Here is a 115,343-nt window from a genome sequence, read left to right as displayed (position 1 = left end):
CACGATTTTTCTGATCAAGCTGATCCTTGAAAATCGTCATAAAGGAGAAGCCATCGCTTACAGTCTTATCCTCGGTGGCGCCATGGGCAACCTGATTGACCGGGTCTTTCGCGGCTATGTTGTGGATTCCTTTGATTTCTATTGGCGAGACTGGCATTGGCCGGCCTTCAACCTGGCTGATATTGCAATTGTCCTCGGTGCCTTACTTTTCGTTTCCAGCAGCTTGTTGGGTAAAAAAGCAAACACCAATGCCGAGCCGGATGGATCTGACTGACACCTACGCTTATACAACACCATGACCGAACTTCCCGACAACATCCTTCACCTGCCGCAATACCAAGTACTGGGCTGCAAATCAACCGACGACGAAATGCACTTCCAGGTGGACGTGCCCGATCCCATCGCCTGCGAGGAATGCGGCGTGCAGGGTGAGCTCGTACGGTTCGGCAAGCGTGACGTTCCCTATCGTGATCTGCCCATCCACGGCAAGCGGGTCACTCTCTGGGTGGTCCGCCGCCGATACACCTGCCGGGCCTGCAAGACAACATTCAGGCCCCAGCTACCGGAGATGGTGGACGGATTCCGTATGACACTGCGGCTGCATGAGTACGTGGAGAAGGAATCCTTCAACCACCCCTACACCTTTGTGGCGGCACAGACCGGCCTGGACGAGAAGACGGTGCGCGACATCTTCAACGCCCGCGCCGAGTTCCTGGGGCGCTGGCACCGCTTCGAGACGCCCCGCATCCTGGGCATTGACGAGCTATACCTGAACAAGCGCTACCGCTGCATTCTGACCAACATTGAGGAGCGAACCCTGCTCGACCTGCTGGCCACCCGCCGCCAGGACGTGGTGACCAACTACCTGATGAAGCTGAAAGACCGGCAGAAGGTCGAGATCGTCAGCATGGACATGTGGAACCCCTACCGGGCAGCGGTCAAGGCTGTGCTGCCCCAGGCCCGTATCGTGGTCGATAAGTTCCATGTGGTGCGCATGGCCAACGATGCCCTAGAGAAAGTGCGCAAGGGCCTCAGAAAGGAGCTGAAACCGTCCCAGAGCCGGACTCTCAAGGGAGACCGGAAAATCCTGCTGAAACGCGCTCACGAAGTCTCAGACCGGGAGCGCCTCATCATGGAGACCTGGACAGGCGCGTTCCCGCAACTGCTGGCCGCCTACGAGCACAAGGAGCGCTTCTACGGCATCTGGGACGCCACCACACGGCTCCAGGCAGAAGCCGCCCTGGACGAGTGGATAGCCACCATCCCGAAGGGCCAAAAGGAAGTCTGGAGCGATCTGGTCAGGGCAGTGGGAAACTGGCGCGAAGAGACCATGACCTACTTCGAGACGGACATGCCCGTCACCAACGCTTACACGGAGTCCATCAACCGACTGGCCAAGGACAAGAACCGTGAAGGGCGCGGTTACTCCTTCGAGGTGATGCGGGCACGAATGCTCTACACCACGAAGCACAAGAAGAAGGCACCGACTGCGAAGGTCTCTCCTTTCTACAAGAAAACCATCGGTTACGGACTGCCGGACTTCGCAGAGGAACTCAACTACGGAGTCGATCTATCAACCATCTGAGGGTGGTATCAGATTGATGGGGTGAAGGTGCCCCATCAACCATTAAATCCGTATACCCAATATTTTTCGCGCTGGCTGTTGATGTAAAGCTGCGAGCCACTTCCGCAATGAGCGATGCGGGATCAAAAGCGACTGGATTGAGGTCCAACTCGTCGGCTTCAATTTTGGAGAAATCGAGAATATCGTTGATAATCTGCAACAGATTTTTAGCACTGCTTTGCAGCTGCCGGACAAGCATCTCCTGATTTGATGAGAGCTTAGAGCGCAATAACAGGTCGGCAATCCCCGTCACGCCGTTCATCGGGGTGCGAATCTCGTGGCTCATATTGGCCAGAAACTCACTCTTAGCGACGTTAGCGGATTCAGCTTTCTTCTTTAGCTCAATTAGTATGTGCTCTTTCTGCTCCGCCTCCTGCAGTGCCCGATAGCCTGTGCCGTAAAGCAGCTCAATAACGCGCTCGAGCTGGTCGATCTCATCCTGTTTGTGTGCGTGTCTCGGCGAGAGTCGAGTGATGCGTTCATGAAGGTTCCCCGCGCGCAGATCATCCTCTGTCACCTCGCCCCAGATAGAGGCCATAGTGGAGATACGCCGCGTCACCAACACCTGAAAGATAAGGGTGAGAACCCCTGCAATCACCAGTATAACCAGTGAGTTAGCGATCAGCGCGCGCAGCCCTTCAGTGGCTAACTGGTCGCGCACGCGGTCCAGATCACTGCGCAGCACCAGCGTGCCGACCAAAACGGACTGATCACGAATATCGACATTGCTGAGTTCAAAGCGCTGCTCCAGAAACTCCTCTTCATTGGCCGCACCATAAACGCGCGGAGCCTCACTCTCTCCTATGATCAGTTGACCACTTGAGATAAAGGGTTGTTGAACCATCGCCTGCATCTGAAGATCTGCCTGAGCCAGGTCATAGGACCACAGACTTTGCGTCAAACTGGGTTTAAAGGTTTCCCCGACGGCGCGTATATTCTCATTAACCTGCGCCAGCCTGGATTGATACTCAAGCAAAAACTGCACGCCCGAAACCAAAAGGGAGGCCAGAATCCCTGCGAATACAGCCCACCAAACAATTTTTCGAGCGATCTTACGTTCCTTCAACGCGCACCTTCCTTTGAGCAGATCGGGAGTTGAATTATTTAAGGATAGACGCTTACGAGCGCGGCGTGGTTGACCCGAGTCAAGGAGAGGTCAGATTAGCGGCTAAGGCGAGCCAGATAGGTCGATTTCGTCTCGCACAGGTTAAGTTCTGCGAGTTGATCTTCCATCGCTTTTAGGGCGGTATTCGGTAGTTTGTCTATAACCGTTGCTGTGACGCGACGGTGCGAATCCTGAACAAAAAAGGTGGGTGGAAGGGTGAGTGTTTGAAAATAGCGTTCGCTATCAACCAGGGTTGAAACATAAGCTGTCCCGTTTAAATCAGTCCAGGCGGGGTCCTCAATCTCGAGCGTGCCGGTACTGCAACTGACTTGCGCTTGCGGCAGATCTTTTGCGCCACCCGCGCCGGTTGATTCAAAAAGTTGAGTTGGATCGGCGCCCGCTAGAATGGCCGCCTGTTGATCTGCAACGGAGGGGCTCGAGGCTGGCTTAACGGCGGTTTGGCTAGCCACCACTGTGCTCGACTGCCCGATCAATGCACCGGCGCCATCCACAAGAAACTTCATAACCAGCCCAAATGCCAGCACTGCGAAAAACAGCTTGAAGTTAAGTAGAAAATTAAGCATCAAAAACGTACGGGTTTTAGTTTTTTAACACTCTAACCGGTACCGCCAGAATTGCAAAACTATTCCACTAAAATAGAATGATTTTTATTACATCAACGATTCGGCGCCAAAATAAACGTCTGTTTTTAGCAACACCGCAAATTAAAATCACTAAGCTGAACTTAATTTCCCTGTAGCACACTGATTACTCTGCGCTTTTTTCCTATATTTATCCCTGCTGTCCCATCAGGACACGCAGATGTCTCTCAACCGAGCGAGCCAGGGATCGGTACTCGTAGCCACCCTCAAGCGAGGAGACGACGCGTCCACCCGCATACTTTTCGGCAACTGCCATTATCTTCTCTGTAACCCACTGATAATCAGCATCAGTCAGACTGACCGACGACATATCATCGTCTCGGTGCGCATCAAAACCCGCTGAGATAAAGATAAATTCTGGTTCAAAGCGCTCCAGTGCCGGTAGCCAGTGATCAGTCACAGCGGCGCGAAACTCTTCGCTCTTCGCAGTCGCATCCAGTGGAATTGATACCTGGCGATAGGTTTCGGGATAAACCGGCGAGTGTGGGTAGAACGGATGCTGATAGGTTGAGCAAAAGATGATGCGCTCGTCGTCGAGGAAGATCTCCTCGGTACCATTGCCCTGATGTACATCAAAGTCCAGTACAGCGATCCGTTCTACCGGATAATTTTTCAAGAGATGACCCACACCAACGGCTACGTTATTGAAGAAACAGAAGCCCATCGGTTTATCAGACTCGGCATGGTGACCCGGCGGTCTGACCAAACAGAAGGCGTTGGGATTATCGCCTCGCATTACGCGATCAACCCCCTCGACAACGGCTCCGGCTGCGCGCAATGCGGCAGTCAGTGATTGCGGGCAGGCGACCGTGTCCGGATCAAGATAGGTCGAGTCTTCTCGCGGAAACAGACTAAACACCTTATCGACATGCTCAGGGGTGTGAGCGCGTAACAACGCCTCCCGAGTAGCCAGCGGTGCATCGACGTGCGCCAGCCAGTCAAAAAGTTGAGTTTGCATAAGACGGTCATTAATTGCGCGGATGCGACCGGCATTTTCAGGGTGGCCTATACCGGTATCGTGAGCCAGGCAGTCATCATGGCTAATTAGTGCAGTAGTCATCTTTTCTCAACTCTATTTTTATATTCGTGACCCGTGTCAGAGAAATATCAATTTAGCTTGTTAGACTAAGTGCTATTAAGAGCCGGTGCTCTACTGACACTTTAGGATCGCTAATGAGCCAACATTATCTCTCTGCACTATTCACGCCCCAATCAATCGCCATATTCGGTGCCGAAGATGCCTGCGAATCTCTGGGGAGTTTCGTTTTTCGTAATCTTATTGACGCAGGTTTTCGAGGAAAAATCTATCCGATTAGCCCAAAGACTGACAAGGTTCTGGGGCATCAGGCATACGATTCATTGACCCAGGTCGAACAAAAGGTCGATCTGGCCGTGATTACCTCCTCGGTCGATACGGTCGAAGCGCAGGTGCGAGAATGTGGCGAACAGGGTGTCAAGATGCTGCTGATCTTACCAGCCGGTTTTCGTGAGGCGGGTTTCGCCGGGCAAAAGCGTGAAGATGCGGTAATGCAGTTGGTCCGCCATTACGGAATGCGGCTTATGGGCCCAAACTGTCTGGGTTTTGTGCGTCCCTTAGCTAAGGTAAATCTGACGTTCGGCAACAACCAGATTGAGAAAGGCAGTATCGCCCTGCTCTCGCAATCTGGGTCAATCTGTACCGCAATACTGGACTGGGCCGAACTTAACGGTATCGGTTTTTCTACCGTGATCTCAACGGGAATAAACGCTGATCTCGACTTTGGCGATTACCTGGATTATCTGGCCAATGATGGTGCCACCAAAAGCATCCTGCTCTACATGGAGGGGATCCACACGAGCCGACGTTTTATGAGTGCGTTACGCGCAGCAGCACGCATCAAACCGGTCATCGTACTGAAAACCGGTCGTCATGAGAGCGCTGCTCAGGCCTCCTTTTCTCATACGGGGAGTCTCGTAGGTAGCGATGAAGTGTTTTCCGCTGCACTCGAACGCTCGGGTGTCGTGCGCGTCAACACACTCACTCAGCTGTTCGCCGCATCACGTATTTTGGCGGGCGCAAAGACCCTGCCCAAAGGCGAGACGATCGCCATCATTACGAATGGCGGCGGCCCGGGCGTGATGGCCACAGACTGCGCTGCCGATATGGGTGTTGAACTCTCTCAGCTAAGTGATGAAACGCTGGAAAAGCTCAATGCGGTTTTGCCCAACGAATGGTCGCAATCTAACCCGATTGACCTGTCCGGCGACGCTGCTCCGGACCGCTACCGTGAAGCCGTACAGATCTGTTTGGATGCGCCCGAGGTGCACACACTCATTGTCATTTTGACCCCGCAGGCTATGACGCGACCAACCGATGTCGCTCGTGTCATCGCCGATCTGGCCCGCGCATCGCGCAAACCGGTGCTGGTTTCCTGGATGGGCGGGGCTCAGGTTATTGAAGCGCGCAGGCTATTCAATCAGGCCAAGGTACCGCAATTCAAAACGCTTGAGAGCTGTATCGAGGCGTTCTCATACAAAGCCGCGTATCAGCGTACACAGCGCATGCTTCTGCAGGTACCGGGAAAACTCAAGCGCGGTTTTCAGCGCCCCGATAAAGCCACTGCACAAGCGTTGATAAGCTCAGTTATGGACTCAGGCCGCAAGACACTGACTGAGCCGGAGTCCTATCAAGTGATGGATGCGTTTAACATACCTCATGCGCGCGCGGGTGTTGCAAACAGCGCTGATGAGGCGGTCGAACATGCAGAACTGATCGGCTATCCGGTTGTCCTGAAAATTCTCTCGGCCTCGCTAACCCACAAATCTGACGTCGGTGGCGTGCGCCTTAATCTGGTGGATGAAGCCGAAGTGCGCCGAGCCTATATCGAACTGATCGAGCACGTAAGCTACCGAGCACCTGATCTTGAGCTGCATTCAGTCACCGTCGAGAAAATGATTGGCGGCGCGGGAACCCGTGAAGTGATGGTCGGCATTAAGCGTGATCCGGTTTTTGGTCCGGTGATTACGTTTGGCGCCGGTGGCACCTTTATCGAGGCGTTTGATGATGTAAAAGTCGCTTTACCGCCCCTCAACCGAAAGCTCTCGCGTGATCTTATCTACCGTACGCGTATCTCTAAACTGCTCGGCGCCTATCGGCATCTGCCTGCAGCTAAGGTTGAGGCGATCGAAGATATTCTTCTGCGCCTCTCCAACCTCGCCTGTGAGATGCCCTGTATTGAGGAGATGGATATCAATCCGCTGATTGTCGATGATCAGGGCGCAATCGCTGTAGATGCACGAATCAAAGTGAGCAAAGTTGAGCAGTCACGTCCGTACGATCATCTGGCCATCCACCCCTACCCGGTCAACCTGATTAAACAAACGACCCTCAAGAACGGTGAAGAGATTACTATTCGACCCATTCGCCCTGAAGATGCGGAGATTGAGAAACATTTCGTCGATAAGCTCTCCAGCGAAGCCAAATACTTTCGATTTATGAGCGTGGTGCATGAGATCACGCCACAGATGCTGGTCCGCTTTACCCAAATCGACTACGAGGATGAGATGGCGCTGGTCGCGGTGAAAAACGGCGAAACCGAAGTGGAGATCGGTGTCGCTCGCTACGCGACCACGCCAGATCATGAAAGTTGCGAATTTGCGATTGTCATCAACCAGGATTACGAAGGACTTGGCCTGGCCTATCAGCTGATGAGCAGCCTAATCGAGATAGCCCGAGATCGCGGACTTAAGTCGATTTTCGGCGAAATTCTCGCCAATAACCGACATATGCTTAACTTTATGATGAAGCTTGGTTTCAGTATTAAGGGCGATCCGGATGATCCCGGACTTAAGATCGCTACGCTGAAACTGAATGATTAATATTTTTGTGCGCTGCACAATTTTTGTCTATAGTGGTGTCTACAGCTTCTCAAAAAGGAGGGCTCAGTATGCAAGACATCACCGGATTTGTCGTAAATTCGCTCAAACAGGGCGAGATAACACTGCAGGATGCAGCGAGAATGCTGGAGCCGCACTGCGAAACCAACGAGTCAGCCAAACAGCTGTTCGACGAGGTTAATGATATTCTCGCGCTGTCCAAATCGGTGAATGAGACGGACCCCTGTTAAGCTTTTCTTCAACCTCTACTGGTACTTTCGCTAACGCTTTGTTTAGAGAAGTGGCGTAAACAAAATGACCAAAACGAAAGCGATCTCGCTTGTTTCTGTTCTTGCGGTATTGATACTCGCGGGTAGCTGGAGCTATCTGAATCTGGTTCGCGAGACTCAGGGCAAAAGCTATTGGGAATGGCACAATCTGCGTGAGCAGGGGTTTGAGCAGCTGCGCCGCGAACTGCGCCCTCTCATTGATGTCGCTAAGGGCGCGCACTTTAATGCAGAACAGGTAGCAGCACAGGCAAAAAAAGTTGATGCTGCGGCTAAAGCGATTCCGACGCTCTTTGAAGCGGTTGCACCCGCCGGCGCGGCGGGCCCCGAGATCTGGGCGAGCAGTTCTGAGTTTGGGCAGATTCTTAACGCGTTTTTATCAAAGACTTCATCGCTAAGCACTAATCCACCCGCGACCGCTGAGGATCTGCGTGCCGCGATCGATGCCATTCAGCTTGATTGCGCTGAATGCCATCGAAATTATCGCGACTGAAACCTCTGCGACCTAAAGCGAGGCTTAATGCGCAATGCTACGCCCGCGACCTATACCGTAGTACTCCAGCCCCTCACGCTCGACAACCTCAGGGTCATACATGTTCCGTCCATCAATCACTACAGGGTAATTGAGCGCTGATTTGATCAGCTCAAAATCAGGCACACGAAACGCCTTCCACTCAGTACAGATAACCAGCACATCAGCACCCTGAAGCGCAGCCTCTTTGGTGCCTACCAGCTCGAGGTCAGAACGTGCACCGTAGATACGCTGCGTCTCTTCCATTGCCTCGGGATCAAAGGCGCGAACCTTGGCACCCTGCGCCCAGAGCTTCTCCATCAACACACGACTTGAGGCTTCGCGCATATCGTCGGTATTCGGTTTGAAAGACAATCCCCAGAGCGCGATCGTTTTACCGTTCAGATCACCTTTGAAGTAGTTCTCAACACGGTTAAACAGAACTTCCTTCTGTTTATAGTTAACCGACTCGACCGACTTCAGCAGTTGGGCGTCGTACTCAATACCATCAGCGGTTCGGACCAGCGCCTGAACATCTTTCGGGAAGCAGGAGCCACCGTAACCACAACCTGGGTAGATAAAGTGGTAACCAATACGCTCATCGGAGCCAATACCACGACGCACATTCTCTATGTCTGCGCCAAGACGCTCAGCGAGATTCGACATCTCGTTCATAAAGCTGATTTTGGTCGCCAGCATGCAGTTTGCCGCATATTTGGTCAGCTCAGCGCTGCGCACATCCATAAAGATCATACGATCATGGTTGCGGTTAAACGGCGCGTAAAGCTCACGCATGCGGCCCTCTACATAATCGCTGTCAGTTCCGATAACGATACGATCCGGACGCATGCAGTCGCTTACCGCCGCGCCCTCTTTCAAAAATTCTGGGTTGGATACAACGAAATACTCGATCGACTCGCCACGAGACTCCAGCACCGAAGCAACTTTTGCAGGGTATACGGATTTAATGGTTGATGGGGTGAAGGTGCCCCATCAACCATTAAATCCGTATACCCAAAATTGGGCTATTTTCAATTCTGAGCTTGGTCTTCTGATCTGCTGGACAGTGATAGTATATCGCTGTGATATACCGCTACTTCCAAAGAATCTATTCCAATTGCCAGAGCTTCAAAAAAGAGCTCACTACCTTCTCTACATGTAATCTGGTTTCCCCTTCGACGCTACGCGGAGGTATACGATGAAACGCCCGCACGATATCTAATCCAGTAATCATACTGAGAAACATCTCTGCTCCGAAGTCGGGATCCGCGCAGTTGATCAAACCTTCCTTGTGTTTCAGCGTCAACCATTCGCTTAACGCTTGGTGCGCGGCCATCACTCCGCCACTGTAGATATTATGGAGTATCTGCGTATGCTCCTCGGAGATAGATGCCATCATTCTCATCAGATTCATGTGCTCATGACTGACGATAAAATTAAGGAGCAATAATCCAAACTCTGATAAAGCATGGTGACAATCTTTATAGTCATTCGGTGACACTGTCAACGTGCCGTTTATCCTTTGCGACAGCTGTTGTATCACGGCATCAATTAATGTTTCTATGTCCGCGAAGCGCTTATAAAGCGTTACTTTCGACACACCTGCTTGCCGAGCTATCGCTTCCATTGACATCTTAGCTGGCCCCTTAGCGAACATAAGAGCGCAGGCTGCATCAAGAATCGCTGTATCTTTGGAGTGATCTAAAGGCCGGCCGACTCGACTATTGGTAATCAATTTATTTTCCGAATAACTTAATGTACGATACCGTACAGTAAATATTAATCAAATGAGAATAGCAAATATGCGCAAGGTTCTGCCGCCGCTTATACTAGCCCTTCTTCTCGTCGGCTGTGGCGACACCACTCCAACTGAAACGCCAACGACCGATGCACCTTGGGTACGCACGGTGGCGGTTAAGACGGACGACCACGACGAAATCAGAGCATCGGGAACCATTAGAGGGCATTATGAGACTCCTGTCTCTTTTCAGGTTTCTGGGCGCATTCTCAAGCGAGAGGTGGATGCTGGTCAGAAGGTAGCGAGTGGCGCTCTGCTTTTTGAACTCGATAAACGTGACTTAGAGGCTACTATGCAAGTTGCCAAAGCGGAACTTCAAACTGCACAGGTCGCCCTCGCGATCGCTCAAAATGAGCTCGACCGTCAACGCCAGTTAATTGAACGCAACTTTGTTAGCCGACAAACTCTAGAAGCATTTGAGCTCGCACTACAGAACGCGGAAAGCCGTCGTGATTCCGCCAAAGCTGTATTATCTCAAGCCCAAAACGGGCTTAGTTATGCTGAGCTACGTGCAGATAAATCCGGTGTATTAGCCGAGGTTACAGGTGAACCGGGAATGGTTGTTGGAGTGGGGCAACCTGTGGCACTCCTCGTAGAAGATGGTGATCTAGAGGTCGAAGTGTTCCTATCCGACGGCAACCAAGCTCCAGAATCAGGTGTATTAAAGCTACAAGAGCAAGATTTGCCGCTTCGTCTACGTGAGGTAGCTGGTGCAGCAGACCCAGAGAGTAGAAGCTGGAAAGCTAGGTACAGAATAGAAGCCGTGACAGAGGCGTTGAACATAGGGACTGTTGTGCAGGTTGCGCTTAACCGTAACACATCAGATGTCACCTTCGAGGTTCCCCTGGGCGCGCTTGATGAACGCAACCAGGGCCCTCAGATTTGGCAGGTTGTAGGCAATACAGCTCAACCAGTCTCAGTTGAAGTACTGGAATTGAAATTAGAGTATGCGACTATTCGCGCGCCACTAAACAGCGAAAGTCGCGTCATTGCCGTTGGCACCCATCTATTGGAACCTGGAATGGCGGTTAGGGAGCAGGCGCGATGAGTTTCCCCAACCTCTCAGCGCTTGCTGTACGTGAACGCTCAATTACTCTGTTTTTTATAATACTTTCTGTCCTGGCTGGTGTTTTTGCATTCTTCTCTTTGGGGCGCGCAGAAGATCCGGCTTTCACAGTGCGGGTTATGGTTGTCTCCGTTGTATGGCCAGGAGCTGAACCTGAGGTTTTACAAAATCAAGTCGTCGACCGCTTGGAGAAGCGAATCCAAGAGGTCGAATACTTAAGTAAGATCGAGACCACGGTTAGACCTGGTCGAGCAGACTTACAGATAGAGTTTGAGGATTTCTCACCTAGTGAAGTTGTGCCTGATCTTTTCTATCAAGTACGAAAAAGAATGCAGGATGAGGCGCACAACCTACCCTCAGGTGTCATAGGGCCGATAGTAAACGATGATTTCTCCGATGTGTACTTCTCCCTTATAGCTCTAACAGCTCCCGGCATGCCTATGAGGGATCTTAGTCGGGAAGCTGAGACAATCAGGGATCGGTTACAACAGCTCCCAGCCGTTCAAAAGGCGATGATACTTGGTGATCGACCTGAACGTGTGTTTATCGATTTCGATATGGACCGTTTAAATAACCTAGGAGTAACGCCCGAACAGATTTTTGCAGCGATCGATGCAAGTAACACACTCATTCCTGAGGGTTCTTTGGACCTAAACGGGCCGCGTGCCTATCTTCGTACACACTCTGATTTAAGCGACCCAGACAAGCTAGCAGACCTACCGCTCAGAGTTGGTAATGCATTGATACGCCTCTCCGACATCGCAGAGGTGAGTCGTGGATATGAAGATCCGCCAACCTATCTAGTGCGGGCCAATAGCGAAGATGCGATTCTGTTAGGCGTGGTCATGAACAAAGGTGAAAATGGCTTGGCCTTTGGTGAAAGCCTCGCAAACTTTCTCGATAAAGAGCGCTCCAACCTTCCTTTAGGTGTTTCGCTACAGGTGCTCACCAACCAAACGGATGCCATAAGCCAGGCTGTTGACCTTTTCCAGGTAAAATTTCTAGTGGCTGTACTTGTGGTGATGGCGGTCACTGTCATCGCTATTGGCTTCCGAGCAGGTCTTGTTGTCGGCATCGCAATACCGATCACTATCGGTCTGACGTTCCTCATCATGAAAATGGTTGATATCAACCTCGACAGGGTCACACTTGGTGCGTTGATTATCGCCTTGGGACTGCTAGTCGACGATGCAATTATCTCCATAGAGATGATGATCGTAAAAATGGAAGAGGGCTGGGATCGAATTCGTGCTGCAAGCCATGCATGGAATGTTACCGCAGCCCCTATGCTCTTTGGGACCCTAGTTACGACTGCTGGCTTTGTCCCTATCGGTTTTGCTCAATCGGGAGTCGGAGAATACGCCGGCAACATTTTCTGGGTACTGGCATTTTCACTGCTGATATCTTGGGTCGTCGCCGTCACCTTTATGCCCTACCTCGGGGTGAAGTTACTCCCTAACTATCAGAAACACGATGCAGCGAGCCTCTATCAAACCCCGATTTACACTAAACTACGGGCAATCATCACTTACTGTGTACGCTTTCGTAAGACAGTTATTCTAGTTACCGTTGCAGCGCTTGTTATGAGCGCAGCTGTGATGGCGATACTTGTTGATAAACAGTTCTTCCCAAGTTCTGACCGACCCGAGGTATTGGTTTCAGTCTATCTACCTCAAGGCAGTTCAATTAAAACAACGGATGCTACAGTACAAAAATTAGAGAGTGCGTTATCTGAGCTACCGGAGGTTAAGAGCCTCTCCTCTTACATCGGGGCGGGAGCTCCACGATTCTTCATTTCAGCAAACCCTGAGCAACCTGATCCATCCTTCGCTAAGATTATCGCAATAGGTGATGATGCAGCAGGACGCGATAGAATCATGGCCGCACTTAAGCAGAGAATTGCCAACGGCGAGTTTCCAGAAGCTCGAATCCGTGTAACAAGCCTGCTGTTCGGGCCACCGGTTGTCTGGCCTGTCAGCTTCCGTGTCGTAGGTCCTGATCAACAGATATTGCGCGATATTGCCTATAAAGTCAGAGATAAAATCGCATCTAACCCACACACTGTAATTCCGCACCTAGAGTGGGATGAGCGTGCTCCAAGCTTCCATCTTGATATGGATCTAGAGCGACTTCTATTAATGGGACTCACACCTAACGACGTGTCACAGCAACTTCAGTTTCAACTAAACGGAGTCGAAGTTGCCGAGGTACGACAGGATATAAGAAGTGTTCAAGTGGTCGCGCGTAGTTCACGCGACACTATACTCTTACCCGAACAGTTAGAAATCAAGACTCAGGATGGAAAGAAAATTCCGGTTAGGCAGTTGGGCAAACTCACCATTCAATACGAAGAACCTGTTATCAAACGCTACAATCGCGAACCCTTTCTAGCCGTGCATGCCGATGTCGAGGGGGCGCAGCCGCCTGATGTCACTAAAGCAATTTGGGATACGATGCAGCAGATTAGAGATGATTTGCCGGCCGGCTATCGAATTGATATTGGGGGATCAGTAGAGCAATCCGGCAAAGCCGATCAGTCTATCCAGAAGCTGCAACCGCTGATGCTCGCATTAATGCTGATATTTATTATGCTACAAATGCGATCGTTCTCTGGAACCTTCATGGTGTTTTTTACTGCACCGCTCGGGTTAATTGGTGCTGCTGTTGCACTCTTTATATTTGACCAACCCTTTGGCTTTACCGCCCTGTTAGGCTTGATCGGACTAGGCGGTATTTTGATGCGTAACACCATGATCCTGACTCAGCAGGTACAGGATAATTTAGAAGAAGGGTTGGCAGCAGGCAAGGCGATCATCGAGGCAACCGTCTCACGAGCTCGCCCCCTAATTCTGACAGCACTCGCGGCCATCTTCGCTTTTATCCCGCTTACATTCGACCTATTCTGGGGACCTCTGGCCTATGTATTAATTGGCGGGGTTATGATGGGGACATTTATAACACTGCTGTTTGTCCCAGCTATGTATGCATTGTGGTTTAAAGTTGAAGCACCAAAATATGATGATGCGCTTTAAACTGCGATTAAAACAGAGATTCAACGAGTCAACAGAATTGAACTTCAGGCTACTACCCCTAGTTGATTCATGAAGAATTAGAAATGAGGAACAGCTATCGCCTAATCAAAAGTGGAATTCGTAACTTACCAAACTAGATGTATAACGTATCAGCCATAAAATGTGGGAGTCCACCTTTCTCAAAATTTTGTCATTCAAAGCCTCTTTGATTGAATAAATTGAAGGTCCGGAAAGGGCCAAAACTAGCCATTTATGGTAATCCCGGAAATGGCAGAGAAGGGTCGGAAACAGACATCTATTATGTTGAGATAGTCAGGTTAGGTTCCGATTGTCATTCGGCAAGACTCCAAAAGTGATTAGTGGGGCCATGACCATTGCCTACGCAAAGCCTATCTGCTGCTTTAATGGCGTTGGTAATATAACCTTTAGACTCTAAAATGGCTTCTTGGATCGAGTAATTCTTACCAATAAAGGTGGCTAGTGCTGAACTAAGAGTGCATCCTGTTCCATGAGTGTTTTTCGTTTCAAAACGCTTTTCCTCAAACCATATAAGACTGCCGTCGGATGCTAAAAGATCTGGACTGTCTTTACCCTTTAGATGTCCTCCCTTAAGTAAAATTGATTCTACTCCCTGATTCAAAAGGTCTTTTGCTTGATCTTCCATTTCAGCTCTACTAATAGCTTCTTTTTGACCCAGAAGCACAGCAGCCTCCGGAAGATTTGGCGTTATTAAAGTGGCTAGTGGTAGAAGCGTATCTTTTAGTGCATTTACGGCATTTGAATCCAACAAAGGATCACCACTTTTGGCGACCATCACAGGATCTAAAACGATAGGAATATTTTTAGTTTTCAAACACTCTGCGACAGTTGTAATTATTTCGCTTGATCCTAGCATTCCAATTTTGATGGCATCCACACGAATATCATCAAAAATAACATCTAGCTGAGCTTTGATTAAACTAGCTTCTATCAACTTTACAGCCTTAACCCCAGAGGTATTCTGTGCAGTCACTGCTGTGACAACAGACATTGCGTAACCACCTAATGCAGAAATAGTTTTAATATCTGCTTGAATGCCCGCCCCTCCTGATGAATCTGAGCCAGCAATAGTAAGAATGTTCTTGATCATGTTTTGTTCCACTCTTTTCTAAGGTTTTCTACCGATTGTTTTGGATCATCCGAACGTGTAACTGTTGATACAACTGCTATACCTAAAACTCCAATGGATTTAAGAATAGGGATATCAGATGATGACATTCCTCCTATCGCATATGTTGCAATAGATGACTGCTTGACAGCATCTTTCAAACCATCAAACCCAATAGGTGGAGCATGATCTGACTTGGTTTGAGTTGCTCTGATAGGGCCTATACCGAAGTAATCAGCAATCTGCTGATTCGCTTCATTGATTTGAGAACTATGCTCAATGGACAGACCTAAAATTTGAGTTGGGGCAAGTGATGCTTTGATAGCAGCTAATTCACCATCACTCTGACCTACATGAAGTCCGCACTGAGGCAACTCTTTAGCCACGTTTACTCGGTCATTCAGAATTAGTTCGCAATCATATCCCTTGAGGTCTTTCATAAGCAGAACTGCTTTACTGAAATAGCCAGCATCACTGATATGTTTGTCACGATACTGAATTAAATGCGCACCGCCTTCAGCCGCAAAGTTAACCTGATCTCTAATAGACCAGGGTGATTCAGTATCGGTGATGACATAAATAGGGCCAAGTCGGTTCACAATGTAACCTGGGAACGACTAGTCACTGCATCCCCAGACAGAGATGCAAGTGTATCTACGAACTCTACCCAGAATGAACCAGGACCATTACATTTATTCTCGGCTATTTCACCCGCTATGCCGTAGTACGTTAAAGCTGAAACTGTAGCTTCAAATGACGGTTGGCCAATACAGAATGCAGCAATAACCCCATTCAAGGAGCAGCCCATAGTCGTTACTTTACTCATGAAGTAGCTGCCATGAGGAATCTCTACAATTCGTTCACCATCAGTGACGATATCAATCGCCCCGGTAACTGCGACAACAGATCCGAACTGCTTAGCTAAGGTTCCTGCTGCATCAACAGCTGAATCTACTGAATCTCGCCCATCAACGCCTTGGCCCGAACTTTCAAGACCTGCGAGAGCCATGATTTCAGACGCATTACCACGTATTACGGTTGGTTTTAAAGCCAGTAATTGTTTAGAGGCTTGTTGTCGATAATTGGTTGCACCAACGCCTACAGGGTCAAATACCCAGGGCTTACTCTGAGAATTCATCTGCTTGGCTGCTTTACACATAGCTTCCAACCAAGCAGGCTCTAAGGTTCCAATATTCACAGTCAGTGCATTTGAAATTGCTGCAAAGTCTTCAACTTCTTCTAGGCTATGCACCATAGCTGGTGATGCACCGGCAGACAGCAAAACATTTGCCATACTGTTCATGGATACAAAATTAGTGATGTTGTGAACTAGTGGTGATGCAGAACGCATCTGATCAAGGTAGTGTCCGATATTTTCCATGGTCTCTCCAAGGCCACAGAGAGACGGGGAATCCTAGCTTTATGACTAGTGGATTCTCGACTCCCTACGCCAGCATTATCTGGTTCAGGTACTAAGGGTGCTTCTCAGCCTTTTGGCGCCCCTGTCTTTTTTCAATGTATTTTCTACGCTCGCATTTGTAAATAGATCTCTGTTGATTTGTTTCATTTTTGTGTTTATTTTAAAAAAACTTGTCGGAGTGCCTTATTGGCTGAGATCGCACATTGTGCGGGATCCGCAGAACCTGAACGGGTTAGAACCCGCGTAGGGAACAAGATTTCTTGATTCTGCAGTCACCCTTATCTTGGGTCGCCACGTATCTATTCGATACCACTCGACAAGCAATCCAGTTAGTTCAGGAGTGCTTATGTCAGAAAATACAAAATCTACCAGCTCACAAACAGCTCAAGAGTCTGCGAGAGACTTTATCTACTCACTATCATCAAACCCTTTGCCGGGTTCGGAGAGAATCTATGTCCAAGGATCTCGTGCGGACATACAAGTTCCCATGCGAAAAATTAGATGTAATCCAACACCGATAGCTGGTGAGAAAGATGCCTCAAATTGGGAGCAGAACGAACCTATCTATGTGTACGAAACAGCGGGTGCATACTCGGACCCCAATAAGCACATAGACGTTACAGAAGGGCTTGAGCCTCTTCGTGAGGGATGGATCACTGAGCGTGGAGACACAGAGGTCTTAGATGTTTTAAGTTCTGAATATGCTCGCTTACAACAGATAGATATTCGAGGAGAAGCAAAGCGTTTTCAAAAACGAGTTCGTATTCGCAAAGCCTTGAAGAGCAAATGTGTTACTCAAATGCACTATGCGCGACAAGGGATCATCACCCCAGAAATGGAGTTTATTGCTATCCGTGAAAATCAAAACCTGGAAGCGATAAAAAGCGAGCTGCTACGTAAACAACATCCAGGTGAGAGCTTCGGAGCCAATATTCCTGAAAAAATAACAGCAGAGTTTGTGCGTACAGAAGTTGCAGAAGGTAGGGCTATTATACCCTCTAACATCAACCATCCTGAGTCTGAACCTATGATTATTGGGCGCAATTTCCTAGTAAAAGTGAACTCTAACATTGGTAATTCAGCAGTTACTTCTTCAATAGAAGAGGAGGTAGAAAAGCTTGTATGGTCAACTCGATGGGGTGCGGATACATTGATGGATCTATCAACTGGCGATGACATCCATCAGACGCGTGAATGGATTATTCGTAATTCACCCATACCCATCGGAACAGTACCCATTTATCAGGCACTAGAAAAAGTTGACGGGATTGCAGAGAACCTTAGTTGGGAAGTCATAAAAGATACGCTTATTGAACAAGCAGAACAGGGCGTAGATTACTTTACGATCCACGCAGGGGTGCTTCTTGAATACGTACCTATGACTGCCAATCGTTTAACAGGGATTGTCTCTCGCGGTGGTTCCATTATGGCTAAATGGTGTCTATTTCATCACCAAGAAAACTTCCTTTACACTCACTTTCGGGAGATATGTGAGATCTGTGCCGCCTACGACGTAGCACTATCCCTCGGTGACGGACTGCGTCCAGGCTCAATCATGGACTCAAACGATGAGGCTCAATTTAGTGAGCTTCGAACACTCGGTGAGTTGACGAAAATTGCTTGGGAATATGATGTTCAGGTCATGATCGAAGGTCCTGGTCATGTTCCGATGCAGCGAATTCAGGAAAATATGACTGAAGAGTTAGAGCATTGCCATGAAGCACCGTTTTATACCCTAGGACCTCTGACTCAGGATATAGCACCTGGTTACGACCACTTCACTTCAGGGATTGGTGCAGCTCAAATTGGTTGGTATGGATGCGCCATGCTCTGTTACGTGACCCCGAAAGAACACCTAGGTCTACCTAACAAGGAGGATGTGAAGGACGGGCTGATAACATATAAAATTGCAGCTCACGCCGCTGATCTCGCTAAAGGCTTCCCTGGCGCACAGGTTAGAGATAACGCCCTGTCAAAAGCTCGATTTGAGTTTCGCTGGGAAGATCAATTTAATCTCTCGCTTGATCCATACAGGGCTAAAGAGTTTCATGATGAAACGATGCCTGCACCCGCAGCAAAGGTAGCCCATTTTTGCTCAATGTGTGGTCCTAAATTCTGTTCAATGAAGATCAGCCAGGAAGTAAAAGAATATGCTGATATCAAAGCACATGGTATGAAAGAGATGTCAGGTAAATTTGAAGAGCTTGGTTCATCTTTGTATCACGCTAGTAACTAGGAAAATATTGGGCAAGTAACACTAGCTAACTTCGGGGACCCATTGTCTACTCCTGGGACGCGGATCATGAGGATTCGCAAGGAAAACAATGGGATACCTTAAGGGATCTCAAGGTTTCTAAAGTGTCTCTCTGTAATCTATACCAAGTAATTGGTACCGATGGTCGGACCTATAGATACCCCAAGAACACCACCTTTCCTTGCAAAACATATACTTACACACCTTGGGTTCACCCTCAAGAGACCTTTTTGTGTCTACGGTTTTGTCTACGGATAAGTCCCTTTACCCGTAGGACGCTCTAACTCTCTTTCTGAGCTAAATTCACCGAAAATCTTTAAGACACTCATCAATTGAATCGGATAATGAGCAACCCCCCTTCACCCTATCAAAATCGTAAGCACTAATGAGCAAGTAGATTGAAATTCAGATTCTTAAGTTCCCCTAACGATAGAAAGTTAGCTCGTAAGTGTTCTCTATATGGAACACTTAAATCATTGCAACCCGCATGAAACCTGACTTTCTAGTTTCTTTCAATTAGATACTAAAGGGGATAAAAAATTGACTTGTAGACTAGATGCTTCCGTTTTTGAAGTTGCAGAACCAACATTTCCATATGAAGAACGATCTTGGGGAAGATATAACCATTCTATGCAGCGTAAGATCGTTGAATGTCTCAAGCAGGAAGGAGAGCCAGATATCGCATCACAAGTTTGTCTAGATAATGAAGCAAATGAACAACTAGTAACCTACTCAATTAATACTGGTTTGGTTCTAGATGTTAGACCATGCAATTTAAAGGACGAAGTAGTCAACTTTAGACAGTCCCATCCAATATGGTCTCTTTCTCAGGAAGACCATGTCAGGCTCTATTTTAAAACCTATCAACATATGGAGTTAACTGTCGATCGCATGTCCTATGCTTTGACTGAGAACCTTAGCAAAGCTGCGCGCAAATACCTTACTTATCTACAAGATAATGTATTAGGAAGAAATTACTGTTTGGTAAACATTAGTGACCTGACGGCATACGTTGGAGACGCCTATAGAAAAGCTAAGCTTGAGTTGACCAGATTCAATTTCTTGCGCAACGTTAAAACACGGCTTCCTAAGCAATTGAGCCTAGTGCAAGTAAATCCATTGCTAATGTATCGTGGCATGCCTTTAAGTCAGAAAAGCAGCCCTGTTGATGATTGGTACAAATCTATAAAGCCCAGGGTGAAGGGGGGTTACTCATTATCCGATTCAATTGATGAGTGTCTTAAAGATTTTCGGTGAATTTAGCTCAGAAAGAGAGTTAGAGCGTCCTACGGGTAAAGGGACTTATCCGTAGACAAAACCGTAGACACAAAAAGGTCTCTTGAGGGTGAACCTAAGGTATGTAAGTATATGTTTTGCAAGGAAAGGTGGTGTACTTGGGCAGTCTCTAAGTCCGACCATCGGTACCATTCAATGAGTACTAAGAGAGCATCTAGAGAAAACACGACCTTGAGTCGTGTTTTTTTATGCCTAAAATTACTAAGAAAACCTTCCCAGTTACCAAATACTTTATCTAACCCCTAAATATAGAATCACTCAGTGACAGAGTGATGACATATGATCCTTCCCTAGGTATTCTTACTCAATTGTTAACCAGACAGTCAGACAGCGACTGTTCTTTCAGCCACCAAGAGAAAGCGATTTAATGGCAGATGCGCTCTTAAAGATTAATGGCCTGACGAAGGCATACCCGGGTGTTGTCGCCAATAACAATGTCTCTTTCGAAATCAAAAAGGGCGAAGTTCATGCCCTTTTAGGTGAGAACGGTGCCGGTAAAAGCACACTGGTTAAGATGATCTACGGCCTGGTTAAACCTGACTCTGGCCAAATGACACTCAACAACTCCGACTACTCGCCAGTGTCGCCCAACGCGGCTCGCTCATCCGGTGTTGCGATGGTGTTTCAGCACTTCTCTCTTTTCGATGCGTTAACCGTTGCTGAAAACATTGCACTGGGCATGGATGACGCACCCAAGCCACGTGAGCTATCCAAGAGTATTGAACTCGTCTCACATGCCTATGGATTACCGCTTGAGCCAAACCGTATTGTAGGGACCCTGTCGGCGGGTGAACGTCAACGCGTTGAGATTATTCGCTGCTTGTTACAAAACCCTGAGCTTTTGATTATGGATGAACCCACGTCGGTTCTGACTCCCCAAGAGGTCGAGATCCTATTCAAAACTTTGCGCCAGCTTAAAGAGGAAGGCACCTCCATTCTTTACATTTCACACAAGCTTGAAGAGATTCGTGCTCTGTGTGATGAAGCGACCGTACTTCGCCATGGTGAGAAGGTCGCAACCTGTGTGCCGTCAAAAACCACGGCTCGCGAGATGGCGGAGATGATGGTGGGTGCCAGCTTTGCAAATCCGGTTAAATCCAGCCGAAATATTGGTGAAACTATACTCTCTGTAAAAGCGCTCTCTTCAACTTCACAAGATCAATTTGGCACTTCACTTAAATCGATCAGCATTGACCTTAAAGCCGGTGAGATACTGGGTATTGGTGGGGTTGCAGGTAATGGTCAGGACGAACTACTTTCAGCACTTTCTGGCGAACTTAAAACGAACGCCAACGCCATTCAATTTAATGGCGAGCCCATCGGTGAGCTAGGCCCTATCAAACGTCGTCAGCTAGGTCTTCTGAGTGCACCAGAAGAACGATTAGGTCACGCAGCAGCTCCTGCCATGTCACTTAAAGAGAATACTGTGATTACCGCAGCTCGCCGTATGGGACTGCTAAAAAGTGGTTTTGTGAACTGGTCCAGTGCCACAGAGTATGCCGAAGAGGTTATTGAAGACTTTGACGTGCGTACCCCAGGCACTCACACTCCAGCAGGCTCTTTATCAGGCGGTAACTTACAAAAATTTGTCGTGGGCCGTGAGGTTTTGCAAAAGCCTGAAGTGCTCGTTATTAACCAACCCACCTGGGGAGTCGATGCGGCTGCAGCGGCTTCTATTCGGCAAAAACTATTGGACCTCGCCGATAATGGTGCCGGTGTCATAGTGATCAGCCAAGATTTGGATGAACTGCTAGAGATCAGTGATCACTTCTGTGCGCTTAATGAGGGCTCACTCTCTGAAATCGTTCCCACTGCAGGATTAGGTATGGATCAAATAGGTTTGATGATGGGCGGATCAACTGCCTCTGTTGAGGAGAGTGCACAGTGATTCGTTTTGAAAAGCGGTTAGCTCCGTCACGAACAACCACTATCCTGACTCCGATTATCGCTGTCATCCTTACCATGATTGCCGGCGGCATTATGTTTGCAGCCCTGGGTAAAGATCCGTTTGAAGCTATCCGCATCATCTTTTGGGATCCACTGTTTGATGAGAACTTCGCCTCCTACTCACGACCACAACTACTGGTTAAAGCAGGCCCACTCATTCTTATTGCTATTGGACTGTCGGTCGGTTTTAAAGCGGGCATATGGAATATTGGCGCTGAGGGCCAGTACATTATGGGGGCTATCTTTGGTGCCGCTGCTGCACTGGCCGTCTACCCTGCTGAATCACCCTTTATTTTCCCAGCAATGATCATTGCTGGCGCTTTCGGCGGCTGGCTCTGGGCTATGATCCCTGCAGTTCTTAGAACCAAGTTTAAAACAAATGAGATTCTCGTCTCGTTAATGCTGGTCTACGTTGCTGAATCGATTCTAGCTTCCGTAGCGCAAGGCCTATTAAAGAACCCTGACGGATACGGATTCCCGGGTTCACGCAACCTGCAACAGTACCCAAGTGCGTTCAATGGTGAAGTGATTGCCAATTCCGGCATGCACTGGGGCGTCATCAGTGCATTTATTGCGGTGATCTTTACCTACGTCATGATGACTCGCCACATTCGTGGGTTTGAAGTTCGTCTAATGGGTGAAGCACCTAAAGCAGCCCAATTTGCCGGTGTTTCTACGACACGTCTAATTGTCTTCTGTCTTGGTTTCTCTGGAGCCTTGGCGGGTCTAGCAGGAATGTTTGAAGTGGCAGGCCCAGCAGGCCAAATCACCATCGACTTCAACTCTGGATACGGCTTTACAGCCATCATCGTTGCCTTCTTAGGACGACTTCACCCAGTGGGTATTCTGTTAGCTGGTCTATTAATGGCACTGACTTACATCGGCGGTGAATTAGCACAGTTGATGTTGGGACTTCCCGGCGCCTCCATCCAGCTATTCCAAGGTATGTTGCTTCTATTCTTGCTGGCGACGGATATGTTTACCAACTACCGAATTCGATTGGGAGCGGCTCAATAATGGATCTTTCAGGAATCAGCCCCGTCCTTTTGATCGCCTCTTTAATGGTTTCAGCCACTCCGATCTTGCTGGCTGCCATTGGTGAGACCGTCGTAGAAAAGTCCGGCGTGCTTAACCTAGGTGTTGAAGGCATGATGATTGTCGGTGCGGTGGTAGGTTTTATAACCGCTGTCAATACAACTAGCCCTGCCCTGGGGTTCGTAACGGCGGCTATTGCAGGTGCGTTGCTATCGACTATCTTCGCAACCTTGGTGCTCTTCTTTAAATCGAACCAAGTGGCGACTGGCTTGGGGTTAACCTTAGTCGGCTTAGGTATCTCTGCGCTGTTGGGTAAACCTTATGAAGGGATCAAGTCACCCACCCTTCAAGCCTTCGAGATTCCCGTTCTATCAGACATCCCTGTATTGGGGCCTATGCTGTTCTCACACGATCCAATGGTCTATATCTCTATTCTGATCGTGGCAGCCGTTTGGTTTGTTCTTAAGTACACGCGCATCGGTTTGGTACTTCGCGCAGTAGGTGAAAATCACGATGCTGCTCACGCCCTGGGCTATAAGGTTATCCGCATCCGTTTCATGGCGATCATGTTCGGTGGTGCTTGTGCTGGCTTGGGCGGTGCATACATCAGTCTGGTTCGTGTCCCACAGTGGACCGAGGGTATGACAGCGGGTGCGGGTTGGATCGCACTGGCAATTGTTGTATTCGCCAGCTGGAAGCCTTGGCGAGCACTATTGGGCGCTTATCTATTTGGTGGCGTCACCGTGCTGCAGCTTAATCTGCAAGCAGCTGGTGTCGCAATTCCAGTTGAGTACTTGTCTATGTCACCGTTTTTGATAACAATTCTCGTACTGGTCATTATTTCGGCAAAAGGGAATCACGGGGCACCCGCCTCCCTTGGCCGCCTGTTCCACGCCTCAAACTGAGGTTAAAAAAACTCACTAGGGAGACCCTATGAAACTTAAATCAATCCTTACTACTGCGGCTGCGGCGATCACGCTTAGCTCTGCAGCAATCGCAGCCGACGTTAAAGTTGGTTTCGTCTACGTTGGCCCAGTGGGTGACGGTGGTTGGACTTACGAGCACAACCAAGGCCGCCTAGCGGTTGAGAAGCACTTCGGTGATCGCGTTGAAACGATCTACCAAGAGAGCGTTCCAGAAGGTGCTGACTCTGAGCGTGTTATGACTCAGATGGCTCTTCAAGGCGCTGATCTAATCTTCACAACCTCATTCGGTTACATGGATCCAACCATCAACGTTGCTAAGAAGTTCCCTAAAGTGAAGTTCGAGCACGCGACTGGCTACAAGCAAGCAGACAACGTATCTGTCTACTCTGCTCGTTTCTATGAAGGCCGTGCAGTTCAGGGTCACATCGCGGGTAAAATGACTAAAACCAACAAAGTTGGTTACATCGGTTCATTCCCAATCCCAGAAGTTATTCGTGGCATTAACTCGGCTTACATCCACGCTAAGAAAGCGAATCCAAATGTCGAGTTCAACGTTGTTTGGGCTTACACTTGGTTCGATCCAGCTAAAGAAGCAGATGCAGCTAAAGCTCTAATCGAGCAAGGCGCTGACGTTATCCTTCAGCACACTGACTCAACTGCACCACAGGCTGCTGCACAGGAAGCGGGCAACGTAATCACTTTCGGTCAGGCATCTGACATGGCTGAATACGGTCCAATGCCACGCGTTTCATCGATCATCGATAACTGGGCACCATACTACATCGCACGTACTCAAGCAGTTCTAGACGGTACTTGGGAATCAGTAAACACTTGGGACGGTATCGGCGCTGGCATGGTTGGCATCGGCGAGATCTCGTCTGCAGTACCTGCAGACGTGAAAGCTGAAGCAATCGCACTACGTGATGCACTAGCTTCTGGCGAATACCACGCATTCACTGGCCCAATCAACAAGCAAGACGGTTCTGCTTGGTTGGCTGAAGGCGAAACAGCGGATGATGGTACTCTTGCAGGCATGAACTTCTACGTAGAAGGCCTAAAAGGTTCTATCCCACAATAAGCTGAAATTGCTTTGAAAGAGCCCTGGTAACTGAGTTGCCGGGGCTTTTTTATGGGCAACTATTTGAAGTTGTCTGGGCATCAATTTGAGTGGAAAGTGTGTTTAAATAAGACTTAGTTCAAACAATGTGATGATTATGGAATTAGATCTAACACCATTTAACAACGCTCTTAAGAAGCTAATAGAAGGATTGGAGCGTTATCAGCTTGATACCTCAGACGATCAAGTCCGTGACGGTTTAATTCAACGCTTTGAATTCACGTACGAACTCGCACATAAGATGATTCGCCGGTACCTTGTTGAGAGTTCCGCCAACAGTGACAGTATTAATGAACTCAGTTTTCAGGGTTTAATTCGCACGGCTTCTGATAAGAAATTAATTAAAGGCAACTGGTCAGATTGGAGCACTTATCGAGAGATGAGGGGTAAAACTAGCCATACTTATGACGAAAGCGTTGCCATCCAAGTAGTGGAAGGAATTCCAGCATTTATTGATGAAGCTGTTCACCTGCAAAAGATATTAACGAACAAATGCCAGAACTCAATCTAGATCATTTACGGATCAGTGAGCACGAATTAGAAACGGTAAGAGGCATCCTTGAATCGGAAGTCTCTGGCATTTCAGTCATAGCATTTGGCTCCAGAGTAACTGGAAAATCTCGACCCTACTCAGATCTAGATTTAGCTATTATGACTGAGACCCCTCTTGGCTTGAGCAAAATTGCTTCGATCAAAGACGCATTTGATCGGTGTGACCTAGTTTGGCCGGTAGACATTGTAGACTGGTCTACAACCTCTGAACGATTTAGAAAAATCATAAAAGATTCATACGTTCGAGTTCAGTGAAGTTCAAACAAAAAAGGCCACCTTACGGTAGCCATTTTTATTTGGTGGAGCCTAGGAGGATCGAACTCCTGACCTCTTCGCTGCCAGCGAAGCGCTCTCCCAGCTGAGCTAAGGCCCCATCAGAGCAAGCAGGATATTAATCAAACCGAACAGCCCTTGCAACTGATAATCTCTCAAGAGTGCGAGAGTGATAATAATTTTCATTCTGAAATAAATTCACAATATGAAATATTCACTATTTGAAAAACTTACTGCATCATGAAAAATACACTAAGTTGATGACAATATTATTGAGAAGCCCAAAATGAGTGAAACTTCCGGATCAAAAATACAGGTAATCGATCGTGCTGTTCAAATCTTAGAAGCACTGGCTCGCTACTCAAAACCGGTTAAGTTAAAGATCCTTAGTGCAGAAACGGGACTTCACCCATCAACTGTTCACCGTATTTTGCACTCTCTCAGCGACAATAAATTCGTCGAAGCGAGTGGTAATGGTGAATATCGCCTTGGCCAAAAACTGATCCAACTGACAAGCGGCTTGCACTCAGAAGTCGATATTCGTGCCGTTGCCCTGCCCCACATGGAAGCACTGCGTGATAGGACCGGCGAAACGGTGAACCTGACATTGCGCGAGGGCGATGTCGTCATCTATTTCGAGAAAGCAACGCCCAATCGCATGATGCACGTTAACCAACTTATAGGCAGCCGCGCACCACTGCATGTCACAGCAGTCGGAAAGCTGATGCTAGGCCTAGGTGGCGACTCAAGTATCGATGGTTATGCAAAACGCACCAATCTTCCTGCGTACACTCGCAACACGCTTAGCGACATCGACGCCCTTAAAAAAGTCTGTCACGAATCGGTTCATCGAGGCTATTCACTAGACGATGAAGAGGCCGAAATTGGCGTGGGTTGTATTGGCGTGCTGATTTACGATCGTAACGGAAAGGTGGCTGCAGGACTCTCTGTGTCAGCCCCCATTGAACGACGTAAAGAGGAGTGGATAGCTGACCTAAAGGCAACGGGAGAGCGAATTTCTGAGCAGTTGGGGTTTAGATCTTAGTTGAGCACCAGACAGGCATTTAAACCTGTCTGGTTTTCTCATTAAACGATCGAGCGAAACTCTTTCTCCCAAGCCTTCGTCTGCTTCTTGGACGGGCCACCGACGATGTCCAACGCATGACGCAAGCGAGCACGGCTCATATCCGGACCCAGAATCGACATTGAATCTACGACAGAGACAGACTGTGACGTACCTGCAATCGCGACAAACAGCGGGAATAGGAAGTCACGGATCTTGAACTCCATCGCATCACTCAAGCCTTTTAGGCTATTAAAGAGTGAGTCACGATCCCATTCGCGCTGCTGATCAAGATGCCATACTGCAAATTGCAGAATACGACGAACATCTTCCTCTTGAAGCGACTTATGAGCAAAACTCTCTAAGGTGATTGGCATCATGCCCGACAGGAAGAAACTCGCTAAAGGTGCCACATCAGAGAACTTCTCAACACGTGGTTGGATCAGTGGAATAATCTGCATCAGATACTCTGGATTAAGTGCCCACTTCTGGAACTCAGCGGCAAATGCAGCAGGATCCAACTCTTCACGAATCCATAGGCCGTTCAACCAGCTCAGCTTCTCCTGATCGAAAACAGGACCACCGAGTGATACACGCTGGATATCGAAGTTTTCGAACATCTGATCACGAGTGAACTTCTCAGACTCGTCTGGCATCGACCAACCCATACGGCCAAGGTAGTTCAACAACGCTTCTGGTAGGTAACCCATGCGTTTGTAGAACAGGATCGAAGTTGGGTTCTTGCGCTTGGAGAGCTTTGACTTATCAGGGTTACGCAACAACGGCATGTGGCAAAGCTGAGGCATATCCCAGCCAAAGTACTGGTATAGCAACTTGTGCTTAGGCGCCGAGTTAATCCACTCCTCACCACGAATCACGTGCGTGATCTCCATTAAGTGATCATCAACTACGTTCGCTAAATGATAGGTTGGCATGCCATCAGATTTCAGAAGAATCTGCGCGTCTACTAAAGCCCAGTCAAGCTCAATGGTACCGCGAAGCATGTCATCAACTTCACACACACCGTCAACAGGCACCTTCATACGAACAACGAATGGCGCACCCGCAGCCTGACGTTTCTCAACCTCATCTGCAGGTAGAGCCAAATCACACTCTTTAAGCGCACGGTTAATGCCCTGCTCTTTTAGAGATGCACGTAGCTGATCAAGCTCCTCTCCGGTACGGTAACAGATGAAGGCATTACCCTCTTCAACAAGACGCATCGCAAAGTCTTTGTAGGCATCTTTTCGCTCAGACTGACGGTAAGGACCGTGCGGACCACCCACATCTGGACCCTCATCCCATTCCAAACCTAACCAGCGCATAGAGTCGAGGATTGCCTGCTCAGACTCAGGCGTTGAACGAGTCTGATCGGTATCTTCGATTCGCAGAATAAATTGGCCGCCATGCTGGCGAGCAAAGGCAAGGTTAAACAGTGCGATGTAGGCAGTACCTACGTGTGGATCGCCTGTTGGAGATGGAGCAACACGTGTACGAACGGTCATAAACTTAATAGATCCGAAAATTAATAATGGCGTGAATTATAAAGAACTGTTGTCTGATCTTAAACCGACATTTCAGCTCTTCGCGGCCTCTTCAAACTGCGCGATGGCTGCTTCCGTCATCTCATCACTCAATAGATCATTCAGCAAGGCACCCGGAATCGTAAAGCAACGATGACCGAGCGTGACCAAATGCTCGAACTGATCGATCGAGCGCAGGCTTGCGACTAGGATCTTTGTATTCTGGCAGGCAGCGCGCAAGCCAGCTAAGATAACTTCCACATCACGATTCGACTCAGCCAATCGGGCATAATAAGGCGCAGCATAAGCAGCGCCTAGGCGTTCTGCTGCAGCTCCTAAATGGACTGAGTAGACACCGGTAATGGTCGTACGCTCAGGCACGGCTAATTGGGTTGCCAGAGCGAAGCCTTTTTCATTGGCTGGGATTTTGACGAGGGTGTTATCACTGATCGAAAGAATCTTCTCCGCCATTGCTTCCCAATCATCACCAAACACCTGTAGCTGAAGGTGGTTAAACCCTAGATCCATCGCTTGATCAAGCAGCGCTTTATAGGTGTCGATTGAGCAGTGCAGACCGGCTCTCTGAATAAGAAGTGGATTGGTCGTAACGGCCGAAAATAGGCCAGTTGGTGATACTCTCTTCCAATCTTTTACGTCAGCACTATCAAGCAACCATTCCATGAGGTTAAAATCCACTTATAAAACTAAAGTTTGACATTATAGAGCGTTATAACGCTCTACTTAAGGAGTTTTGATGTTTTTGTGTTGCGGCGATGCCTTGTATGACGTTTTCCCTGGCGATTCTGCCTCTACTGGTCAGGTGACATTAAATGCGACGGTGGGTGGATCCCCCCTGAATGTCGCTATCGGCCTAGCACGCATGGGCAACCCTACCGGTTATTTAACCGCAAACTCCAACGATCCATTGGGTCAAAAATTGGCGGGGCACCTTGCTGCTAACGGCGTAGAGACTAAGTTCTTAGCCAGTAGCGATCTCAACACGTCACTGGCGATGATCGCTCTCAACGAAAATGGCCACCCTGCCTACTCTTTTTACATCGATGGTTGTGCAGATGTCTCTTTAACTCAAGAGCAGTGCCCAGATCCCTCTCTGTTTACAGCCATCTCGTTAGGCTCCTACAGCACGGTTGTTGAACCGGGTGCAAGCACACTGGAGTGGTTTGCCAGTGAGGCACGTAACGCGGGTGCGTTAATTGCTTATGACCCGAATGTACGCCCAAGCATTCAACCAGACCCCGCTGTATGGCAGGCAAAGATTGATCGTTTAGGCAAAATCGCTCACGTAATGAAGATGTCCGATGAGGATATCGAGTTCTTATCACCTGGCAGTTCCATCGAAGATTACGCTAAAGCGTGTTTGGCTTTAGGCCCACGCTGGGTGTTTGTTACTCAGGGTGGTGACGGAGCGCATGCTTTTGGAGCCAAAGGAGAGTACTTCCACTCACCGGCACCAAAGATTACCGTTAAAGATACCGTTGGGGCAGGTGATACCTTCCAGGCTGGATTAATTCACGAAATATTCCAACAAGGTGGCCCTGATAATCTGGATAACCTTGATGCGGCAAAACTGATAAAATTTGCAGCCCATGCTGCGGCAGTAACCTGTGAGCGAAATGGTGGTGATTTGCCAATGCTTGCCGATATTTCAGCGCGTTTTGGTGATTTGAGTTAACCGATGTTGGAGCGGTCTTGAAAAGGCCGCGATTCTTGCAAGTCTGATCGCCTCATCTTCGATAAGGCTCCAACAGATACAGCGAAATTATTTTGAGTAATAAAAGCTTTTCCCGCAAATTTTCAGTCGCTCCCATGATGGATTGGACGACGCGTGATTGTCGTTTCTTTCATCGCCTGATGTCTCGCCATACTTTGCTGTATACCGAAATGGTGACGACGGGTGCACTGATTCATAACGACCCTGCTCGCTGGTTGGACTATAACGCCGAGGAACACCCGCTTGCTCTGCAGCTTGGAGGTAGTAATCCTGAGGATCTCGCTAAGTGCACAAAGTTTGCCGAAGAGTGGGGTTACGATGAGGTGAACCTTAATGTGGGCTGCCCGTCGGATCGTGTCCAGAACAATATGATCGGTGCCTGCTTAATGGCACACCCTCAATTAGTTAAAGAGTGTTTGGGCGAGATGCAGGCAGCGGTATCAATCCCAGTGACCGTTAAACACCGTTTAGGCATAGATGATCTCGACAGCTACGAGCTGCTAGAGCAGTTTGTTGAGACGGTTGCTGAAAGCGGTATCAACAGCTTCACCATCCACGCTCGTAAAGCCATTCTGGATGGCTTAAGCCCTAAACAGAACCGCGAAGTACCACCGCTTATCTACGACAATGTCTATAAGATCAAACAGCGGTTTCCAGAGTTAGAGGTTGTGATCAACGGTGGCATCAAAACACTGGATGAGTGCGAAGAGCACCTGCAGCATGTAGATGGTGTGATGATTGGGCGTGAAGCTTACCAAAACCCCTACCCGCTTCTTAGCCAAGTAGACTCAAGACTCTTTGGTGAAACTGGCACACCGCTTGCTAGAACCGAAGTGGCAGAGCAGTTCATCCCTTACATTGAACGGGCCATGGCCAATGGCCATTCGCTCTATGGTGTGGTGAAACATTTGCTAGGACTATTTCATGGCGAGCGCGGTGGTAAACAATTTAGACGCCATCTCAGTGAAAACGGACATAAACGCGAAGCGGGTGTTGAAACCTTCCGCGAAGCTCTTAAATTTGTAACAGAGTAACGATACTCTAAGTCGATTAGCTACAAGGACGAGATAGATGAATCAACTAGACCAACTTAAATCCATGACCACCGTCGTTGCCGACACTGGTGACATTGATGCTATTCGACAGTTCACGCCACAGGATGCGACCACCAACCCCTCACTGCTTCTAAAAGCGAGTGAAGATCCTAAGTACGCTCACCTGCTAGAACAGTCGATCAACTGGGCTAAAGTACAGGGCGGAAGTGACAGTGAGCAGCTGGCTAACATGACCGACCACCTCGCAGTTTTGATTGGTAGTGAGATCACTAAAATTGTACCGGGCTACATCTCTACCGAGGTTGATGCACGCTTCTCTTTCGATACTCAAGCGACACTTAAAAAGGCCTACCGTCTGATTGAGCTTTATGAAGCGCAGGGCATTAGCAAAGACCGTGTGCTAATTAAGATTGCTTCAACTTGGGAAGGCATCCAAGCCGCTCGTGAACTCGAGAAGAACGGCATCCGTTGTAACCTGACGCTGTTATTCGGATTTGCTCAGGCACAGGCTTGTGCCGATGCTGGTGCTTACCTGATTTCACCTTTTGTCGGTCGTATTTTGGACTGGTACAAAAAGCAGACTCCTGACGCTGATTTCACTGGTGATAATGACCCTGGCGTGCAGTCAGTGACGCGTATCTACAACTACTACAAAGCGAATGGCTACGACACCGTTGTGATGGGCGCCAGCTTCCGCAATACCGGCGAGATCATCTCTTTAGCGGGTTGTGATCGTCTCACCATTGGTCCAAGCCTACTTGAAGAGCTAGCTGCTGCGACAGGTTCTATCGAACAGCGTCTCGTTGCAGCGAATGCTAGCAGCAAGGATGCCAAAGTGGGCCCAACCGAATCAGCGTTCCGTTGGGGCATGAACGAAGACGCTATGGCGACTGAAAAGCTGTCAGAGGGTATTCGTAACTTCGCGATCGATCAGGTTAAGTTAGAGAAGCTGTTGGCTTCAAAAGCCTAAGGGTTGGAGCGGTCTTGAAAAGGCCGCGATTCATTCCAATTCCAATCGCCTCATCTTCGATAAGGCTCCAACAACCTGTTGAAGCGGTCTTTCAAAGGCCGCGATGATATTTTAGGCTACTCTGAAATTGGCTTCATCAACCTCTCTGAGCGCCAAACTCTGACGACTGTAATCCAATTTTCTGTGATTCGATAAACGACTCGATATGGAGGACGGATGAGCTCCCTCAGTGTATCGACTTGGAACTCAGGAACAACTCGCCCCATTTTAGGGTTTTCTAACACCAACTCCATTGCGTGAATAAGATCACCCACTATCTCTTCGCCTCTCACCTCTAAACCTTCAGATTTGAAGTGTTCCAATATCTCTTTTAGATCCGTTCGAGCTGAGTGAGTGAATTTGATCTGCACGATTTAGATCCCGAGATCCGCTTTAAGCTCATCGAGGGTTAGAGTTTTCTCCTGCTTTTCTTCCAACAAACCTTTAGCGACGGCTTTAACAAACTCTAACTGATCACTCTGCTCTTCAAACTCAGCTAAGCTTTGAATAACAGCAACACCACGACCGCGACTGGTTAACAGAACAGGACGTTTGGCTGTTTGTGTATGTGTGACCACTTTTCCTGGATTAACCTTTAAATCCTTCAGCGGGACGATATCTTCTGAGAAACGCATTAAGAAACCTTTTAGCTGGACCTGTTAATAGAACCTTTATACTAGACATTAGTTTTTGATTCTGCAATTCGTTAGAGGAAGCTCGCTAAAGCTGGGATCACTCTAGATCTAATCGCTGCATCTGCGATAAAACTAAAACCACCTGTTGGAGCGGTCTTATAAAGGCCGCGATTTATTTTATTAGATTTTCTATCGCCTCATCTTCGATAAGGCTCCAACGTAGTCGTAGATAGACTCAAAAGTTGGGGGCGATTAAACTGAGTGCATGAAATTAAATGCAGATTTAGGCGAACGCGTTAACGGTAAACTGCTTGGCATGGATGCTGAGCTTATGCCGCTGCTTGATCAGGCTAATATCGCTTGCGGCGTGCATGCTGGCGATCTGAAGACCATGCGCGACACCCTGCGACTCGCAAAAGAGTACGGCGTCGAAGTAGGCGCACACCCCTCCTACCCTGACTCTGAAAACTTTGGTCGGACCTCTATGACTCTGCCTAGGGAAGAGTTGATTGAGGTGATCACCCATCAGGTCGATACCCTCAGTCAGATAGCTGAAGAGGAGCAATACCCGATTCACTACGTGAAGCCACACGGTGCACTTTATAACGATATGATGGCTGATAGTGAGCTGTTTGATACTGTTTTGGATGCTATCAAGCGCTGCTCAAAACCACTCAAACTGATGCTATTAGCCAACGACAAACACACTGAGTTTTCGGCTTTGGCCGATCGTAAAAAGGTTGAACTGATCTTTGAAGCCTTTGCCGATCGCGCTTACACTGACCAAGGTCAGTTGGTCTCCAGAGGCCAAGCCCATGCGGTCCATGCGGCGTCTGATGCAATTAATCAAGTGCTTCGATTAGTTGAGGAAGGGGTTATCCTGTCTGAAAACAGCCACCCTTTAATCTTCCCTGTCGAATCAATCTGCGTGCATGGTGATAATCCAGAGGCGCTTAAGGTTGTGCAACAGATTCGAGCGCTAATCTAATGGCACAGTGGCGATTTGAGACCGCCTCAGAGTGCGCCATCATGATCTACTTTGATGGTGAGCTGAGTGTTTCATTAAATGAGTCTGTTGGGCAGCTCAACTCACTACTTATAGAGCGACTAGCGCCTATTCTTATCGATTTGGTTCCATCCTATAGCTCTATTTTGCTGAGCTATGATGTCTGTAAAATAAGTGAGTCCGAGCTCAAACAGGCTCTAATCCTTCTGCAACAGGAGCCTTTAGAAGCCGGTCAATCGATTAACCCATCATTGGTCCACCTGCCGGTCTGGTACTCTGAAGAGGTCGGTCAGGATCTAGAGCGTGTGGCACAACAGTCCCGCCTGGAAGTTGATCAGGTGATTAAGATCCACAGCGGTACTGACTACCGAGCCTTTGCACTGGGGTTTGCTCCTGGGTTTGCTTATCTAGGCGAAGTAGACCAACGCATCGCAACTCCAAGACTGGAAACGCCAAGAGTCTCTGTACCTGCTGGGTCTGTTGCCATCGCCGATCAACAGACGGCTGTCTACCCTGCTGCGTCACCGGGTGGCTGGAATATTATTGGTCAATGTCCGGTTGAGCTGTTTAATCCAACTCAAGCACCCTACTCTCTGATTCAGCCTGCCGATCGGGTTCGATTTGTCTCCGTCAATCAGGATACATTTGAGCGGATCAAACAGTGCCCAGAACACTGGTCTCTGTCGGAGGGCAGCTGTGTCTAGCTGGACGATCACTAAGGTACTCGGTCAGGTTACCATTCAAGATAACGGACGAACCGGATTTGCTCATTTAGGGATAACCGAATCAGGCGCGGCCGATAAGTGGGCGATGCGCTGTGCCAATGCTTTGGTGGGTAATGCGGAATCTGAACCTCTGTTAGAGATCACGCTGGGTGGTTTTGCGTTTACCAGTGGTTGTGAGGTCAGTCTGGCCGTCACCGGCGCAAAAGCACCCCTCTTTCTTAACGACATTCCAGTAGACCAGTATCAGACCATTGAACTGCACAAAGGTGATCGGTTTGAAATCAAACCCGCGTCAGAGGGTGCTCGCCTCTATTTAGCGGCATCGGGTGGGTTTGATACAGAGAGACTCTTTGGCAGTGCCTCGACCTGCACCCGAGAAGGCTTGGGCAGTGAATTATCGGTTGGTGATGAGCTCACACTTTCAAAACCCACCATCACTGATTCGGTGGCTCTCTCAGTTGATCAGATTCCACAGTTTAAACGCTCGATTCGATTGGGCTTAGTGAAGGGGTTACAGAGCCACCTTTATGACTGGCAGGCTTTTGATCGTTTTTTCAAAACGCGTTTTGAAGTCTCTCCACTGGCAGATCGAATGGGTTACCGATTGATAGCCGATAACCCTATCAAGCCACCTGTAGGGGGTATTCGATCTGAGGGTATCAATCTAGGCGCCGTTCAAATCCCCGCCGATGGCCACCCCATCATTATGCTCAATGATCACCAAACGATCGGGGGATATATGAAGATCGGCTCGATCTGCCGAGCCGATCTAGCACTTCTAGCCCAAGCCACACCTGGGACCGAAGTTTTCTTCTACCCGATCTCTGTAGAGCATGCACAGCATCGCCTTAGACATCAGCTAAAACGCGTTCCTAAACTGGTTTAATTGTTGGAGCCTTATCGTAGATGAGGCAATTGCACTTAAACCGAAAACTTCGCGGCCTATTCTAGACCGCTCCAACAAGAAAACGGCTCGAGCTGTTGGAGCCTTATCGCAGATGAGGCGATTGGACTTAAACCTAGTGCTTCGCGGCCTTTGCAAGACCGCTCCAACGAGAAAGGCTAAGTGCTCCAACGAGGCAATTCATCTTCAAACCCACTTAGCATCCCAATGGCTATACTCTCGAACCGTTTTCACCAACCCTGCTCTGACAGGGTTGTAGATTATATATCTAGCAATATCTTCGATGATTTCTTCACTGCGGATAGCATGATCATAGAAACCTTGCTGCCAAATATTTCCGTGGCTGAAACGAAGATAATGCTTGCGTGATACGGATGTTTTAACTGATTGCATCAGTTTTCCCAAATCAATAGCGTCATGCCCCATCTGTAGTAACCAATGTATGTGATCTGGCATCACGACGTAGGCTAACGTGGATATTGGTTGGCTATTGATAGCATAGACCGCTGATCGGGCTAACCGAAAATCGTTAAACACTGGACGTCGGTCTTTTGTTGTCGCGATTAGATGGTAGATCTGATTAGGGATTGAGGTTCGCCCTTTGCGAAGGGCTTTGGTACCCGGTTTCATACATTCATCCTTGACTGCTATGAAACGTTTAGCTTAGATGAAATTTCTGGGTTTGCTTGATTATTTTTATCGCGGCCTATTCTAGACCGCTCCAACTAGGGAACGGGAGGAAACGTTGGAGCCTTATCGTAGATGAGGCGATAGGGACTTAAATCCAGTGCTTCGCGGCCTATTCTAGACCGCTCCAACTAGGGAACGGGAGGAAACGTTGGAGCCTTATCGTAGATGAGGCGATTGGAACTTTAACCGAGAACTTCGCGGCCTATTCTAGACCGCTCCAACTTGGGAACGGGAGGAAACGTTGGAGCCTTATCGTAGATGAGGCGATTGGAACTTTAACCGAGAACTTCGCGGCCTATTCTAGACCGCTCCAACTAGGGAACGGATCGAACTGTTGGAGCCTTATCATAGATGAGGCGATTTGGACTTAAATCGAGAGCTTCGCGGCCTTTGCAAGACTGCTATAACTGGGGAGCGGGTTTAACTGTTGGAGCCTTATCGTAGATGAGGCGATGGGACTTAAATCTGGAGCATTCGCGGCCTTTGTAAGACCGCTCCTACGGTGGAGCAGGCGTTATTTTTGGCACTCTAGGACTTCGACTAGGCCTTTGAATTCGTCTCGGTTTTTGTCGTTTAGGTCGATGAGAATGCGGTGGGCTTCGATGATTTTAGCGCGCACGGCTTCGTCGGACTCTTGAACGAAAGGCACTTCGGTCAGGTCTTTCTTACTGGTGGGTAGCTCTTCTAAAAGCAAGAAGATGTGATCGAATCCCATGGCATATAGGATTTTGGTGATATCTGGGTTGGTTGAAACGATGGTTGGACGGGGCATATCACATTTGGCGCTTTTAACGGCCAGCTTTGCGATCAGTCCAAGAGAGGTGCTGTCGATATTGGTGGTCTCGGTCAGATCGATCAATGTATGAGTGACATCATCTCGACTGAGCATTGAGCGCAGGTGTTGATCTATTGTTGAGCAGAGCGTCAGACGCACATCACCAATAAATTTAACCACATAGTGGCCATCTTGAAAGGCGAACAACAAGCCGCCATCTGTCGTTAACATCGACGTGAAACCATCATTATTGCAACATCATCAGGCAACTCCGCCTCTTCATCTACGACCCGTTTTAACAAAGTCTCTGGAGAGGGCTGTTCAGCCTGACACAACCGGAGCAGATTCTGCTCTTTCTCTTCGAGTTTGTCACCCTTTATGATCTCTAAAATACCGTCCGAAAAGAGGTAGATTGAGAAGTCAGAAGCCAATTCGCAGCTGTGCTCTTCATAGAGCGGCTCTTCAAACAGCCCCACTGGCATTCCCCGCCCTTCTAAGTAGTGCGCTTTATCGCCCTGCACTAACACCATAGAGGGGTGATGCCCACCTATACTATAGGTCAGTTTTGCGGCTTTGGTATCAACCACACCAATCAACATCGTCATGTGCTTACCAAAACTGGTCAGTAGAATCTCTTTATTGAAGTGCTCTAACAGCTGTTGTGGATTCTCCAACCGATCACTTTCGCCTTTAAAGTAGGCTCGTTGTAGGCGATTGGTCATGTTTTTCAGTAGTACTGTCACCAGTGCGGACGAGGCTCCGTGTCCTGACACATCAGCCAAATAGAATAGATACTGATCGTTTTTCAGCGGAATCAGATCGATAAAGTCACCGCTCAACAGAAGTGAGGGTCGCAACAGATATTCGCAGCTAAGCGATTCATCAAGCGATTGATGAGTAGGCGGCAGCAGTCGCTGCTGAATTTGCGCAGCCGCATCCTGATCGGCTTTTAGCTCTTCTAAACTCTGGCTCAGTGAATCTCTTAAGTAGCGCGCCGATTCAATCGCGATGGCACGGTCTAGTTGGCGATCTAATGAGCGCACCAGACTTAACGGGTCATTGCGCACTTCATCAAGACTGAACACACCATCGGCCCCATTACGAAGGGCTCGCACGAGCGTGTTTTGTTCAAGCTGAGAGATAAATGCGATGGTCGGTTTTGGACTGACTCGTTGCGCTAATTCACTGAGTTGCTGAGTTTCAGGAAAGGAGTGGAAATCGAAAAAGAGAAGCGAGGTAGAGTGGTGTTCTAGATAATCTTCGACGGCATCGAGTGTCGCGCAGGTGGCCAATCTAAGACCATCCACCTGGCTCAATTCACAAAGATCAAAAATAGCATCTATGGTCTCGGTATCCGAGGAGTAGATTAAAATTCGAGTCTCTTGTGAATCCATCGCAGGTTTCGTCAAACAAGTAGCAACATATTAAGTACCGAGACTACTCCTGCGAAGGTGTGAAGTAAACTGCTGTTAGAAGTCGTCTGCGTTGTACTCTACACGACCATCATTGACTTCGAATTCACGCTTCTGCAGGTAGGCATCTCGAATGAACGTGTAACGATCACCCGTAACAACCCCTTCACGATCAAGCAACGACGCACGCTTATCAACCACTTTCAGCGCTTTTAAGCCGTAGCGTAGCTCATCAGACTCAACCTGGTTCAGTGGGTCTAGGTACATATCGGGAATAATACCTACCCCATCACGAACAGTGGAAGGTCCAAACAGAGGCAGAACAAGGTAAGGGCCTGATTCAACACCCCATGCACCTAAGGTTTGTCCAAAGTCTTCATCGTTTTTAGGAATATCCATGGCTGATGCCACATCAAACAGACCACCAATACCGATGGTGGTGTTGATGAGAACGCGCGATAGATCCTGGGTTGCTTCAACGGGTTTAAGCTGAAGAACGTTATTAAAGAAGGTGACCACATCACGCAGATTATCAAAGAAGTTACTGACGCCCTGCTCGGCCACATCTGGCATGATAAAACGGTAACCTTGAGCAACCGGCTTAAGAATGGCGCGATCTAGGGATTCATTAAAGTTGAAGACACCACGGTTAAAGCCTTCCCAAGGGTCATTTAACTCCGAATCTTGAGCCACTGCTGTGACCGAATTGAGTGACAGACTCAGTACAAAAAGAGCCAACAACTTATTTAAAACGTTCATTAAAAACTACCTAATTATCCGTTAGCGCCTAACCAATGATTTATGAAGTATAGGCCAAGAATTCTTTAATGGATCTATTATCCAGAAACTTCTGTGAACCTCTGCTTAAGACGCTTCTCAGAAATTTTAAATTCTGTGCCAAGCTCTTGAGCAAACAGTGAGACTCGGTACTCTTCGATCCACCACTTAAAGTCGATCAACTCGCTACCCACTTCGCCAGTATCACGCGCTTTGGCAACGGCTGCTTCATACTGTTGTTGCCATTTAACCAGCTCATCCGACCACAAAACCTGCTGGCGTAGGGTTCTTTGGTACTTATCTAATCGCACTTCAATCGCTTTGAGGTAGCGCGGTAGATGTGCCAGCCACTGCGGTGGCGTCTCGGTGAGGTAGGTTTTATCAATCAATCGATCAAGTTGCGCACGAATGTCATTCAGTACCGGTACCGTCTCTAATGAGACCTTACCGTTCAACGTCTTCGATATGCGATGTACGCGTTGATGAAGTTCTATGACAAAGGCTGCAATAGTTTTGGCCTGTTCATGCAGATCGGCTCTCACCCGATCTCGCATCTGGCTAAACTCCGACTCACTGGTAGGAAGATTGTCCTGATCGATCAGGCTCAGTGCCGCGGCCATAATGATCTGCTCTTGCAGGAAGCGTTCATTATATTTTTTACCCGCCTGCAGAATCGCTTGCGCCAAATTAGGCAGGCTTTTACGAATATCTTTAACCTGAGTTTGCAGAGATATCAGCACCAAACGTGCCACACCTCGATGTGACTGGCGTTGTGCATCCAAGGGCTGGCTCAATAAGGTCAGCTCGACATTCTCACCCTTATCGATCAGTGCAGGGTAGGCTTCCACTTCGATACCGCCAGCATGTTTAACGGTTTTCTGTTTATCGAGTTTGCCAAAACTCCACTCCGTTAACTCTGTCTCACCCCAACTCTGTTTAGGTGCTTGCTGAATCGCTGTCTGTGCCGCATCACCGAGCTTACGTTGTAGCTCGGACCAATCACGCCCCTGCCCTAATAGGTTACCCTGCTCATCGATTACGCGAATATTGGCTTGATGAATCGGCTCAAGCTGCACACTTTTCAGCTGATCCACCTGAACACGGTGCCCAGTCAGACGCAGCAGTTGCAGTGACACCGCCTCAAACAGATCGCCATCACCAAATGCCAGCTTCTCCATTAACTCGGTGACGTAGTTAGGGATCGGCACAAACTGTTTACGCTCAGCCTTAGGCAGGCCACGTAGCAACGCCTCAAGCTTGGCGGCCAACATACCCGGTACCAGCCAGGCTAGACGTTCAGTACTGAGCCTTGGCAGCAGTGGCAGAGGGCAATCAATACTCAAGCCATCATCGACCGCGCCTAACTCAAATTTGTAGCTCAGCTTTAAAGGCGCACCCTCGATCAACAATACTTCTGGGTACTGTTCATCTCGAACATGATCTGCCGAGCGTTGCAGCACATCCTGCTCGGTCAAAAAGAGCAGCTTAGGGGAGGCCTGTTCTGCTTTTTTGCGCCAAGATTCAAACCCAGCTCCGTTGACGATATCTGATCCCGCGTGTTGATCCAGACGCTCTAAGTAGAACTGAAACAGTGTCTCTTCATCGACCAACAGATCGCGTCGGCGCGACTTATCCTCAAGCGCGGCAACGGACTCTAAAAGATCTCGATTGTGTTGGAAAAACGGCGCCTTAGTCTGATATTCACCCTCGACCAGTGCACTTCGAATGAAAATTTCATGGGAGACTTCGCGATCGATCGGACCATAGTGCACCTTACGTTTAGGCACAATAACTAGGCCGTAAAGTCTGACCTGCTCACTGGCCACTACCTGAGCACGTTTTTTCTCCCAATGCGGCTCTAAGTAGCTACGTTTGATGAGGTGCTTAGCCAAGGGCTCAACCCACTCTGGGTTAATCTCGGCAAGGGTATGAGCAAACAGCTGACTGGTCTCAATCATCTCTGCAGCGACCACCCACTTCGGTGCCTGCTTAAATACGCCTGAGCCAGGGAATATTTTAAAGCGGCGGTTACGCGCACCAAGATACTCACCACGCTCCTGCTTGAAACCGAGGTGTCCCAAGAAACCCGAGATAATTGCTCGATGAACCTGATCGTAACTGGCCGGTTCACTGTTCTCTTTCAGATCAAGCGACTTGATGCTCAGATGCAGCTGTCGATGCAGATCTCGCCACTCTCGCATTCTTAGGTAGCTAAGGTAGTGTTTAGTACACCACTTGCGCAGTTGATTCTGGCTCAGCTCAAGGCGTTGCTCCTCAAAGGCATTCCACAAATTAATCAGAGTGATGAAATCGGACTTCTCGTCATGGAACAACTTGTGTTTTTCATCGGCTGCTTGGCGCTTATTCTGCGGACGCTCGCGAGGGTCTTGGACACTCAGTGCACTGGTAACGATCAATATCTCACGCAGTGAGTGCTGACGACCCGCTTCAACAATAATACGTGCAATCCTTGGGTCGACAGGCAAGCGCGCCAGCTGTTTACCCAAATTGGTGATTGAACGCTTTGCATCGACCGCTTGCAGTTCTTCAAGCAGTTTATAACCATCATTGATGAAGCGTTTATCGGGTGGATCGATAAAGGGAAAACGATCAATATCACCCAATCGAAGTTGCAGCATCTGCAGAATAACGGAGGCGAGATTGGTTCTACGAATTTCCGCATCGGTGAACTCAGGACGAGAGAGAAAATCCTCTTCCGAGTAGAGTCGAATGCAGGTGCCGGGAGCTACTCGCCCACAGCGACCTGCACGCTGGTTGGCGCTCGCTTGTGACACTGGCTCAATCGGTAAGCGCTGTACCTTAGATCGATAACTGTAGCGCGACATGCGAACCAGACCGGGGTCAATGACATAACGAATCCCCGGCACTGTCACGGAGGTCTCTGCCACGTTGGTGGCTAAGACGATACGACGCCCTGCTGAGCGACCCGAGGTAAAGACCTTGTTCTGTTCCGCTAACGACAGCCTTGCATAGAGCGGCATAATCTCGACATCTCTGAGATCAGCCCTGCGCAATTTCTCTGCACTCTCTCGAATCTCTCGTTCACCCGGTAAGAAGATCAGAATGTCGCCAGGCATACCACTCGGTTTAGCTCTGTCGATGGCAATGAGTTCATCGACAGCGTTGAGAATGCCCTGCTGAATATCACCACTCGCCTCATCATCCTCATCCGTGGATTCGTTCAATGGGCGGTAGAGTGTCTCTACCGGGAAGGTTCTTCCGGAGACCTCTATCACAGGTGCATCACCAAAGTGTTTCGAGAAACGCTGCACATCGATGGTTGCAGAGGTAATGATCAACTTAAGATCGGGGCGTTTAGGCAAAATTCGTTTGAAGTAGCCCAATAAGAAGTCGATATTGAGGCTGCGCTCATGCGCCTCATCGATGATGATGACTTCGTATTTGTTCAGGTATCGATCGTGCTGAGTTTCGGCCAGAAGGATACCGTCCGTCATCAGTTTAATCTGAGTCTCTTCGCCAATCTGATCGTGGAATCGAACTTGATAACCGACTCTAGAGCCCAGTTCAGTTTTCAACTCTTCAGCAATGCGACTGGCAACCGTGCGCGCGGCTAATCGTCGTGGCTGTGTATGTCCAATCAACCCTTTACAGCCTAACCCCAACTCTAGGCAGAGTTTTGGCAACTGGGTCGTTTTACCGGACCCGGTTTCACCTGCGACCACCACCACTTGGTTATGCTGGATTGCATCGAGTATCTCTTGGCGTGCACCCGTCACCGGCAGGTCTGGGTAGTCGATCGGTAGCAGAGCTTTTTCGGTCTTCTGCGCCACTATCGCTTCCGATCGCTCTATGCGTTCAACCGCCTTTTGCAGTGCCGTTTCATCGATTTCTGCTGCCTCGGAGAGTCGTTCCAATGCACGACGAATAGGGTATTGGTCGCGTATTTGGCAACGCTCGAGGCGGTCAATAAACGGTTTTAATGTCGGATGCACAATGGGACTCATAATTTTTGATAGCCGCGAATTTTACCCAACTGGTAAAAAGGCTGCCAGAGAAGCGATTAAATAGTTGGTTTGGCCCAAGGGTTAGGGTTAATCAACCAGTCCCGATCGTAATACTCGACCGACAGAGCTATGGGGCAGAGCCCGTCTCAGCTCAATAAGATGTGGGACTTTATAGGCCGTTAAACGTTGACGACAGTAGTTACGGATCATTTTCTGCGTCAAACGACGGTTGTTGGTCACTACGAATAGACGGAGCTTGATTTCGCCATCCTCCTGATAACTGCCGAAGGCACAATCGGTGATGTCAGGGTGCTGGGAGATGAGCGCTTCGACTTCAGAGGGGTAAATCTTAAAGTTTCCAACCAGTGAGATGACATCAGACTGGCGCTCAATCATATGCAGTGAACCATCTGGGTCCACACGTCCTATATCACCTGTCCTAAACCAACCTTGCTCAAACTGGGTGTCAACTTGACCGGCATACCCCAACATCACTTGGGGGCCTCTAATGCAGATCTCTCCTGCACTGCCTTGAGGCAGTTCACTGCCAGACTCATCTTGAATACGTACCTCAGTCTCTTGCAGGGGTCGACCGACTGCGCCGGTCACGAACCTGCCACTCGAGTCCAGCGTCACAACGGGTGAACACTCGGTTAGGCCATAGCCCTGCGAGATAACGCAGTGAGTGATCGCTTGCCATTGATCACCAATGGCTTGATTGAGTGGTGCACCACCTGACAGAGTGCATTTGAGCATTGAGAAGTCGAGTTGAGGAAAGAGCGGATGCTGTACTAAGCCCATAAAGAGTGGAGCCACACCGGCAAACAGGGTCGGGCGAAAACGATCAAACAGCTCTGCAATCTGATTGATCTCTTTGACATCCGATGCCATCTCAACCACCCCACCCTGACACCAGGTCATTAAACAGATCATTGAGGGGTAGCTATGATAGATCGGCAAGGGCATCAGTAATCTTTGCGGGCCAGAGATACCGATATCTACAAGCCGATGATTTAACTGCCCAACATTACTGAGCAGGTTTCTGTGACTCAATTGCACCGCTTTTGCCTGCCCCGTGGTAGCGCTGGTCAGCTGTATCATTGCCACCTCATCCACCTCTGATCGTGCACTGAGCATCAAGGAGTCTGAGTGATAGACAATCGCTTCACGAAATTGAAAATCCGCCAAATTGGGTGAGCGTTTGCATATATGGCGCCAAAGTCGCTTAAGTGGAAACAGAAACCAATTTGAAAAGTCTTCAGGGGAGCAGCTTACAGTGGTTAGGCCATGGCCTCGACGGACTGCTAATTCGGCTAAGTTAGAGTGTGAGTGACAGGCAATCAGTGCCTTGGCTTGCGTCAGTTTCGCGACCCGCTCTAACTCGGTGATATCAGCGGAGGTTGTCAAACAGACTGGAACCAAACCGACACGCCAAAGCGACATTAACAGCACCGGGTAGTGAGCACCATTGGGCATCTGAACAATGACTCTATCCCCTGCTGAGAGGTTTAGAACCTCGACAAACCATTGTGACACGGCGCGGCAGTGACCATTCAGCTCAGAGAAGGATAGCTTTGTATTACCCTCCCGTACGGCAGGTGCATTGGCGTATTGATTTGATAGCCATTGAGGTAGTTGCGAAAGGCTGCTTATTGAGAGGGGCAATTGAGACATCTTATTCACTGCGATAGAAGCAGGTCTCTCCCTCTTTGAATACCCGGGCTTCACCTGTCTGAATAGGCTGCCACACCTCGTTATCGGTCAGTGGCTCTGTCGCGATCACTGTGACGATATCGTTCTCCTGAGTCTCGCCCCTGAAGTCGACCGTCAAATCACAATCTTTTAGCTGAGCCACTCCAAAAGGCGCGCGCCGGGTAATCCAGTGCAATTTAGTAGTGCAGTAGGTGAAGAGCCAGTCGGAGTCACACAGCAACATATTGAAAACCCCTAGCGCACGAAGCTTATGACAGCACTGGGTAATCAATTCAAACAGAGGTTCCGTTTTTTGGGGAGGTTCTGGAAAGGCTAGTCGCACCTGATCCAACAACCAACAGAAGGCATACTCCGAATCGGTGGTACCCACTGGTTTATAAAAGCACAGAGGCCAATCAAAAATCACCGGATTCAACTGTCCGTTGTGAGCAAAGGTCCAGGTGAAACCCCAGAGTTCGCGACTGAATGGGTGGGTATTTTCTAGATTAACTGAACCTACATTGGCTTGGCGAATGTGGCTGATGACGTTCTTGCTTTTGATCGGGTAGTGACAGACCAACTGAGCAATGGGTGAGTCGACACTGGGTATCGGATCATGAAAGGCTCGCTGAGCCTTTCCTTCGTAGAAACCGATACCCCATCCATCCTTGTGCGGTCCAGTACCACCGCCACGCTGCATCAAGCCGGCGAAACTGAAACAGATATCGGTGGGTACATTAGCACTCATACCCATTAACTCACACATAGCGACTCCCTGTCTTTAAGCTAGTGGAAGTATAACTGATTAAACGACCGGGGTCTGACCTCTATTTTGGAGCTTTCCAAAACATGGAGCTTAACTGGATTGCGGATGACAGGCTAAAGCCAGTCATCCTTCTAAGTTAACTAGCAAGCTTAAAGCAGGGAACGTAACCCGCAAAATCAATCTTCATTCGACGCTGCTCAATGAATCCATTCAACAATTTATCGAGTGCAGTGATCACCTCGGGATCGCCATCTAGGATGAAAGGCCCCTTTTCCGCAACCGCTTTAACAGCAGGCTCTTTAACGTTGCCTGAAACAATACCCGACAGTGCTTTACGAAGTTCTGAGGCCAGTTCAGAGATCGGCTGATCTTTGTGCAGATTCAGCGCAGCCATATTGTCGTGAGTCGGTTCAAAAGGCAGTTGCAGCTCATAAGGTATCTGCAGCTGCCAGTTGAAGTGGTAAGCCTCACCGGACTCTTTACGCTGTTCGGTGACTCGGTTGAGGCCCTCTTTCATCAATGCAGCCACTTTCGACGGATGATCAATCACAACCTGATACAGCTTGCTGGCCTCTTCACCGAGCGTCGCTTTAACAAACTGATCGATCTGCTCGAAGTAGGCCTCGCTACCTGCAGGGCCTGTAAAGATAAAGGGCATCTCTACATTGCGATTCTGTTCTTGAAGCAAGATGCCAAGCATGTAGAGAATCTCTTCTGCTGTGCCCGCTCCGCCTGGGAATACAATGACGCCATGACCGAGTCGCACAAAAGCTTCTAGGCGTTTTTCAATGTCCGGCATGGTAATCAGTTCAGAGACAATCGGATTGGGCGATTCAGCCGCAATGATGCCGGGTTCAGTAATGCCTATGTATCTTGGGTCGCTAATGCGCTGTTTAGCGTGTGCAATGGTGGCCCCTTTCATTGGACCTTTCATAGCACCCGGGCCACAGCCGGTACAGATATTGAGGCCTCTTAAGCCCAGTTCGTAACCCACTTTTTTGGTGTAGGCGTACTCATGGCGAGCAATAGAGTGACCGCCCCAACAGACCACAATGTTGGGTTTAATGTTGGGTCTTAGCGATTTAGCGTGTCTTAAAATGTGAAATACTGTATTGGTCAGTGTTTCACCTGGCGTTAAGCCCTCACAGACATCATTAAGCTCGTCTACTACATAGACAAGGTCTCGTAACACCGAGAAAAGGTGCTCACGAATACCATCGACCAACTCACCATCCACAAAAGCCGACGCTGGTGCATTGATCAGATCCAGCTGCACACCACGGTGTTTATTGACGATGTGCACATCAAAATCTTGGTATTTCTCAAGCACTTCGGCCGTACAGTCCATCTCACTACCGCAGTTGAGTACCGCCAAAGCACATTGGCGAAATAGAGGGTATAGCCCAGAATCGCTTCGATCCCGAATACGCTCTACTTCATAGGGTGAGAGCATATCCAAACTCTCAAGAGGTTTGACACTGGCACTGACAAATAGATCGCTCATAACACTCTCCTTCGCGTAATCACGATGTCATTATTTACGTTTATACATGAAGGATAGATGACATTCAGCTAATCGGCAGAACATATTTGCCAAAGGCGAATGCATCGATTAGTTTAAAGTTATCGGTGAGTTTTTCATCGATCCCTCTCTGCTGCAGAAGGAACCGCCAATGAGCGCATCCAAGCTTTATATCCTTGATACCAACGTGCTGTTGCACGACCCTAAGTGTCTTGTCGAGTTTAAAGAGCAAGATATTGCTATTCCGATGACCGTCCTTGAAGAGCTCGATGACATCAAAGATCGGAAGAAGAACGTAGCGGCAGAAGCGCGCGCTGCGATTCGCGAAATTGATAAAATTCTGAGCAACGCCAAAGATCCTTCAGAGATTCTAGACGGTGTGCAGATTTTATTGGATGGTAAAGAGCGCGAGATCGTATTTGGTAAGCTCTCCATCTACCCTGATCATGAACTGGCTCATGACAAAGGGTTCTTGCCAGCAGACCACAATAAAGACAACCGCATCATTAACTGCGCCCTTCACTTACAGCGAGTGCTTCCTAAGCGCCAGGTGATCCTGGTCACTAAAGATTTGAATATGCGTCTTAAGGCGATGGGAGCTGGCTTAAAACGCGTTGAGGATTACCGTACCGACCAGCTCGTATCAGACATCGATCTACTCCCAGCGGGCCATCTGCATCTAGAGACCCCTTTTTGGGAGGGGGTTGATTCCGTTGAAAGCTATCACGAAAACGAGCACACCTGTCACAGAGTAGACCGCGAGGTGCTGCCAGAGACCTACCCTAATGAATATATTTGGGACGACTCGCAGGATTTTGCCGCTAAAACCAGCCGTGTCGAAGGTGACAAGGTCATCCTTCAGGATCTGGGCTACCAAAACCTGATGCAGCAAAACTGCTGGGGCATTTCACCCATCAATATTCAACAAGCCTTTGCCATGGAAGCGATGCTGGATCCTAATATTGATCTAGCCGTTCTGCTTGGATCCGCCGGTTCGGGTAAAACCTTGGTTGCCCTAGCCAGTGCTCTGGAGTTGGTTATTGAACAGCGTCGCTACAATAAAATTATTGTCACTCGCTCGACGCCACCGGTCGCTGAAGATATCGGCTTTTTACCAGGCACCGAAGAGGAGAAGATGACTCCATGGATGAGTGCGATTAACGATAACTTAGAAGCGATGCACGAACAGGACGAACGCCCGCAAAGCAGTGTTAAGTATGCGATTGAGAAGGCTAACATTCAGTTCAAGTCTCTCAACTTCATACGTGGGCGAAGCATTCAGAACGCCATTGTTTTGATTGATGAAGCCCAAAACCTAACGCCGCAACAGATGAAAACGATCCTGACTCGTTGTGGTAAAAACACCAAGATGGTCTGCCTAGGCAACTTGGCCCAGATTGATTCAAACTACCTAACAGCACTCACGTCGGGCTTAACTTACATTGTTGAACGCTTTAGAGACTACGAAGGCTCTGCCAGCGTTCACTTTGAGGGAGTCTTCCGCTCTAAACTGGCCGAATACGCCGAAGAGCATCTCTAAACATCCCGTTTTAGGGTACCAGTGCTGTGACTCCATCTGGGGTCACGGCCACTCTTTGATGACCCTCGCGATTTAGCTGCAGAAGATCAAACGAGCTGATCTTAATCTCCACCACACAGAACCAGTTCTGTTCGACAAATTCCACCAGTGGATCAATTTCTGAACCCGGTGGTAACTTGGTCGTGTAGTCCGCAACCGTCGGCCCCTCTTTGACCCTATCCCAACGTTCATCAATGGCTTCCTTGTCACTCATTAACGTCGCTAACCCTTCAGCTCGTAACTGCTGTTTTAACTGTGGATTCCAGAAGCAGAGTGAGACATTTGGATTATGTTGCAGCTGCAAAATTTTTGGTGATCGGGAGTCACTATAGAAACGCAAAAGCCAGTTATTCGATTCGATCTCTCTTAAGACAACAGAGCGTGATTGCGGTCGACCAGCATCATCCACTGTAGAGAGAGTAAACACCCTCCAAGGGTGCCCTTTTTCCACCAGCGCATCTTCAACAAATCCCCACAATTCAAGGGGTTTTAGACTTTTTAAGTCGATCATTGGATACATCCATCTGAGACATTGGTCTATCTTGAAAAACCGTCCATTTCGCCGAAGTCCAGTAACTACGTGGCTTATAGTTATCTGTCATAGCTGTATAACAAAACAGTTAGGCGATAGAGACTAGAAACCATGATGCGGCGCAATATAATTGGCACCACTGAAATATGGGTGACACATTTATCTGTTACCCACCGCCTCACTTCCAAGGCCTATTTGCCAAAAGCTTATAGGAGATTGAGTCGTAAGGCACATTTGTTCAACACACAGATGGTAGTCGAGTTATGGATTCAGAAGTAGATGTATTGTTAGTTGGCGCAGGAGCGATGAGTACGACGCTTGCCGTTATGCTCCAGGAGCTGGACCCTAATCTGAAAATGATGATGGTCGAACGTCTCAACCACGTGGCTAGCGAAAGCACCGATGGTCTTAATAACGCGGGTACTGGGCACGCAGCCTATTGTGAGTTGAATTACACCCCTCGCCAGGCTGACGGCTCAATTAACTGCAGCAAAGCTTTCTCAATTAACGAATGTTTTGAGATCAGCTTGCAGTTTTGGTCATACCTTGTGAATAAAGGTGCGCTTCCTCATCCTAAGAAGTTCATCAACACAACGCCCCACTGCAGTTTTGTCTGGGGTGAAGATAACGTCGATTTCCTTCGTAAGCGCCACCAAGCACTTTCACAGCACCCTCTTTTTGAGGCGATGGAGTACAGCGAAGATCCTGAGCAAATTCGCGAGTGGATGCCTCTAGTGATGCAAAACCGCGAAGATAACCAGCCGATTGCTGCTACTCGCGTGCGATATGGATCGGACGTTAACTTTGGTGAACTTGCGCGCTTCATGGTCAATTTCCTTGAAGTTAGTGGCAACTTCGAACTCAAACTGTCGTCAACAGTCCAAGATCTTAAACAGGAAGAGGATGGCCGTTGGTGCGTCAAACTGAAACACTCTGCTAAGCCAGACACCTACAAAGTTCGTGCGAAGTTTGTCTTCCTCGGTGCCGGTGGTGGAGCTCTACCTCTGTTGCAAAAATCTGGCATCCCTGAAGGTGAAGGGTACGGCGGCTTCCCAGTTAGTGGTCAGTGGTTGATCTGTAAGAACAAAGAGGTCATCGAGCGTCACCAAGCCAAGGTATACGGCATGGCCCCCATTGGTGCGCCACCCATGTCAGTACCCCACTTGGATACCCGTGTTATCAATGGTGAAAAAGCACTGCTGTTCGGTCCTTTTGCAGGGTTCACTACTAAGTTCCTAAAAAATGGCTCGTTGATGGATCTGCCGATGTCATTGAGCCCAGACAACTTGATGCCAATGATGTCAGTTGCCCGCAACAACATGGATCTGACCAAATATCTAATCAGTGAAGTAATGCAGACGCACGGTTCACGTGTAGAGTCACTTCGCAACTTCTTCCCAGATGCTGAAGAGAACGATTGGGAACTCTCTTACGCCGGTCAGCGTGTCCAAATCATCAAACCGGGCAATGAAACCAAGGGTAAGCTAGAGTTCGGTACAGAGGTGATCTCTGCAGCTGATGGTTCGATAGCGGCACTATTGGGCGCATCACCGGGTGCATCAACGGCAACCAGCACGATGATCTCGATCATCGAAGAGTGCTTTGCTGAGCGCATGCAGAAGTCGAACTGGTCCGAGAAGCTAAAACAGATGATTCCATCCTACGGTGAATCATTGGCGACCAATAGCGATCTTCTTCGTACGGTGCGGGCTAAAACGCTTGAGACACTACAACTGGATGAGAAAAAGGCCTCTCAAGCGGCCTAACTCTTTCTATTTCTGGGACCCCACCGGATTGGTTTATTGGCGTTAAAGGACTACCATTGCGTCAATAAGGAGTCCGGTGTGGTTAAACATTTTTTTGAACATCTTCTCGTACTGACGGTTCGGTTCTATCAACTGTTCATCAGTCCTGTACTGGGTCCGCGCTGTCGATTCTACCCAACCTGCTCTAACTATATGATCGAAGCGATTCAACTGTACGGCCCCCTCAAAGGCACACTGCTCGGTTTAAAACGCATTGGACGCTGCCATCCAGGGTCTGATGGTGGGATAGATCCGGTTCCAGGCAGTGAGCTTGAGAGCAGTTATCAACAAGAACTTGCCGAACAAAGCTGCGGCTGTTCACACCCTGAGAACAAGGAGCACTGATCGTGTTTTCTACTGCCAGCCTTACAGGCATTGCTCTGCTCTACATGGCTCTTCTGTTTGCATTAGCGATTTTTGTTGAGCGTAAGGTAAGGAAACAGTCTGGCCTTAGCTTCCAGGGACCCATCTACGCCCTCTCATTGGCGGTCTTTTTTACCTCTTGGACTTTCTATGGGAGCGTTGGATTCGCGCTTGAGAACGGACTCCAGTTCTTTGCCATCTATATCGGTGCCATTCTAGGTCTACTCTTTGGTGCCAAAGCGATCAAAAAAATGGTTCTGGCCAAAGAGAGTTTTCGTTTAACGTCCATTGCCGATTTCATATCAACGCGATATAGACGATCTCAGCGTATTGCCGCTCTGGTGACCATCATTGCGATTCTAGGACTGATGCCGTACATCGTCCTTCAGTTACGAGCGATCAATAGTGCGTTTGATGTACTGACTAACGACTCAGCAACCCAAGGCAGCTGGTCGGCTGTCATCATCACACTGACGCTCGCGTTTATTACGATTCTTTTCGGTGCCCGAAAAATTGATCCCACTGAGCGCCACCAGGGCATTATTGCCGTGTTAGCCGCCGAGTGTCTGGTAAAGTTGTTTGCCTTCATTGCCCTGGGTCTGTTTGTCACCTTTGGTCTGTTTGATGGGTTTGACGATCTCTTCACACAGGCGGAGCAGGCCAACTTACAACCGGTTTACAGCTTCGGTGGAGCTGACAGCCTTTTAACCTGGGTTGCCCTAATCATACTTGGTGCTGCCGCCATCTTGATGCTGCCAAGACAGTTTCATGTCACGGTCGTTGAAAATCCGGGTACGACACACATCAAGAGCGCCCTGACGCTCTTCCCTATCTACACGCTTGGCATCAACCTATTTGTTATTCCTATCGCACTGGCCGGGCTGTTGCTCGGGCTTCCAAAAAGCTCCGGTGATCAGTTCGTTCTACTGATACCTAAGCTCGCAAATAGTGAAGTGATGGCCCTGGTGGGTTACCTAGGTGGATTTGCCGCTGCAACGGGTATGGTGATCGTTACCCTGATTACCCTAGCAACGATGACATCAAACCACTTGGTGATTCCCATCTGGCGTCGTTTTAAACCGAATCTCAATTTAGGTGCCTCACTGCTCCATCTGCGCTGGATACTCATTCTAGGCATAGCGTTAATTGCCCATCTGTTTGCCAACCAACTCGATGCACCTTACTTGTTAGTTGCATTGGGTTTAATCTCGTTCGCGGCAGTTCTGCAGTTAGCACCCGCTGGGTTAATCGGTCTATTTTGGCGTAAAGGGAATAGTTTAGGCGCAGCACTGGGCTTATTGTCTGGCTTTATTCTCTGGGGCTTCACCTTAGTGCTACCGCCTATGATTGGTGAGGGTTGGATCGATGCCAGTGTTATGACGAATGGATTGTTTGGCCACTCATGGCTGCGTCCTAATGCACTGTTTGGACTGGAATTTTTACCCCCACTCGCCCACGGCGTATTCTGGTCACTCTTGTTTAACATCACGCTGTATGTGGTTGGCAGTAAACTCTACAAGCCTCGTAAGGTTGAGAGAGCCCAGACAGAAGAGCTGTTTAACGCCACTAACGAGGTGTTAACGGACCGATATCGCAATGCCCGCCCCACTGGGCTTGAAGCCTATATTGAGCGTGAACCGAAAACCCAAGAGGCTGAGCTTCTTCTCAACCGTTTTCTAAGCAGTGATGCGGCGGATCAGGTACTTGGCAGCATTTTGACGGACCTCCAGCTAGGTGCTCGCACTCATTTCACCATTGTCGAGTTGATGGAGTTTCATCGACTACTCGAGCAACGATTAGCCGGCTCTATTGGCGCAGCAGGTGCACATTCAGCGATTGAAGAGTCTATTCGCTACTCCGACCGGGAGTCCGCCGATCTGAAAGCGCTCTTCTCTCACATTGCTAGCGAATTAAAACTGAGCAGCTCAGAAACCGAAAACAGCCCTCTGTTTGAGTCGCTGCAAGACAATAACGAACAGCTTAACAACGAGCTCGCTAAGCTAAAAAATGCGAATAAGGTGTTAGAGGAGAAAGTTGATCGTCAGTACGAAGTGATTCATGGGCATCGCTTGGAGATACAGAAGCTAACCCATGAAAACCAGACACTGAAAGCACGATTGGGGCTCTCAACTGATGAGAGTTAGTACCCGCAGGGTAAAGAATCAGAGGAGGCTTTAGGCCTCCTCTTTTTTTAGATGAACATCCATTTGCGGGTAAGGAATGGAGATTCCCTCAGCATCAAAACGCACTTTAATCTCTTCAGTCAGTGCCCAACGGACCTCCCAATAGTCTTCGGTTTTAACCCATGGGCGCACAATGAAATTAACGCTGCTATCGGCCAATTCTGATACCGCAATTTTAGGGGCAGGATCCTCCAAGACTCGACTATCGGCCGTCACAACCTCTGTTAAGATCTGTTTTGCTTTACGCAGATCATCGTCATAACTGATACCAAAGATCATATCGATACGACGTGTCGGTCTACGGTTGTAGTTCGTGATGATCCCTGAATAGATCGAACCATTTGGCACAATCACTTCGCGGTTATCTCCGGTACGCATCACCGTATTAAAAATCGTGATCTCTTCAGCTACGCCGGATATGCCAGCCACTTCGACAAAGTCACCCTCTTTGAATGGGCGGAAGAAGATCAGCAAGACACCCGCAGCAAAGTTTTTCAACGAGTCCTGCAGTGCCAGACCGATTGCCAAACCTGCGGCACCGACCAGAGCGATCAATGAGGTGGTATCAACACCCAATTGACCCAGCGCGGCAACGATAACCAGCAGCGTCAACAGAATGCTGATGACGGAGCGGACAAAGTTGACCAGCATATTGTCCATTGATGTACGGTGCAGCCCTCTCTCAAGCAGTCGGGTTGCAAATTTGACCAACCAACGACCCACCACAAAGATGGCCAAAGCCGTGGCGATATTGATAGACCAAGGGACTAAGTAGGTATCCATAAGAGATTGCAAATCAGGCATAGTTAATCGTCCAAAAGGCTAAATTTAAGCTGCGGGTAAGGTTGATAGTGATAAATTCACCCCCATATCTACACTATAACCTAGGTAAAGCAGTTTCCCATCTATGCGTTCATTTTTTTCTCTATTTGCTCTTCTTATGTCAAGCCCACTCTATGCGGCTGATTACCATATCGCCGATGATGTTCAACTCTTCATGCACAGCGGTCCCTCTTACGAATACCGCATCGTCTCTAGAGTTCGCAGTGGCGATCCCGTTACTCTGTTAGAGCGCGGCAAAGATTACACCAAGATTAAACTGGCCGATGGCAAAGAGGGTTATGTTCTCACTCGCTACTTAGCAGAGGGTCAAAGCAAACTGACAGCTCTGCAGACTGAGCTACCGGATCTAAAGCAGCAGGTCGCGTCGCTTAGTGAAGATTTGGCAAAGAGAAACGATCAAATCGCCCAACTCGAAACAGAGTTGGCAAGCTACCGCGATGAAGCGACTGACTCGACCACAGAGCTTGTCATCAAAGATAAACGGATTCGCGAACTTGAGTTTCAAGTCGCTAATATGGATCAATCAAACCTAATGCGCTGGTTAACGCATGGCGGACTGATCGCCTTAGCAGGTTTGGTCGTTGGATTGATCCTTCCCCACCTTCCTCGTCGTAAGAAGAGACAGGATGAGTGGTTTTAATTAACAAAAACAGAGAGAAGTGAGTATGGAAATGGTTTTTCTAGGCGCTCTGTGTATAGCTGCAGCAGTGTACATCATCAGCACAAATATTCAGTCTAAGAAGCCTGTTCTGCAGCCGATTCGTATCGAAGAGCGCAGCCAGGAAAAGCGTCGCCGCTAAACTAGGTCTTCATCGGTAATGGGACGTGGCGTAAAGTCTGCGATCCCATTTTCAATGGTCCATGCACGACGCCCCTGCTCGACACGAATAACACCTTTGAATCGTGCTTGAAGGTAAGGTACGACCTCTTCAAGGGTGTCGATATCACACAGAATCACACCACCACGATCATCTTCAGTCGAAAATAGAAACGATTGCACCGTACACCTCTAATAAATATTCAAGCCAGTCTAACAACTTACTTCTACCACTTTAAGTAGGCAAAGCGATCTTTTATCTCTTGTTTGGCCAATTGATAGTCTGGAAAGAAGCGGCTGACCAGGGCCCAAAAGCGTGGACTGTGGTTCATCTCTTTCAAATGACAGAGTTCGTGAATGATCACATAGTCCTGCAGAGTGTGTGAAAGGTGTATCAATCGCCAGTTAAGCGTGATCTCACCGCGACTCGAACACTGCCCCCATTTACTCGTATAGCTGCCTATATTGACGGATGAGGGCTTTAGACCAGTGAAACTCGATAACTGTTCAGAACGTGCAATTAACTGCTGTTGGGCAGCCCCCTTTAGCGAAGCTTGAAGCTGTCGTCTGATTGACTGATCTGTTGAGCGCGCATTGACTTTAACCCTGACGGAACGGCTAGTATGACAGACCCTTTGCTCTTCCGGTGTTAATTGAGTGACCTGCTCAAGTTGGTAGTTGATGCCGTTAACGATCAGAGTCTCTGAATGCAGATCAATGGAGTGCTTACTCAGTGCCTGCTGCTGTTGTACTAGCCTAGGCGTGACCCAGGCCTGTTTACTCAGAACCCATTGCTGAATATCAGCCTCACTAATGAATAGTGGTGCTTTGACAACGACTCTACCCATGTCGATTTGAATCGACAGAGTTCGACGTCTACTGGATCGCTCTAGGGTATATTCGAACTCTATCAATCTGTGCCATCTTAACAATCCGGGTGTTACAACAGACTACCGCTTGCACTATAAGAGTCAATAATGACATCGGCCAATTCATTGGCACTGTTCCAAGCTCCTGCCAAACCGGGCTCATTAATCCAGTCTCCACAGGCGCCAATCGAAAGTTCAGCATCCCACAGAGGTTCCGTTAATTGAGCACTCTGCAGAGTTCGACTGTAGAGCCAACGGTGAATTTTTGAGGCGCTAGGCTCTATCGATTCACCCAGCCACTCAGAGAATAAGCCCTCAATTTTTTTCAGAAGAAGCTCTCGGTCATCATCAATGTGTGATTCGCTCCAAGATTCACGCATTTCAACTCGAACCAATAGACCCTCTCGGCCGGGTTTGTCACTCTCGACCACGATACGATAGAACTCCGGATGCTCTCCCTCAATTACAGAGACTCCGTCTAAACGCGATGGTCGCTTCTCTAACTGAAACAGTGCAATCCAATTGGCTGAAGTTGCTGCTTGCTCAGCGCGATGAGCAAAGCGTGGTGAGGTTTCCAGAAGTGGCACCGCCTGTGGCGCGGGGGCGGCAACAACTACCGCATCAAAATAGTCGATCAGTTCACCTTGATCATCTCGAATGAGTACACCCTGCTTATCGCTCCACACTACACCAATACGGGTTTCAGTGTGAAGCGTAGTGCCTTTGAGTAGTTCACGAGTAAACAGGCTGTTACGACCCGCACCGATCTTGTACTCAACGGATTCATGTTGTGTGAGGCTAAAATCGGAGCGCGTAGTACTCCAGGTCTCAATCACACCCGTTTCGACATACGCATTTAAGAAACGCTCAAACTCGCTGGAACAGCCATCTAGATAGGGAGCACCTAGGTCAGCAGAGAGTTGACCCAGGCGAGTAGAGGCCAATCGCCCACCCGTTCCTCGTGATTTTTCAAATAGATCAACAGTAAAACCTGAAGAGGTCAGTCTATTGGCGAGTGTAGCGCCGGCTAAACCAGCGCCGATAATGGCTATCCTTGGCATATTGTTCCTATGAGTTGGGCTCTTCCGCAATGGCTTTTTCAACGGTATTAATAAAGCCTCTGTTTTCGGGCGAAGTGACACTTGAGTAGACATCAATGACTTTACCATCACGGCCAATCAAGTACTTGTAGAAATTCCATTTCGGAGCGGTTCCTGTCGCAGCAATCAAATCCGCCCATAGAGGACTCGCTTGATCACCACGAACCACTGACTTCTCAAACATCGGGAACTTCACACCGTAAGTTAAACGACAAAACTCTCTGATCTGCCCCTCCTCACGATACTCCTGGTTGGCAAAATCACCGCTAGGGAAACCTAACACTGCAAAGCCTTGGTCTTTGTACTTAGCATGCATCGCTTCAAGACCTTCATACTGCCCGGTAAAACCACACTTACTGGCTGTATTGACGATCAAGACCACTTTGTCTTTGTACTCTTCACAGAGGTTGACCTCTTTTTCACCAGCCAGCTCACGAACGGTATGATTCAGCACGTTAGTGCAAGTATCAGCTGAGGCTGTTTTAAAGCCAAAAACGGCTGCCAGTAGGGTTAATATTTTCATAAGCTTCATTGTGCGCCTCGGTGTTGATTTTTACTTCAATATTTACGCTCAGATAGAGGTTTCGGATGACCGATACAGAGGATGACAGGTTGAAACCTGTTAAGTACACGGATGTGCTGTATGCGGTAATTGCAGGAGCAAATTACTGTCACCGGTGCTTTGAACTATCTACGGAGTAACCGTGACTGGCTTCAGCCTGTCATCGGCTCTTAGTCATCGGTGATTTACCCTACAACCTGCCCTTGTAGTTTGTTAGCATAGTCGCCTACATTCACGGAGCACTGCGATTCACTAATGGTCTGCATCTCCAATATAAGGAGAGAAAGATGCAAATCGCTGACAAAACTGTTGTCTCTATTCACTACACTCTTACCAATGCTCTGGGCGAGACGATTGATAGCTCTGTAGGACAGGATCCTCTTGTCTACCTACAAGGTGCTCAAAACATCATTCCCGGTCTAGAAAACGCCCTAACTGGTAAAGCGGTTGGTGATGCACTTCAGGTTACCGTTGAACCGGCTGAAGGCTATGGCGAGATTCGTGATGAATTGATCCAAGAAGTTGATCGCAGCGCGTTCCAAGGCGTTGATGATATCGATGTTGGCATGCAGTTTATGGCTCAAACACCTTGGGGGGAGCAGCCTGTAACCGTTGTTAAAGTTGAAGGCGACCAGATCACTCTTGATGGCAACCACCAGCTTGCTGGTGAAACGCTCAACTTTGATGTTGAAGTGGTTGAAGTACGTGAAGCAACCGCTGAAGAAGTTGAGCACGGTCATGTTCATGGAGCTGGCGGTCACCACCACTAATCCACCATCGATCTAACATTAAAAAAGCCGAGTTAAGTAACTCGGCTTTTTTGTGATTGTTGCAAGGGAACCTGCGAACAAGTCCATAGTATCTCAGCGAGACCTGAAATGTGCAGATACAAGGCGCTTCTCGCCGCTAATGGCCGTAGCCCTTAGCAAGAGGAGCAACGCAGTAGATGCATATTGCAGGCCACGCCCTTGGGGGCTTACAGTCAAATCCACCCTCTGTGTTGCGCTTTCTTGACTTAGCCCGCTAGGCCTTCGAAACCACGCCTTGATGATGAATTCGACTGTAAGCCTGAGATGCCATGGACTTATTCGCAGGTTCCCTAGAGCAACGGGATCAATCGCTTATTTGCGATCATCCGAAGTGGCTTCGATACGGTGAATACTTAGATCCGCACCACGGAACTCGTCCTCTTCATCCAGACGGATGCCCGCTACTGCATTCACAATACCGTAAACCAGGAAGCCACCGATCAAGGCCACTGCGATACCTGCAAGAGTACCCACAACCTGAGCACCTAGGCTTACGCCACCAAGACCGCCTAGTGCTTGGCTACCGAAGATACCTGCTGCAATACCACCCCAGGCGCCACATAGACCGTGTAGAGGCCATACACCCAGAACGTCATCGATCTTCCACTTATTCTGAGCCAGTGTGAACAGCCAAACAAATAGTGCACCGGCAATACCACCTACAAACAGCGAGCCAATTGGGTGTAGAACGTCAGAACCAGCACAGATCGCAACAAGACCCGCAAGCGGACCGTTGTGAATGAAGCCTGGGTCGTTCTTACCAAGAAGGGTCGCAACGATGATGCCGCCGACCATTGCCATCAAGCTGTTGACTGCAACCAGACCAGAGATACCGTCCAGTGTTTGAGCCGACATCACGTTGAAGCCAAACCAACCGATACATAGGATCCATGCACCTAGAGCGAGGAATGGAATGTTTGATGGTGGGAACGCCACAACACGATCGTTACGGTAACGACCTTTACGTGAACCTAGAACCAAAACAGCCGCTAGGCCGATCCAACCACCGACACCGTGGACTACGACAGAACCAGCGAAGTCGTGGAAGCCTGCACCAAAGGTCTCTTCAAGCCAGCCCTGGAAACCGAAGTTACCGTTCCAGATGATGCCCTCGAAGAACGGGTAGACTAGACCCACACAGAGTGCAGCTGCGATAAGCATTGGGTAGAAGCGAGCACGCTCAGCCACACCACCCGAGATAATTGCAGGAATCGCTGCCGCAAAGGTCATTAGGAAGAAGAATTTCACCAACTCATAGCCGTTACCTTCCGCTAAAGTGGCTGCATCGGCAAAGAAGGTGACGTCGTAGGCAATCCAGTAGCCAACAAAGAAGTAGACCACTGCAGAGAAACCGAAGTCGGTCATGATCTTAACCAGTGCGTTGACCTGGTTTTTATGACGGACAGTACCTACCTCAAGGAATGCGAAGCCAGCATGCATCGCGAATACCATGATGGCACCCATCAAAATGAATAGTGTATTGGAACTTTGTACCAGTGTTTCAACGGCACTGTTGATCGTTTCCACCCTTAATCTCCTCAAATTGCTTAGAAATGCACATATAGGGTGCAGCTCTATATTTCATGCACACTTTTGGTGCATTTAATGACTATGCGATGAGTTTTAGACGGCTTAATAAAAAAAGATAAAATGTTTTTTCTATCTACTTTCAATAACTTAAAAACTAATCACTCACTTTCAGCAAACTCCGTGCTGCAAGACTGTGCATTAGTTAGCAAGTAACGTACCAACTTTGGGCATTAAACGAATTTTATGCCTTATGGCGGATCTCAAAGCTGTAGTGAATCTTCGAGTTACGTTTGAAATCAGGATCAATCGTACGATGAGAAGTATCCACAATCTCAAAAGCGTCGAGCTGCTCGTAGTCCAACTTAAAGCGGCGATAGTTATTTGAAAAGATCAGAAGCCCACCGGGTTCAAGCAACGCCATTGCCCCTTTAATCAGCATAACGTGGTCACGCTGCACATCTAGGATGTCAGACATTCTCTTAGAGTTAGAGAAGGTCGGTGGATCCATAAAGATGAGATCGAAGGTCTCTGAACGAGGGCGATCAAGCCACTGAATACAGTCCGCTTGAACAAAATCAGCACGTTTAGCGTCAAGTTTGTTCAGTTCAAAATTGCGTCGGGCCCAATCGAGGTAGGTTGCCGACATATCGACACTGGTCGTGCTGATCGCACCACCGGCAGCCGCATGGACACTGGCGGTAGCGGTGTAACAGAAAAGATTTAGGAAACGTTTACCCTTAGCGAGAGACTGAATCTGTTGCCTAACAGGACGATGGTCTAGGAAAAGACCTGTATCTAGGTAATCTCTTAGGTTGACCTCGAACAGACAGCCATGCTCTTGTACCGTCAGCGTCTCACCCTGTTCGGTCTGTCGTTGATACTGATCGCTGCCCTGCTGACGCTTGCGTTGTTTCAATACAATCGAGTCTGTGCCCAAAGCAAACACTCTTCCTACAACGGCCATCACATCTTGAAGTCGCTTAAAGGCCTTTACAGGATCGACTTTCGCAGGCGGCGCATACTCCTGAACCACAATCTGATCAGCGTATCGATCGATTGCGACCGCGTACTCTGGCAAATCAGCGTCATAGACTCGGTATGCCTCGATTGACTCACGTTTCACCCACTTAGAGAGCTGTTTAAGGTTTTTCTTAAGTCGGTTCTCTAACATCAGCGCCCCTTCAGACAGGGGTGCACTACCTTGGTGCGCAACATCCGAATCGGAATCTGCACTGTTTTGCGGCACACCCTCCTGCGGGTAGACGGTAAATAGCAATAATTGACTGGGCAGTGCGCCATTAAAGAGCTTGTAGAGCTTGTCTGCACGCAGACCCATCACCTTGCCAAGCTCAGGGTTCGAAGTGAACACCCCCACACGCCAGTGATGCGCTTGGGCTTTTAAGAAATCACCCAGCTGGCTGTAGAGAAATCTTAGACTTGAACGATCACCCAATCGCTCACCATAAGGGGGGTTAGTAATTAACAGCCCTTTATCTTCAGGCGTTGGAAGTGACAAGCTGGCCAGATCACAACGTTCAAAATGGACGAGTGATTCGACACCTAAGGCTTGAGCGTTGTTGTTTGCACGCTGCAGAACGCTTGAATCGGCATCAAAACCACTTAGACGAGGGTAACCCTCTCTGTTTAGCCCTGCTTCACGGCGCTGTTTTGCATCTTGGTAGATCTCTTGCCAGATAGACGGCTGGTGTTGGCACCAACGATCAAAGCCCCAGCGACGACGTAACAGACCCGGCGCAATATCCGCCATCATCAATGCTGCTTCAGTGATTAAAGTTCCCGAGCCACACATAGGATCGACGAGCTGTTTAAAGTCACCTTGATTGGACCAACCCGCACGCATTAATAGCGCTACTGCAAGATTCTCTTTAAGCGGTGCGGCACCGGTTTGAAGTCGGTATCCACGGCGGTGCAGACTCTCACCGGATAGATCAATCGCTACCTGAGCTGTCGTTCTGCGCAGATGAACATTGATGCGCAGATCAGGGTACTGTTTGGCAACAGAGGGGCGACTGCCGGTCTCTTCACGAACGGAGTCAACAATCGCATCTTTCACTTTAAGAGCGCCAAAGTGGGTGTTGTTGATCGACTCATTACGGCCGTTAAAATCAACGGCTAACGTCCCTTCAGCCCGAATGTGCTCCAGCCAATTAATCGACTTAACATCGTTATAGAGTGCTTCTGTCGAGGTCGCATCAGCCTCTTTCAAGAGCAGCAGTACTCGGTTTGCAAGACGTGACCACAAACAGATCGTATAAGCTGTGGCAAGATCACCCTCTACCTGAACCCCTGCTTGAGTCTCTTTTAACCCCTCTATACCGATCGACTTCAACTCGGCTAGCAGTAAAGACTCAACGCCCTTAGGGCAGGTAACGAATAATTTCATTTCAACACTCAATTTGGTTAACGCCGAATGAAATGAAAAATTTTCATCCGCTATATTGGCTCTATTTTAAAGCATTACGCTTCATCTGTAAGTCACTGATTCAGCCGACTTTGCTGCTGACGCGAAAAGGCTAAACCTATTAGAAGGGGAATTTAAATTGAGCAATACAATTACTTAAAATTGCCAATCTGGTCTATTACTAGGTTGTGACTACCAATTGTTGTCGCCAAAACATCACTGCGAAAGCAGATACTCACTCAATACGAGGCGTATATATGAAAAGACAGAAACGAGAACGTAGCAATTCACTATACAAACGCGGTTTTACTGCCGGACTGGAGGGTAAATCACAGTCAGATTGTCCGGTATCAACGACAGACTTACGCAGCCACTGGATGACAGGATGGCGCGAAGGGCGAGAAGCCCACTGGAATGGCCAATCAGGTGTTTCAGCGATACAGGTCAATCCAAGTTATCACTAACAACATTTAATCAAGTAAGGCTCCTAATGATACCCATAGGAGCCTTTTTCGTTTTAAGATCCTCACTTCACAGTTAAACACCAATGTTAAGCAGGGCTAATGGAACAGATTTACTTTGCTGGGGGCTGCCTATGGGGTGTCCAAGAGTTCATTCGGCATGTTCCTGGCGTCATCTCCACGCAAGCAGGTCGAGCCAATGGCACGTCTAACAGGACAGACGTTGGGTACGATGGCTATGCGGAGTGTGTACAGATCGACTTCAACCCTGAACAGATAGCCCTAGTCGAGCTGATCGAGTGCTTGTTTGAAATAATCGATCCCTACAGCATCAACCAACAAGGCCAAGATATTGGTCCCAAATACAGAACGGGGATCTACAGTCGAGAGCGCGAACACTTGGACGAAGCACACCGAATACTCAAAAGCCGCGAGGATTATAAACAGCTGGCTATTGAGGTACTCCCCCTATCCAACTATGTCAAAAGTGATGACGAGCACCAGGACCGACTGACACGTCATCCAGAGGATCATAGTTTCTGCCACATCCCGTTAGCACTGCTCTATAAATACAAAAAAGCCGCTAATCGATAGCGGCTATTCAGTGTCAAAGCGTTGAACTTAACGGTGTCCCAACAAACGACGATCACGAATCGCTTCAGCCGCTTCAGTGATCAGTTTAGGACCACGGTAGATAAAACCTGTGTAGACCTGAACCAAGCTAGCACCCGCCTCGATCTTCTCGACAGCGTCAAAACCTTCAGTGATACCACCAGCACCTATGATAGGCAAAGCACCATCCAACTCACGCGCCAAGATTTGGATCGCACGAGTCGATAGGTTGCGTACTGGAGCACCGCTCAAACCACCCGCCTCTTTCGCAAATTCAGAGCTCTCTACACCACCTCGTTCAATGGTGGTATTGGTCGCAATCACACCATCCATCTCGTAGGTTTTAAGTAGATTAGCAGTCGTTACGAAACCCTCTTCATCCATGTCGGGCGCAATTTTGATCGCGATCGGGACGTATTTGCCGTGAATACCTGCCAAGCGGGCTTGTTCATTCTTCAGCATGTCCAAAAGAAGGTTGAGACTATCGCCCTGCTGAAGATCACGAAGACCTGGCGTGTTCGGAGAGGAGATGTTAACTGTTATATAAGTAGCGTAGGGGTAGACCTTACGCAAACAGATTAGGTAATCATCGGCCGCATTTTCATTAGGGGTATCTTTGTTCTTACCAATGTTGATACCCAGTACGCCTTTAAAGTTAGACGCTTCAACGTTCTCAATCAGGCGATCCACACCCAGGTTATTAAAACCCATGCGATTGATGATCGCGCTGTGCTCAGGAATACGGAATAGACGAGGTTTAGGGTTGCCCGGTTGTGGACGAGGAGTCACGGTACCGACTTCAACAAAACCAAAACCCATGGCCGCCAGACCGTTGATAGCACCCGCGTTCTTGTCCAGACCCGCGGCCAATCCAACGGGGTTGGGGAAACGAATCCCCATGACTTCCGTCGGAGCGTCCACCATTTTCGCACCAAGAAGCTTCGGCATACCCAGATCGGCGGCCAAGTTCATACTGCTCAGTGCAAGGTCGTGAGACTTCTCGGCATCTAAGCGAAACATCAAAGAGCGGGCTAAGTCGTATAACATGATTATCCAATCGAAATTTTAGTTGTGCGAATTATACAGAGTGGTCAATCTGAATGACAGTTTGCTTAAGTCACCGGTGTCATAAATAATATTCATCTATCTATTCAGGAGATCAGCCGGTGACTCAGCACAATAAGCACAACCGTTTAATGGGCATTTTAGGGGTCCAAGGCGTTGATGTTAGAGAGAACCACAGAGCCAAACAGTGGGGAAGCATTTTTGAGTGGCCACTTCTGTTTCTGGCGTTTTGGATACTGATCGACTGGTATTTTCAAACCACAAACCATCACGAACAGCTCGCCATTATCGGTTTGAACGACTGGGTGATCTGGGGCTTTTTTACCTTAGATCTGGTAGTTACGTTGGCGTTAGTAGACAACAGACTGCGATACCTAAAAGGCAACTGGATGAGCCTGGTCATCGTGCTGACCGGAATTCCGATTTTATTGAACGCTTTAGGCCTGCAAAGCGGGGTCTTAAGATCACTGAGACTGCTGATTTTTGCCAGTATATTCACACGACTATCTAGCGATCTTCGCTCGGTGTTAGGCCGGCATAACCTTGGAGTAACTCTGGCGATCGCACTAGGATTTCTGATACTAGCTGCCTTCCTCATCTCTGGACTGGATCCGGCGTTTAAAAACCCAATCGATGGCTTCTGGTGGGCTTGGGTCACGATGACAACCGTCGGCTACGGCGACCTTGTTCCAACCACCCTTGAGGGGCGTATCGTTGGCATGCTTCTAATTTTGGTTGGCATCGCGATCTTTTCAATGCTGACCGCAAGCTTCTCTGTCTTTTTTATCGAAAAAGAGGAAGAGGAGAAAAATGACCGGGAAGACGCCATGGTGCGACGCCTTCAGATGCTTGAAGCTCGTTTAGAGCGAATAGAACAAAACCTCAATAAAGCGGTGACTTCGTTGGAGCAAATTCAAACACTCGAGTCTGAAAAACGCTCACCCAAAAGTTAACGGATTAGATAACAGCGGTTAAGGCCTGATCGAGTGAAGGGTATTTGAACTCAAATCCGTGCTGAGTCAACTTCGAAGGAATCACAGCCAAGCCCTCCGTCAGCAGTGCAGCCCCCTCTTTACCAAGCATCAACTTGGGCATAAAAGCTGGCATTGGCAAAAAGGTTGGACGCCTCAAAACTTTGCCAAGCTCCTCTGTAAATACTTGGTTAGAGACTGGATTAGGTGCGGTCAAATTGAAAGGCCCACTCGCATCAGGGTTATCAATCAAAAATAGAATAACGTTGACCTGATCGTCCAGATGAATCCAGGACATCATCTGCTGACCGTCGACAATGCGACCACCTAATCCCAGTTTAAAGGCAGGTAGCATCTTCTTAAGGGCGCCACCCTTACCAAGCACGATACCCGTTCTGAGCAGCGCCACTCTGACACCCTCTTGTTCTGCACTTAAAGCTATGTTCTCCCAGCTTTGGCAAAGCTCACTGGAGAAGTCTTGAACCAGAGGTTGATCCGCCTCAGAAAGCGTCTGATTACTGCGAGTCGCCCCGTAAAAACCGATCGCTGAGCCACTGACTAGCACCTTGGGTTTAACCTCTTGTTGAGCAATCCAACGCACTAACTGCCCCGTAACTCCTTCACGACTGGCACGCAGGGCCACTTTTCGCGAGTGAGTCCAAGGTTTATCAGCGATCGGTAAGCCTGCTAAATTGACAATGGCATCGACAGCGGTGTTCAAGTCAGACAAATTTGAGATTGTTTGAACACCGGCCACTTTCGAGGATCGTTTGTGTATCAATAGAGTGACTCGGTCACCTCGAGCGACGAGCGCTCTAGCGACTGCATCACCAATAAACCCTGTACCGCCTGTCAAAAGAATGTGCATGCTGTTAAACCCTTAACTGTTTGCTTTATCTACGTCCCATGCTAGCGTTCGGACTGCTAAAGCTAAAGGAAGAATCGATAATGTTTACTGGTATTGTTCAAGGTGTGGCGACTGTCACTGCTCTAACCCCAGCCGATAATTTTATGACACTGCAGCTTGAGTTCCCGGAAAACTGTTGTGATAACTTCCAGATCGGAGCCAGCGTCGGACTTAATGGTACTTGTTTAACGATTACCTCATTTGAAGGTAACAGAGCCAAGTTTGATGCGATCCAATCGACACTAGAACTGACCAACCTTGGCGATTTGCAGGTCGGGTCACTGGTCAATTTTGAACGTGCCGCTAAGATTGGCGATGAGATTGGTGGGCACCTAATGTCGGGCCATATTTGCGACCGAGTAGCGATAACAGCGATCGAAAAGACAGAGACCAATTGCCGAGTTGAGTTTGATCGTCCGAGCCAATGGGCACCCTATCTATTGGATAAAGGGTTTGTCGGACTGAATGGCTGTAGTTTGACGATGACGCAAGTAACAGAAGACCGTTTCTCTGTCTGGCTCATTCCAGAAACCTTGGAGCGTACACTGTTTGGCAAAGCAGAGGTAGGTGATCTGATCAACCTAGAGATCGACCCTCAAACGCAAGCGATTGTCGATACGGTCGAACGATACCTTCAGGAGCGCGGCAAAAACTGATCTCTGTGCTGCGCGATTAACTGCTCTAACTCAGTTGAGATAGAACGAACATTGGCGCGACGCCTCAGCTCTAGTGGCGTCAGCAGCCAGTAGCTTCGTATAAAGCTAATCTCCTTTGGCAGAACCTGAACAAAACGCGGGTCATCTTGCACCATATAATGGGGTAACACCCCAAACCCTCCACCATTAGCAATAAACTGGAATTGGGACATCACCGTTGCCCCCTGAAAGCGCTCAATCAGTTGGTCATCGATCAATCGGTTAAACCCTAACTGCTCAGTGTAGAGTATATCGGGAATATAACCGGCAAACGGGTGCTGTTTAACCGATTCAATATCCTCTAAATCTACGGAATTATTCTGCAGATACTCACGACCTACATAGAGAAAAAGCTGGTAGTCCGTCAGTTTCTTACAATGAATATCCCGCCTCTCAGAGGGCTCCAATGTGATCGCTATGTCCACCTCACGCTTCATCAAGTTAAGGCTCTGTGGAACGGGTACCAAGCGTAGGTTTAGATCAGGGTTACGATGGACAAAATGGGTTAATTGATTTGCTATAAAGAGGTTTCCCAAACCATCTGGCGCCCCAATTCTTAGGTTCCCGGATAGGGATCGCTGATCTGAAGCCGCTCTCTCTTTGGTCAAGACAGTAATGTCTTCACACTGTTGAGCCAGAGGCAAAACAGCTTCACCGGCCGGAGTGAGGTGCAAGCCTTTATCATCCGCCTCAAACAGTGGGGTTTGCAACGCATCTTCAAGAGCGGCTATTCGACGCGACACCGTTGTATGGTTCACGCCCATTCGTTTTGCTGCAGTCAAATAACGACCCGCGCGAGCGACCTCGAGAAAGTAACGCAGATCGTTCCAATTCAATTTATCATCCATCATCTGTGCAATTTAGCACAACAAACCAGCAAAATAATCAAAAATTACTGCACAAATAATCATAAGATGGTGCACACACTAATAAGCATAGAAAGGATAACGCCATGTCTACTGTCAAAGATCTTGGAACTTACGATTACGTCATCGTTGGCGCTGGGTCTGCCGGCTGTGTATTAGCCAACCGTTTGAGTCAAGATCCAAATACTCGTGTGCTTCTGCTTGAAGCGGGTGGCAGTGACAACCAGTTTTGGGTCCATGTTCCAGTGGGTTACCTCTACTGTATAGGCAACCCAAAAACTGACTGGTGTTTCTCAACCGATGCCGAAGAGGGGCTTAATGGTCGTTCACTTATCTACCCTCGCGGTAAAGTAATGGGGGGCTGCTCTTCGATTAACGGCATGATCTACATGCGTGGGCAAGAGCGTGACTATGATGAGTGGGCATCATTAGGCAATCAAGGCTGGAGCTGGCAAGAGGTTCTTCCTTATTTCAAACGCTCTGAACGACACTACCAACCCGCTGATGAGTTCCACAATGATAAAGGGGAACTGTTCGTTCAAGAGCAGCGCTTGAGCTGGCCGATTCTAGAAGCCGTTCGAGAGGCGGCTGAAGAGGTTGATGTACCGAAAACCTCAGACTTCAACCGTGGTGATAATGAGGGTTCAGGTTATTTCCCAGTTAACCAAAAAAATGGCATTCGCTGGAATGCACGCAAAGCCTTTATCAACCCCGTTAAAGCACGTCCTAATCTCACCATTATGACTCACGCTCAAGTCACCAAGCTGCGTATTGAAAACCGACGCGTTGTGGGTGCTGATCTCATCGTTAACGGGCAAGTTGCGAGCGTAACGACCGATAAAGAGCTACTGCTCAGTGCCGGTGCGATCAATTCGCCACAAATTCTACAGCTTTCTGGCATTGGCCCTGCCAAGGTTTTAGCGGAGCACAAAATCGAGATGGTGCACGAGCTCCCTGGTGTCGGTGAAAACCTACAGGACCACCTACAGTTGCGAACCATCTACACCGTTGAAAACACCAAAACTCTGAATGAGTGGCAGTCGACCCTGTTGGGTAAAGCGCAAATTGCGGCTGAATACTTCCTAAAACGTTCAGGCCCCATGTCGATGGCTCCCAGTCAACTCGGTATCTTTACTAAGTCCTCGGATGAGCACGCTACGGCGAACATTGAGTATCACGTTCAACCTCTATCGCTTGAGAAATTCGGTGAGGATCTGCACGAATTTCCTGCAATCACCGTCTCGGTCTGTAACCTGCGTCCAGAGAGCCGCGGTACCTGTCATATTCAATCGACTGATCCTAATGTTCCGCCAGCAATTAAACCGAACTACCTTTCGACGGACGGCGATCGCAAGGTTGCAGCAGATAGCTTACGCCACGCTCGCAAACTAATGGCGACTCAGCGTTTAAGTGAATTCAATCCGATTGAGTTAAAACCGGGTGCACAGCTTCAATCTGATGAAGAGTTAGCGAAGGCCGCAGGTGATGTGGGTACAACAATATTCCACCCAGTTGGCACTGCAAAAATGGGCAGTGATGAGATGTCCGTTGTGGATGCGCGATTGAGAGTGCACGGTATTGACGGTCTGCGTGTGGTGGATGGTTCAGTGATGCCAACCCTTACTTCGGGTAATACTCATGCACCGATCACTATGATTGCAGAGAAAGCGTCTGACATGATCCTTGAGGATAACGCTTAAACTAAAAGGGGCAGATCAATGATCTGCCCCTTTGGGATTGAGACTATTTGTAGATTCGCTCATCAAAAGGATCTACAGGCTCTTCCAGCATTTCGTCCTCTTTGAAGAAGAGTACGCGTCCTTCGAACTTAAACCCTTTAGTCGAGAACCAGCGTTCTGCCTGTTCACGCCCCTCTTCCGCTTTTCTCACCTCCAACCAAGCCATCACGACTCGATAGAAGAAGATACCAAACAGAGCAGCACTCGCGCCTAAGAAGAAATCAGAGGCTAGAGCGAAAATCAGTAGCACCAATGCAACAATCCAGACCTTAGAGCTTCGCGCATTTTTCAGTGCATCGTTTTCAGCCCCGTACTGATCTAGAAAGTTCAGGTAACGACGGTAGTTCTGTTGCAGATCAAACTTAATCGCAGAATCGATAGAGATAGCCATACCGATGACTCCTATTACACCAAGCTCTTACTGACGACTTCATAAACATCGGGCGACAGCGCCTTCTGCTTCATGATGCGTTCCAGTTGAGCTCTCATTAACTTTTGCTTATCACTAGTATAGCGCTTCCAGCGAGTTAAAGGCGTTAACATTCGCGATGCAATTTGAGGGTTCTGTTCATTCAAGCGAATGATCCAATCAGCCAAGTATTGGTAACCCGAGCCATCCGGCGCATGGAATTGAACTGGGTTTGCACTGGCAAAAGCACCAATCAGACTGCGCAGTTTATTGGGGTTTTTTGCATCAAATAGCTCATCGTTTTCAAGTGCTTTAACTCGATCCAGAGCGCCCTCTTTGGAGTCACAGGCCTGCAGTGAGAACCAACTGTTCATCACCAGCGCTTCACCTGACCACTGCTGCTTGAATGCCGCAAGCGCCTGTTTAGCTGCTTGGGCATCTTCAGAGTGAACCAGTGCCGCCAGTGCAGACTGTTGATCCGTCATATTGTCAGCGCTGTTGAACTGCTCCATTGCTAACTCAATGGCGCCTTCATAGTTAGCCGCGATCAGGTAACTCAAGGCTAAATTTTTCAGACTGCGCTTAGCCACCTGATCTGCTGTTGGTTGGTAAGCCTCTTTAGAGGTGCAACGCTGATAGACTGCCATCCACTCTGGTGCTAGGGCTTTGCCTAGTGCTTTGACAAAGGCTTTACGAGTCGCGTGAATCGCTTCAACGTCAATAACCTCAGCTAATTCACTCAGATAGGCTTCGCTCGGCAAGGTACATAACTTAGCGAGCATCGCCTCATCTAAGGACTCATCTTCCAGTAACGCTCGCCAAGCATCTAAAAGCGCTGCGTTGGGTTCGACCGCCGCACCCGCAATGCCTGCTTGCAGTTTATTCACTAAGTAGCGCTGTCCCGACTCCCAACGGTTAAAGCCGTCAGTATCAAAACGCATCAGATGCAGCAGTTGCTCATCTGTGTAGTTAAAACGTAATTTGATCGGTGCTGAGAAGCCGCGAAGAAGAGACGGTGTTGGCTGTTCAGAAAGACCTTCGAAACTAATGCTCTGTACCTCTTCCCTAAGTTCCACCACACCTGAAGAGAGTTCAGTCCCCTCTTCTGTAAGCAATCCAAAACGGATGGGCATATGGAAGGGTGCTTTATGATCTTGACCTGGAGTGCTTGGGCAGCTCTGTTTGAAGGTCAGTTGGTAGGTTCCTGATGCAGCATCCCACTGATCAGAGACCTCAACCACAGGGGTACCTGCTTGAGAATACCAGCGTTTAAACTGTGTTAAGTCGCGCCCTGAAGCCTCTTCCATTGCCGCCACAAAGTCATCCGTCGTAACGGCCTGGCCATCATGACGATCAAAGTAGAGATCCGTACCTTTTCGGAAAGTCTCTTCACCCAAAAGCTGATGGATCATACGCACCACTTCTGCGCCTTTCTCATAGACGGTCAGCGTGTAAAAGTTTGAGATCTCGATAAACGATTCCGGTCTCACCGCATGAGCCATGGGGCCTGCGTCTTCAGCAAATTGTGCCGTTCGCAGCAGTGTCACATCTTCGATTCGCTTCACGGTTCGCGAGTTCATATCGGCCGAGAACTCCGCATCACGAAAGACGGTAAAGCCCTCTTTAAGACTTAACTGGAACCAGTCACGACAGGTGACACGGTTGCCTGACCAGTTATGGAAGTACTCATGAGCAACCACCGCCTCTACTCGCTGAAACCCAAGGTCTGTTGTGGTCTTTTGACTGGCTAATACACAACTGGTGTTGAAGATATTGAGCCCTTTATTCTCCATCGCACCCATGTTGAAGAAGTCGACGGCCACGATCATGTAGATATCAAGATCGTACTCACGGCCATAGACCTCTTCATCCCAGCGCATCGATCTCTTTAGGGAGTCCATCGCATAGGCAAGCTTGTCGTGATCTTTAGGTTCAGCAAAAATTTGCAGCTGAACTTCACGTCCAGAGGCTGTTGTGAACTGATCTTCAATGCAGCTTAAATCACCCGCCACTAAAGCAAACAGGTAGGCGGGTTTGGGGTGTGGATCCTGCCAAGTAACCCAGTGACGTCCGTCATCAGTGACCCCTTTATCAACGGCGTTACCGTTTGATAGCAACACGGGATACTGTTCGGGATCAGCAATGATGGTTGTCTCAAACAGGGACATCACATCAGGGCGATCAAGGTAGTAGGTGATGCGTCTAAATCCCTCTGCCTCACATTGGGTACAGAAGACACCATCCGAACGGTAGAGACCTTCCAATGCAGTGTTCAGCTGTGGCTGAATGCGACAGAGCGTTTGCAGAGTAAATTGATCAGGAACAACCTCAATCGTCAGTGTCTCATCCGTGACCTTATACTCGCCTTCAGGCACCTGTTGGTCATTAATGCAGATTCGTTTGAGCTGAAGGTCTTTATCGCCATTTAAAATCAGAGGGGCGTTGCGAAGATGAGATTCGGGGTTACGGCGCATCTGCAATGTTGCAAAGACTAACGTCTCCTCTTCATCCAATTCAAAACGAAGCGCTACTGAGTCGATCAAAAATTCAGGAACACGGTAATCTTTTAGATAAATTGTGTTGGGTTGTTCACTCAAGATTGTCTCTCCAATCACGCGAAAAATTTAATGTTATAGGCGCCAAACTTGCGCAGGTTGATCACGCCCGTATCTAAAATGAGGTACTGGCCTTTAACCCCTTCTAGGATGCCCTCTACAACGGGCGTTTTATCAAAGTTGAAACTGCTTACCTTAGTGGGGTGGTTACGCACTGGGAAGTTAATTTCAACGACCTCTGCATCAAGCTTACGGATCGCATCACCAGATTGAGCAGTGATGAGCTGTTGCAAGGGCTCATCACAGAGTTCAAACAGACGGTCGCGCTCCTGTTTCAGATCAAGAGGCAGAACATCACCTTTCAACATGGCACGCCAATTGGTTTTATCGGCCACCTGTTTAGCAAATATCGTTTCAACAAGACCTGACTGCAGGCGGTTATCGACCTCCATAATCGGAAGTGCTTGCACAGCTCCCTGATCAATCCAGCGAGTCGGGATCTGAGTTTGGCGAGTAATACCCACCTTGAGCCCCGAAGAGTTGGCTAGATAGACGATGTGCGGGGCAAAACAGTTCTTCAAACCCCAGCTTTCATCACGACAGGTTCCTTCGGCAAAGTGACAGGTTTCAGGCTTTACGATACAGGTGTCACAGCCCGGAAGTTTTTTGAAACAGGGGTAACAGAAACCTTGATTGAAACTTTTATTGGATTTACGACCACAGGAGAGGCAGTTGATTTGTCCGATGTACTCAAGGCGAATGGGTTGGCCAATAAAATCATTCACTAACGGGCCAGCCTCGCCGTTCAGAGAGAGCTCATAACGAACAGGAGAGTCGAGATGCACTCGCATCTTCTCCAATACACCCTCTGCTCGCAGCGATAAAGCGTCATTAGTCATCGGTTAGGATTCTCAACACGTCAGGCTGCATTGGATCCGAACCATGCTGTTTTCCATCAGGACGAGTACGATCGATGAAACCTACACGCTGATCCTGTGGTATGTCACGCGCCACCTCATAGGCAATGACCGCACGCATACTGGTCTCACGCTGTTCAGGAGATAGTTTTTCACCATTGGGCCATTTACCAATTTCAACGGCCACTTTGAGCGCCTGATAGACATCAGGCGTCATGGTTTCGATCATTTTTTCGTAATTCAAACCGCTACCCATTCATTCAAATTTGAAGCGTTCAGAATACCATAGAGAGGATCGTTTGAGAGGGCTTTTGATACTGGCTTTTAAGAGGATTTGGGCAGCCAAACTCGGCTAATTAATGCGAAGGCCAAACCCGACAGCAGACCGGCCAAATGAGCGGTATTAGCAATAGCCCCTAAACCTATGAATTCCAGCGCTCCGGTATATCCCAGAGCCAACCAAAAAATCATGAACCCAAACAGCGCTTTAGGGAGCATAAACAACGGCCTACTGCTCAATTGATCCCATAACCAGGTGTAACCCAACACAGCAAAGACGACACCAGAGAGACCACCAAAGAGCGGGCCCGTCACCCAAAACTGAGCCAGATTAGAGAGGGCTGCCGAGAAAAGTACCAGCAGCATAAAGTGGGCCGTCCCCTGAAGGCGCTCTATCGAACCACCGATCATCCAGACCCAAAGCAGGTTGAACAGGATATGTAGCAGAGAGAAGTGCATAAACATCGGAGTCCAAATCCGCCACAACTCCCCCGATGAGAGCATAGTACTCAGTGTGTGATACTCAATCTGGCTGGAGCTGAGTGTAAAGTCGGCAAAACTGAATCTCACCATCCAGTCAGCGTTGCCCCCGAAATCGATGAGCAGCGTAATGATGGCTGATAGAAAAATCAGTAAAGCCGTCGCAGGCATTTGTTTTAGCTCTGAAATTTTAAAGGGGGTTCGGCTTTTAGGGTTGTGAACTTGCACATTGATGTTGGCGAGATCCCCACCCTCTCGCCAATAGTGAAAGAGTTCGAGGACTTTTTCGCGGTTGATGTGGGCCGCAACAAAGAGTGTTTGGCTGTCACCCTCTTCCACCACCCGATGAGGAATGGCGTTAGCCCATAAAAATTGGGTGAACTCTGTTAGATCGACCCTTAGATCGGTTTTAACCACAGGAACCACTAGCGCGGGAACTCCGCATCGACATCGACCCAGATGAACTTGCTGCTATCGAGCGTCTTTTCACCATCGAATCGGTAGGCCACCAACTTACCGTATTTAACCGCACTGTAATCTAGGCAGGCGATGTTATCGGCAACCGGTTTAGGTTCACCTTCACACCAGTAGTGGCCGATAAACAGTGGCCGCTCATCGCGCGAATAGAACTGCAGATCCACGTAATCAGCGGGTGTTAGCTCGGTACGAGCTATATGCTCCGGCAAAGGATCAGGTTGAAACACCACATCCCCCATTCGTTTAGGCTCTTGCGCCCAGAAACGAGTTCTGAAGAAGTGGCGTCTAAATCCATCTTTGCTGATCATCACTTCATTGTTGGGCAGTCGCAAATGGGTGCCACGGGTCAATCGATCCATGACCAAGAACTCAAAACTGTGCGGTTTGACAGAGTTCAAAAGAAATTGCTTATCCACGACTGGAGCAGAACCCACTCGCTCTTTTAAACGGTTGATCAAGGTTGAGTGCCAACAGGCATGCACCACTCGCAGATCATCATGCTCGATGAACAGTGGAATCGACTCAATCCAATCCAACAGCTCTTGTTCATCCGATTGACGATGAGCAAATTGATCTAAAGTCTCTTGAACAATGCGTTGGTGTCTGGGCGTGTGCTCACGTAGAAAGTCACCACTACCATCACCCTTAGGCGTTTTATAACAATAGTAGTTGTATTCGTGGTTACCCATGACAATTTCGGCGCCCGACTTTTCCACCATGGCCCGAACGATCTCATAGGTCTCAACAATACGTGGACCACGATCGATTACATCACCGAGGAAAATAACGCGGCGGTTAGGGTGACGGTATGCACCATCAATTTCCCTGTATCCCATGCGGTTGAGCAGAAGCTTTAAACTCTCGCCGCAGCCGTGGATATCGCCAATTAAATCTATACCCTGTCTCTGCAAAACTACTTATCCCAGAGCTTTGAGCTCCAACCGAGCTTGGTCCGGCAGGTGCTGTAAAAATCGTAGTTTTCTGGGTGGAGCAGGCGCAGCTTTTGTGGCTTCTTACTGATCGTCACGGTATCACCAGGCGCCAAAGCGATGTTACTTTGGCCATCACAGGCTACGGACGGGTATGTTTCATTATTTTCACTGATCACCAGTTTCAGCTCAGAGTTACCGTCTACCACAATTGGGCGGCTTGATAGTGTATGCGGGAACATTGGAACTAAGACCAACGCGTCCAGTTTAGGGTGCATCAGAGGACCACCGGCTGACAGTGAGTAGGCGGTAGATCCTGTTGGTGTTGCGACGATCAAACCATCTGAACGCTGGGTGTAGACATACTGACCTTCAATCCAGAGTTCAAACTCAATCATTCGAGTCGCTTTACCTGGGTGCAACACACAGTCGTTAAGGGCCGTTGTCTCGGCGATGGGTTCGCCATTGCGCTTCACGGTGACATCCAGCAAGAAACGCTTATCAACTACGTAGTGGCCTTCTAGAACCTGATCGACCATCTCTTCGATCTCTTCAGGTTTAATATCCGTTAGGAAGCCAAGATTACCGCGGTTAACACCCAACACAGGCACATTTGACGACGCCAATGAGCGTGCAGCCCCAAGCAGACTTCCGTCACCACCCACTACGATCACAAGATCAGCCACTTCGCCCATCAGCTTTTGCGGCGAGACCTGCAGACCATGGCCAGGCATTAGCTCTGAAATCTTATCGTCAATGACAATGTTCAAATGACGCTGCTCAAGAAAGCGAATGAGCTGCTTCATGGTATCGATGACTTTTTTACTTCCTAAGCGGCCTATAAGACCAATATTGCGAAATTGATACATACCCTGTGCGTTTCCCTGCGGATATCAATGAATGATTAGACAGCAGTATAAAGCTTGTAGAGGGAGAACGTTAGCCGACCTAGGTGTTAAAAGCCGTTAAAAAGGGAGAGGGCCGACAAACTCATTTGCCAGACGGTTGATACGTTCTTGCTGAGCCCTAAGACCTTGCAAACCTCCGGTATGAACCATCAGTAGACGCTTCCCTGTTAAACGATGCTTGAGATACTGACGATTCAGATAGTGGAATACTCGCAAGGTATAGATTGGGTCTAGCAGTAAATCTAGAGTCTGAGCTCGAACCTGCGTGGCCGCTAGCTCAGCGGTCACCTTGCCATAGCGTTGCTGCAGAGCCACCTCAATAGACCACTGCACGGATTGCTCCGTTTGAAGATGACCTGCTTGTGTCAGCAGCTCACTGACACGTTCATTTAGGTCGGCGAGGCTTCCTAGAGCAGACAACCCAATCAGCTCGACTCCATCAGGCGCTCCAGCGACTAAACCCGCCAAAGTTCCCCCAGATCCCACCGCCACATAGACCTGATCGTAGACGCGATTCTGCAAACAGGCTTGATGCCAGATAGAGGCACAGCCTTCGACGGCGCTATGATTACTTCCCCCTTCCGGTATCCAGTAGGGATTGATTAACTGATATTGATCCGCCAGCGACTGAGTAGGCTTTTCACGATAGGTGTCACGATCGATGAATATCAACTGCATGCCGCAGGCTTTAGCATCCTCAAGTGTTGGTGTGGATTGAGGTTCACCGCGAATAAAACCAACCGACTTAAGCTCTAGATTCTGTGCCGCGTAGGCCAGTGCGTGAATATGGTTGGAGTGAGGACCTCCAAAGCTGGCCACTAGATCACCAAGGTTGAGTTTAGATAGATTAGGGAGCAGTTTGAACCACTTATTGCCCGAAATCAGACGATCAGTTTGATCTAGACGCAATAAATCAAAACTAAAGCCGTTAGGTAGATTTATAGTTTCGATAGAGATTGAAGGTGTCTGCATGAATCAGAACTCGATATGGTGGGCGAAGAGGGGTTCGAACCCCCGACCCTCTGCTTGTAAGGCAGATGCTCTCCCAACTGAGCTATTCGCCCATATCGTAGGCGTGTGCTAATTCGTTGGAGCATTGTCATCGACGATGCGATGAATCGCGACCTTTTCAAGATCGCTCCAACAAAAGCTGCAGAATCAGAGAACTGCGAACTCGTAAATGGCGGAACGGACGGGACTTAGCGACCCTGAACATCCCACATGAGCTGACAGGCAGGTATTCTAACTTGTCAATCTCAAAATGGCGGAACGGACGGGACTCGAACCCGCGACCCCCTGCGTGACAGGCAGGTATTCTAACCAACTGAACTACCGCTCCGTTATGGTGGGCGAAGAGGGGTTCGAACCCCCGACCCTCTGCTTGTAAGGCAGATGCTCTCCCAACTGAGCTATTCGCCCATAACGGTGGTTTGTCTTGCGACGTAATCTTTCAAACCAATTCATGAAAGATGGCGGAACGGACGGGACTCGAACCCGCGACCCCCTGCGTGACAGGCAGGTATTCTAACCAACTGAACTACCGCTCCGTTATGGTGGGCGAAGAGGGGTTCGAACCCCCGACCCTCTGCTTGTAAGGCAGATGCTCTCCCAACTGAGCTATTCGCCCATAACGGTGGCTTGCGCCGTATCTGTAGGAGCATTGTCGAAGACGATGCGAAAATCGCGACCTTTGCAAGATCGCTCCTACAAGAAGTGCAGAATTAGAGGACTGCAATCTCATAAAAAACTAAACTCACGGAACTTAGCGACCCTTGAGTTCTTAAGATCTGACAGGCAGATATTCTAACCTGTAAGTTCTTAAATGGCGGAACGGACGGGACTCGAACCCGCGACCCCCTGCGTGACAGGCAGGTATTCTAACCAACTGAACTACCGCTCCAGCAGTAACTGAGCATTGCTGCTCAAGAACAGGGTGCGAATTTTAATGGCTTTTCGATCAGAGTCAAACCTTTATCCGATATTTTTCTAAAAAATAGCGATTTTTTTTAACCAAACTGAAGGTTGATTATTTGTTAACCTACGCGCTGGATAAATTAGAGAGAAATGACATGTCCGCCGTTACCGCTCAATTGACTCGCCTCTTCGACGAATTCAAAACCGAATGCAAACAACAGGGTAATCCAACACTTCTGGTTGAAGAGGATTGGTTGAGCCCTGCACTGCTGCCAGGCTATGAGGTTGACCAAGAGTCTGAGTGGTTACCCAGCCCTATCAATAACTCGACTCTGGACATGTTTGAGCGACTTTCAGAAGCTCTAGAGATAGAGATTCCCCAATCGATCATTGATTACTACACCAGTTATTGGTCACAACCCATCTTAGCAACCCATACCGAGGGCGAATTAAGTCTCATCTTTGTCTGGAACCCTGAGGATCTGGAGCGCTTAAGAGAGAACCTCATTGGCCATGCTCTGAACAAAAGACGCTTGCGACAAAACATCAGCTTCTTCTTTGCTACTACTGAACCGGATGGCGATCAGATTCTTTCGGTGGAGAGCGAGACAGGTCGTGTGCTTCTAGAGAAGCCAGGACAGAAAAAGTTCAGTGTCATTGCTGAAGATCTAGAGAGCTTTCTCAGCCAGGTGAATTGTATCCATCACCAGTGACCCAACTGATTAGGAGATCGATTAACCAATCGACCTAGCCAAAAGACGACTGATTTGGCACAGATCAACGCCAGATTCGCTACGCCACTGGTTAAATGCTTCTTGAACCAGAAGTAGATCACGTTTAGCCGAGGGACGCTTATCAACAACGCCCTGCGCCTTTAACGCGACCACTACATCATCTGTCAGGACTGGACTGTCGCGACCGACAATTCGAAGTGCATAGGCTCCTGAGTTACCACCCAACTGTGATCCCTCTTTTTTCAGATAGGCCCATAAGCCAACGACGGTGTCCTCGACCGGCCAATCAGCCAAAAACTGACCAAAGCTACCCTGTTTTTGACTGACCTCATGAATCATCAAAGCGTTGATACGAGTTGCTTTAATTTTTCCAAAGTGGCGAATGAGATCCCTGTTCTGCATTAAGGCATCAAGGTGATCATCACTCATCAACGAGACCTTTTCAGGATCGAAACCAAAGAATGCTTTCTCAAAAGCGGGCCACTTACCGTCCACTAACGAGCGCTTGAGCCCTGCACAGAAGATACGCCAGGTCATCGCCGACAATATACGATCGTCCGGTGTTGCCATAAGTTCTGTCCGATTAGCCGCCCGTGGACCCAGCAGCTCGGCATCGCTCCAATCGGGGTAAAAATGCTTAGCCTGTTGCAGAAGGTGTGAAAAAGGTTTCATCAGTGATCCGGTTCAAAGTTAAGAGATGCAGAGTTAACACAGTAGCGAACACCGGTTGGCTGTGGACCATCGGGGAATATATGCCCCAAATGAGATCCACACTGACTGCAGGTGATTTCTGTACGCACCATACCATGTGAATGGTCGGGATGCTGATCCACCCTACCCTCACCCAACTCATCAAAGAAGCTAGGCCAACCACATCCAGAATCATATTTCAGAGAGCTATCAAAGAGTTCAGCATCACAGCATTTACAGCGATAAAGACCTGATCGCTTCTCATCAAAATAGGCCCCAGTGAAAGCGCGCTCTGTCCCTTTCTGGCGACATATGTAGAACTCTTCAGGTGACAATTTATCTCGCCAGTACTCATCGTCTTTTAAATCATCATATTGCATTGTGAAAAACCTCTCTAAGAGCTCGGTAAACTCTATACCCAAACCGAGCAAAGTCGTATAGTTACAACTAACACGGTTTGCTTATCAACACGTTGGTAGTACGACGTATTCTACTCAAATCGATCCCCTTTAAATTAATCTCCCCGTGAGAAGAGCTCTACCGATGTCTCAGATTAGAAAGTCCAACAAACTCAACAATGTATGTTACGACATTCGTGGACCTGTCCTTCAAGAAGCAAAACGCTTGGAAGAGGATGGCCACAAAATTTTAAAACTGAATATCGGTAACCCGGCCCCATGGGGCTTCGATGCCCCTGACGAGATTGTTCAAGACGTAATCTACAACTTGCCAAGCGCGCAGGGTTATTGTGATTCAAAAGGGCTGTTTGCAGCTCGTAAAGCGGTCATGCAGGAGTCACAACGCAAAGGCATCAAAGATGTCACCATTGAAGATATCTACATTGGGAACGGTGTCTCAGAGCTGATCGTGATGGCAATGCAGGGGCTTCTCAACGATAACGACGAGATGTTAATCCCTGCACCAGACTATCCGCTATGGACCGCAGCCGTCAGCCTAGCAGGGGGTACACCGGTTCACTATCAGTGTGACGAGGAGCGCGAGTGGTTCCCAAATATAGAGGATATTCGCAGCAAAATTTCTGAGCACACCCGTGGGATAGTAGTGATCAACCCCAACAACCCAACTGGTGCGCTGTACCCAGAATCGGTCCTTAAAGAGATTATCGAATTAGCGCGTGAACACAATCTGATCATCTTTGCTGACGAGATCTACGATAAAATTCTTTACGACGAAGCGAAACACACCTCGATCGCATCACTGACAGATGATGTGTTGGTCTGTACGTTTAACGGATTATCCAAGACTTACCGTGCGGCGGGCTTCCGTTCAGGTTGGATGTTTATAAGTGGTCCTAAGCACACGGCAACCGACTACATCGAAGGCTTAGAGATGCTGGCGAACATGCGTCTGTGTGCAAACGTACCGGCGCAGAATGCCATTCAAACTGCACTTGGCGGATACCAATCGATCAATGAACTGATTGTTCCTGGTGGTCGCCTATGCGATCAGCGAGATATCGCCTACAAGATGCTAAATGAGATCCCCGGTGTCAGCTGCGTTAAACCCAAAGGGGCAATGTACTGTTTTGTGAAGTTAGATCCCGAGATCCATCCCATCAGCAACGATGAGAAATTCGCACTGGATCTACTTCAGCAGCAAAAGGTGCTAATTGTGCATGGTAGCGGTTTCAACCTTCCGGATACTCAGCACTTTAGGATTGTATTTTTACCGGAACCAAGACTCTTGGAAGATGCCATCTCTAGAATTGGCACCTTCCTGAAAACCTACAAACAGTAACCCGAGCTCTACGGAATGGAGCCATGTCGTATCACTGTCACAATTAGCGACTATAGTGCGACTAACTAACAGGAGTAGTTATGTTTTTAAAGATCAAAAAAGATCGCGGTATTAAGATGAACCACAACGGCATGGATAAGAAGCTGGTTGTGGACATCACATCAAACTTTCTAATCAACATGGCGCACATTGGTGAGATCTCTTTCTACTCACAACATGAACCGCGCCAGCGCGTTGACCTAGCGGGACACTCATTTACTCAACCGGCAGGCACTCTGGTCATTCACTTGCAAATGGCTCACACCTACGCATCGATGACCGGTGATAGTCGTGAAGGGATCAACCGCGTGCGTGAAAAGGTCTACTACAAACTCTATTTCGCACCAGAGAACATCGACTCTTACCAAGAGTTGCGTAACGCTATCGAAGCTCGCGTCGTTAACCTTTAAGAGTTCACCTTTAAGGTTGAATTTAGGTTGCTTCGCCACAATTTGTGTTAATAGATAAATTGTTTGAGGAAGCAACCTAAATGCTCAGAATAATCCTTTTCTTAGCGACCAACCTTGCCATCATTCTGGTGGCCAGCTTGACGCTTAACATCCTTGGCGTTGGTCCATACCTAACATCGAACGGCCTAGACCTTGGCGCTCTACTAGCCTTTTGTGCAGTGTTTGGTTTTGCCGGCTCATTTATCTCTCTGTTTATCTCTAAGTGGATGGCGAAGAGAACAACGGGCACTCAAATTATTGAGCAACCTCGCAATGCCGAGGAGAAATGGCTGGTTGAAACGGTGGCAGAACTGGCTCAAAAAGCCGGTATTGGCATGCCAGAAGTGGGGGTATTCCCATCCAATGCAGCGAATGCCTTTGCGACTGGCTGGAATAAGAACAACGCACTGGTTGCGGTCAGTAGCGGTCTGCTTTCGCGATTCAAAGCCGATGAAGTGAAAGCGGTGCTAGCACACGAGGTAGGTCACGTTGCGAATGGCGACATGGTGACTCTGTCGTTGATTCAAGGGATTATCAATACCTTTGTGATGTTCTTAGCTCGTATCGTCGGTTACGCCGTTGATAGCTTCTTGCGCCGTGGCGATAACTCAGGCGGTGTTGGTATAGGCTTTTACATCGCGACCTTTATCGCTGAGATGGTCTTTGCCGTATTTGCTCATATGATTGTGGCTTGGTTCTCGCGTCGCCGTGAGTTCCGGGCAGATGAAGCGGGTGCAGACCTAGCGAGCAAGCAGGGCATGATTAATGCTTTGCAAAGACTGCAGGCTGAATCGGGTCAAGCGCAAGAGCTATCCGGACAGCTCACGGCCTTTGGCATCAGCAGCATCAAGAAGCAGGGCTTTATGGAGATGTTTGCGAGCCACCCTCCTCTAGCAGCTCGTATTGAGGCTCTGCAAAACCGCCGTTAAATTCCGACTCGGTAGATAACTGCGTCTCGATAACCGGTGTGCACCGCCACCACACCGGTTAGTTTTCGATCCAGCTCTGGGTCACCACTGTCAATAATAAGCGGGCGCCCATTAAGTCCGACGATTTTAGAGCGTGTCGCAACGACATAGAGACCCGGTAGACCTACCTTTTGAATCAGCTGCGGGCTCAACTGTTGATTACCGCGACCAAGAAGATGCCCCTGCCCGCCAATCGGTGTGATGACAATCTTGAAAGGCGCATCCCCCACTAGCTCAAGTAACTGCTGTGCTGAACAATCACTAGCGACAACCTCTCCATCTTTAATAAGATCGGTACCCAACAGCGTATTTTCGAGTCCCAACTCATCCATGATCGCCGCGACGGTTGTGCCGGATCCCATCACATAGAGAAGTTCGGGATCCATCTGCTCAACAAAATCGGCCGCGATATCAGCGACTACAAGCTCTTCAACCTCTTTGCCGCCCTCTTTCACAGACTGCACATACTGATGCTCTGCAGGCACAAGCAGTTCGCCATAATATTTTGCACGAACTCGGCCCTGCCTAAACTCAGACTCATCAATATCGCGAACCTCAGCCTGCTCCATGCGAACCAGACGCCCTTCGATAAGATCAGTAATTAATGACCCTGCTAGCGAAGGGGTCAGGGTATAGACGCCTGAATGAATCTTCACACCCGCCGGAACGCCAAGGACAGGCACCTGTTGCCCAATGGCTTCATAAATATTGCGTGCCGTACCGTCACCACCCGCAAACAGAATGAGATCGACACCCTCGTCAACCATTGCTCTAGCAGCGATCAACGTATCCTCTGCACTGGTCGGCCAGTGCTGCGGTGAACCTAAGACAAGGCACTCTAACTTTAACTCTTTAATTGACTCTTCACCCATGGCACCGCCCCAGGTAAACAGCTCAATTTGATCACTCTTTATGGCCTCAAGGGCGTGACGCATTTTGACCGGAGCAAGCTGCTGAGCACCTCGGCTTAAAGCCTCATCTCTGATCGCTTCACCATCACTCCCTTTCAATGCAACACTGCCACCAATACCGGCATAAGGGTTGACCAATACGCCTAAGCGAAACTTCATACCTGCACCTCATCCACCTTAAACCCTAAAGCTGCAAGCTGAACTTTCATCGCGCCTGTCGTCTGACCGGTCAGCTTCAGCGATGAAAACTCTCGACGCACCGGGTAACTCTTTCTCAATTGATCAAAGGCTTTAGGTTGATTTTCCGCAGGGGTCAAAGAGTCTATAAAACGCTGATGATCCTCCTTTATGGAGTAGACAGATTGAATCACCAGTTGAATCGTTGTCTGTTGAGTTAATTCAAGTTTTGGGGTCGGGTAATCTGTCAAAAGGCCGTCGAAAGACGCAGAAACCTCAAGATCTAAAATCTCACAGTAACGCTCATACAGCATGTAAGTTCCGCGTAACTTACCCTCTAAACTGTAACCCGCTATATGGGGCGTACCGATCAATACACGACCGGCCAATTCACGGTCGACTTTCGGCTCCTCTTCCCACACATCCATCACCAAGGTGACGTCGGTTCTCTGCTTGGCAAACCTTAAGAGTGCTTCACCATCAATGGTGGGCCCCCGTCCAGCATTTAGAAGAAGAGCGCCTGGACTTAACTGCTGCAGAAGCGACTCGCCAATCAAGTGATGGGTAGCATGCTCACCGCTGGTGGTTAACGGCAGATGACAACAGACAACATCCGACTGGGCCATTAACTGCGCGAGAGGGGTATCTATAAAGGTTGGATCCCGAAGAGCTCGAGGGGGATCTGATACAAGGACATGAACTCCTAGCGCAGTTAAACGGCTAACTAACCGAGAGCCAACATTACCAGCACCGACCACCCCGTATGAGAGATTCCGTGGATCTAAGGCTCTCTGTTCGGCATATTCATAAATAGCTGCTAGCGCATAATCCACAACTGAATCGGCGTTACAGCCTGCTGCGTTAGAAAAGGGAATTGCGCGCTCAGTCAAGTAGTGAGAATCCATATGATCCATACCTATGGTCGCCGAACCGACAAATTCTAACTGCTTAGTCTCACTCAATAACCGTGCATTAACTTGGGTAATAGAACGTACGAGAAGCGTATCAGCTTCAGCCAACTGACTGGGTTCTATTGAGCGACCCGCCACACGGCGAACTTCACCGAAGGAGGAGAACAATGTCTCAACGGCCGGCATATTCTCATCTGCAACAATGACTTTTTTGAGCTTTATCATGAACACCCCTTTTGAAGAGCTGTATTATACGGCCTATCGATAAAAGTGCGATCTGAACTGATACCACTGATCCGGTGTAAAAAGCCGTGTAAATAAACGTAAAGTTGGTTCACTGTTAGGCTCGAGCATGAAAACATACGCAAAATAGAGTTAGGAATTTAAGTGACTAATCCACCTAAGCGAATCGTTATCAGTCTGTTCCTGATCAGTTCCATAGTACTTTTAACTTGGGCTTCTCAACTCTTTTTGGGACCGAAACCGGTGTCACATTGTGATATCAACAGCGGCAGATGCGAAGTCGTTAACGATGATATTCGGTACCGCTTTACACTGGGACCGATGCCAGCTCGATCTCTGAACAATATGACTCTGACGGCTGAAACTGATCTACCTGGGATCAATCGAGTTTGGGTCGATCTGCAAGGCGCCGATATGTACATGGGCGTTAACCAGTTTGAAATGGAAAAGAGTGAACACCTTTGGCAGGGACGGACTCAGTTAGCCGTCTGCACCACAGGGACGATGACCTGGCTAGCAAAGGTGATTTTTGAAACGGATTCGAAACAAGAGATTGTTGAATTGAGGTTTGATGCACGATGATGACACGCAACATAAATCTACTGATTATTGTGATGCTGATTTTGGCAGCCGTCATTGTTAGCCTGGTTTACCTAAAACCCAACAACAGTTACCAACCGGTTCAGCTGGGTGGTGAGTTTCAGGGTAAAAGTATTGATGGCGATGTGTCACTGAGTGACTTCAGAGGCAAACTGGTGCTGCTCTATTTTGGCTACACCTCTTGCCCCGATATATGCCCCACTTCTTTAACCAGTATGAAGTTTGCTTTCAATGAACTCGATGATGAGCAACTAAACCAAATTCAACCCATTTTTTACAGCGTCGACCCTGATCGGGATTCACTGGAACAGCTACAGGTCTACTCTCAGTTTTTCTCGCCTCTCATTCTTGGTATGACCGGCAGCCGTCAGCAGATCGACAGCGCGATTAAACTGTACGGGGCTTACTATCGAATGGTCGAGCAGCCTGATTCAGCGATGGGCTACACCGTCGACCACTCTTCTAAAATCTATCTAATCGATCAACAAGGTGAGTTTCTAGGAAGCGTCTCACACAACAATCCCAACCAACTTGTTGAGAAAATCCGTTCCATCTTGCAATAGGAAACTAAGATGAAAAAACTGTTAATCGCGTCACTTTTAACCAGCACCCTTGCCCAGGCCGAGGTCGAGATTTCAGATGCGCGTGTGCGTGCTGTTCCACCGGGCCAGAAAATGACCGGCGCATTCATGGATATCAAAAACAGTGGTGCCGATCTTCAAGTGGTTTCAGCTGAGTCCTCTATCTCTAAAGTGGTCGAGCTGCATACTCATATCAAAGATGGTGAAGTGATGCGTATGCGAAAAATTCCTGCCATTGATCTGCCAGCAAACAGCACCACTCATTTGAAACCAGGCGGCCTACATGTGATGTTTATCGGACTAAAGGAGCCACTCTCCATCGATCAGACAATCGATCTGAAATTAAATTTCAGTGATGGAACTAGCCAAGCATTAGAAGTGCCCGTCAAAATGATTCAAAAGCCTGGTATGAAAAAAGAGATGAAGCACGATATGCAGCATTGATCGATCAGCACATCTTACAGCCACGGGTACGACTGTCGAAGTGGCTGTAGAGTGCTAGACAGGCATCAACCTCTGACTCCAACACTCCCAGCAGTGCCGCTTTATAACCGTCAATATACTCCACCCGATATCCGTCTATCTCTTGAGTCACCCGATAGGATTTGAAACCGACACGATAGACCCCTGAGTAGTGTGGATAATCCATTAGAGATTGCTCTTGGTATGCCACCACTGGCCAACTCTGCTCAATTTTCAGCGCCGGCACTTTTAATGGGTTGTCGTTATGCAACGCAAGAAAGTACTGTAACTGCTCGACATGATCAAATACACCGAGCACCCACACACCTCGATCTGATTGACCCAGTTCCTGCTCACCTTCAGCGTAAAGATACTCTTTTGTCGGCAGCGTCAATCTTAGATAGTTAAAGCGATTAGTAACGCTAGCAAAGAGAGACCAGTCATCGCCTTTGGCCTGTAAAAGCCAATCGGTTGCAGTGATGCTTAACTGGCGCACGAATAACTCTCTAATTGGAACTGATCGACACTCAGAGGCTCCACAGCATAGAGTGTTCTCAGAGCTTCGCTGAGCGCTTTCAAGCGTGGGTTCATTCCATTGTCGAGCAGTTGATGCACCCTGTTAAGAACAGCCTCTTTAAAGCTATCTGAAGCTCCTAACCCTTGAGAGAGGTTATCGGCACTGAAATGAAATTTTCGACCCGCCGATACCGTTAGAATCCACTCATAAGCTTGAGGGGATACCTCCACTCGCTCAAACTCGGCTTGCTCTTCTTCTGTACGGCCATCTGGCTTGTACCAGTAACCGAAATCTTCAAGCAGTCGTCTTTTTGGACCCGCCACACACCAGTGAGCAATCTCGTGCAATGCGCTTGCAAAGAAGCCATGTGCAAAGATAATTCGATGATGAGGATAATCGGAATCGGCAGGCAAGTAGATAGGCTCCCCATCACCGCGAACCAGTTCGGTATTAAGGGATTCCAAAAAGAGAGTATTAAAACACTCAATCAGTTGATCGACTTGAGGATCGAGATCCATATCAGGCTCCAGAAAAAGACCGTTAGATTATAGTCGGGTTAAAGTCTGTAATTAATCTGACAGGCACAAAAAAAGCGCCATATGGCGCTTTTTTCTAAGAATCTTACTCTTATGCTACAACAGTTACGTTGTCAGCTTGAGGACCTTTCTGGCCCTGAGTAACCTCGAAAGTTACCTGCTGGTTTTCAGCTAGTGTACGACGACCAGTACCGTTGATAGCACGGAAGTGAACGAATACGTCTGGACCGTTCTCCTGCTGAATGAAACCAAAACCTTTCTCGTCGTTAAACCATTTAACTGTACCAGTTAGCTGCTCTGACATTTCTTGCCTCTTAATCCTGTCCCATTTAGGAACTTTAGTGCATCCCCGAGGGGAGTTATCTACCAAGTCAATGACTTGGCCTGAGTGCGACCTGTGCCGCGAACTAAATTACAAGCCTATCTTGTAACCCAGTTATTTATTAGCAGGATGAAGTGACAAAACGATGACACAACACTCAAAACTAACAAAATTAGTGCTTAGTTCAGAGTGGAAAAGGAGCAGAAGATCAGATGCGAAGTTTTACTTTCGGTGTTCCAGCCAACCCTAGGGTTAAGCTCTAGTGCAACTTGTTTCTCTGGACGTTTCAAACGCCACAACGTAAACAACTGAGTTAAGTTTAATCCAGTTAGTGCCGAATACAACTATTTTTTATCAATGTTACGCTTTTTGCCGCTTTTTAACGCTAGATGACCCTTTTTTAGCCTTACCACGAGGTGGCAAGCCTGTATGCTGAGTCAATAATCTACCTTTTTTAACACTCTTACTTTGCTTATTAACGTTCTTACGGCGCGGACTCTTATATTGATCACCCTCTGAATTGTTTGAAGGAATCAAATGATTAGGGCCATCGCCTATCAAGTCAGCACGTCCCATCGACTTCAGAGCCTCACGTAACAGCGGCCAATTTTCAGGGTCGTGGTAGCGTAGGAATGCTTTGTGTAAACGACGCTGTTTTTCACCTTTGACCGTCTCAACCCGCTCTGAAGACTTTTTGTAGCTTTGACGTTTCAGAGGGTTACGACCGGTATGGTACATGGCGGTAGCGGTCGCCATCGGTGAAGGGTAAAACGCCTGCACCTGATCCGCTTTAAAGTCATTGCGCTTTAACCAGACAGCGAGATTCATCATATCTTCGTCAGTGGTACCGGGGTGCGCAGCGATGAAGTAAGGAATCAGATACTGATCCTTCCCTGCCTCTTTAGAGAAGCGTTCAAACATCTTCTTAAACGCATCGTAAGTACCAATGCCCGGCTTCATCATATGATCGAGCGGACCTCGTTCAGTATGCTCAGGCGCGATCTTTAGATAACCACCAACATGATGGGTCACCAGCTCTTTCACGTATTCAGGGTCTTCCACAGCCAAATCGTAGCGAAGACCTGACGCAATCATCACCTTCTTCACCCCTTTTGTTTTGCGTGCTTTGCGATAAAGCTCCGTCAATGAGGAGTGATCAGTATTTAAGTTGTGGCATATCTCCGGGTAGACACAAGAGAGCTTACGACAGGACTTTTCGATCTCCGGTGACTTACAGGCAATTCGATACATATTGGCCGTTGGCCCGCCTAAATCTGAGATAACCCCTGTAAAGCCTGGGACTTTATCTCTGATCTCTTCAATCTCATTTAAAATCGATTCGTGAGAGCGATTCTGAATAATGCGCCCTTCGTGTTCTGTAATGGAGCAGAAAGTACAACCGCCAAAACAGCCGCGCATGATGTTCACCGAAAACCGAATCATCTTGTAGGCAGGGATCTCTTGCCCTTTATAGATCGGGTGTGGAACACGTGCGTAGTTAAGCCCGAAAACGAAATCCATCTCTTCAGTGGTCAATGGAATCGGAGGTGGATTCAACCACACCTCTTGATCACCATGCTGTTGGACTAACGCGCGAGCATTACCGGGATTTGTCTCTAAGTGGAGTACTCTGCTCGCATGAGCGTAGAGAACAGGATCTTTAGAGACTTTTTCAAATGGGGGAATGCGAATGACTGTTTTACTGCGATCAAGGTGCACCTTAGGTTCAATATGCAGAACCTGAACTTCATCAGCCTCAGGCTCCTCTTTGGAACCCTTTTCCAACGCACACTGTTCAAGGTCTCGGGTGTTAACATAGGGGTTGATCATTCGATCAATTTTGCCCGGTCTATCGATACGAGTGGAGTCTATCTCCATCCAGCCCTCGGGCGTATCCGTGCGAATAAAAGCGGTGCCTCGGACATCGGTCAAGTCGCCAACCGATTCGCCGGCTGACATTCGCTGAGCCACTTCAACAATGGCACGTTCAGCATTACCGTAGAGCAATATATCCGCCCTGGAGTCGAGCAGTATTGAGCGACGAACTTTGTCTTGCCAGTAGTCATAATGAGCAATACGACGCAGTGACGCTTCGATACCTCCCAATACAATGGGAACCTCTTTATAAGCTTCTCGACAGCGCTGGCTGTAGACAATGCTGGCACGATCAGGTCGGCTACCGGCTTTACCACCCGGCGTATAGGCATCATCAGAACGAATTTTACGATCGGCCGTATAACGGTTGATCATAGAATCCATGTTACCCGCCGCAACACCAAAGAATAAGCGAGGCTTACCCAATACTTTAAAGGCCTCAGCACTCTGCCAATCTGGCTGAGCAATAATACCTACCTTGAAACCCTGCGACTCCAGCAGACGGCCAATGATGGCCATACCAAACGATGGATGATCAACATAGGCATCACCGGTCACGATAATGATGTCACACTGGTCCCAACCCAACTTCTTCATCTCAGCTTTAGACAGCGGCAAAAACGGTGCGTGCGGAGCATCGTTACGCTGAGCAATCGAGGTGATTGTTGGAGTGGCTTGCATGATCAATCCAGAGATCTAATGAGTATGGTGAAATTATACGTGAGAGCAGTTAGAAGATCTGCTCAGAATCGATAAAAGTTATCGCGGGTATTGATAGCGATTTAGCCAGCGCTCAATAAACCGGAACGCCAAAATAAATAGCGCAGCGATAGCAAGATACAACATACCTGCCGCAAAAAAGATCTCCAGCGGGGTATAAGTACGAGCAATAATGGTTCTCGCCATACCCGTAAGATCCAACAGAGTAATGGTTGAGGCGAGCGCACTACCCTTCAACATCAGAATTAACTCATTCCCGTAAGCAGGAAGCACAATACCGAAAGCACGAGGCAGGACGATACGTCGTATCTGAACCAGTTTCGACATACCAAAAGCCTCTGCAGCTTCAATCTCCCCCTTTGGAATAGACTGGATTGCACCACGAACAAGCTCAGCACTGTACGCTGCAGTGTTCAGCGTTAACGCTATCAGTGCACACCAGAAGGGTTCACTGAAAATTTCCCAAAGGGATGTATTTCGAATGAGATCAAACTGAGCTGAGCCATAGTAGATCAAAAATATTTGGACCAATAACGGCGTGCCACGGAAGAAATAGATGTATGCCCAAGGAAGCGCAGAAACTAAGCGATTTTTAGAGGCACGCATCAGCGCAAGAGGCACTGCAATCGCTAGCCCCGTTAAGGCTGAATAGAGAACCAATTCTAGTGTTAACCAAACGCCATCAAAGAGGCGTGGAAAATATTCCCAGATCACATCCCATGACCAGTTCATGCTGCAACCCTCTTCTCAGCAGGATTTGATGCGCGCTCAAGATAAGTAGTTATCAAAGTAGATATTGCCGTGAGACCAAGATAGATCAGTGCGGCTGCCATGTAGAAAGTGAACGGCTCTTTTGTAGACCCCGTCGCAACGTAGGCCTGTCGCATAATGTCGTTCAAACCAACAACAGAGACGAGTGCGGTATCTTTTAGAAGGACTTGGAAAAGGTTGCCAAGACCTGGCAGCGCAAGACGCCAAACCTGGGGCAGAATAATTCGATAGAAGGTCGTCAGGCGAGGCAAGCCCAAAGCATAGGCTGACTCCCACTGGCCCTTCGGGAGCGCTTGAATAGCCGCTCGAAAAACTTCAGTAGCGTAGGCACCAAATGCAATAGAGAGCGCCGTGACACCCGCTGCAAAAGCACTCACCTCTATGTAATCTGTATAACCAAAACGCTCTGCGATAGCCATCAACAGCATCGAGCCACCAAAGTAGATGGTGAGCACTAAAAGCAGTTCCGGTATTCCACGAATCAGCGTTGTGTATCCGGTTGCTAACCAGCGAAGTGGCGCAATCGAGGATAGTTTCGCAGAGGCACCAGCAAGCCCAATAATAAGGCCAAAAAATAGGCTAGCGAGCGCAAGCTGAATAGTTATCCAGGCACCCTCCCAAAGAAGGTGACCGAAGCCGTGAAGATCAAACATAGAGTAAGATATTGGCTGCGCCATTTAGGCACAGCCTGTCCCGATTAGTAGATCGAGAATGGGAAGTACTTAGCGTTGATTTTCGCGTAAGTACCGTTATCAACAATCGCTTGAAGTGCTTTGTTGAACTTCTCTTTTAGAGCATCGTTTTTACGAATTGCGATACCGATCTTATCGTCGATGTCGATATCCTGGCCTTTGAACTCAAAGCCTTTGCCGTCATCAGTTCGTAGCCAGTCGTATGCTGGGAACTTATCTGACAGCATGCCATCAAGACGGCCGGCAGCAAGGTCTAAGTATGCGTTATCTTGAGTATCGTACAGTTTTACGCTCGCGCTTCCTGACATGTTGTCTTCAAGGTACTGGCCAGCGATAGTCGCACGCTGCGCACCAAGCGTTTTACCCTTCATGTCACCCATAGACTGACCTTTAGGACCCACGTAAGCGAGAACGTTTGAGTAGTATGGGTTAGTGAAGTCGACAACTTTTAGACGCTCTTCTGTGATCGACATTGATGCGATGATTGCATCGTACTTACGGCTCATAAGACCAGGAATAATACCGTCCCAATCCTGTGCCACTAGCGTACAGTCTGCTTTCATTTCAGCACAAAGTGCATTAGCGATATCTACGTCAAAGCCCTGAAGCTGACCTTTGTCATCGACCATATTGAAAGGCGCGTATGCACCTTCAGTAGCGATACGGATTTTATCGCCTGCGAAAGCTGAAGAGGCTGCAACAGCACTCAAAGTAAGACCAACGACGAGGTTTTTTAATTTCATTATTTTCTCCTATTAGGATCTACTGTCCTATTGATGACTCGACATAAAGGCCTTCACCCTTGCAGATGAAGGATTTTCGAATAGTTTCTCTGGTGTTCCCTGCTCTTCGATATGTCCTTCATGAAGAAAGACAACCTGGCTCGAAACATCACGTGCGAAGCGCATTTCATGGGTTACTATCAGCATAGTGCGTCCCTGTGAGGCCAGATCCCGCATGACCGCCAGCACTTCATTGACCAACTCAGGATCAAGCGCTGAAGTTGGCTCATCGAACAATAACAGCTGTGGATCCATCGCTAAAGCACGTGCTATCGCAATACGCTGCTGCTGGCCACCTGAAAGATGACTAGGATAGGCATCGATCTTATCTACGAGACCGACCTGCTCTAGGATCAGTTTTGCCTGCCCCACCGCCTCATCTTTAGACTGTTTTAAAACTTGAATGGGAGCTTCTGTAATATTCTCTAACACAGTACGGTGCGGCCAGAGATTAAAGTTCTGGAATACAAAACCGATACGCGAACGCATATTTTCAAGCTGCTTTCGACTTTTAGCCTGCAACTCGCCACTCTTAGATGGCACCAACTCAAGTTTCTCATCCCCAAGATAGATCTCACCCTTGCTTGGATTTTCAAGCAGGTTAATACAGCGCAGTAGCGTACTCTTACCCGAGCCACTCGAACCGAGAATAGAGATCACATCGCCATCTTTCGCCTCCAGTGAGACCCCTTTGATAACGTTCAGGGATCCGTAGGATTTATGAATATCGATCATGCGAAGCGCAGTAGCGGGTTGTGAATCTTGAGACATTAAAACTTAACCAAACAGTCATGTAATCAAGGGACTTTAGCGAGAATAGTGACACACGGCAAGCCTTCTATATTCCACAAACAAAAAAGCCGCGATAAACGCGGCCCTTAATGTGAGTTTTCGTTTAGCCTTTCGCTTTAACGATTATGTCGTGCCATTTAGCTGGACCAGATGTATGAACAGACTCACCATTCACATCTACAGCCACAGTCACCGGCATATCTTTGACTTCAAACTCATAGATCGCTTCCATGCCCATCTCTGGGAAGGCTAGCACTTTTGAGTCAGTGATCGCTTTAGATACAAGGTACGCTGCACCACCTACAGCCATTAAGTAAACAGCTTGGTTATCTTTGATCGCATCAATAGCGATTGGACCACGTTCTGATTTACCAATCATCCCCAATAGGCCCGTTGACTCTAGAATCTGACGTGTGAACTTATCCATACGTGTTGACGTTGTTGGGCCAGCAGGGCCTACAACCTCATCACGGACAGGGTCGACAGGACCCACGTAGTAGATGAATCGCCCTTTCAGATCAACTGGTAACTCTTCACCGTTATTGAGCATCTCAACCATGCGCTTATGGGCAGCATCACGACCGGTTAACATCTTACCGTTAAGCAGAATAGTTTCACCAACCTTCCACTCTTTAACCGACTCAGGTGTGATCTCATCAAGATTGACGCGGCGTGTATTAGCACCGACTTCAAAGGTCACTTCTGGCCACTGATCCAAGCTTGGTGGTGTGAGAACGGCTGGACCATCACCTTTCAAAGTGAAGTGTGTATGACGCGTCGCAGCACAGTTAGGGATCATACAGATTGGCAAAGATGCCGCGTGCGTTGGGTAGTCCATGATCTTAACGTCTAGAATCGTTGTCAGACCACCAAGACCCTGTGCACCAATACCTAGCTCATTGACCGCATCCATGATCTCTAAACGAAGCTCTTCGACACGGTTCTGCGGGCCACGCTCACGTAGCTCATGAATATCAATTGGGTCCATCAAAGACTCTTTGGCCATGACTGCTGCCTTCTCGGCAGTACCACCAATACCAATACCCAACATACCTGGTGGACACCAACCAGCACCCATAGTCGGTACCGTTTTAACCACCCAATCCACGATGCTGTCAGATGGGTTCAACATCACCATCTTCGATTTATTCTCTGAACCACCACCTTTAGCAGCCACATGAACTTCTACCTCATCGCCCTCTACAATTTCGTAGTGGATAACAGCAGGAGTATTGTCTTTGGTGTTCTGACGTTTTCCAGCAGGGTCGGCAAGAATCGAGGCGCGTAGAACGTTATCAGGGTGCATGTAGGCACGACGAACACCTTCATTGACCATATCGGTGACGCTCATTGAAGCATCCCACTGTACGTTCATACCCACTTTAAGGAATACGGTAACGATACCGGTGTCCTGACAGATAGGACGCTTACCTTCGGCACACATACGTGAGTTGATTAGGATCTGCGCCATCGCATCTTTAGCGGCTGGGTTCTCCTCTTTCAGGTAGGCTTCGTGCACACCTTCAATAAAGTCGATTGGGTGGTAGTAAGAGATGAACTGTAGCGCATCAGCAACGCTATCAATAAGGTCGTCTTGACGAATAACGCTCATTGGAAAACTCCATTTATAGTGATGATCAGGGGGCTCCACCCCTGCAGTGCTGCAAGATTATACATCATCCAATCGAGATGGGATGACCACACTTTGTCTAACGGCTAAGCAGAACCTGTAGAGACAAAAAAGCCGGCTCAGTCGCCGGCTATCATTTACGCCCTCTCTGGAGCGTTTGGAAGATCACGCATCAGTAGCGCGTATTCCATATCAGTATCAAAATCGAGTGGTAGTGTCACACGGTGTCCTGAACCTGGGGCAACATGGACTCGAGCACCTTTCTTGTCATACAGCTCATCAAGCTTGAAGCGACGATTACCCTGAGGGGTCATCAACTCAAGTGTGTCACCCACCTCAAATTTGTTCTTCACATCGATAACAAGCTTGCCAGAGTCCGCGTCACGCTCAACCACTTCACCGACAAATTGCTGATGCACACCCACAGAGTTACCCGTTTCATAGTTCTGGTATTCGTCGTGAACATGACGACGGTAGAAACCTTCGGTGTATCCTCGGTTTGCAAGATTCTCAAGGACATCCATTAGCCCCTTGTCGAATGGGCGACCAGCCGCTGCATCGTCAATGGTTTGACGGTAAGCTTGCGCGGTTCTGGCAACGTAGTAGTGCGACTTAGTGCGTCCCTCAATTTTCAGAGAGTCGACGCCCATCTCCGTCAAGCGATGCACGTGCTGAATGGCGCGCAGATCTTTTGAGTTCATGATGTAGGTACCGTGCTCATCTTCAAAGGCCGGCATATACTCTCCAGGGCGAGTCTCCTCCTGGAGCAGGTAGATCTGATCTGATGGCTTACCTTTACCTAGGGCAGGCTGCTTCTCTTCGCTTGGATCAAAGCTCTGAACGGGAACCACATCACCGGACTCATCTTCCTGAGCTTCATGAGCATCGTATTTCCAACGACAAGCATTTGTGCAAGTACCCTGGTTTGGATCTCGGTGGTTGATGTAACCCGATAGCAGACAGCGACCTGAGTAGGCGATACAGAGTGAGCCATGAACAAAGACCTCAAGCTCAATATCCGGACACTGTTGACGTATTTCAGCCACTTCATCTAGCGAGAGTTCACGTGACAGGATGATTCGCTCAATACCTGCTCGCTCCCAGAACTTCACTGCAGCCCAGTTCATAGTATTCGACTGAACAGAGAGGTGAATCGGAAGATCTGGATACTTATCTTTGACCATCATAATCAGGCCAGGGTCGGACATGATCATGGCATCAGGATTCATCGCTACAACAGGATCAATATCCTTCATGTAGGTACCCAACTTTGAATTGTGCGGCAGAATGTTACTGGCGACAAAAAACTTTTTACCCAGTTGATGCGCAATATTGATCCCCTCTTCAAGGTTCTGAAGAGTAAAGTCGTTGTTACGTACACGAAGGCTATAGCGCGGTTGACCGGCATAGACCGCATCAGCACCATAGGCAAAGGCATACTTCATATTTCGCAAGGTCCCTGCAGGGGACAATAGCTCGGGTTTTCGCATCATGTTCTCAAAATTGGTTAAACGGTTTAGCGTGTAAGTGGCACTTCGAAAAGCGGCTTATAGACACTGCCATGATCACCCTCAGTGCTCTGAAGAAGCACAATCGAGTCAGCCGGCAGGCTATGATCGATAGGCGGCAACTCTCTGTCGACAGCAAATCGATTGTCCGCTGGCAAGCGTGCCAAGGTGACGTGGGGCATAAAGTTCTGATCTTTACAAACAATGCCAACCTCTTCGGCTAACGCCACTAACTGCTCATGGAGCATCGTTAGCTGACTATTCTGCGCGGTCATCGCCGCGATCAGGGAGAGTCTCGGATTAACGGCGTAATAACTGACCTGATCTAGCTGAACGGTAAAACGACTACCAAAATCTATTTGAGTGGCACGTTTCTCGAGCTGTTCTATCTGTTCTAGGCTGACATCTCCTAAAAAGCAGAGCGTCAGGTGATAGCCAGATGAATCAAACCAGGTTGCGTCCAGCCCTAAATCAAACTGACACAACTCATCAGAAAGATTAGCGAGCTCTCGAGCCGTTCTATCAGGAATGCGTAAAGCAAAAAAGGTTCTTAGCTTCACGTCTTAACTCAGCTCCATTTCATGTGGCGCGTATTGTGCCCATTGGCAAGGATTTGGACAAGTATTGATCAGTTGCGAATAATTCAACTAACGAATAGCTCCTTCAAGCAGCAGCGTATTGAGCTGTTGTTTGATGTTCAATAGTTCGGCATTGACCGACTGGCGACTAGAATCAATGGAGCGGAGACGATCTTCAATGGTCGCTAAACGGCCATCAAGATCACTGGAATTGGAACCTGCCTTAACTTGTTCAAGCTGCTCTGAAAGCCTTGCTCTCTCGTCCCGTTCAATAGAGAGCTGAAACTCAAGGTCACTGTTGAGTTGAGCTACCCGTTCACTTAATTGAGCGATCTGCTTATCTTTACTGGCAACTAGGTCATTCAATTTGGATAGCTGTTGGTCACGTTTTTGCAAACTGCTATCAAATTCTGAAACTGTTTTGGACAGTTTATTAACAGACCCTTCGCTCTTTTTAGCTTGTGCTTGAACTTGATCCACACCCGACTGAATACTTTTAATCGATTCAGCCTGAGATTTAATCAATTTAGCCTGTGCTTCAATCGTCTTGCCCTGCTTCTCCAACTGAGGCTTATTGCGCTGATACGAAACGGTCCAAAGCTTAGCGATCTCAGAGTCAAAATGCTTAATACGATCTTCAACACGACCATTAAGCTGCTCTAATCGAGAAGAGAGGGTTTCACCTGATTGTGACGCTGAAGTCGTTGTCTTCGTCAGCGTTGCATCGGTACTCTCAAGCCATAAGTTCATCTGTTCCAGAAGAACGGATTGTTGATCCATCTTTTGAGTCAGTTGGTAGTTCCATACAGCCATAGCCACAGCCACTAACAGTGCAATAACAGCAACACCCGTTGCTAAACCACTACTTTTAGAAGAGGGCTTAACGGCGGCATTAGTGGGGTTGTTAGGCACTTGAGGTTTTTGCTTTTCAGGTTCAAGAGTGGGCACTGGCTCGGCCAGTTGATCTAAATTGAATCCTGGTTCGCGACGTTCAGACATTGAAGAGGGTTCTTACTCAATTAGAAAGTGATACATTACCAGTTTTATCCCCCCCAAAAAAGAGTGCCCAGCAAAGCTGGGCACAGGTGGAGTACTGATAAGAGCGCGATTAAATCGCTAGGTACTCGTTACGAAGCGCTTCGTTATCAAGAACTTCTTGAGCGGTTCCGTCGAATACAACGTTACCGGTATCAAGGATTACTGCGCGATCAGCAAGCTTCAGTGCAGCAATTGCATTCTGCTCGACAATCACGGTAGTAATACCCAGCTCTTTGATCTCACGTAGAGTACGCTCAATCTCTTGAACGATAACAGGAGCCAGACCTTCATAAGGTTCATCAAGAAGAAGAACTTTGATGTCTCGACAGAGCGCGCGACCGATCGCAAGCATCTGCTGCTCACCACCTGACAGAGTGACGCCCTCTTGGTTACGACGCTCACCCAAACGAGGGAATAGCTCGTAGATGCGTTCGATATTCCAACCTTTAGGAGGCGCAATTTGAGCCAGCTGCAGGTTCTCTTCTACCGTCAAACCAGGAATGATACAGCGATCTTCAGGAACCAGTGCAATACCCGCTTGTGACGCTTCATACGCTGTCATGTCGTGAATATTTTGGTGATCCAACCAGATCTCACCGCTTTTTAATACTGGGTCATCACAACGTGCGATGGTACGCAACGTTGATGTTTTACCGGCACCGTTACGGCCAAGTAGAGCAAGAATCTCACCCTCATGGATATTGAAACTCACACCCTGAACGATGTAAGACTCACCGTAGTAACCATGAATATCGTGGATAGAACAGTAGGTAACCGGTGTACCCAGGTTTTGAGTTCTAACGGCTTCAGTTGCGACTGTATTGGTCATACTTCCGCTCCTCCCAAGTATGCTTCACGAACTTTAGGGTTCACTTTAATTTCATCTGGAGAACCCTCAACGATCACGTGACCTGCTGCCATTACACTCACTTTATCAGCGAGTGAGAAGACTACATGCATATCGTGCTCGATGATGACCATCGTCATTCCATCCGCTTTGATCTTCTTCAACAGATCGATTGTGTTGTTGGTATCGGCACGTGCCATACCCGCGGTTGGTTCATCAAGAAGTAGTAGTTTTGGCTCTTGAGAGAGACACATTGCCAACTCAAGACGACGCTTATCACCACGGCTCATGCTGCCCGCGTGAGTATCAGATTTACCTAGCATGTTCACATACTCTAGGTATTTAGCAGCCTTCTCTTGCAGGTCTGCATCCTGATCAGAACGTTTCCAAGCATTTAGCTTGAATTCGCCATCGCGGTGAGCCAACAGTGGGATCATCATGTTTTCCATGATCGTAAGATCAGCAAAGATCTCAGGAGTCTGAAATACGCGTGAAATACCCAACTGGTTAATCTTATGTGGCTTAAGGCCAATCATGCTGTTACCAGAGAACGAAATCGTGCCGTTATCTGGAATCAACTTACCAATGACTGCGTTCAGCAGTGTTGATTTACCGGCACCATTCGGACCGATGACCGCATGAACGGTTTTCTCTTCAATTTTTAAGTTGACGTCATCCAGTGCTCTCAAGCCACCGAATGTTTTGTTTACGCCAGAGATTTCTAGTACTGACATATAAATATCCTGTTAGCTTGAGTTACTCTTCGCCCTGCTTCGAGAAGCGAGCTTTGATTCGACGGTAACCTTCCATGATGCCACCAGGCAGGAAGATAACGACCAGCATGAAGATTAGACCTAGCGTTAGGTGCCAACCTTTACCTACGAACAGAGACAGTACTGGAACAAGGCCAGAAACCAAGAAGTCTGGTAGGAAATCTAGAGCACTAGTCAGAACTGCACCATCGATAGCAGAGAAGATGTTCTCGAAGTACTTGATAGCTACCGCACCAAGGAACGGGCCAACCAATGTGCCGACACCACCAAGGATTGTCATAAGAACAACCTCACCTGATGCAGTCCACTGCATACGCTCCGCACCCGCTAGAGGGTCCATCGCTGCCATTAAGCTACCAGCAAGACCCGCATACATACCTGATATTACAAACGCTGCCAGTGCATATGGGCGAGTGTTCAAACCTGTGTATGACATACGGTTTTGGTTAGTTTTAAGGCCACGTAGCATCGAACCGAAAGGTGAACGAGTGATACGTAGAGCGACATAAAAACCAACAATCAAGAATGCTGCACAGATGTAGAAGCCTGCTAGGCCACCAAAGTCTGTCATCTCAATGCCGAATAGGTTAGTACGAGGTACCGCACCTTCAGCTAGAGGCGCATCCCAAGCACGTGGGTCAGCCGCTTCAACCTGCAGACCTGTCTCACCCATGGTAATAGGTGTGAGTACAGAGTAAGCAAGGTTGTAACTCATCTGAGCTAAAGCCAGTGTCAGGATCGAGAAGTAGATACCTGTTCGACGAAGACAGATGAAACCAATGACTAGGGCGAAGATACCTGACACCACAACACCGGCAACCATCGCTGGAAGGATGTTCAGTGTAAACAGCTTGAAGATCCAAACCGTTGTGTAAGACCCCACACCGATAAACGCTGCGTGACCAAACGACAGGTAACCTGTCTGACCGAATAGAATGTTAAAGCCAATTGCGAACAGACCGAAGATAGCGAAACGCTGCATTAAGTCTGGGTAGGCTGCACCGAATGGCTGAAGCCAAAGTGGCATTAGCAGGACGGCTGCTGCAAAGCCCAGCAGCATCATCATGTCTGATTTAGGTGTAAATTTATCAATATGCATCTTAGTCCTCCATTACACCCTTGCGACCCATTAGACCACGTGGACGAACGAGCAGTACGATCATTGCAACTAGGTAGATAATTACCTGGTCAATACCTGGGATGATTTGTTTGATTTCGTTCATCGATGCGAACGATTGGAGGATACCGAGTAGGAAACCTGCCGCTACCGCACCCGGTAGTGAACCCATACCACCCACTACTACAACCACGAATGACAGAACTAGGAAGTCCATACCCATGTGGTAGTTAGGAGAGAGTATTGGTGTGTACATCAAACCTGCCAAACCTGCGACGACCGCAGCTAGACCGAAGACGATACTGAAACGTTTGGTGATGTTGATACCCAACAACTGAACCGTTTGACGATCCGCCATACCGGCACGAACCACCATACCAAAGGTTGTAAACTGCAAGAAGGCAAACACTGCAGCGATGACAATCGCAGCAAAGCCTAAATAAACAAGACGCCATTTCGGGTAGACGATATTGTCACCTAAGCCCAAGAGTGCGCCGATGTTCGCTGTACCCTCAAACATTTCTGGTGCTGGCTGTGGAATCGGGTTTGCACCGTAGATAGCTTTGATGATCTCTTGAATAACGATCGCAAGACCGAAAGTTACAAGGATCTGATCAGCATGTGCGCGACGGTAGAAGTGGCGAATTAGGCCACGCTCCATCACCAAGCCAATCACAAGCATGATAGGTATAGCGATTAAAATCGATATTGGAACAGACCAGTCGATAATGGCTCTACCCGTATCACCGAGCCAGAGCTCTAGGTATGGGATCTCTTTGAATGCTTCAAAGAAAGTAACCGACTCATCTTTAACTTTTGTTGAAATAGTAAGTACTTCGCGAACTGAAACTGCGACGAAAGCACCCAACATGAAAAGAGCACCGTGAGCAAAGTTCACGACACCTAAGGTACCGAAAATCAACGTTAGACCTAGGGCAATCAGTGCATAAGCACCACCCTTATCTAGACCGTTCAAGATCTGGAGGATTATTGCATCCACAGCTATGAATCTCCAAAAAAGCTAATAAAAAACGAAGGGGTCCCTTGGACCCCTTCGCGTGCCAAGGTGTAATTAAAATTACACTTGGATTAAGACCACTGAGCGCCGCCGGCGAATGGGCCTTCGTTTGGATCGTAAGTAAGCTTCTCACGTGAAACCACATCCAATACTTCAAGACGGTCGAAGTCAGATGTTGGGTTCATGTTACCGCGTACCACTAGGCCATTCTTCATTACCTGGTGGTCCGCTTTACGGTATAAAGAAGCACCGTTACCCATGCCATCGAACTCGTGATCTTCAAGAGCAGCGATAACTGCTTGTGGATCGAAAGTACCAGCACGCTCAACAGCATCTGCGTAAAGCATAGTCTGTACGTAACAAGTGTGAGCAGCCTGTGATGGTGGGAAACCGTATTCCTGACCGAACGACTTAACAAATGCTTTAGAACCTTCGTCAGTTAGCTTCCAGTTCCAGTTTGTAGAACCTAGGATGCCCTTCATGTTGTCGCCCGCACCTTTCGCCATTAGACGAGAGAATAGAGGAACGATGATCTGGAAGTCCTTACCGTTAACTTGCTTATCTTTCAGGCCGAACTGAATCGCCTGAGTCAAAGAGTTAACCATGTCACCGCCGTAGTGGTTAAGGATAAGAGTATCTGCACCAGAGTTTAGGATTGGTGTGATGTACTGAGAGAAGTCACCTGCACCTACTGGTGTTTTAACGTTAGCAACTGTGTTCCAGTTTGCTTCAGCAGCCATACCCTTCTCGATAGAGTCCTGCTGAGACCAGCCCCAAGTATAGTCAGCTGTTAGGTGGTAAACCTGACGATCTGTACCGTACTCGTTTTTAAGTACTGGACGTAGCGCTAGTGCTGATTGGTGACAGTTGAACATGTGGCGGAAACCGTGACGACGACGGTCTTTACCAGTTGTATCGTTTGAGTGTGTTAGACCTGCCATGAAGATGGTACCCATCTCTTCAGCTAGAGCCTGAACTGCGATAGCTACACCTGAAGATGAACCACCAGAGAACATGATAACGCCATCTTTCTCGATCATACGTTTAGCCGATGCACGTGCTGCGTCAGACTTAGTCTGAGTATCACCAGTTACGTACTCAACTTTCATACCAAGAATACCGTTACCTTTAAGGTTCATTGGTTTCATGGTTTGCATCATGCCGCCATCGCCTTCGCCGTTAAGGTGTTTAACAGCAAGTTTGAATGCGCGTAGTTCGTCTGCACCCTCATCTGCGTAAGCGCCTGATTGAGGTACGTTAAAACCTAGGACACACTTACCAGAAGCCTTAGGGTCGTTACGGAACGAACCTGCAGCAGAAGCAGTTGGGATGTAGAAGCTTGGTACTGCGATAGCCGCTGCAGAAGCTGCAGTGCCTTTAAGTACCGTACGGCGTGAAACGCCTTGAGTCTTATCAGTCATTACTTTGTAACTCCGTTGTTGGGTTTGTTTTTATTACAATCGGAAACTGCAAAGTACTAAAGTCAACACTGAGTGACTACCCTACTAAAGGTTGATTTAGACCAATGTACTAGGAAAACTCTTTCAAGATATGAAATCTCATACCAACCTATAACCAAAGTAAAAATATTAAAGCAAATACAAAAACTTAGCGGTATAAAGAACCTCTTCAACTACTGAATTATAGACATAAAAAAACCCCGAGCGGCTAACCGATCGGGGTTTTATATAAGGGGGGTATGATTACATCATGCCGCCCATACCACCCATCCCACCCATATCAGGTGCACCCATAGCTGGCTTATCTTCTGGGATCTCAGCAACCATCGCTTCAGTGGTAATCATTAGACCCGCAATTGACGCTGCCGCCTGAAGTGACGAACGAGTTACCTTAACAGGGTCGATGATACCCATCTCAAGCATATCGCCGTAGACTTCTGTACCCGCGTTGTAACCGTAGTTACCTTTACCGTTACGAACTTCGTTAACAACCACTGATGGCTCACCACCTGCGTTTGCTACGATTTGACGAAGTGGTGCTTCCATTGCACGTAGTGCCAGCTGAATACCGATCGTCTGATCATGGTTGTCACCCTCTAAGTTCTCAACAGCCTGAAGTGAACGAATCAGAGCAACACCACCGCCAGGAACAATACCCTCTTCAACCGCTGCACGAGTTGCGTGAAGTGCATCGTCTACACGAGCTTTCTTCTCTTTCATCTCAACTTCAGTCGCTGCACCCACTTTGATGACTGCAACACCGCCTGCTAGCTTAGCAACACGCTCTTGCATCTTCTCTTTGTCGTATTCAGATGTAGTATCTTCCATCTGTACACGGATCGCTTGAACACGAGCGTCGATGTTTGCTTTAGCGCCAGCACCGTCAACAATGGTAGTATTCTCTTTGCTAATCTCTACGCGCTTAGCTTGACCAAGCTGCTCAAGTTCAACTGCATCTAGGCTCAGACCCACCTCTTCAGAGATCACCTGACCACCAGTAAGAATAGCGATATCTTCTAGCATTGCTTTACGACGATCACCAAAACCAGGCGCTTTAACAGCACACACTTTCACGATGCCGCGCATAGTATTCACTACAAGAGTCGCTAGCGCTTCACCTTCAACGTCTTCCGCTACGATAAGCAGTGGACGTGATGATTTAGCAACACCTTCAAGTGCTGGAAGCAGCTCACGGATGTTAGAGATCTTCTTATCAACTAGAAGAATGAATGGATCTTCTAGTTCAGCAACCATAGAGTCTTGGTTAGTTACGAAGTAAGGAGATAGGTAACCGCGATCGAACTGCATACCTTCAACAACGTCTAGTTCGTTTTCGAAACCAGAACCTTCTTCAACAGTGATGACACCATCTTGGCTTACACGCTCCATCGCTTCTGCAATGATGTTACCCACTTCAGCGTCAGAGTTTGCAGAGATAGTACCAACCTGAGCAATCGCTTTAGAATCAGCACATGGCACAGCCATTTCAGCAAGCTGAGCAACTACAGCAGCAGCCGCTTTATCGATACCACGCTTAAGATCCATTGGGTTCATTCCCGCTGCAACAGACTTAAGACCTTCATTAACAATCGCTTGAGCTAGAACAGTTGCAGTCGTAGTACCGTCACCAGCAACGTCGTTAGCTTTAGAGGCTACTTCTTTAACCATCTGTGCGCCCATGTTTTCGAACTTATCTTTAAGTTCGATCTCTTTAGCGACTGATACACCATCTTTAGTCACTGTTGGTGCACCAAATGATTTTTCTAGTACAACGTTACGACCTTTAGGGCCTAGAGTTGTTTTAACCGCATTTGCTAGAACGTTTACGCCAGCAAGCATGCCCTGACGAGCATCATTTCCAAAGAGTACTTCTTTAGCAGACATTTCTTAGAATCCTTTAAATTTATTCAATTCTTTACCAGTAAAACGAATTAGGCTTCTAGTACGCCGTAAATTTCGCTCTCTTGCATGATCAGCAGCTCTTCACCATCTACTTTGATAGTGTTAGTGCCCGCGTACTGACCAAAGATCACTTTGTCACCGACTTTGACAGACAGCTCAACAACCTGGCCATCATTAGTGACACGACCAGCGCCTACTGCGACAACCTCACCTTGGTTTGGTTTCTCTGCAGCTGCACCTGGCAATACGATACCGCCAGCCGAAGTAGCTTCTTCTTCGCTACGACGAACTACTACACGGTCATGAAGTGGACGAATTTTCATCTGGTTCTTCTCCTGAATCTAGGATCCAATACGATGTTGGTTTTTTTGTTTAAAGCCAGTGAACCAATAATTCACCGACAATTCTTAGGTGAAATATTTAATTGGGGAGGGGGGAAAAGATTTCAACACCCAAGTTGAAAAAAATTTAAATTTTCAACTTAGGTCTTAGCAGGCCACAAGCAGAAAGTGCAGGACTTATTAATGGACAACCCGGTGTAAATTAGTGCAACCGTTTGTCGTCGTTATTACTTGTTGGGTCATTCACCTCAACAAAATCACCATCAATGATGTCACTTCTATTTTGAGAGAAGGGTTCTTGGGAGTTCTGGGTCGATGAGTAAAAGTGTGCTTGCCCACCACTCTTAGTAAACGCATCACTTATGCGTTGTCCGAAAAGATTAAAAAACAGGCCACGAGTGAATGGCAACAGGCAGGAGAAACCAATTACATCGGTCACAAACCCAGGAGTAACCAAAAGGGCTCCGCCTATCGCTATCAATATCCCATCTCTCATTTCTGATAGCGGAATCTCTCCACTCTCAATACGACTGCGAGCTTTTAACAGGGTCGTCACACCCTGATAACGCAACATATTTACCCCGATAAAAGCTGACAGCAGAACCAGGCCCACGGTATACCAGCCACCAATCGCTTGACCGACCTTTATAAGGATGGTGATTTCAATAACGGGGATTACGACAAAGATAATAAAGAGTATTGGCATGCTGTTCTCGCTCTGTTTTAACAAAGGCTATCAAGGCTTAAAAGAAATCTAAAGAGAACAACAGGTGGTTTAACTTAAATTTACATTCAGGCAACTATTTACATATGGGCTACATTCGAGCCACAACCGGACTACAACTGGGCTTTTGCAGCGCAATATCACTTTTGTGCAGTGATCTTTTACCTATGTCTAATACCTTAGATGGCGGGTATAACCAACTTGAATAAACAATAAATTCAATTACTTAAATGCACAAAAAAGGGTTTGACCCGAACCTCTGCAAACAATTCTTTTCAATTTTTAAAAAACTCCACAAAAGCTATGGATTTTGCACTGCAGAAGGCTTAGTTTGTGCAGTGCACTAGCTGCAACGCAAAATAAAAACAGGCAGCAATCAGCCTTAAGCGCTGAAAATATTAGATTGTTGGTAGGAGTCCGGAAATGGATCTAAAAGATAAAGTAGTAGTGATCACTGGTGGTGGTCGTGGTCTTGGCCGTGCAATGGCACTTGAGCTAGCAAACAAAGGTGCACGTCTTGCACTGGTAGACCTTAACCAAGAAGACCTTGATGAGACTCTCAATCAAGTAAAAGCTGCTGGCAGCGATGGCCGCACTTACGTATGTAATGTCTCTAAAGAGGCTGAAGTTGAAGCTCTATTCGAATCGGTGGTTGCTGATATGGGTGGCTTAAACGGTCTTGTTAACAATGCTGGCATCACACGTGACGGTCTATTCATCAAAGTAAAAGATGGCGAAATCGTCTCGAAAATGAGCATGGATCAGTGGAACCTAGTAATGGATGTAAACCTTACTGGTACTTTCCTTTGTGCCCGTGAAGCTGCGGCACAAATGATCAAAAACAAGCAAGAGGGCTGCATTATCAACATCTCTTCTATCTCGCGCAGTGGCAACATGGGTCAGACCAACTACACCGCTACTAAGGCAGGTGTTGAAGCGATGGCCGTTACTTGGGCGAAAGAACTTGCTCGCTACGGTATCCGTGCAGCATCGATTGCACCAGGCTACATCGGTACTGAGATGGTTATGGCGATGAAAGAGGAAGCACGCGAGAAAATCGCTGCGGGCATCCCGGCTAAACGTCTTGGTAAACCTGAAGAGATCGCTCACACAGTCTCTTTCATCCTTGAAAACGACTATGTATCAGGTCGTTGTTTCGAGGTTGATGGCGGTCTTCGAATCTAATTCGAATCGCTCTCTAAAAAAGCTGGCTTCTGCCGGCTTTTTTATTGCTTCATTTACCGTTCATACACGAATTGATAGCATCAACTTTAAGTTTTAAGGATGCTATAAAAAATGTTAACAAACTGGATCGATACCCTTCGAGTTTATAAAGATAAGCGCCTACTTTGGGTCTTCTTGATGGGGTGTAGCTCCGGCTTCCCCTGGGTTCTAATCGGCTCCAACATGAGCGGTTGGCTCAAAGATGAGGGCCTATCTCGAACCGCCATCGGTTTCTTCGGTTCGATCTTTGCCGTCTATGCATTTAACTTTTTATGGGCCCCTTTGGTCGATCGTGTTCGCCTGCCGGTTTTAAGCCGTTTAGGACAACGCCGCTCTTGGATATTTTTATGTCAGGGCATCATGCTGTTTATGATTCTGCTAATCACTCAGGCAGACCCAAGCAGTGCCTATTCCGCGATGGGAGAACCAACCACAGAGTCTGGTAAAGTGCCGGGCATGCTCTACATCTCTCTGATCGCATTGATGATCGCCATTGCATCTGCCACCCAAGACATTGCAGTCGATGCTTTCCGTATCGACCAGTTTGATATCAATGAAACCACTAAGATGCCGCCCGCTTCAGCTATGGCCGTTGTCGGCTGGTGGACTGGCTACTCGCTTCCAGGCTACCTAGCCTTCGTTAATGCAGATTCAATGGGCTGGAACGGTGTCTACGGTGTTATGGCAGTGATTATGGGGCTATTAATGGTATTTACTCTGTTAGTGGGTGAACCGGTCGATCGCCGCTCCAACCTTCAGAGCAAACTGGAAGAGAACTACCAAAACCGCTTTGGTTTAGGTCGTTTCGCCAGCTGGTTCGCGGTTACGGTCATTGAACCCTTTGCAGATTTTATTCGCCGTAACGGTCTATCGGTAGCCATCACCCTAATCGCCTTTATCTTTATGTTTAAGATTGGTGAGGCTTTCTTGGGCCGAATGTCCGTGGTCTTCTATAAAGAGGTTGGCTTTACTAACGAGCAGATTGGTGAATACACCAAGATGCTAGGCTGGATCGCGACGGTAGTGTTCACACTCATCGGCAGTGCCATCAACGTTCGCTTTGGTGTGCTTAAAGGGCTTATGATTGGTGGTATCGCAATGGGTGCATCTAACTTAATGTTCGCACTGATTGCAGAAGTTGGACCAGTAGAGTGGCTTTTTGCAGCAACCATTATCATCGATAACTTTACTACCGCCTTCTCAACAGTTGCCTTTGTGGCCTTCCTAACGGCACTGACAGGACGAGCGTTCAGTGCGACTCAATACGCCCTACTCGCGTCGCTGGGTAACCTCGGCCGTACAACGCTGGCGAGCTTCAGTGGCACTATGGTAGATGGCCTTGATGGTAACTGGTCACTGTTCTTTGTCATCACCTTCCTGATGGTCATTCCATCACTGGTCATGCTATGGATGCTGCGCGACAAACTGGAGGTAGCTCAAGCTAAGACTCTAGAACAGAATCAACGTGAGCAAAGCTGATCACTGCTCTTCTGAAACAAAAAAGCGACCTCTTTTCAGACGTCGCTTTTTTATTGAGCGTAACCTCTAGTCGCGGAAGTTTTTGTACTGCAAAGGCAGTTCAAAATCTGACTCACGCAGCAGCGCCATCACCGCTTGAAGGTCATCACGTTTCTTACCGGTGACACGTAGCTGTTCGCCTTGCACTTGAGTCTGAACTTTCAGCTTTGAGTCTTTGATCAACTTACCTAGCTTCTTGTTCGCCGCCTGATCTAGACCCTGCTTAAGAACAATCGTCTGGCGAGCCTGTTTGCCATTCTGCTCAGCTTTTTGAATGTCCATGCAGTTTGGATCGATCTTACGATTAACCAATTTTGCTCGAAGCACATCGATCATCTGCTTTAACTGGAAGTCCGCTTCAGCAACCGCTTTAACCGACTCACCGTCTAGCTCAAAACTGGCATCCACGCCCTTAAAGTCAAAACGTGTTGAGATCTCACGATTCGCTTGATCGACCGCATTAGCCACTTCATGAGAATCTACTTCAGAAACAATATCGAACGATGGCATCGCCCTCTCCTCTCTTAAAACGAATGAATGGTCGATATAATACCTTTTTTCATTAGGAGTGGTACGTGTGACTTGGCATATTATTGGTGCAGGTGCGATTGGCAGCCTTTGGGCTGATCGATTACATCGACAAGGCGAAGCGATCACATTAATACTCCGCTCCTCTGAGCAGGTCGACGCCTTCAATCACAACGAACAATCACTTCGTGTTGAGAGCCCTAATAAAGAGTTGAGAGTGGTTCAATGCAAAGCGACCTGGGCAGAAGATCTTTCAGACACCATTACACATTTACTAATCACTACTAAAGCGTTTGATGCACTTGATGCCATTAACAGGGTTAAGAACCAGTTAGCGAGCGATGCCACCATCGTCGTTATGATCAATGGCTACGGCGTACAACAGACGATTCAAGAGACCTTTCCAGATCACAACATTTTATTTGCCAGTACGACCGATGGTGCTTTTAATCTAGCCCCTTTCCATACGGTTCATGCGGCAGATGGCACTACGCTAATCGGAAGCCTTAATAAAAAAGTAGATAATAAAGTATCACCGATTTGTGGGGCCGACTGGATCGATGATATCGATACCATCCTATGGCGAAAAGTCGCGATAAACTGCTGTATAAATCCTGTCACTGCTATCCATCAATGCACTAACGGCGAAATATTTTCGACTGAGAAGCGGGCAACAGTGACAACCAACCTGGCAGAGGAAATTGAGCGGCTTGAGATCAAGATAGGGATTGATCGTCACACACCACTGATTGAAGAAGTTAAAAGCGTTTCCGAATTAACCTATAGAAACCGATCATCCATGTTGCAGGATGTCACAAAGGGTCGACGCACTGAAGTTGAGCATATTAACGGGGCCATTGTGGATCTCGCTAAAAAGTACGCAGTCGAAGTTCCCTGTAACAAAAAGATGCTTAATACCATCCAAAGCCTAACGCTTGCTGAACGTTAACAGAGTGAATGCCATTCAACATCGCTTGAATCGATTCAAGTTGCCTAACCTAGTCGCGCTGATACAATGCGCGTCACTCATCGGAGTAGGTGCCCTTTAATGGGGTTAAACGGGAAGTTCAGTGAAAAACTGACGCTGCCCCCGCAACGGTAAGGACGGTTATTTCAACATCATGCCACTGGCGACAGCTGGGAAGGCGTTGAGATAGAGACCTCCAAGCCCGGATACCGGCCCACTCTCAATTCCATCCAACCATGCGCGGTGGGCGCATCGAGAGAGATCATGAAATTATTTACGACCCTTTTACTGGCAGCGTCGACAGCTTCCTCTTTTGCTATTGCTGAATCAATTGACCCATTAAAAGTTACAGTGACCGCAAAAAGAATAACTTCTTCTATTGCGACCACACCTCAAGCGATATCTATTTTAACCAGTGAGGAACTTGAAAGCGGACAATTCTCCTCTTTGAGTGAAGCACTAGAATCAATGGCTGGAGTGTATATCCAGCGATTTGGTGGGAATGGTTCGCAAGCTAAAGTTTATTTGCGTGGAACATCATCAAACCACAGCATTGTTCTTATGGATGGCAGAAGACTTACATCGACAAATGATGGCCGTGCCGAACTAGAAAATATACCTCTAGATTCAATTGAACGAATCGAAGTAGTGCGTGGTGGGTTGTCGAGCAAATACGGTGCGGATGCAATTGGCGGTGTCATCCAGATATTCACTAAAGATTTTGGTGCAGAAACTAACAGCAACAAAGTAAGCATAACTGCGGGCTCTCAAAATACTTTAAAAGAAAAAATCGAGCTCAAACGTGGCGATGACAGTTTTGAAAGCAAAATTGTTATAGCCCATGAAAAAAGCGATGGTTTCGACACTCACACTTCTATAATCCGTGGCGATAACGATGATGATGGTTACAAAAAACAGAATGTTGATGTTTACCTTTCTAAATCATTAAGCAATACAACAACGGTCAATTTAGATACTGGTTTTTGGAAGGGCACAAACCAGTATGACTACATTGATTTTGATAACCCAACTTGGAACATCAAATACAATAATGAAACTGAATACACAACTAAATATTTAAGCCTTGGGTTCAAACACACAACGAGCCAATTCTCTGTTGATTCAAAGTTAAGCAGAACGGAAAACGAGCGGTTAAATAAACCTGCTGATACTCGCAAGACTATAATTGATACCAATGAGTGGAACACCTCCGTAAATTATAGCCTCTCTGATACAACCAACCTTCATGGAGGGATTGATTTAAGAAGAGAGTATGGAAGTAGCACCTACGGTAGTGGAGATTACATAACCAAAGGTTTCTATTTGGGTGCTGAGCACACGATTGATGACTTGGTTATTGAAGGTACCGTTCGCCATGAAAATCACGACCAATGGGGAACCAATAACACTTGGTCGACGGGATTTAATTATAATTTAAATGAAATGGCATCTATTTTCGGCTCAATGAAAACAGCCTTTTCCGCACCAACCTTCTCAGACTTAGATCCAGTTTACGGTAATACGGACCTTAAACCAGAAGAGGTTAAATCAACTGAAGTTGGGGTTAGAAATCTAATTAACAGCTCCTTCACTTCTGAAATCGTATTTTTTAAAAATGACTTTAAAAACCTTATTCAATACTCTTCTGGTGGCATGAAAAACGTAGCCAAAGCGACCAGCGAAGGCACAGAGATTTCACTAAAACAGAGATGGGCATCGGCTGATTTATCTGCATCTTACTCATTCACACAAACTAAAGATGCAAACGGCAACCAACTGGATGAGCGTCCAATGGATAATTTCGTTTTATCCTACAACCAAGATATAGCGAGTGATTTCAGTATTAATTCATCACTAAATTGGATAAATCGATTAAAAACATACGGTAGCAACGGTCATTTGCCAGCCTCGACAACAATCAATTTAGGCTTGATAAAAAACTATACAGATTCAATGAAAGTCTCTTTAAAAGTGGATAATGTTTTAGATGAAGATTATCAGGTTGCTTATGATTACAATGGCCGCGGCAGATACTTTGAAGCAACGTTAACTTACAGCTTTTAATGGTAAAAATATGGCTAATCGACTTACCAAAATCTATACACGTACTGGCGATAAAGGAACTACCCGACTCGCCACTGGTGCAGAAGTGCATAAGACACATCCTCGTGTTGAAGCGATGGGTACTGTTGATGAGTTAAATAGTCTGATTGGTGTGGTCGATTCACACCTTTCAGAAGCTGATGATCTATCGCCAACCTTTCGCAGAATTCAAAACGATCTGTTCGACCTTGGTGGTGAGATTGCCATTGCTGATGACAGCTATGTGGTTATTTCACCCGAGATGGTTAATTGGCTTGAAGAGGTGCTGGATCACTACAACGACACGCTACCATCACTAGAGAATTTCATTCTTCCAGGTGGAACACCCGACGCAGCTCACACTCATCTCGCCAGAGCAGTCTGCCGAAGAGCTGAACGCGGCTTGGTAGAGCTCGCACAGGAGAGTAGCGTCAATCCTCAAGCCATAGCTTATATCAACCGCCTTTCGGATCTGCTGTTTGTACTAGGCAGAGTCCTAGCTCGACGCGATGGACAAGAAGAGATACTCTGGCAACAACGTTCACCTAAAAGCTAATTTATCGAGAACTGAACCATGCGCTTTCTGGCTCTTCTTATGTTTCTTAACTTCAGCACAACCAGTTATGCAGACTGTGCCTTTGATCAAGATGTGTGCGAGGCATCCTGTAAACTTCGCTTCATCACCAATGATGCAGAGAAAGCGGGCTGCATCTCACGTTGTGTTGCTGAAAGAACTCTCTGTTCGGCTAAAATCGGGGCGGGTAAAGCGAAAGAGTTTGGTGAAGAAGCACTAGAAGAGTCAAAATCCTTTATTGAAGGCTTTACGGCTGATCAAGCAAAAGATCTGGGTAAAAAGGCTTGGGAAAACACCAAATCGTTTATCGACGGCATGATCGACAAACCTAAAGATGAAGCAACAGAGTAGTGGTTAATCCAAGCGACTCAAAATTTCACAGACCTCATCCACTCCATCCAAAGTTCTCATCGTCAAACGATGTAGATAATCAGAATTGATTTTATAGAGATTCTGGTGCCTAACCGCATCAAGAAATGGCCACTGCTGCCAAGCCTCTTGCCAAGCATCGGGAAGACCATCGGATGCTAAAATCAGCTCTGGATTCATACCGATGACCGATTCAATACTGACTTGCGGTGCCATTTCAGGCCGATCTTTGAATACATTGACTCCACCGCAATGATCCACAGCTTCTGAAACAACCGATTGGGCGTTAAGCGTGAGCATCGGATCTGACCATAGTTGGTAAAAAACTCTCTTAGGCTCTTTTACCTTGACGGCGCTGCTGGCCAAGCGGCGATTAAACTCGGCAATCAAATTACTCGCCTCTGCCTCTGCATTGAGCAATCTACCCAACTCCGTTAACTGAGCAGGTATCTCAGTGAGAGTATCGCCTTTAATCCTGATCAAATTAAGACCCAGAGATTCAAGGTAAGTTAACTGCCGTTCGGGGTTACCCCCCTGCCAAGCCAATACATAATCGGGATCTAACTTCACAATCGCTTCGGCATCGAGCGATTGGTAGTCCCCTATCACTTGAACATCTAAAATCTCTTTAGGGTAATCCGCGGCAGATACCCTACCAACAACCCAACCCCCTTTTCCCAGTGCATAAATATTTTCAGTAAGGTCCGGCGACAACACCACCAACCGAAGGTCTGCTAGAGCCGAAGCAGGAATGAGTAGAATAATCAGAAAGCGCAGCAGCAAAACTAGCCTCATTAATACTTATTACTGAGCAATAATTGAATTAAGCCTCAAGTTT

At 48.0% G+C, this 115,343-nt stretch carries 111 protein-coding genes, 7 tRNA genes, 1 pseudogene and 3 riboswitches (1 of these 122 cut by a window edge); of the genes and pseudogenes, 47 read left to right on the top strand and 72 right to left on the bottom strand.

What is annotated here, in order from left to right; all coding sequences use genetic code 11:
- Positions 1-274, top strand: the 3' portion of a protein-coding gene (gene lspA, locus XMD564_RS01760; RefSeq protein ID WP_173480186.1) for a signal peptidase II. It extends 239 nt beyond the left edge of the window; 274 of the gene's 513 nt are visible here — the last part of the coding sequence; its start codon lies off the left edge, out of view; it ends in the stop codon at positions 272-274.
- A gap of 21 nt (positions 275-295) precedes the next feature.
- Positions 296-1,585, top strand: coding sequence for an ISL3-like element ISPpu12 family transposase (locus XMD564_RS01755; RefSeq protein WP_010548535.1), 1,290 nt, complete (start codon positions 296-298; stop codon positions 1,583-1,585).
- Here the strand turns inward: XMD564_RS01755 and XMD564_RS01750 are convergent.
- The 3 genes from XMD564_RS01750 to XMD564_RS01740 all read right to left on the bottom strand — a co-directional run bounded on the left by XMD564_RS01750 (position 1,554) and on the right by XMD564_RS01740 (position 4,451).
- The gene (locus XMD564_RS01750) at positions 1,554-2,690 is read right to left on the bottom strand and encodes a histidine kinase dimerization/phospho-acceptor domain-containing protein (RefSeq protein ID WP_173507698.1); all 1,137 of its coding nucleotides are present in this window, start codon (positions 2,688-2,690) and stop codon (positions 1,554-1,556) included. The two genes, XMD564_RS01755 and XMD564_RS01750, sit on opposite strands and share 32 nt — an antisense overlap.
- A 95-nt stretch (positions 2,691-2,785) precedes the next feature.
- Positions 2,786-3,253, bottom strand: coding sequence for a hypothetical protein (locus XMD564_RS01745; RefSeq protein WP_173507697.1), 468 nt, complete (start codon positions 3,251-3,253; stop codon positions 2,786-2,788).
- 268 nt (positions 3,254-3,521) lie between these two features.
- A complete protein-coding gene (locus XMD564_RS01740; RefSeq protein WP_173507696.1) occupies positions 3,522-4,451 on the bottom strand; it encodes a histone deacetylase family protein in 930 nt (309 codons plus the stop codon).
- Between the two features lie 113 nt (positions 4,452-4,564).
- Here XMD564_RS01740 and XMD564_RS01735 point away from each other — a divergent pair, with 113 nt between their 5' ends.
- From XMD564_RS01735 to XMD564_RS01725, 3 genes are all read left to right on the top strand, one after another.
- Positions 4,565-7,249 (top strand): bifunctional acetate--CoA ligase family protein/GNAT family N-acetyltransferase, encoded by a 2,685-nt coding sequence (locus XMD564_RS01735; RefSeq protein WP_173507695.1) that lies wholly within the window; start codon positions 4,565-4,567, stop codon positions 7,247-7,249.
- Between the two features lie 68 nt (positions 7,250-7,317).
- The gene (locus tag XMD564_RS01730; protein WP_173507694.1) at positions 7,318-7,497 is read left to right on the top strand and encodes a hypothetical protein; all 180 of its coding nucleotides are present in this window, start codon (positions 7,318-7,320) and stop codon (positions 7,495-7,497) included.
- Positions 7,498-7,561: 64 nt separating this feature from the next.
- Positions 7,562-8,026, top strand: coding sequence for a cytochrome c (locus XMD564_RS01725; protein ID WP_173507693.1), 465 nt, complete (start codon positions 7,562-7,564; stop codon positions 8,024-8,026).
- Positions 8,027-8,050: 24 nt separating this feature from the next.
- Here the strand turns inward: XMD564_RS01725 and XMD564_RS01720 are convergent.
- Together XMD564_RS01720 and XMD564_RS01715 are read right to left on the bottom strand one after the other, a co-directional pair.
- Positions 8,051-8,995, bottom strand: a pseudogene (locus XMD564_RS01720) (UDP-glucose/GDP-mannose dehydrogenase family protein); the annotation flags it as partial.
- Between the two features lie 157 nt (positions 8,996-9,152).
- Positions 9,153-9,779 (bottom strand): TetR/AcrR family transcriptional regulator, encoded by a 627-nt coding sequence (locus tag XMD564_RS01715; RefSeq protein ID WP_173482550.1) that lies wholly within the window; start codon positions 9,777-9,779, stop codon positions 9,153-9,155.
- Positions 9,780-9,846: 67 nt separating this feature from the next.
- On the opposite strand from XMD564_RS01715, the gene XMD564_RS01710 reads away from it, so the two are divergent.
- Both XMD564_RS01710 and XMD564_RS01705 read left to right on the top strand, forming a co-directional pair.
- Positions 9,847-10,890, top strand: coding sequence for an efflux RND transporter periplasmic adaptor subunit (locus XMD564_RS01710; RefSeq protein ID WP_173480188.1), 1,044 nt, complete (start codon positions 9,847-9,849; stop codon positions 10,888-10,890).
- Positions 10,887-13,940 (top strand): efflux RND transporter permease subunit, encoded by a 3,054-nt coding sequence (locus tag XMD564_RS01705; RefSeq protein ID WP_173480189.1) that lies wholly within the window; start codon positions 10,887-10,889, stop codon positions 13,938-13,940. Before XMD564_RS01710 ends, XMD564_RS01705 begins: the two co-directional genes overlap by 4 nt.
- A 331-nt stretch (positions 13,941-14,271) precedes the next feature.
- On the opposite strand, the gene thiD is transcribed toward XMD564_RS01705, so the two are convergent.
- The 3 genes from thiD to thiM are packed head-to-tail and all read right to left on the bottom strand — an operon-like array spanning position 14,272 to position 16,468.
- A complete protein-coding gene (gene thiD, locus XMD564_RS01700; protein ID WP_173498158.1) occupies positions 14,272-15,069 on the bottom strand; it encodes a bifunctional hydroxymethylpyrimidine kinase/phosphomethylpyrimidine kinase in 798 nt (265 codons plus the stop codon).
- On the bottom strand, positions 15,066-15,686 hold the full coding sequence (gene thiE, locus XMD564_RS01695) for a thiamine phosphate synthase (RefSeq protein WP_173507692.1): 621 nt from the start codon (positions 15,684-15,686) through the stop codon (positions 15,066-15,068). The genes thiD and thiE overlap by 4 nt, the downstream gene beginning before the upstream one ends.
- Positions 15,683-16,468, bottom strand: a complete 786-nt coding sequence (gene thiM / locus XMD564_RS01690; protein ID WP_173484663.1) for a hydroxyethylthiazole kinase — start codon at positions 16,466-16,468, stop codon at positions 15,683-15,685. Before thiM ends, thiE begins: the two co-directional genes overlap by 4 nt.
- Positions 16,469-16,512: 44 nt before the next feature.
- A riboswitch (TPP riboswitch) is annotated at positions 16,513-16,601 on the bottom strand.
- Between the two features lie 70 nt (positions 16,602-16,671).
- Positions 16,672-16,774, top strand: a riboswitch (TPP riboswitch).
- Between the two features lie 79 nt (positions 16,775-16,853).
- Between thiM and thiC the strand changes: the two genes are divergently transcribed.
- The 8 genes from thiC to XMD564_RS11545 all read left to right on the top strand — a co-directional run bounded on the left by thiC (position 16,854) and on the right by XMD564_RS11545 (position 25,889).
- Positions 16,854-18,743: a phosphomethylpyrimidine synthase ThiC gene (gene thiC / locus XMD564_RS01685; RefSeq protein WP_173505638.1), complete on the top strand. Its 1,890-nt coding sequence runs from the start codon at positions 16,854-16,856 to the stop codon at positions 18,741-18,743.
- A 648-nt stretch (positions 18,744-19,391) separates the two neighbouring features.
- A complete protein-coding gene (locus tag XMD564_RS01680) occupies positions 19,392-20,018 on the top strand; it encodes a hypothetical protein (protein WP_173483624.1) in 627 nt (208 codons plus the stop codon).
- 406 nt (positions 20,019-20,424) lie between these two features.
- Entirely contained in the window at positions 20,425-21,945 is a 1,521-nt protein-coding gene (locus XMD564_RS01675; RefSeq protein ID WP_173507691.1) for an ABC transporter ATP-binding protein, read from the top strand.
- Entirely contained in the window at positions 21,942-23,021 is a 1,080-nt protein-coding gene (locus tag XMD564_RS01670; RefSeq protein WP_173506515.1) for an ABC transporter permease, read from the top strand. Before XMD564_RS01675 ends, XMD564_RS01670 begins: the two co-directional genes overlap by 4 nt.
- Positions 23,021-23,944, top strand: coding sequence for an ABC transporter permease (locus XMD564_RS01665; RefSeq protein ID WP_173507690.1), 924 nt, complete (start codon positions 23,021-23,023; stop codon positions 23,942-23,944). Before XMD564_RS01670 ends, XMD564_RS01665 begins: the two co-directional genes overlap by 1 nt.
- 28 nt (positions 23,945-23,972) lie before the next feature.
- Entirely contained in the window at positions 23,973-25,043 is a 1,071-nt protein-coding gene (locus tag XMD564_RS01660; RefSeq protein ID WP_173480617.1) for a BMP family ABC transporter substrate-binding protein, read from the top strand.
- 136 nt (positions 25,044-25,179) lie between these two features.
- Positions 25,180-25,593 (top strand): nucleotidyltransferase substrate binding protein, encoded by a 414-nt coding sequence (locus tag XMD564_RS01655; RefSeq protein WP_217361984.1) that lies wholly within the window; start codon positions 25,180-25,182, stop codon positions 25,591-25,593.
- The gene (locus tag XMD564_RS11545; RefSeq protein ID WP_173488614.1) at positions 25,575-25,889 is read left to right on the top strand and encodes a nucleotidyltransferase family protein; all 315 of its coding nucleotides are present in this window, start codon (positions 25,575-25,577) and stop codon (positions 25,887-25,889) included. The genes XMD564_RS01655 and XMD564_RS11545 overlap by 19 nt, the downstream gene beginning before the upstream one ends.
- 42 nt (positions 25,890-25,931) lie before the next feature.
- Here XMD564_RS11545 and XMD564_RS01645 read toward each other — a convergent pair.
- A tRNA-Ala gene (locus tag XMD564_RS01645) sits at positions 25,932-26,007 on the bottom strand.
- Positions 26,008-26,193: 186 nt separating this feature from the next.
- On the opposite strand from XMD564_RS01645, the gene XMD564_RS01640 reads away from it, so the two are divergent.
- Positions 26,194-26,952 (top strand): IclR family transcriptional regulator, encoded by a 759-nt coding sequence (locus tag XMD564_RS01640; protein ID WP_173507689.1) that lies wholly within the window; start codon positions 26,194-26,196, stop codon positions 26,950-26,952.
- A 41-nt stretch (positions 26,953-26,993) separates the two neighbouring features.
- On the opposite strand, the gene gltX is transcribed toward XMD564_RS01640, so the two are convergent.
- Positions 26,994-28,475, bottom strand: coding sequence for a glutamate--tRNA ligase (gene gltX / locus XMD564_RS01635; protein WP_173480614.1), 1,482 nt, complete (start codon positions 28,473-28,475; stop codon positions 26,994-26,996).
- Positions 28,476-28,547: 72 nt separating this feature from the next.
- On the bottom strand, positions 28,548-29,174 hold the full coding sequence (locus XMD564_RS01630) for a transaldolase family protein (RefSeq protein ID WP_173488612.1): 627 nt from the start codon (positions 29,172-29,174) through the stop codon (positions 28,548-28,550).
- A 73-nt stretch (positions 29,175-29,247) separates the two neighbouring features.
- On the opposite strand from XMD564_RS01630, the gene XMD564_RS01625 reads away from it, so the two are divergent.
- From XMD564_RS01625 to tal, 3 genes are all read left to right on the top strand, one after another.
- Positions 29,248-30,186, top strand: a complete 939-nt coding sequence (locus tag XMD564_RS01625; protein WP_173488611.1) for a carbohydrate kinase — start codon at positions 29,248-29,250, stop codon at positions 30,184-30,186.
- An 86-nt stretch (positions 30,187-30,272) separates the two neighbouring features.
- Positions 30,273-31,259 carry a tRNA dihydrouridine(20/20a) synthase DusA gene (gene dusA / locus XMD564_RS01620; protein WP_371740241.1) on the top strand — a complete coding sequence of 329 codons (987 nt, stop codon included), beginning with the start codon at positions 30,273-30,275 and terminating at the stop codon, positions 31,257-31,259.
- Between the two features lie 37 nt (positions 31,260-31,296).
- A complete protein-coding gene (gene tal, locus XMD564_RS01615) occupies positions 31,297-32,250 on the top strand; it encodes a transaldolase (protein ID WP_173494667.1) in 954 nt (317 codons plus the stop codon).
- A 116-nt stretch (positions 32,251-32,366) separates the two neighbouring features.
- Here the strand turns inward: tal and XMD564_RS01610 are convergent, their stop codons facing one another.
- A complete protein-coding gene (locus tag XMD564_RS01610; RefSeq protein ID WP_173480609.1) occupies positions 32,367-32,660 on the bottom strand; it encodes a type II toxin-antitoxin system RelE/ParE family toxin in 294 nt (97 codons plus the stop codon).
- A 3-nt stretch (positions 32,661-32,663) separates the two neighbouring features.
- Positions 32,664-32,924 carry a type II toxin-antitoxin system Phd/YefM family antitoxin gene (locus XMD564_RS01605; RefSeq protein ID WP_173480608.1) on the bottom strand — a complete coding sequence of 87 codons (261 nt, stop codon included), beginning with the start codon at positions 32,922-32,924 and terminating at the stop codon, positions 32,664-32,666.
- 265 nt (positions 32,925-33,189) lie between these two features.
- Between XMD564_RS01605 and XMD564_RS01600 the strand changes: the two genes are divergently transcribed.
- From XMD564_RS01600 to XMD564_RS01590, 3 genes are read left to right on the top strand one after another with little or no spacing between them, the layout of a single operon-like run.
- Positions 33,190-33,912, top strand: a complete 723-nt coding sequence (locus XMD564_RS01600) for a 5-oxoprolinase subunit PxpA (protein WP_173480607.1) — start codon at positions 33,190-33,192, stop codon at positions 33,910-33,912.
- Positions 33,912-34,634 carry a 5-oxoprolinase subunit PxpB gene (gene pxpB, locus XMD564_RS01595; RefSeq protein ID WP_173507688.1) on the top strand — a complete coding sequence of 241 codons (723 nt, stop codon included), beginning with the start codon at positions 33,912-33,914 and terminating at the stop codon, positions 34,632-34,634. The genes XMD564_RS01600 and pxpB overlap by 1 nt, the downstream gene beginning before the upstream one ends.
- Entirely contained in the window at positions 34,627-35,541 is a 915-nt protein-coding gene (locus tag XMD564_RS01590) for a biotin-dependent carboxyltransferase family protein (protein WP_173507687.1), read from the top strand. Before pxpB ends, XMD564_RS01590 begins: the two co-directional genes overlap by 8 nt.
- 204 nt (positions 35,542-35,745) lie before the next feature.
- Here the strand turns inward: XMD564_RS01590 and XMD564_RS01585 are convergent, their stop codons facing one another.
- The 8 genes from XMD564_RS01585 to ppnN form a co-directional block, all read right to left on the bottom strand.
- Positions 35,746-36,189 (bottom strand): transposase, encoded by a 444-nt coding sequence (locus XMD564_RS01585; protein ID WP_173480604.1) that lies wholly within the window; start codon positions 36,187-36,189, stop codon positions 35,746-35,748.
- 574 nt (positions 36,190-36,763) lie between these two features.
- The gene (locus XMD564_RS01580) at positions 36,764-37,255 is read right to left on the bottom strand and encodes an STAS domain-containing protein (protein WP_173480603.1); all 492 of its coding nucleotides are present in this window, start codon (positions 37,253-37,255) and stop codon (positions 36,764-36,766) included.
- Positions 37,249-38,418: a PP2C family protein-serine/threonine phosphatase gene (locus XMD564_RS01575; protein WP_173480602.1), complete on the bottom strand. Its 1,170-nt coding sequence runs from the start codon at positions 38,416-38,418 to the stop codon at positions 37,249-37,251. Before XMD564_RS01575 ends, XMD564_RS01580 begins: the two co-directional genes overlap by 7 nt.
- 75 nt (positions 38,419-38,493) lie before the next feature.
- Positions 38,494-39,195 (bottom strand): VacJ family lipoprotein, encoded by a 702-nt coding sequence (locus XMD564_RS01570; protein WP_173480601.1) that lies wholly within the window; start codon positions 39,193-39,195, stop codon positions 38,494-38,496.
- Positions 39,196-39,272: 77 nt separating this feature from the next.
- Positions 39,273-43,187: an ATP-dependent RNA helicase HrpA gene (gene hrpA / locus XMD564_RS01565; protein WP_371740232.1), complete on the bottom strand. Its 3,915-nt coding sequence runs from the start codon at positions 43,185-43,187 to the stop codon at positions 39,273-39,275.
- A gap of 99 nt (positions 43,188-43,286) precedes the next feature.
- A complete protein-coding gene (locus tag XMD564_RS01560) occupies positions 43,287-44,873 on the bottom strand; it encodes an AMP-binding protein (protein WP_173507685.1) in 1,587 nt (528 codons plus the stop codon).
- 1 nt (position 44,874) lies between these two features.
- Entirely contained in the window at positions 44,875-45,657 is a 783-nt protein-coding gene (locus XMD564_RS01555) for a class II glutamine amidotransferase (RefSeq protein ID WP_173488605.1), read from the bottom strand.
- 136 nt (positions 45,658-45,793) lie between these two features.
- Entirely contained in the window at positions 45,794-47,161 is a 1,368-nt protein-coding gene (gene ppnN / locus XMD564_RS01550; protein ID WP_173507684.1) for a nucleotide 5'-monophosphate nucleosidase PpnN, read from the bottom strand.
- A 169-nt stretch (positions 47,162-47,330) separates the two neighbouring features.
- Here ppnN and XMD564_RS01545 point away from each other — a divergent pair, with 169 nt between their 5' ends.
- Positions 47,331-48,719, top strand: coding sequence for a PhoH family protein (locus XMD564_RS01545; protein WP_173507683.1), 1,389 nt, complete (start codon positions 47,331-47,333; stop codon positions 48,717-48,719).
- A 10-nt stretch (positions 48,720-48,729) separates the two neighbouring features.
- On the opposite strand, the gene XMD564_RS01540 is transcribed toward XMD564_RS01545, so the two are convergent.
- On the bottom strand, positions 48,730-49,269 hold the full coding sequence (locus XMD564_RS01540; RefSeq protein WP_173480595.1) for a pyridoxamine 5'-phosphate oxidase family protein: 540 nt from the start codon (positions 49,267-49,269) through the stop codon (positions 48,730-48,732).
- Between the two features lie 284 nt (positions 49,270-49,553).
- On the opposite strand from XMD564_RS01540, the gene mqo reads away from it, so the two are divergent.
- The 3 genes from mqo to XMD564_RS01525 all read left to right on the top strand — a co-directional run bounded on the left by mqo (position 49,554) and on the right by XMD564_RS01525 (position 53,602).
- Positions 49,554-51,056, top strand: coding sequence for a malate dehydrogenase (quinone) (gene mqo / locus XMD564_RS01535; RefSeq protein ID WP_173480594.1), 1,503 nt, complete (start codon positions 49,554-49,556; stop codon positions 51,054-51,056).
- Between the two features lie 78 nt (positions 51,057-51,134).
- A complete protein-coding gene (gene yidD, locus XMD564_RS01530) occupies positions 51,135-51,440 on the top strand; it encodes a membrane protein insertion efficiency factor YidD (RefSeq protein ID WP_371740231.1) in 306 nt (101 codons plus the stop codon).
- 2 nt (positions 51,441-51,442) lie between these two features.
- A complete protein-coding gene (locus XMD564_RS01525; protein WP_371740230.1) occupies positions 51,443-53,602 on the top strand; it encodes a hypothetical protein in 2,160 nt (719 codons plus the stop codon).
- A gap of 30 nt (positions 53,603-53,632) precedes the next feature.
- On the opposite strand, the gene XMD564_RS01520 is transcribed toward XMD564_RS01525, so the two are convergent.
- Positions 53,633-54,445: a mechanosensitive ion channel family protein gene (locus XMD564_RS01520; protein ID WP_173480592.1), complete on the bottom strand. Its 813-nt coding sequence runs from the start codon at positions 54,443-54,445 to the stop codon at positions 53,633-53,635.
- A gap of 103 nt (positions 54,446-54,548) precedes the next feature.
- Here XMD564_RS01520 and XMD564_RS01515 point away from each other — a divergent pair, with 103 nt between their 5' ends.
- Together XMD564_RS01515 and XMD564_RS11460 are read left to right on the top strand one after the other, a co-directional pair.
- Entirely contained in the window at positions 54,549-55,124 is a 576-nt protein-coding gene (locus tag XMD564_RS01515; RefSeq protein ID WP_173507681.1) for a TIGR04211 family SH3 domain-containing protein, read from the top strand.
- A gap of 25 nt (positions 55,125-55,149) precedes the next feature.
- Entirely contained in the window at positions 55,150-55,284 is a 135-nt protein-coding gene (locus tag XMD564_RS11460) for a hypothetical protein (RefSeq protein WP_256415742.1), read from the top strand.
- Here the strand turns inward: XMD564_RS11460 and XMD564_RS01510 are convergent.
- Genes XMD564_RS01510 through XMD564_RS01495 form a run of 4 tightly spaced genes read right to left on the bottom strand, consistent with a single transcriptional unit; the run spans position 55,281 to position 57,802 of the window.
- Positions 55,281-55,484 carry a hypothetical protein gene (locus tag XMD564_RS01510; protein ID WP_173507680.1) on the bottom strand — a complete coding sequence of 68 codons (204 nt, stop codon included), beginning with the start codon at positions 55,482-55,484 and terminating at the stop codon, positions 55,281-55,283. The two genes, XMD564_RS11460 and XMD564_RS01510, sit on opposite strands and share 4 nt — an antisense overlap.
- A gap of 44 nt (positions 55,485-55,528) precedes the next feature.
- Complete coding sequence (locus tag XMD564_RS01505) at positions 55,529-56,215, bottom strand: M48 family metallopeptidase (protein WP_173507679.1); 687 nt, start codon at positions 56,213-56,215, stop codon at positions 55,529-55,531.
- 26 nt (positions 56,216-56,241) lie between these two features.
- On the bottom strand, positions 56,242-57,231 hold the full coding sequence (locus tag XMD564_RS01500) for an NAD(P)/FAD-dependent oxidoreductase (RefSeq protein WP_173507678.1): 990 nt from the start codon (positions 57,229-57,231) through the stop codon (positions 56,242-56,244).
- Between the two features lie 7 nt (positions 57,232-57,238).
- Entirely contained in the window at positions 57,239-57,802 is a 564-nt protein-coding gene (locus tag XMD564_RS01495; protein WP_173507677.1) for a glutathione peroxidase, read from the bottom strand.
- Positions 57,803-58,119: 317 nt separating this feature from the next.
- On the opposite strand from XMD564_RS01495, the gene XMD564_RS01490 reads away from it, so the two are divergent.
- On the top strand, positions 58,120-58,602 hold the full coding sequence (locus XMD564_RS01490; protein ID WP_173480586.1) for a peptidylprolyl isomerase: 483 nt from the start codon (positions 58,120-58,122) through the stop codon (positions 58,600-58,602).
- A 351-nt stretch (positions 58,603-58,953) separates the two neighbouring features.
- Here XMD564_RS01490 and XMD564_RS01485 read toward each other — a convergent pair whose 3' ends face one another.
- Both XMD564_RS01485 and rlmKL read right to left on the bottom strand, forming a co-directional pair.
- Positions 58,954-60,168: an ammonium transporter gene (locus XMD564_RS01485; RefSeq protein ID WP_173505656.1), complete on the bottom strand. Its 1,215-nt coding sequence runs from the start codon at positions 60,166-60,168 to the stop codon at positions 58,954-58,956.
- A 244-nt stretch (positions 60,169-60,412) separates the two neighbouring features.
- Positions 60,413-62,575: a bifunctional 23S rRNA (guanine(2069)-N(7))-methyltransferase RlmK/23S rRNA (guanine(2445)-N(2))-methyltransferase RlmL gene (gene rlmKL, locus XMD564_RS01480; protein ID WP_173507676.1), complete on the bottom strand. Its 2,163-nt coding sequence runs from the start codon at positions 62,573-62,575 to the stop codon at positions 60,413-60,415.
- 275 nt (positions 62,576-62,850) lie between these two features.
- Here rlmKL and rmf point away from each other — a divergent pair, with 275 nt between their 5' ends.
- Positions 62,851-63,057: a ribosome modulation factor gene (gene rmf, locus XMD564_RS01475; RefSeq protein WP_173480583.1), complete on the top strand. Its 207-nt coding sequence runs from the start codon at positions 62,851-62,853 to the stop codon at positions 63,055-63,057.
- Positions 63,058-63,156: 99 nt separating this feature from the next.
- Positions 63,157-63,648: a peptide-methionine (S)-S-oxide reductase gene (locus XMD564_RS01470; protein WP_173507675.1), complete on the top strand. Its 492-nt coding sequence runs from the start codon at positions 63,157-63,159 to the stop codon at positions 63,646-63,648.
- Positions 63,649-63,675: 27 nt separating this feature from the next.
- On the opposite strand, the gene XMD564_RS01465 is transcribed toward XMD564_RS01470, so the two are convergent.
- A complete protein-coding gene (locus XMD564_RS01465; RefSeq protein WP_173495227.1) occupies positions 63,676-64,713 on the bottom strand; it encodes a quinone-dependent dihydroorotate dehydrogenase in 1,038 nt (345 codons plus the stop codon).
- A gap of 119 nt (positions 64,714-64,832) precedes the next feature.
- On the opposite strand from XMD564_RS01465, the gene XMD564_RS01460 reads away from it, so the two are divergent.
- Positions 64,833-65,684 carry an ion transporter gene (locus XMD564_RS01460; protein WP_173507674.1) on the top strand — a complete coding sequence of 284 codons (852 nt, stop codon included), beginning with the start codon at positions 64,833-64,835 and terminating at the stop codon, positions 65,682-65,684.
- A gap of 4 nt (positions 65,685-65,688) precedes the next feature.
- Here the strand turns inward: XMD564_RS01460 and XMD564_RS01455 are convergent, their stop codons facing one another.
- Positions 65,689-66,570 carry a TIGR01777 family oxidoreductase gene (locus XMD564_RS01455; protein ID WP_173507673.1) on the bottom strand — a complete coding sequence of 294 codons (882 nt, stop codon included), beginning with the start codon at positions 66,568-66,570 and terminating at the stop codon, positions 65,689-65,691.
- 80 nt (positions 66,571-66,650) lie between these two features.
- On the opposite strand from XMD564_RS01455, the gene XMD564_RS01450 reads away from it, so the two are divergent.
- Positions 66,651-67,265, top strand: a complete 615-nt coding sequence (locus XMD564_RS01450) for a riboflavin synthase subunit alpha (protein WP_173495225.1) — start codon at positions 66,651-66,653, stop codon at positions 67,263-67,265.
- Here XMD564_RS01450 and XMD564_RS01445 read toward each other — a convergent pair.
- Positions 67,244-68,140, bottom strand: coding sequence for a LysR family transcriptional regulator (locus tag XMD564_RS01445; RefSeq protein ID WP_173480577.1), 897 nt, complete (start codon positions 68,138-68,140; stop codon positions 67,244-67,246). The genes XMD564_RS01450 and XMD564_RS01445 overlap by 22 nt on opposite strands.
- A gap of 116 nt (positions 68,141-68,256) precedes the next feature.
- On the opposite strand from XMD564_RS01445, the gene XMD564_RS01440 reads away from it, so the two are divergent.
- Positions 68,257-69,870, top strand: coding sequence for a GMC family oxidoreductase (locus XMD564_RS01440; protein ID WP_173507672.1), 1,614 nt, complete (start codon positions 68,257-68,259; stop codon positions 69,868-69,870).
- Between the two features lie 43 nt (positions 69,871-69,913).
- Here XMD564_RS01440 and XMD564_RS01435 read toward each other — a convergent pair whose 3' ends face one another.
- The 14 genes from XMD564_RS01435 to XMD564_RS01370 form a co-directional block, all read right to left on the bottom strand.
- Positions 69,914-70,300: a hypothetical protein gene (locus XMD564_RS01435; protein WP_173483291.1), complete on the bottom strand. Its 387-nt coding sequence runs from the start codon at positions 70,298-70,300 to the stop codon at positions 69,914-69,916.
- A 14-nt stretch (positions 70,301-70,314) separates the two neighbouring features.
- Positions 70,315-72,918 (bottom strand): aminopeptidase N, encoded by a 2,604-nt coding sequence (gene pepN, locus XMD564_RS01430; RefSeq protein ID WP_173507730.1) that lies wholly within the window; start codon positions 72,916-72,918, stop codon positions 70,315-70,317.
- 11 nt (positions 72,919-72,929) lie between these two features.
- Positions 72,930-73,772 (bottom strand): DUF2797 domain-containing protein, encoded by an 843-nt coding sequence (locus XMD564_RS01425; protein ID WP_173507671.1) that lies wholly within the window; start codon positions 73,770-73,772, stop codon positions 72,930-72,932.
- A complete protein-coding gene (locus tag XMD564_RS01420; RefSeq protein ID WP_173507670.1) occupies positions 73,765-74,034 on the bottom strand; it encodes a YeaC family protein in 270 nt (89 codons plus the stop codon). Before XMD564_RS01420 ends, XMD564_RS01425 begins: the two co-directional genes overlap by 8 nt.
- 80 nt (positions 74,035-74,114) lie before the next feature.
- The gene (locus XMD564_RS01415; protein WP_173507669.1) at positions 74,115-74,975 is read right to left on the bottom strand and encodes a rhomboid family intramembrane serine protease; all 861 of its coding nucleotides are present in this window, start codon (positions 74,973-74,975) and stop codon (positions 74,115-74,117) included.
- Complete coding sequence (locus XMD564_RS01410; protein ID WP_173483293.1) at positions 74,975-75,937, bottom strand: metallophosphoesterase; 963 nt, start codon at positions 75,935-75,937, stop codon at positions 74,975-74,977. Before XMD564_RS01410 ends, XMD564_RS01415 begins: the two co-directional genes overlap by 1 nt.
- A gap of 2 nt (positions 75,938-75,939) precedes the next feature.
- Complete coding sequence (locus tag XMD564_RS01405; protein ID WP_173480570.1) at positions 75,940-76,824, bottom strand: NAD(+) kinase; 885 nt, start codon at positions 76,822-76,824, stop codon at positions 75,940-75,942.
- A 96-nt stretch (positions 76,825-76,920) separates the two neighbouring features.
- The gene (locus XMD564_RS01400) at positions 76,921-77,835 is read right to left on the bottom strand and encodes a 1-aminocyclopropane-1-carboxylate deaminase/D-cysteine desulfhydrase (RefSeq protein WP_173484649.1); all 915 of its coding nucleotides are present in this window, start codon (positions 77,833-77,835) and stop codon (positions 76,921-76,923) included.
- 16 nt (positions 77,836-77,851) lie between these two features.
- Positions 77,852-77,927: transfer RNA gene (locus XMD564_RS01395), tRNA-Val, on the bottom strand.
- A gap of 198 nt (positions 77,928-78,125) precedes the next feature.
- A tRNA-Asp gene (locus XMD564_RS01390) sits at positions 78,126-78,202 on the bottom strand.
- 4 nt (positions 78,203-78,206) lie between these two features.
- Positions 78,207-78,282 (bottom strand) — tRNA-Val (locus tag XMD564_RS01385).
- Between the two features lie 51 nt (positions 78,283-78,333).
- A tRNA-Asp gene (locus XMD564_RS01380) sits at positions 78,334-78,410 on the bottom strand.
- 4 nt (positions 78,411-78,414) lie between these two features.
- Positions 78,415-78,490, bottom strand: a tRNA-Val gene (locus XMD564_RS01375).
- 196 nt (positions 78,491-78,686) lie between these two features.
- Positions 78,687-78,763, bottom strand: a tRNA-Asp gene (locus XMD564_RS01370).
- Positions 78,764-78,893: 130 nt separating this feature from the next.
- Between XMD564_RS01370 and XMD564_RS01365 the strand changes: the two genes are divergently transcribed.
- Positions 78,894-79,490 carry a SecY-interacting protein Syd gene (locus XMD564_RS01365; RefSeq protein ID WP_173483295.1) on the top strand — a complete coding sequence of 199 codons (597 nt, stop codon included), beginning with the start codon at positions 78,894-78,896 and terminating at the stop codon, positions 79,488-79,490.
- A gap of 21 nt (positions 79,491-79,511) precedes the next feature.
- On the opposite strand, the gene XMD564_RS01360 is transcribed toward XMD564_RS01365, so the two are convergent.
- Positions 79,512-80,183 (bottom strand): DNA-3-methyladenine glycosylase I, encoded by a 672-nt coding sequence (locus XMD564_RS01360; protein WP_173480567.1) that lies wholly within the window; start codon positions 80,181-80,183, stop codon positions 79,512-79,514.
- Positions 80,183-80,581, bottom strand: coding sequence for a peptide-methionine (R)-S-oxide reductase MsrB (msrB, locus tag XMD564_RS01355; protein WP_173480566.1), 399 nt, complete (start codon positions 80,579-80,581; stop codon positions 80,183-80,185). The genes XMD564_RS01360 and msrB overlap by 1 nt, the downstream gene beginning before the upstream one ends.
- 163 nt (positions 80,582-80,744) lie before the next feature.
- On the opposite strand from msrB, the gene XMD564_RS01350 reads away from it, so the two are divergent.
- The 3 genes from XMD564_RS01350 to htpX all read left to right on the top strand — a co-directional run bounded on the left by XMD564_RS01350 (position 80,745) and on the right by htpX (position 83,376).
- On the top strand, positions 80,745-81,959 hold the full coding sequence (locus tag XMD564_RS01350) for a pyridoxal phosphate-dependent aminotransferase (RefSeq protein ID WP_173480565.1): 1,215 nt from the start codon (positions 80,745-80,747) through the stop codon (positions 81,957-81,959).
- 80 nt (positions 81,960-82,039) lie between these two features.
- Positions 82,040-82,408, top strand: coding sequence for a hypothetical protein (locus XMD564_RS01345; RefSeq protein WP_173480564.1), 369 nt, complete (start codon positions 82,040-82,042; stop codon positions 82,406-82,408).
- Positions 82,409-82,488: 80 nt separating this feature from the next.
- Complete coding sequence (gene htpX, locus XMD564_RS01340; protein ID WP_173480563.1) at positions 82,489-83,376, top strand: protease HtpX; 888 nt, start codon at positions 82,489-82,491, stop codon at positions 83,374-83,376.
- Here the strand turns inward: htpX and XMD564_RS01335 are convergent.
- On the bottom strand, positions 83,373-84,485 hold the full coding sequence (locus XMD564_RS01335) for an ATP-NAD kinase family protein (protein WP_173480562.1): 1,113 nt from the start codon (positions 84,483-84,485) through the stop codon (positions 83,373-83,375). The genes htpX and XMD564_RS01335 overlap by 4 nt on opposite strands.
- A complete protein-coding gene (locus XMD564_RS01330; RefSeq protein ID WP_173507668.1) occupies positions 84,482-85,639 on the bottom strand; it encodes a 4-phosphoerythronate dehydrogenase in 1,158 nt (385 codons plus the stop codon). The genes XMD564_RS01335 and XMD564_RS01330 overlap by 4 nt, the downstream gene beginning before the upstream one ends.
- A 162-nt stretch (positions 85,640-85,801) precedes the next feature.
- Here XMD564_RS01330 and XMD564_RS01325 point away from each other — a divergent pair, with 162 nt between their 5' ends.
- The 3 genes from XMD564_RS01325 to XMD564_RS01315 are packed head-to-tail and all read left to right on the top strand — an operon-like array spanning position 85,802 to position 87,282.
- Positions 85,802-86,239 (top strand): hypothetical protein, encoded by a 438-nt coding sequence (locus XMD564_RS01325; RefSeq protein WP_173480560.1) that lies wholly within the window; start codon positions 85,802-85,804, stop codon positions 86,237-86,239.
- Positions 86,236-86,820 (top strand): SCO family protein, encoded by a 585-nt coding sequence (locus tag XMD564_RS01320; RefSeq protein ID WP_173505663.1) that lies wholly within the window; start codon positions 86,236-86,238, stop codon positions 86,818-86,820. Before XMD564_RS01325 ends, XMD564_RS01320 begins: the two co-directional genes overlap by 4 nt.
- 9 nt (positions 86,821-86,829) lie before the next feature.
- On the top strand, positions 86,830-87,282 hold the full coding sequence (locus XMD564_RS01315) for a copper chaperone PCu(A)C (protein WP_173480558.1): 453 nt from the start codon (positions 86,830-86,832) through the stop codon (positions 87,280-87,282).
- A gap of 4 nt (positions 87,283-87,286) precedes the next feature.
- On the opposite strand, the gene XMD564_RS01310 is transcribed toward XMD564_RS01315, so the two are convergent.
- The 20 genes from XMD564_RS01310 to XMD564_RS01215 all read right to left on the bottom strand — a co-directional run bounded on the left by XMD564_RS01310 (position 87,287) and on the right by XMD564_RS01215 (position 107,225).
- Positions 87,287-87,796 carry a hypothetical protein gene (locus XMD564_RS01310; RefSeq protein WP_173480557.1) on the bottom strand — a complete coding sequence of 170 codons (510 nt, stop codon included), beginning with the start codon at positions 87,794-87,796 and terminating at the stop codon, positions 87,287-87,289.
- A complete protein-coding gene (locus tag XMD564_RS01305; RefSeq protein ID WP_173480556.1) occupies positions 87,784-88,335 on the bottom strand; it encodes an elongation factor P hydroxylase in 552 nt (183 codons plus the stop codon). Before XMD564_RS01305 ends, XMD564_RS01310 begins: the two co-directional genes overlap by 13 nt.
- 109 nt (positions 88,336-88,444) lie before the next feature.
- On the bottom strand, positions 88,445-88,657 hold the full coding sequence (locus XMD564_RS01300) for a cold-shock protein (protein ID WP_173480555.1): 213 nt from the start codon (positions 88,655-88,657) through the stop codon (positions 88,445-88,447).
- Positions 88,658-89,035: 378 nt separating this feature from the next.
- Entirely contained in the window at positions 89,036-91,231 is a 2,196-nt protein-coding gene (locus XMD564_RS01295) for a YgiQ family radical SAM protein (protein WP_173480554.1), read from the bottom strand.
- Positions 91,232-91,309: 78 nt separating this feature from the next.
- The gene (locus tag XMD564_RS01290; protein WP_173480553.1) at positions 91,310-92,002 is read right to left on the bottom strand and encodes an ABC transporter permease; all 693 of its coding nucleotides are present in this window, start codon (positions 92,000-92,002) and stop codon (positions 91,310-91,312) included.
- Positions 91,999-92,718, bottom strand: a complete 720-nt coding sequence (locus XMD564_RS01285) for an ABC transporter permease (protein WP_254442789.1) — start codon at positions 92,716-92,718, stop codon at positions 91,999-92,001. Before XMD564_RS01285 ends, XMD564_RS01290 begins: the two co-directional genes overlap by 4 nt.
- Positions 92,719-92,738: 20 nt before the next feature.
- A complete protein-coding gene (locus XMD564_RS01280) occupies positions 92,739-93,476 on the bottom strand; it encodes an ABC transporter substrate-binding protein (RefSeq protein ID WP_169450310.1) in 738 nt (245 codons plus the stop codon).
- 27 nt (positions 93,477-93,503) lie between these two features.
- Entirely contained in the window at positions 93,504-94,286 is a 783-nt protein-coding gene (locus XMD564_RS01275; protein ID WP_173480552.1) for an ABC transporter ATP-binding protein, read from the bottom strand.
- Between the two features lie 124 nt (positions 94,287-94,410).
- Positions 94,411-95,919 carry a fumarate hydratase gene (locus XMD564_RS01270; protein ID WP_173480551.1) on the bottom strand — a complete coding sequence of 503 codons (1,509 nt, stop codon included), beginning with the start codon at positions 95,917-95,919 and terminating at the stop codon, positions 94,411-94,413.
- Positions 95,920-96,074: 155 nt separating this feature from the next.
- Positions 96,075-97,427 (bottom strand): tRNA 5-hydroxyuridine modification protein YegQ, encoded by a 1,353-nt coding sequence (gene yegQ, locus XMD564_RS01265; protein ID WP_173507729.1) that lies wholly within the window; start codon positions 97,425-97,427, stop codon positions 96,075-96,077.
- Positions 97,428-97,453: 26 nt separating this feature from the next.
- The gene (gene thpR / locus XMD564_RS01260) at positions 97,454-98,005 is read right to left on the bottom strand and encodes an RNA 2',3'-cyclic phosphodiesterase (protein WP_173480550.1); all 552 of its coding nucleotides are present in this window, start codon (positions 98,003-98,005) and stop codon (positions 97,454-97,456) included.
- A gap of 87 nt (positions 98,006-98,092) precedes the next feature.
- Positions 98,093-99,022, bottom strand: coding sequence for a hypothetical protein (locus XMD564_RS01255; RefSeq protein ID WP_173507667.1), 930 nt, complete (start codon positions 99,020-99,022; stop codon positions 98,093-98,095).
- Between the two features lie 109 nt (positions 99,023-99,131).
- Positions 99,132-99,890: an ABC transporter ATP-binding protein gene (locus XMD564_RS01250; protein ID WP_173480548.1), complete on the bottom strand. Its 759-nt coding sequence runs from the start codon at positions 99,888-99,890 to the stop codon at positions 99,132-99,134.
- Positions 99,887-100,642 carry an ABC transporter ATP-binding protein gene (locus XMD564_RS01245; protein ID WP_173483300.1) on the bottom strand — a complete coding sequence of 252 codons (756 nt, stop codon included), beginning with the start codon at positions 100,640-100,642 and terminating at the stop codon, positions 99,887-99,889. Before XMD564_RS01245 ends, XMD564_RS01250 begins: the two co-directional genes overlap by 4 nt.
- A 22-nt stretch (positions 100,643-100,664) precedes the next feature.
- Positions 100,665-101,780 (bottom strand): branched-chain amino acid ABC transporter permease, encoded by a 1,116-nt coding sequence (locus XMD564_RS01240; protein ID WP_173480546.1) that lies wholly within the window; start codon positions 101,778-101,780, stop codon positions 100,665-100,667.
- Position 101,781: 1 nt separating this feature from the next.
- A complete protein-coding gene (locus tag XMD564_RS01235; protein WP_173480545.1) occupies positions 101,782-102,798 on the bottom strand; it encodes a branched-chain amino acid ABC transporter permease in 1,017 nt (338 codons plus the stop codon).
- Between the two features lie 89 nt (positions 102,799-102,887).
- A complete protein-coding gene (locus XMD564_RS01230) occupies positions 102,888-104,237 on the bottom strand; it encodes a substrate-binding protein (RefSeq protein ID WP_173480544.1) in 1,350 nt (449 codons plus the stop codon).
- Positions 104,238-104,519: 282 nt separating this feature from the next.
- A complete protein-coding gene (gene groL / locus XMD564_RS01225; RefSeq protein ID WP_173507666.1) occupies positions 104,520-106,160 on the bottom strand; it encodes a chaperonin GroEL in 1,641 nt (546 codons plus the stop codon).
- A 47-nt stretch (positions 106,161-106,207) separates the two neighbouring features.
- On the bottom strand, positions 106,208-106,501 hold the full coding sequence (locus XMD564_RS01220) for a co-chaperone GroES (protein WP_173480542.1): 294 nt from the start codon (positions 106,499-106,501) through the stop codon (positions 106,208-106,210).
- A gap of 220 nt (positions 106,502-106,721) precedes the next feature.
- Positions 106,722-107,225: an FxsA family protein gene (locus XMD564_RS01215; RefSeq protein WP_173480541.1), complete on the bottom strand. Its 504-nt coding sequence runs from the start codon at positions 107,223-107,225 to the stop codon at positions 106,722-106,724.
- Positions 107,226-107,666: 441 nt separating this feature from the next.
- Between XMD564_RS01215 and XMD564_RS01210 the strand changes: the two genes are divergently transcribed.
- Together XMD564_RS01210 and XMD564_RS01205 are read left to right on the top strand one after the other, a co-directional pair.
- Positions 107,667-108,428: an SDR family oxidoreductase gene (locus tag XMD564_RS01210; RefSeq protein ID WP_173483302.1), complete on the top strand. Its 762-nt coding sequence runs from the start codon at positions 107,667-107,669 to the stop codon at positions 108,426-108,428.
- Positions 108,429-108,539: 111 nt separating this feature from the next.
- On the top strand, positions 108,540-109,946 hold the full coding sequence (locus XMD564_RS01205) for an MFS transporter (RefSeq protein ID WP_173507665.1): 1,407 nt from the start codon (positions 108,540-108,542) through the stop codon (positions 109,944-109,946).
- A 66-nt stretch (positions 109,947-110,012) separates the two neighbouring features.
- On the opposite strand, the gene XMD564_RS01200 is transcribed toward XMD564_RS01205, so the two are convergent.
- Positions 110,013-110,495 carry a YajQ family cyclic di-GMP-binding protein gene (locus XMD564_RS01200; RefSeq protein WP_173480538.1) on the bottom strand — a complete coding sequence of 161 codons (483 nt, stop codon included), beginning with the start codon at positions 110,493-110,495 and terminating at the stop codon, positions 110,013-110,015.
- A 67-nt stretch (positions 110,496-110,562) separates the two neighbouring features.
- On the opposite strand from XMD564_RS01200, the gene XMD564_RS01195 reads away from it, so the two are divergent.
- The 4 genes from XMD564_RS01195 (at position 110,563) to XMD564_RS01180 (ending at position 114,487) form a co-directional block, all read left to right on the top strand.
- Complete coding sequence (locus tag XMD564_RS01195; protein ID WP_173507664.1) at positions 110,563-111,462, top strand: ketopantoate reductase family protein; 900 nt, start codon at positions 110,563-110,565, stop codon at positions 111,460-111,462.
- A 70-nt stretch (positions 111,463-111,532) separates the two neighbouring features.
- Positions 111,533-111,713, top strand: a riboswitch (cobalamin riboswitch).
- Positions 111,714-111,744: 31 nt separating this feature from the next.
- Positions 111,745-113,544, top strand: coding sequence for a TonB-dependent siderophore receptor (locus XMD564_RS01190; protein ID WP_173480536.1), 1,800 nt, complete (start codon positions 111,745-111,747; stop codon positions 113,542-113,544).
- 10 nt (positions 113,545-113,554) lie between these two features.
- Positions 113,555-114,118, top strand: coding sequence for a cob(I)yrinic acid a,c-diamide adenosyltransferase (locus XMD564_RS01185; protein WP_173507663.1), 564 nt, complete (start codon positions 113,555-113,557; stop codon positions 114,116-114,118).
- Positions 114,119-114,136: 18 nt separating this feature from the next.
- On the top strand, positions 114,137-114,487 hold the full coding sequence (locus XMD564_RS01180) for a hypothetical protein (protein WP_173507662.1): 351 nt from the start codon (positions 114,137-114,139) through the stop codon (positions 114,485-114,487).
- 3 nt (positions 114,488-114,490) lie between these two features.
- On the opposite strand, the gene XMD564_RS01175 is transcribed toward XMD564_RS01180, so the two are convergent.
- Positions 114,491-115,288, bottom strand: a complete 798-nt coding sequence (locus XMD564_RS01175; protein WP_173480533.1) for a helical backbone metal receptor — start codon at positions 115,286-115,288, stop codon at positions 114,491-114,493.
- Between the last annotated feature and the right edge of the window lie 55 nt (positions 115,289-115,343).

Source organism: Marinobacterium sp. xm-d-564 (genome assembly GCF_013283345.1).
Classification (GTDB): domain Bacteria; phylum Pseudomonadota; class Gammaproteobacteria; order Pseudomonadales; family Balneatricaceae; genus Marinobacterium_E.
The sequence above is the reverse complement of the archived record's forward strand: the minus strand, read 5'-3'. Positions and strand labels throughout refer to the sequence as shown.

Coding starts and splice junctions, on each gene's coding strand:
- XMD564_RS01680 (WP_173483624.1), top strand. CDS start 19,392: ATGCAGCGTAAGATCGTTGAATGTCTCAAGCAGGAAGGAGAGCCAGAT.
- XMD564_RS01360 (WP_173480567.1), bottom strand. CDS start 80,183: ATGAAACCTTTTTCACACCTTCTGCAACAGGCTAAGCATTTTTACCCC.
- XMD564_RS01630 (WP_173488612.1), bottom strand. CDS start 29,174: ATGGAATGGTTGCTTGATAGTGCTGACGTAAAAGATTGGAAGAGAGTA.
- XMD564_RS01255 (WP_173507667.1), bottom strand. CDS start 99,022: ATGTCTGAACGTCGCGAACCAGGATTCAATTTAGATCAACTGGCCGAG.
- XMD564_RS01540 (WP_173480595.1), bottom strand. CDS start 49,269: ATGATCGACTTAAAAAGTCTAAAACCCCTTGAATTGTGGGGATTTGTT.
- XMD564_RS01275 (WP_173480552.1), bottom strand. CDS start 94,286: ATGTCTCAAGATTCACAACCCGCTACTGCGCTTCGCATGATCGATATT.
- XMD564_RS01490 (WP_173480586.1), top strand. CDS start 58,120: ATGCAAATCGCTGACAAAACTGTTGTCTCTATTCACTACACTCTTACC.
- XMD564_RS01245 (WP_173483300.1), bottom strand. CDS start 100,642: ATGTCAGTACTAGAAATCTCTGGCGTAAACAAAACATTCGGTGGCTTG.
- XMD564_RS01295 (WP_173480554.1), bottom strand. CDS start 91,231: ATGCAAGCCACTCCAACAATCACCTCGATTGCTCAGCGTAACGATGCT.
- XMD564_RS01560 (WP_173507685.1), bottom strand. CDS start 44,873: ATGTCTCAATTGCCCCTCTCAATAAGCAGCCTTTCGCAACTACCTCAA.
- pxpB (WP_173507688.1), top strand. CDS start 33,912: ATGGCACAGTGGCGATTTGAGACCGCCTCAGAGTGCGCCATCATGATC.
- XMD564_RS01200 (WP_173480538.1), bottom strand. CDS start 110,495: ATGCCATCGTTCGATATTGTTTCTGAAGTAGATTCTCATGAAGTGGCT.
- XMD564_RS01180 (WP_173507662.1), top strand. CDS start 114,137: ATGCGCTTTCTGGCTCTTCTTATGTTTCTTAACTTCAGCACAACCAGT.
- XMD564_RS01655 (WP_217361984.1), top strand. CDS start 25,180: ATGGAATTAGATCTAACACCATTTAACAACGCTCTTAAGAAGCTAATA.
- XMD564_RS01465 (WP_173495227.1), bottom strand. CDS start 64,713: ATGTTATACGACTTAGCCCGCTCTTTGATGTTTCGCTTAGATGCCGAG.
- ppnN (WP_173507684.1), bottom strand. CDS start 47,161: ATGAGCGATCTATTTGTCAGTGCCAGTGTCAAACCTCTTGAGAGTTTG.
- XMD564_RS01290 (WP_173480553.1), bottom strand. CDS start 92,002: ATGAACTGGTCATGGGATGTGATCTGGGAATATTTTCCACGCCTCTTT.
- yegQ (WP_173507729.1), bottom strand. CDS start 97,427: ATGCGAAAACCCGAGCTATTGTCCCCTGCAGGGACCTTGCGAAATATG.
- XMD564_RS01570 (WP_173480601.1), bottom strand. CDS start 39,195: ATGAACGTTTTAAATAAGTTGTTGGCTCTTTTTGTACTGAGTCTGTCA.
- XMD564_RS01740 (WP_173507696.1), bottom strand. CDS start 4,451: ATGACTACTGCACTAATTAGCCATGATGACTGCCTGGCTCACGATACC.
- XMD564_RS01455 (WP_173507673.1), bottom strand. CDS start 66,570: ATGCACATTCTTTTGACAGGCGGTACAGGGTTTATTGGTGATGCAGTC.
- XMD564_RS01710 (WP_173480188.1), top strand. CDS start 9,847: ATGCGCAAGGTTCTGCCGCCGCTTATACTAGCCCTTCTTCTCGTCGGC.
- XMD564_RS01250 (WP_173480548.1), bottom strand. CDS start 99,890: ATGACCAATACAGTCGCAACTGAAGCCGTTAGAACTCAAAACCTGGGT.
- XMD564_RS01745 (WP_173507697.1), bottom strand. CDS start 3,253: ATGAAGTTTCTTGTGGATGGCGCCGGTGCATTGATCGGGCAGTCGAGC.
- XMD564_RS01515 (WP_173507681.1), top strand. CDS start 54,549: ATGCGTTCATTTTTTTCTCTATTTGCTCTTCTTATGTCAAGCCCACTC.
- XMD564_RS01285 (WP_254442789.1), bottom strand. CDS start 92,718: ATGGCGCAGCCAATATCTTACTCTATGTTTGATCTTCACGGCTTCGGT.
- XMD564_RS01585 (WP_173480604.1), bottom strand. CDS start 36,189: ATGAAACCGGGTACCAAAGCCCTTCGCAAAGGGCGAACCTCAATCCCT.
- XMD564_RS01705 (WP_173480189.1), top strand. CDS start 10,887: ATGAGTTTCCCCAACCTCTCAGCGCTTGCTGTACGTGAACGCTCAATT.
- gltX (WP_173480614.1), bottom strand. CDS start 28,475: ATGACCGTTCGTACACGTGTTGCTCCATCTCCAACAGGCGATCCACAC.
- XMD564_RS01500 (WP_173507678.1), bottom strand. CDS start 57,231: ATGCCAAGGATAGCCATTATCGGCGCTGGTTTAGCCGGCGCTACACTC.
- XMD564_RS01600 (WP_173480607.1), top strand. CDS start 33,190: ATGAAATTAAATGCAGATTTAGGCGAACGCGTTAACGGTAAACTGCTT.
- XMD564_RS01190 (WP_173480536.1), top strand. CDS start 111,745: ATGAAATTATTTACGACCCTTTTACTGGCAGCGTCGACAGCTTCCTCT.
- XMD564_RS01660 (WP_173480617.1), top strand. CDS start 23,973: ATGAAACTTAAATCAATCCTTACTACTGCGGCTGCGGCGATCACGCTT.
- XMD564_RS01350 (WP_173480565.1), top strand. CDS start 80,745: ATGTCTCAGATTAGAAAGTCCAACAAACTCAACAATGTATGTTACGAC.
- XMD564_RS01575 (WP_173480602.1), bottom strand. CDS start 38,418: ATGGATTCACAAGAGACTCGAATTTTAATCTACTCCTCGGATACCGAG.
- XMD564_RS01335 (WP_173480562.1), bottom strand. CDS start 84,485: ATGAAGTTTCGCTTAGGCGTATTGGTCAACCCTTATGCCGGTATTGGT.
- XMD564_RS01400 (WP_173484649.1), bottom strand. CDS start 77,835: ATGCAGACACCTTCAATCTCTATCGAAACTATAAATCTACCTAACGGC.
- XMD564_RS01320 (WP_173505663.1), top strand. CDS start 86,236: ATGATGACACGCAACATAAATCTACTGATTATTGTGATGCTGATTTTG.
- thiD (WP_173498158.1), bottom strand. CDS start 15,069: ATGATCAAGAACATTCTTACTATTGCTGGCTCAGATTCATCAGGAGGG.
- XMD564_RS01580 (WP_173480603.1), bottom strand. CDS start 37,255: ATGTTAACGACAGATGGCGGCTTGTTGTTCGCCTTTCAAGATGGCCAC.
- XMD564_RS01470 (WP_173507675.1), top strand. CDS start 63,157: ATGGAACAGATTTACTTTGCTGGGGGCTGCCTATGGGGTGTCCAAGAG.
- XMD564_RS01545 (WP_173507683.1), top strand. CDS start 47,331: ATGAGCGCATCCAAGCTTTATATCCTTGATACCAACGTGCTGTTGCAC.
- XMD564_RS01330 (WP_173507668.1), bottom strand. CDS start 85,639: ATGATAAAGCTCAAAAAAGTCATTGTTGCAGATGAGAATATGCCGGCC.
- XMD564_RS01725 (WP_173507693.1), top strand. CDS start 7,562: ATGACCAAAACGAAAGCGATCTCGCTTGTTTCTGTTCTTGCGGTATTG.
- XMD564_RS01270 (WP_173480551.1), bottom strand. CDS start 95,919: ATGAGCGTTATTCGTCAAGACGACCTTATTGATAGCGTTGCTGATGCG.
- XMD564_RS01300 (WP_173480555.1), bottom strand. CDS start 88,657: ATGTCAGAGCAGCTAACTGGTACAGTTAAATGGTTTAACGACGAGAAA.
- XMD564_RS01205 (WP_173507665.1), top strand. CDS start 108,540: ATGTTAACAAACTGGATCGATACCCTTCGAGTTTATAAAGATAAGCGC.
- XMD564_RS01730 (WP_173507694.1), top strand. CDS start 7,318: ATGCAAGACATCACCGGATTTGTCGTAAATTCGCTCAAACAGGGCGAG.
- htpX (WP_173480563.1), top strand. CDS start 82,489: ATGCTCAGAATAATCCTTTTCTTAGCGACCAACCTTGCCATCATTCTG.
- msrB (WP_173480566.1), bottom strand. CDS start 80,581: ATGCAATATGATGATTTAAAAGACGATGAGTACTGGCGAGATAAATTG.
- XMD564_RS01345 (WP_173480564.1), top strand. CDS start 82,040: ATGTTTTTAAAGATCAAAAAAGATCGCGGTATTAAGATGAACCACAAC.
- XMD564_RS01520 (WP_173480592.1), bottom strand. CDS start 54,445: ATGCCTGATTTGCAATCTCTTATGGATACCTACTTAGTCCCTTGGTCT.
- XMD564_RS01440 (WP_173507672.1), top strand. CDS start 68,257: ATGTCTACTGTCAAAGATCTTGGAACTTACGATTACGTCATCGTTGGC.
- XMD564_RS01555 (WP_173488605.1), bottom strand. CDS start 45,657: ATGTGTGAGTTAATGGGTATGAGTGCTAATGTACCCACCGATATCTGT.
- rmf (WP_173480583.1), top strand. CDS start 62,851: ATGAAAAGACAGAAACGAGAACGTAGCAATTCACTATACAAACGCGGT.
- XMD564_RS01675 (WP_173507691.1), top strand. CDS start 20,425: ATGGCAGATGCGCTCTTAAAGATTAATGGCCTGACGAAGGCATACCCG.
- XMD564_RS01735 (WP_173507695.1), top strand. CDS start 4,565: ATGAGCCAACATTATCTCTCTGCACTATTCACGCCCCAATCAATCGCC.
- XMD564_RS01240 (WP_173480546.1), bottom strand. CDS start 101,780: ATGCATATTGATAAATTTACACCTAAATCAGACATGATGATGCTGCTG.
- thiM (WP_173484663.1), bottom strand. CDS start 16,468: ATGGAAAATATCGGACACTACCTTGATCAGATGCGTTCTGCATCACCA.
- XMD564_RS01230 (WP_173480544.1), bottom strand. CDS start 104,237: ATGACTGATAAGACTCAAGGCGTTTCACGCCGTACGGTACTTAAAGGC.
- XMD564_RS01215 (WP_173480541.1), bottom strand. CDS start 107,225: ATGCCAATACTCTTTATTATCTTTGTCGTAATCCCCGTTATTGAAATC.
- XMD564_RS01495 (WP_173507677.1), bottom strand. CDS start 57,802: ATGAAGCTTATGAAAATATTAACCCTACTGGCAGCCGTTTTTGGCTTT.
- XMD564_RS01210 (WP_173483302.1), top strand. CDS start 107,667: ATGGATCTAAAAGATAAAGTAGTAGTGATCACTGGTGGTGGTCGTGGT.
- XMD564_RS11460 (WP_256415742.1), top strand. CDS start 55,150: ATGGAAATGGTTTTTCTAGGCGCTCTGTGTATAGCTGCAGCAGTGTAC.
- XMD564_RS01640 (WP_173507689.1), top strand. CDS start 26,194: ATGAGTGAAACTTCCGGATCAAAAATACAGGTAATCGATCGTGCTGTT.
- XMD564_RS01315 (WP_173480558.1), top strand. CDS start 86,830: ATGAAAAAACTGTTAATCGCGTCACTTTTAACCAGCACCCTTGCCCAG.
- XMD564_RS01665 (WP_173507690.1), top strand. CDS start 23,021: ATGGATCTTTCAGGAATCAGCCCCGTCCTTTTGATCGCCTCTTTAATG.
- XMD564_RS11545 (WP_173488614.1), top strand. CDS start 25,575: ATGCCAGAACTCAATCTAGATCATTTACGGATCAGTGAGCACGAATTA.
- rlmKL (WP_173507676.1), bottom strand. CDS start 62,575: ATGAAATTATTCGTTACCTGCCCTAAGGGCGTTGAGTCTTTACTGCTA.
- XMD564_RS01185 (WP_173507663.1), top strand. CDS start 113,555: ATGGCTAATCGACTTACCAAAATCTATACACGTACTGGCGATAAAGGA.
- XMD564_RS01305 (WP_173480556.1), bottom strand. CDS start 88,335: ATGGATCTCGATCCTCAAGTCGATCAACTGATTGAGTGTTTTAATACT.
- mqo (WP_173480594.1), top strand. CDS start 49,554: ATGGATTCAGAAGTAGATGTATTGTTAGTTGGCGCAGGAGCGATGAGT.
- XMD564_RS01405 (WP_173480570.1), bottom strand. CDS start 76,824: ATGTATCAATTTCGCAATATTGGTCTTATAGGCCGCTTAGGAAGTAAA.
- XMD564_RS01450 (WP_173495225.1), top strand. CDS start 66,651: ATGTTTACTGGTATTGTTCAAGGTGTGGCGACTGTCACTGCTCTAACC.
- XMD564_RS01425 (WP_173507671.1), bottom strand. CDS start 73,772: ATGACTAATGACGCTTTATCGCTGCGAGCAGAGGGTGTATTGGAGAAG.
- XMD564_RS01435 (WP_173483291.1), bottom strand. CDS start 70,300: ATGGCTATCTCTATCGATTCTGCGATTAAGTTTGATCTGCAACAGAAC.
- XMD564_RS01280 (WP_169450310.1), bottom strand. CDS start 93,476: ATGAAATTAAAAAACCTCGTCGTTGGTCTTACTTTGAGTGCTGTTGCA.
- thiC (WP_173505638.1), top strand. CDS start 16,854: ATGTCAGAAAATACAAAATCTACCAGCTCACAAACAGCTCAAGAGTCT.
- tal (WP_173494667.1), top strand. CDS start 31,297: ATGAATCAACTAGACCAACTTAAATCCATGACCACCGTCGTTGCCGAC.
- XMD564_RS01605 (WP_173480608.1), bottom strand. CDS start 32,924: ATGCGTTTCTCAGAAGATATCGTCCCGCTGAAGGATTTAAAGGTTAAT.
- XMD564_RS01625 (WP_173488611.1), top strand. CDS start 29,248: ATGTTTTTGTGTTGCGGCGATGCCTTGTATGACGTTTTCCCTGGCGAT.
- XMD564_RS01220 (WP_173480542.1), bottom strand. CDS start 106,501: ATGAAAATTCGTCCACTTCATGACCGTGTAGTAGTTCGTCGTAGCGAA.
- XMD564_RS01755 (WP_010548535.1), top strand. CDS start 296: ATGACCGAACTTCCCGACAACATCCTTCACCTGCCGCAATACCAAGTA.
- groL (WP_173507666.1), bottom strand. CDS start 106,160: ATGTCTGCTAAAGAAGTACTCTTTGGAAATGATGCTCGTCAGGGCATG.